Source organism: Flavobacterium plantiphilum (assembly GCF_046000495.1).
GTDB classification, from domain to species: domain Bacteria; phylum Bacteroidota; class Bacteroidia; order Flavobacteriales; family Flavobacteriaceae; genus Flavobacterium; species Flavobacterium plantiphilum.
Genome location: NZ_JBELQA010000003.1, coordinates 389,882 through 502,339 on the forward strand (window position 1 = coordinate 389,882; position 112,458 = coordinate 502,339).

98 protein-coding genes, 3 tRNA genes, 1 pseudogene and 1 riboswitch (1 of these 103 running past the window's edge) are annotated in these 112,458 nt (G+C 35.0%); of the genes and pseudogenes, 67 read left to right on the forward strand and 35 right to left on the reverse strand.

The genetic code is table 11. The features are described from left to right. The 3 genes in view from pelA (ABS764_RS07065) to ABS764_RS07075 are tightly spaced (at most 11 nt apart) and all read left to right on the forward strand, a layout consistent with a single transcriptional unit that may run on beyond the window. Positions 1–1,450, forward strand: partial view of a pectate lyase gene (pelA, locus tag ABS764_RS07065; protein WP_408081092.1) — the 3' portion only. 572 nt of this gene lie to the left of the window's left edge; only the last 1,450 of its 2,022 coding nucleotides appear in the window; its start codon lies beyond the left edge, outside the window; the stop codon is at positions 1,448–1,450. Between the two features lie 9 nt (positions 1,451–1,459). After that, complete coding sequence (locus ABS764_RS07070; RefSeq protein ID WP_408081093.1) at positions 1,460–2,191, forward strand: rhamnogalacturonan acetylesterase; 732 nt, start codon at positions 1,460–1,462, stop codon at positions 2,189–2,191. Positions 2,192–2,202: 11 nt separating this feature from the next. Next, positions 2,203–3,561 carry a glycoside hydrolase family 28 protein gene (locus tag ABS764_RS07075; RefSeq protein WP_408081094.1) on the forward strand — a complete coding sequence of 453 codons (1,359 nt, stop codon included), beginning with the start codon at positions 2,203–2,205 and terminating at the stop codon, positions 3,559–3,561. Positions 3,562–3,575: 14 nt separating this feature from the next. Here the strand turns inward: ABS764_RS07075 and ABS764_RS07080 are convergent, their stop codons facing one another. Continuing rightward, positions 3,576–4,115, reverse strand: a complete 540-nt coding sequence (locus ABS764_RS07080) for an RNA polymerase sigma factor (RefSeq protein ID WP_408081095.1) — start codon at positions 4,113–4,115, stop codon at positions 3,576–3,578. Between the two features lie 166 nt (positions 4,116–4,281). Here ABS764_RS07080 and ABS764_RS07085 point away from each other — a divergent pair, with 166 nt between their 5' ends. The 9 genes from ABS764_RS07085 (at position 4,282) to ABS764_RS07125 (ending at position 22,350) form a co-directional block, all read left to right on the forward strand. Then, entirely contained in the window at positions 4,282–5,421 is a 1,140-nt protein-coding gene (locus ABS764_RS07085) for a FecR family protein (protein WP_408081096.1), read from the forward strand. A 163-nt stretch (positions 5,422–5,584) separates the two neighbouring features. Further along, positions 5,585–9,184 carry a TonB-dependent receptor gene (locus tag ABS764_RS07090; protein ID WP_408081097.1) on the forward strand — a complete coding sequence of 1,200 codons (3,600 nt, stop codon included), beginning with the start codon at positions 5,585–5,587 and terminating at the stop codon, positions 9,182–9,184. Between the two features lie 16 nt (positions 9,185–9,200). Then, positions 9,201–11,015, forward strand: a complete 1,815-nt coding sequence (locus ABS764_RS07095; RefSeq protein ID WP_408081098.1) for a RagB/SusD family nutrient uptake outer membrane protein — start codon at positions 9,201–9,203, stop codon at positions 11,013–11,015. 20 nt (positions 11,016–11,035) lie between these two features. Continuing rightward, on the forward strand, positions 11,036–12,685 hold the full coding sequence (locus ABS764_RS07100) for a DUF4957 domain-containing protein (protein WP_408081099.1): 1,650 nt from the start codon (positions 11,036–11,038) through the stop codon (positions 12,683–12,685). Positions 12,686–12,888: 203 nt separating this feature from the next. Then, on the forward strand, positions 12,889–14,355 hold the full coding sequence (locus ABS764_RS07105) for a pectate lyase family protein (protein ID WP_408081100.1): 1,467 nt from the start codon (positions 12,889–12,891) through the stop codon (positions 14,353–14,355). A 31-nt stretch (positions 14,356–14,386) separates the two neighbouring features. Then, on the forward strand, positions 14,387–15,952 hold the full coding sequence (gene pelA, locus ABS764_RS07110; RefSeq protein ID WP_408081101.1) for a pectate lyase: 1,566 nt from the start codon (positions 14,387–14,389) through the stop codon (positions 15,950–15,952). Positions 15,953–16,125: 173 nt separating this feature from the next. After that, on the forward strand, positions 16,126–20,343 hold the full coding sequence (locus ABS764_RS07115; protein ID WP_408081102.1) for a pectinesterase family protein: 4,218 nt from the start codon (positions 16,126–16,128) through the stop codon (positions 20,341–20,343). Between the two features lie 4 nt (positions 20,344–20,347). Beyond that, positions 20,348–21,040, forward strand: coding sequence for a glycoside hydrolase family 78 protein (locus ABS764_RS07120; protein ID WP_408081103.1), 693 nt, complete (start codon positions 20,348–20,350; stop codon positions 21,038–21,040). Positions 21,041–21,339: 299 nt separating this feature from the next. Further along, positions 21,340–22,350, forward strand: coding sequence for an alpha/beta hydrolase fold domain-containing protein (locus ABS764_RS07125; RefSeq protein ID WP_408081104.1), 1,011 nt, complete (start codon positions 21,340–21,342; stop codon positions 22,348–22,350). A 64-nt stretch (positions 22,351–22,414) separates the two neighbouring features. Here the strand turns inward: ABS764_RS07125 and ABS764_RS07130 are convergent. Both ABS764_RS07130 and ABS764_RS07135 read right to left on the reverse strand, forming a co-directional pair. Next, positions 22,415–22,485: transfer RNA gene (locus tag ABS764_RS07130), tRNA-Trp, on the reverse strand. 306 nt (positions 22,486–22,791) lie between these two features. Continuing rightward, positions 22,792–23,184 (reverse strand): winged helix-turn-helix transcriptional regulator, encoded by a 393-nt coding sequence (locus tag ABS764_RS07135; RefSeq protein WP_408081105.1) that lies wholly within the window; start codon positions 23,182–23,184, stop codon positions 22,792–22,794. A 222-nt stretch (positions 23,185–23,406) separates the two neighbouring features. On the opposite strand from ABS764_RS07135, the gene ABS764_RS07140 reads away from it, so the two are divergent. From ABS764_RS07140 to ABS764_RS07155, 4 genes are all read left to right on the forward strand, one after another. After that, a complete protein-coding gene (locus tag ABS764_RS07140; protein WP_408081106.1) occupies positions 23,407–24,441 on the forward strand; it encodes an LLM class flavin-dependent oxidoreductase in 1,035 nt (344 codons plus the stop codon). An 87-nt stretch (positions 24,442–24,528) separates the two neighbouring features. Beyond that, entirely contained in the window at positions 24,529–25,245 is a 717-nt protein-coding gene (locus tag ABS764_RS07145; RefSeq protein WP_408081107.1) for a nitroreductase, read from the forward strand. A gap of 14 nt (positions 25,246–25,259) precedes the next feature. Continuing rightward, a complete protein-coding gene (locus ABS764_RS07150) occupies positions 25,260–26,336 on the forward strand; it encodes an LLM class flavin-dependent oxidoreductase (RefSeq protein WP_408081108.1) in 1,077 nt (358 codons plus the stop codon). Positions 26,337–26,503: 167 nt separating this feature from the next. Further along, positions 26,504–26,749 carry a hypothetical protein gene (locus ABS764_RS07155; protein WP_408081109.1) on the forward strand — a complete coding sequence of 82 codons (246 nt, stop codon included), beginning with the start codon at positions 26,504–26,506 and terminating at the stop codon, positions 26,747–26,749. Positions 26,750–26,803: 54 nt separating this feature from the next. Here the strand turns inward: ABS764_RS07155 and mgrA are convergent, their stop codons facing one another. Further along, positions 26,804–27,793 (reverse strand): L-glyceraldehyde 3-phosphate reductase, encoded by a 990-nt coding sequence (gene mgrA, locus ABS764_RS07160; RefSeq protein WP_408081193.1) that lies wholly within the window; start codon positions 27,791–27,793, stop codon positions 26,804–26,806. Positions 27,794–27,993: 200 nt separating this feature from the next. Between mgrA and ABS764_RS07165 the strand changes: the two genes are divergently transcribed. The 9 genes from ABS764_RS07165 (at position 27,994) to ABS764_RS07205 (ending at position 40,362) form a co-directional block, all read left to right on the forward strand. Continuing rightward, positions 27,994–28,578, forward strand: coding sequence for an RNA polymerase sigma factor (locus ABS764_RS07165; RefSeq protein WP_408081110.1), 585 nt, complete (start codon positions 27,994–27,996; stop codon positions 28,576–28,578). Between the two features lie 105 nt (positions 28,579–28,683). Beyond that, entirely contained in the window at positions 28,684–29,835 is a 1,152-nt protein-coding gene (locus tag ABS764_RS07170) for a FecR family protein (RefSeq protein WP_408081111.1), read from the forward strand. 99 nt (positions 29,836–29,934) lie between these two features. Then, the gene (locus ABS764_RS07175) at positions 29,935–33,312 is read left to right on the forward strand and encodes a SusC/RagA family TonB-linked outer membrane protein (protein ID WP_408081112.1); all 3,378 of its coding nucleotides are present in this window, start codon (positions 29,935–29,937) and stop codon (positions 33,310–33,312) included. A gap of 4 nt (positions 33,313–33,316) precedes the next feature. Further along, positions 33,317–34,924 carry a RagB/SusD family nutrient uptake outer membrane protein gene (locus tag ABS764_RS07180; RefSeq protein ID WP_408081113.1) on the forward strand — a complete coding sequence of 536 codons (1,608 nt, stop codon included), beginning with the start codon at positions 33,317–33,319 and terminating at the stop codon, positions 34,922–34,924. Positions 34,925–35,239: 315 nt separating this feature from the next. Continuing rightward, positions 35,240–36,241 (forward strand): alpha/beta hydrolase fold domain-containing protein, encoded by a 1,002-nt coding sequence (locus ABS764_RS07185; RefSeq protein ID WP_408081114.1) that lies wholly within the window; start codon positions 35,240–35,242, stop codon positions 36,239–36,241. A gap of 27 nt (positions 36,242–36,268) precedes the next feature. Continuing rightward, a complete protein-coding gene (locus tag ABS764_RS07190) occupies positions 36,269–37,513 on the forward strand; it encodes a glycoside hydrolase family 88/105 protein (RefSeq protein ID WP_408081115.1) in 1,245 nt (414 codons plus the stop codon). Positions 37,514–37,537: 24 nt separating this feature from the next. Then, a complete protein-coding gene (locus tag ABS764_RS07195) occupies positions 37,538–38,359 on the forward strand; it encodes a rhamnogalacturonan acetylesterase (RefSeq protein WP_408081116.1) in 822 nt (273 codons plus the stop codon). A gap of 11 nt (positions 38,360–38,370) precedes the next feature. After that, entirely contained in the window at positions 38,371–39,354 is a 984-nt protein-coding gene (locus ABS764_RS07200) for a pectinesterase family protein (RefSeq protein WP_408081117.1), read from the forward strand. A gap of 24 nt (positions 39,355–39,378) precedes the next feature. Further along, positions 39,379–40,362, forward strand: a complete 984-nt coding sequence (locus ABS764_RS07205) for a pectinesterase family protein (protein ID WP_408081118.1) — start codon at positions 39,379–39,381, stop codon at positions 40,360–40,362. Positions 40,363–40,459: 97 nt separating this feature from the next. Here ABS764_RS07205 and ABS764_RS07210 read toward each other — a convergent pair whose 3' ends face one another. The 4 genes from ABS764_RS07210 to ABS764_RS07225 all read right to left on the reverse strand — a co-directional run bounded on the left by ABS764_RS07210 (position 40,460) and on the right by ABS764_RS07225 (position 45,771). Continuing rightward, on the reverse strand, positions 40,460–41,578 hold the full coding sequence (locus ABS764_RS07210; RefSeq protein WP_408081119.1) for a PKD-like domain-containing protein: 1,119 nt from the start codon (positions 41,576–41,578) through the stop codon (positions 40,460–40,462). Between the two features lie 17 nt (positions 41,579–41,595). Further along, complete coding sequence (locus tag ABS764_RS07215; protein WP_408081120.1) at positions 41,596–42,750, reverse strand: DUF5074 domain-containing protein; 1,155 nt, start codon at positions 42,748–42,750, stop codon at positions 41,596–41,598. Positions 42,751–42,767: 17 nt separating this feature from the next. Then, positions 42,768–44,807, reverse strand: coding sequence for a TonB-dependent receptor plug domain-containing protein (locus ABS764_RS07220; protein ID WP_408081121.1), 2,040 nt, complete (start codon positions 44,805–44,807; stop codon positions 42,768–42,770). Positions 44,808–44,902: 95 nt separating this feature from the next. Beyond that, positions 44,903–45,138, reverse strand: a riboswitch (cobalamin riboswitch). A gap of 57 nt (positions 45,139–45,195) precedes the next feature. Beyond that, the gene (locus ABS764_RS07225; protein WP_408081122.1) at positions 45,196–45,771 is read right to left on the reverse strand and encodes a helix-turn-helix domain-containing protein; all 576 of its coding nucleotides are present in this window, start codon (positions 45,769–45,771) and stop codon (positions 45,196–45,198) included. Positions 45,772–46,000: 229 nt separating this feature from the next. Between ABS764_RS07225 and ABS764_RS07230 the strand changes: the two genes are divergently transcribed. Continuing rightward, a complete protein-coding gene (locus ABS764_RS07230) occupies positions 46,001–47,683 on the forward strand; it encodes a GH39 family glycosyl hydrolase (RefSeq protein ID WP_408081123.1) in 1,683 nt (560 codons plus the stop codon). Positions 47,684–47,938: 255 nt separating this feature from the next. Here ABS764_RS07230 and ABS764_RS07235 read toward each other — a convergent pair whose 3' ends face one another. Together ABS764_RS07235 and ABS764_RS07240 are read right to left on the reverse strand one after the other, a co-directional pair. Continuing rightward, positions 47,939–48,607: a LytR/AlgR family response regulator transcription factor gene (locus tag ABS764_RS07235; RefSeq protein ID WP_408081124.1), complete on the reverse strand. Its 669-nt coding sequence runs from the start codon at positions 48,605–48,607 to the stop codon at positions 47,939–47,941. After that, on the reverse strand, positions 48,608–49,651 hold the full coding sequence (locus tag ABS764_RS07240; protein ID WP_408081125.1) for a sensor histidine kinase: 1,044 nt from the start codon (positions 49,649–49,651) through the stop codon (positions 48,608–48,610). 160 nt (positions 49,652–49,811) lie between these two features. Between ABS764_RS07240 and ABS764_RS07245 the strand changes: the two genes are divergently transcribed. The 5 genes from ABS764_RS07245 (at position 49,812) to ABS764_RS07265 (ending at position 55,649) form a co-directional block, all read left to right on the forward strand. Further along, complete coding sequence (locus ABS764_RS07245; RefSeq protein ID WP_408081126.1) at positions 49,812–52,205, forward strand: TonB-dependent receptor; 2,394 nt, start codon at positions 49,812–49,814, stop codon at positions 52,203–52,205. Positions 52,206–52,219: 14 nt separating this feature from the next. Beyond that, positions 52,220–53,431, forward strand: a complete 1,212-nt coding sequence (locus ABS764_RS07250) for a hypothetical protein (RefSeq protein ID WP_408081127.1) — start codon at positions 52,220–52,222, stop codon at positions 53,429–53,431. 20 nt (positions 53,432–53,451) lie between these two features. Then, complete coding sequence (locus ABS764_RS07255; protein ID WP_408081128.1) at positions 53,452–53,787, forward strand: hypothetical protein; 336 nt, start codon at positions 53,452–53,454, stop codon at positions 53,785–53,787. An 86-nt stretch (positions 53,788–53,873) separates the two neighbouring features. Then, the gene (locus ABS764_RS07260) at positions 53,874–54,074 is read left to right on the forward strand and encodes a hypothetical protein (RefSeq protein ID WP_408081129.1); all 201 of its coding nucleotides are present in this window, start codon (positions 53,874–53,876) and stop codon (positions 54,072–54,074) included. 15 nt (positions 54,075–54,089) lie between these two features. Further along, the gene (locus ABS764_RS07265) at positions 54,090–55,649 is read left to right on the forward strand and encodes a PepSY-associated TM helix domain-containing protein (protein WP_408081130.1); all 1,560 of its coding nucleotides are present in this window, start codon (positions 54,090–54,092) and stop codon (positions 55,647–55,649) included. 322 nt (positions 55,650–55,971) lie between these two features. Here ABS764_RS07265 and ABS764_RS07270 read toward each other — a convergent pair whose 3' ends face one another. From ABS764_RS07270 to ABS764_RS07290, 5 genes are all read right to left on the reverse strand, one after another. Further along, positions 55,972–56,226 (reverse strand): GIY-YIG nuclease family protein, encoded by a 255-nt coding sequence (locus tag ABS764_RS07270; RefSeq protein ID WP_408081131.1) that lies wholly within the window; start codon positions 56,224–56,226, stop codon positions 55,972–55,974. Between the two features lie 121 nt (positions 56,227–56,347). Further along, positions 56,348–56,602, reverse strand: coding sequence for a GIY-YIG nuclease family protein (locus ABS764_RS07275; RefSeq protein ID WP_408081132.1), 255 nt, complete (start codon positions 56,600–56,602; stop codon positions 56,348–56,350). A 120-nt stretch (positions 56,603–56,722) separates the two neighbouring features. Beyond that, the gene (locus ABS764_RS07280) at positions 56,723–56,977 is read right to left on the reverse strand and encodes a GIY-YIG nuclease family protein (protein WP_408081132.1); all 255 of its coding nucleotides are present in this window, start codon (positions 56,975–56,977) and stop codon (positions 56,723–56,725) included. Between the two features lie 62 nt (positions 56,978–57,039). Beyond that, positions 57,040–57,112, reverse strand: a tRNA-Met gene (locus tag ABS764_RS07285). 35 nt (positions 57,113–57,147) lie between these two features. Next, positions 57,148–57,220, reverse strand: a tRNA-Met gene (locus tag ABS764_RS07290). Positions 57,221–57,523: 303 nt separating this feature from the next. Between ABS764_RS07290 and ABS764_RS07295 the strand changes: the two genes are divergently transcribed. The 9 genes and pseudogenes from ABS764_RS07295 (at position 57,524) to ABS764_RS07335 (ending at position 66,463) form a co-directional block, all read left to right on the forward strand. Beyond that, positions 57,524–57,718 carry a hypothetical protein gene (locus ABS764_RS07295; RefSeq protein WP_408081133.1) on the forward strand — a complete coding sequence of 65 codons (195 nt, stop codon included), beginning with the start codon at positions 57,524–57,526 and terminating at the stop codon, positions 57,716–57,718. 225 nt (positions 57,719–57,943) lie between these two features. Beyond that, entirely contained in the window at positions 57,944–58,825 is an 882-nt protein-coding gene (gene era, locus ABS764_RS07300) for a GTPase Era (protein WP_408081134.1), read from the forward strand. 365 nt (positions 58,826–59,190) lie between these two features. Continuing rightward, a complete protein-coding gene (gene der, locus ABS764_RS07305; protein WP_408081135.1) occupies positions 59,191–60,501 on the forward strand; it encodes a ribosome biogenesis GTPase Der in 1,311 nt (436 codons plus the stop codon). A 297-nt stretch (positions 60,502–60,798) separates the two neighbouring features. Next, positions 60,799–61,095 (forward strand): hypothetical protein, encoded by a 297-nt coding sequence (locus tag ABS764_RS07310; RefSeq protein ID WP_408081136.1) that lies wholly within the window; start codon positions 60,799–60,801, stop codon positions 61,093–61,095. Between the two features lie 7 nt (positions 61,096–61,102). Then, entirely contained in the window at positions 61,103–61,657 is a 555-nt protein-coding gene (locus ABS764_RS07315; protein WP_408081137.1) for a DUF2199 domain-containing protein, read from the forward strand. A gap of 144 nt (positions 61,658–61,801) precedes the next feature. Further along, positions 61,802–61,915 (forward strand): annotated as a pseudogene (locus ABS764_RS07320) (REP-associated tyrosine transposase); the annotation flags it as partial. A 362-nt stretch (positions 61,916–62,277) separates the two neighbouring features. After that, positions 62,278–62,859, forward strand: a complete 582-nt coding sequence (locus ABS764_RS07325) for a Crp/Fnr family transcriptional regulator (protein ID WP_408081138.1) — start codon at positions 62,278–62,280, stop codon at positions 62,857–62,859. A 93-nt stretch (positions 62,860–62,952) separates the two neighbouring features. Beyond that, entirely contained in the window at positions 62,953–64,023 is a 1,071-nt protein-coding gene (locus ABS764_RS07330; RefSeq protein WP_408081139.1) for an SDR family oxidoreductase, read from the forward strand. Positions 64,024–64,474: 451 nt separating this feature from the next. Beyond that, entirely contained in the window at positions 64,475–66,463 is a 1,989-nt protein-coding gene (locus tag ABS764_RS07335) for a dipeptidyl-peptidase 3 family protein (protein ID WP_408081195.1), read from the forward strand. A gap of 261 nt (positions 66,464–66,724) precedes the next feature. Here ABS764_RS07335 and ABS764_RS07340 read toward each other — a convergent pair whose 3' ends face one another. From ABS764_RS07340 to ABS764_RS07375, 8 genes are all read right to left on the reverse strand, one after another. Beyond that, positions 66,725–66,964, reverse strand: a complete 240-nt coding sequence (locus ABS764_RS07340) for a hypothetical protein (RefSeq protein ID WP_408081140.1) — start codon at positions 66,962–66,964, stop codon at positions 66,725–66,727. Positions 66,965–67,057: 93 nt separating this feature from the next. Next, on the reverse strand, positions 67,058–69,601 hold the full coding sequence (locus tag ABS764_RS07345) for a TonB-dependent receptor (RefSeq protein WP_408081141.1): 2,544 nt from the start codon (positions 69,599–69,601) through the stop codon (positions 67,058–67,060). 236 nt (positions 69,602–69,837) lie between these two features. Further along, on the reverse strand, positions 69,838–70,251 hold the full coding sequence (locus ABS764_RS07350) for an RrF2 family transcriptional regulator (RefSeq protein ID WP_073241047.1): 414 nt from the start codon (positions 70,249–70,251) through the stop codon (positions 69,838–69,840). Between the two features lie 141 nt (positions 70,252–70,392). After that, positions 70,393–71,253, reverse strand: a complete 861-nt coding sequence (locus tag ABS764_RS07355) for a TPM domain-containing protein (protein ID WP_408081142.1) — start codon at positions 71,251–71,253, stop codon at positions 70,393–70,395. Continuing rightward, complete coding sequence (locus tag ABS764_RS07360; RefSeq protein ID WP_408081143.1) at positions 71,253–71,687, reverse strand: TPM domain-containing protein; 435 nt, start codon at positions 71,685–71,687, stop codon at positions 71,253–71,255. Before ABS764_RS07360 ends, ABS764_RS07355 begins: the two co-directional genes overlap by 1 nt. 54 nt (positions 71,688–71,741) lie before the next feature. Further along, positions 71,742–72,335: a LemA family protein gene (locus tag ABS764_RS07365; RefSeq protein WP_408081144.1), complete on the reverse strand. Its 594-nt coding sequence runs from the start codon at positions 72,333–72,335 to the stop codon at positions 71,742–71,744. Between the two features lie 73 nt (positions 72,336–72,408). Then, positions 72,409–72,741, reverse strand: coding sequence for a MerR family transcriptional regulator (locus tag ABS764_RS07370; protein WP_408081145.1), 333 nt, complete (start codon positions 72,739–72,741; stop codon positions 72,409–72,411). Positions 72,742–72,798: 57 nt separating this feature from the next. Then, a complete protein-coding gene (locus ABS764_RS07375; RefSeq protein ID WP_408081146.1) occupies positions 72,799–73,776 on the reverse strand; it encodes a M23 family metallopeptidase in 978 nt (325 codons plus the stop codon). A gap of 261 nt (positions 73,777–74,037) precedes the next feature. Between ABS764_RS07375 and alaS the strand changes: the two genes are divergently transcribed. Then, complete coding sequence (alaS, locus tag ABS764_RS07380; protein ID WP_408081147.1) at positions 74,038–76,674, forward strand: alanine--tRNA ligase; 2,637 nt, start codon at positions 74,038–74,040, stop codon at positions 76,672–76,674. A gap of 88 nt (positions 76,675–76,762) precedes the next feature. Here the strand turns inward: alaS and ABS764_RS07385 are convergent, their stop codons facing one another. Continuing rightward, positions 76,763–77,152 (reverse strand): hypothetical protein, encoded by a 390-nt coding sequence (locus ABS764_RS07385; protein WP_408081148.1) that lies wholly within the window; start codon positions 77,150–77,152, stop codon positions 76,763–76,765. A gap of 390 nt (positions 77,153–77,542) precedes the next feature. On the opposite strand from ABS764_RS07385, the gene ABS764_RS07390 reads away from it, so the two are divergent. From ABS764_RS07390 to ABS764_RS07400, 3 genes are read left to right on the forward strand one after another with little or no spacing between them, the layout of a single operon-like run. Beyond that, entirely contained in the window at positions 77,543–78,313 is a 771-nt protein-coding gene (locus ABS764_RS07390; RefSeq protein ID WP_408081149.1) for a hypothetical protein, read from the forward strand. Between the two features lie 34 nt (positions 78,314–78,347). Beyond that, on the forward strand, positions 78,348–79,298 hold the full coding sequence (locus ABS764_RS07395) for a GSCFA domain-containing protein (RefSeq protein WP_408081150.1): 951 nt from the start codon (positions 78,348–78,350) through the stop codon (positions 79,296–79,298). A 2-nt stretch (positions 79,299–79,300) separates the two neighbouring features. Beyond that, entirely contained in the window at positions 79,301–79,921 is a 621-nt protein-coding gene (locus ABS764_RS07400) for a DUF4230 domain-containing protein (protein WP_408081151.1), read from the forward strand. Positions 79,922–79,927: 6 nt separating this feature from the next. Here the strand turns inward: ABS764_RS07400 and ABS764_RS07405 are convergent, their stop codons facing one another. The 4 genes from ABS764_RS07405 to ABS764_RS07420 all read right to left on the reverse strand — a co-directional run bounded on the left by ABS764_RS07405 (position 79,928) and on the right by ABS764_RS07420 (position 82,622). After that, the gene (locus ABS764_RS07405; protein WP_408081152.1) at positions 79,928–80,326 is read right to left on the reverse strand and encodes a group III truncated hemoglobin; all 399 of its coding nucleotides are present in this window, start codon (positions 80,324–80,326) and stop codon (positions 79,928–79,930) included. A gap of 38 nt (positions 80,327–80,364) precedes the next feature. Next, a complete protein-coding gene (gene ilvA / locus ABS764_RS07410) occupies positions 80,365–81,609 on the reverse strand; it encodes a threonine ammonia-lyase IlvA (protein WP_408081153.1) in 1,245 nt (414 codons plus the stop codon). A gap of 188 nt (positions 81,610–81,797) precedes the next feature. Next, on the reverse strand, positions 81,798–82,337 hold the full coding sequence (locus ABS764_RS07415) for a DUF4136 domain-containing protein (RefSeq protein WP_408081154.1): 540 nt from the start codon (positions 82,335–82,337) through the stop codon (positions 81,798–81,800). 108 nt (positions 82,338–82,445) lie between these two features. Continuing rightward, positions 82,446–82,622, reverse strand: coding sequence for a DUF5522 domain-containing protein (locus ABS764_RS07420; RefSeq protein ID WP_408081155.1), 177 nt, complete (start codon positions 82,620–82,622; stop codon positions 82,446–82,448). A 75-nt stretch (positions 82,623–82,697) separates the two neighbouring features. On the opposite strand from ABS764_RS07420, the gene ABS764_RS07425 reads away from it, so the two are divergent. From ABS764_RS07425 to hemL, 4 genes are all read left to right on the forward strand, one after another. Then, a complete protein-coding gene (locus tag ABS764_RS07425; protein ID WP_408081156.1) occupies positions 82,698–83,027 on the forward strand; it encodes a hypothetical protein in 330 nt (109 codons plus the stop codon). Between the two features lie 67 nt (positions 83,028–83,094). Continuing rightward, positions 83,095–83,991 carry a 1-aminocyclopropane-1-carboxylate deaminase/D-cysteine desulfhydrase gene (locus ABS764_RS07430; protein WP_408081157.1) on the forward strand — a complete coding sequence of 299 codons (897 nt, stop codon included), beginning with the start codon at positions 83,095–83,097 and terminating at the stop codon, positions 83,989–83,991. After that, positions 83,984–84,817, forward strand: a complete 834-nt coding sequence (locus ABS764_RS07435) for a glucosaminidase domain-containing protein (protein ID WP_408081158.1) — start codon at positions 83,984–83,986, stop codon at positions 84,815–84,817. Before ABS764_RS07430 ends, ABS764_RS07435 begins: the two co-directional genes overlap by 8 nt. 88 nt (positions 84,818–84,905) lie before the next feature. Beyond that, the gene (gene hemL, locus ABS764_RS07440) at positions 84,906–86,192 is read left to right on the forward strand and encodes a glutamate-1-semialdehyde 2,1-aminomutase (protein ID WP_408081159.1); all 1,287 of its coding nucleotides are present in this window, start codon (positions 84,906–84,908) and stop codon (positions 86,190–86,192) included. Positions 86,193–86,239: 47 nt separating this feature from the next. Here the strand turns inward: hemL and ABS764_RS07445 are convergent, their stop codons facing one another. Further along, positions 86,240–86,638, reverse strand: a complete 399-nt coding sequence (locus ABS764_RS07445) for a hypothetical protein (RefSeq protein ID WP_408081160.1) — start codon at positions 86,636–86,638, stop codon at positions 86,240–86,242. 363 nt (positions 86,639–87,001) lie between these two features. Between ABS764_RS07445 and ABS764_RS07450 the strand changes: the two genes are divergently transcribed. The 6 genes from ABS764_RS07450 to ABS764_RS07475 all read left to right on the forward strand — a co-directional run bounded on the left by ABS764_RS07450 (position 87,002) and on the right by ABS764_RS07475 (position 93,393). Beyond that, positions 87,002–88,051 carry an MFS transporter gene (locus tag ABS764_RS07450; RefSeq protein ID WP_408081161.1) on the forward strand — a complete coding sequence of 350 codons (1,050 nt, stop codon included), beginning with the start codon at positions 87,002–87,004 and terminating at the stop codon, positions 88,049–88,051. Between the two features lie 26 nt (positions 88,052–88,077). Continuing rightward, positions 88,078–90,294 carry a molybdopterin oxidoreductase family protein gene (locus ABS764_RS07455; RefSeq protein ID WP_408081162.1) on the forward strand — a complete coding sequence of 739 codons (2,217 nt, stop codon included), beginning with the start codon at positions 88,078–88,080 and terminating at the stop codon, positions 90,292–90,294. A 20-nt stretch (positions 90,295–90,314) separates the two neighbouring features. Then, on the forward strand, positions 90,315–90,884 hold the full coding sequence (locus tag ABS764_RS07460) for a 4Fe-4S dicluster domain-containing protein (protein WP_408081163.1): 570 nt from the start codon (positions 90,315–90,317) through the stop codon (positions 90,882–90,884). A 9-nt stretch (positions 90,885–90,893) separates the two neighbouring features. Next, on the forward strand, positions 90,894–91,415 hold the full coding sequence (locus ABS764_RS07465) for a Rieske (2Fe-2S) protein (RefSeq protein WP_408081164.1): 522 nt from the start codon (positions 90,894–90,896) through the stop codon (positions 91,413–91,415). Positions 91,416–91,424: 9 nt separating this feature from the next. Further along, positions 91,425–91,676, forward strand: a complete 252-nt coding sequence (locus ABS764_RS07470; RefSeq protein ID WP_408081165.1) for a DUF6755 family protein — start codon at positions 91,425–91,427, stop codon at positions 91,674–91,676. Positions 91,677–91,791: 115 nt separating this feature from the next. Next, the gene (locus ABS764_RS07475) at positions 91,792–93,393 is read left to right on the forward strand and encodes an LVIVD repeat-containing protein (protein ID WP_408081166.1); all 1,602 of its coding nucleotides are present in this window, start codon (positions 91,792–91,794) and stop codon (positions 93,391–93,393) included. Between the two features lie 82 nt (positions 93,394–93,475). Here ABS764_RS07475 and ABS764_RS07480 read toward each other — a convergent pair whose 3' ends face one another. Next, entirely contained in the window at positions 93,476–93,967 is a 492-nt protein-coding gene (locus ABS764_RS07480) for a hypothetical protein (protein ID WP_408081167.1), read from the reverse strand. 178 nt (positions 93,968–94,145) lie between these two features. Between ABS764_RS07480 and ABS764_RS07485 the strand changes: the two genes are divergently transcribed. After that, positions 94,146–95,171, forward strand: a complete 1,026-nt coding sequence (locus ABS764_RS07485) for a 2-hydroxyacid dehydrogenase (protein WP_408081168.1) — start codon at positions 94,146–94,148, stop codon at positions 95,169–95,171. Between the two features lie 50 nt (positions 95,172–95,221). Next, complete coding sequence (locus tag ABS764_RS07490) at positions 95,222–95,824, forward strand: hypothetical protein (RefSeq protein ID WP_408081169.1); 603 nt, start codon at positions 95,222–95,224, stop codon at positions 95,822–95,824. Between the two features lie 47 nt (positions 95,825–95,871). Here the strand turns inward: ABS764_RS07490 and ABS764_RS07495 are convergent, their stop codons facing one another. The 3 genes from ABS764_RS07495 to lysS form a co-directional block, all read right to left on the reverse strand. Further along, entirely contained in the window at positions 95,872–96,366 is a 495-nt protein-coding gene (locus ABS764_RS07495) for a hypothetical protein (RefSeq protein ID WP_408081170.1), read from the reverse strand. After that, positions 96,363–97,613, reverse strand: a complete 1,251-nt coding sequence (locus tag ABS764_RS07500) for an AAA family ATPase (RefSeq protein ID WP_408081171.1) — start codon at positions 97,611–97,613, stop codon at positions 96,363–96,365. Before ABS764_RS07500 ends, ABS764_RS07495 begins: the two co-directional genes overlap by 4 nt. An 88-nt stretch (positions 97,614–97,701) precedes the next feature. Next, positions 97,702–99,402, reverse strand: a complete 1,701-nt coding sequence (lysS, locus tag ABS764_RS07505; protein WP_408081172.1) for a lysine--tRNA ligase — start codon at positions 99,400–99,402, stop codon at positions 97,702–97,704. 320 nt (positions 99,403–99,722) lie between these two features. Here lysS and ABS764_RS07510 point away from each other — a divergent pair, with 320 nt between their 5' ends. From ABS764_RS07510 to ABS764_RS07530, 5 genes are all read left to right on the forward strand, one after another. Beyond that, positions 99,723–100,457, forward strand: a complete 735-nt coding sequence (locus ABS764_RS07510; protein WP_408081173.1) for a hypothetical protein — start codon at positions 99,723–99,725, stop codon at positions 100,455–100,457. A gap of 108 nt (positions 100,458–100,565) precedes the next feature. Continuing rightward, on the forward strand, positions 100,566–101,324 hold the full coding sequence (locus tag ABS764_RS07515; protein ID WP_408081174.1) for a hypothetical protein: 759 nt from the start codon (positions 100,566–100,568) through the stop codon (positions 101,322–101,324). Positions 101,325–101,486: 162 nt separating this feature from the next. Next, positions 101,487–102,191, forward strand: a complete 705-nt coding sequence (gene lipB, locus ABS764_RS07520) for a lipoyl(octanoyl) transferase LipB (RefSeq protein WP_408081175.1) — start codon at positions 101,487–101,489, stop codon at positions 102,189–102,191. Positions 102,192–102,208: 17 nt separating this feature from the next. Continuing rightward, entirely contained in the window at positions 102,209–102,784 is a 576-nt protein-coding gene (locus ABS764_RS07525; protein ID WP_408081176.1) for a Crp/Fnr family transcriptional regulator, read from the forward strand. 64 nt (positions 102,785–102,848) lie between these two features. Continuing rightward, positions 102,849–103,589 carry an SDR family oxidoreductase gene (locus ABS764_RS07530; RefSeq protein ID WP_408081177.1) on the forward strand — a complete coding sequence of 247 codons (741 nt, stop codon included), beginning with the start codon at positions 102,849–102,851 and terminating at the stop codon, positions 103,587–103,589. A gap of 1 nt (position 103,590) precedes the next feature. On the opposite strand, the gene ABS764_RS07535 is transcribed toward ABS764_RS07530, so the two are convergent. After that, positions 103,591–104,250: a ribonuclease HII gene (locus ABS764_RS07535; RefSeq protein WP_408081178.1), complete on the reverse strand. Its 660-nt coding sequence runs from the start codon at positions 104,248–104,250 to the stop codon at positions 103,591–103,593. A 173-nt stretch (positions 104,251–104,423) separates the two neighbouring features. On the opposite strand from ABS764_RS07535, the gene ABS764_RS07540 reads away from it, so the two are divergent. From ABS764_RS07540 to ABS764_RS07555, 4 genes are all read left to right on the forward strand, one after another. Continuing rightward, a complete protein-coding gene (locus tag ABS764_RS07540; protein WP_408081179.1) occupies positions 104,424–106,370 on the forward strand; it encodes a putative porin in 1,947 nt (648 codons plus the stop codon). Positions 106,371–106,380: 10 nt separating this feature from the next. Continuing rightward, positions 106,381–106,863: a 3'-5' exonuclease gene (locus tag ABS764_RS07545; protein ID WP_408081180.1), complete on the forward strand. Its 483-nt coding sequence runs from the start codon at positions 106,381–106,383 to the stop codon at positions 106,861–106,863. 71 nt (positions 106,864–106,934) lie between these two features. Continuing rightward, the gene (locus ABS764_RS07550) at positions 106,935–108,206 is read left to right on the forward strand and encodes a DUF2851 family protein (protein ID WP_408081181.1); all 1,272 of its coding nucleotides are present in this window, start codon (positions 106,935–106,937) and stop codon (positions 108,204–108,206) included. 58 nt (positions 108,207–108,264) lie between these two features. Continuing rightward, positions 108,265–108,492 carry a PspC domain-containing protein gene (locus ABS764_RS07555; RefSeq protein ID WP_408081182.1) on the forward strand — a complete coding sequence of 76 codons (228 nt, stop codon included), beginning with the start codon at positions 108,265–108,267 and terminating at the stop codon, positions 108,490–108,492. Between the two features lie 49 nt (positions 108,493–108,541). On the opposite strand, the gene ABS764_RS07560 is transcribed toward ABS764_RS07555, so the two are convergent. Then, on the reverse strand, positions 108,542–110,188 hold the full coding sequence (locus tag ABS764_RS07560) for an amino acid permease (protein WP_408081184.1): 1,647 nt from the start codon (positions 110,186–110,188) through the stop codon (positions 108,542–108,544). A 125-nt stretch (positions 110,189–110,313) separates the two neighbouring features. Between ABS764_RS07560 and ABS764_RS07565 the strand changes: the two genes are divergently transcribed. Together ABS764_RS07565 and ABS764_RS07570 are read left to right on the forward strand one after the other, a co-directional pair. After that, complete coding sequence (locus ABS764_RS07565) at positions 110,314–111,216, forward strand: ComEA family DNA-binding protein (RefSeq protein WP_408081185.1); 903 nt, start codon at positions 110,314–110,316, stop codon at positions 111,214–111,216. 15 nt (positions 111,217–111,231) lie between these two features. Continuing rightward, the gene (locus ABS764_RS07570) at positions 111,232–112,374 is read left to right on the forward strand and encodes an acyl-CoA dehydrogenase family protein (protein ID WP_408081197.1); all 1,143 of its coding nucleotides are present in this window, start codon (positions 111,232–111,234) and stop codon (positions 112,372–112,374) included. The last annotated feature ends 84 nt before the right edge of the window (positions 112,375–112,458 follow it).

Below are 112,458 nucleotides of genomic sequence, written 5' to 3' on the forward strand. Positions count from 1 at the left end.
TGCTTTTGATAAAGGAATTGATTGTATTATAAAAACACAATTCAGACAAAATGGAATTTTGACTGCATGGTGTGCTCAGCATGATGAGAATACTCTGTTGCCGGCAAAAGCCCGTGCTTATGAGTTGCCTTCCTTAAGCGGAAAAGAATCTGCTAAGATTGTACTCTTATTAATGGATATTAAAAATCCTTCGAAAGAAGTAACTGCTGCTGTTAATGCAGCGGTTAGCTGGTTTGAAAAAGTGAAAATTACAGGATTAAAAGAAGAGCGTACGGTCATAAACGGCAAAATAGCCGATAAAAAAATGGTAGTCGATGCGGATGCACCTCCTATTTGGGCTCGTTTTATGGAATTGGATAATAACAGACCGTTTTTTTGTGATCGAGACGGCATAAAAAAATATTCGTTATCTGAAATAGGTGAAGAGAGGAGAAACGGATATTCCTGGTATACTAATGAACCAAAAGAAGTGTTGAAAAAATATCCGAAATGGAAAAAAGAGCACAGTCTTAAAGTGGTTAAAAATACTGCTAAAGATGAGTATAATGTAATAGTTGCACAAGACGGCAGCGGAGATTATACAAGCATTCAGGAAGCAGTTTACAATTCACCTTCTTTTCCTTATAAGAGAGTAACCATTACAATTAAGAATGGTGTATATCATGAAAAAGTACGTATTCCGGAATGGAATACTAAAATTTCATTCGTGGGTGAAAGCAAAGAAAAAACCATTATCAGTTATGATGATTATTTCGGGAAAATCAATTTAGGCCGAAATAGTACTTTTATGACACCCACAGTATTAGTGGAAGCAAATGATTTTGTTGTTTCTGATTTGACAATAGAAAACAGTGCAGGTCCTGTGGGACAGGCAATTGCTTTGTCTGTTGTTGCTGACCGAGTAGTGGTTTCTAATTGTAATATATTGGGTAATCAGGATACTTTGTATACTTCTGGTGAAGGTTTTAAAAGCTATTTCAAAAATTGCTTTATTGCAGGAACAGTCGATTTTATTTTTGGTGGTGCAACTGCAGTATTCGATAATTGCAATATTCATGCTAAAAGCAATGCTTATTTAACTGCGGCTTCCACTGCTGAAAGTTCTGAATATGGATTTGTGTTTTTAAATTGTAAACTTACAGCTGACGAAAAAGCTACTGAGGTTTATCTTGGCAGGCCTTGGCGTATCTATGCTAAAACAGTTTTTATGAATTGTGAAATGGGAAGTCATATTCGAAAAGAAGGTTGGAACAACTGGTCAAAAGCAGATGCTGAAAAAGCTTCTTTTTATGCTGAATACAATTGTTCCGGTCCGGGATTTCAGCCTCAAAACAGAGTGAGCTGGTCGCATCAACTTAAAAGATCAGAAGCTAAAGAATATACTTTAGATAAAATTCTGGCAGATTCAAATGCGAAAGAAAATAGAAATTGGTATTCAAATTTTAAATAAATAAAAAAGATGAGAATTAAATTAGTGCTTTTTTTATTGATAGCCACGAGTTGTTTTGCTCAAAAAATAACGGTTTATGGTATTGGTGATTCTACAATGGCTAATAAATCCAATCCGGCAGAAAATCCCGAAAATGGATGGGCTCAGGTTTTACAGCAGTTTTTTGATGATGATGTTGTAGTTGATAACAGAGCGATGAATGGGCGTAGTACGCGTAGTTTTATTAACGAAAAACGTTGGGATTCCATTTTAAAAACCCTGAAAAAAGGCGATTATGTTTTGATCCAATTTGGACATAATGACCAGAAAGAAAATAAACCTAGTGTGTATACCAATCCACGTACGGCTTATCGTCAGAATTTAATAAAATTTGTGACAGAAACCAGAGCTAAAGGAGCAACTCCTATCTTGTTATCTTCTATTGTCAGAAGAAACTTTAACGAACAAGGAACTTTGGTAGATACCCATGGACTTTATCCATTAGAAACCCGATTGGTAGCTACTGATTATAAAGTGACTTTTATTGATTTGCAGTATTTAACGGAATTATTAGAGGAATCCTACGGTGTAGAAGGTTCTAAAAAACTGCATTTGCATTTTGCTGCAGGCGAAAGTCCTTTTTACAAAACTGAAAAGCATGACGATACCCATTTGTCAGTATTAGGAGCAACTGAAATTTCTAAATTGTTCATTTCCGAATTGAAAAAAACGGATTTAGATTTAAAAAAACATATCAAATAAAGTATTAGATTATGAAAAGCAATTCTTTCTGTATCGTCTTGTTATTGTGTTTTAATGCGCTGTTTTCGCAAACTAAAATTGTGGATAAAAAGCTTGAAATGGAAAGAATTGTCAATCGTATTCAGCTGCCAGTTATTCCAGCTTATAAAATTAAAGTTACTGACTTTGGTGCTAAGGGGGATTCGGTAACCAATTGTAAACTGGCTTTTGATAAAGCTATGAAAGCTTGTTCTAAAAACCATGGAGGAACTATTGTGGTTCCTAAAGGTGTTTATACCATCAATGGACCTATCCATTTTGTGAGTAACGTAGAATTGCATTTAGAAACGGGAGCTAAAATTCGTTTTGGTTCTAATCCAAAAGATTATCCTTTAGTTTTAACCAGCTGGGAAGGTACTATGCTTTATAATTACAGTCCGTTGATTTATGGCAATAATGTAGAAAATGTAGCTATTACAGGAAATGGAATTATTGATGGTGAAGCTAAAAATACCTGGATAAAATGGAAGCCCCTTGAAGAAAAAGACAAGTTGTTAAGCAGAGAAATGAATCATACGAATGTGCCTTTAAAAGAGCGTGTTTTTGGTAAAGGGCATTTCTTAAGACCGCAATTAATTCAGTTTTTAAATTCTGAGAATATACTTATTGAAGGTGTAACTATTGAGGATTCTCCGTTCTGGTGTGTACATCTGTTGAAGTCAAAAAGTATTACCTTGAGAGATTTAAAATATGATGCCCACAATAACAATAATGACGGAATCGATCCTGAATATTCCAGCGATATCTTAATCGAAAACATTCAGTTTAATAATGGAGATGATAATGTGGCTATAAAAGCCGGACGCGATGATGAAGGTCGTGGAAATTCTAATAGCCCGTCAGAAAATATTGTTATTCGAAATTGTGAATTCAAAGGGTTGCATGCTGTAGTTATTGGTAGCGAAATGTCGGCCGGAGTTCGCAATGTGTTTGTTGACAATTGCAAAGCAGGCGGATATTTAAAAAGAGGAATTTATATCAAAACAAATTCGGACAGAGGTGGATATGTGAGGGATTTGTATTTTTCAAATATTGCATTCGGTCAGGTAGAAGACTGTATTTACATGACAGCAAATTATCATGGAGAAGGTAGCGGTTTACATCCTTCTAAAATTTCGGATGTTTCTATTTCTAATATCAGTTGTGAATCGGCTTCTAATGCTGCCATTGTTATCGAAGGCTTTCCGGAAAAGAAAGTCGAAAATATTGTTTTAGATACAATTACTGTTAAATCGGCTAAAAACGGAATGACTTTAACCAATACACAAAATATTAGTGTAAACGAAATTATAATTGGTGATAAAATCGGAGTTCCCAGCTCTGTAAAATAATCTTTTACGATTAGTTAATTATGGAATAAAAAATACAATACTATCGTTAATGTAGTTGTGTTTTCAAATTCTCTTAAAAAAGCATAAGCTCTCTTCATTTGTGTCTTCACTGTATTGACAGATATGTTGTACATCTCTGCGATTTCTGCATAACTGTGGCCTTCTACAATATGTGACATAAAGATTTCTCTTCTCGCCTGAGGGATTCGATTTACTAGTGTAAGTATTTTAGGACTGTTGCTTTCCTCTGCTTTTTCAAAAACATCTTGTTCTTCTGATTTTGGAAGGACAATTTTTTTTGTTTCTAAGCTGATTGTTTTATTTTTTTCTAAATATTGCAAGCTTAAATTTTTAATTGCTCTTGAGGCATAGGCCTTAAAAGAAATAGTGAAATTTATTGCTTCCTCTTTTTCCCACAGATAAATAAAAAAATCCTGTACAACGTCTTTTGCGACATCTTTATCTTTAGTTATGTTAAAAGAAACTAAAGATAAAAAGGCAAAATGCTCTTTGTATAAGTCTTCAAATATTTTTAAATCTCTGTGATTTGGCATCTGAAAATAGCGTTTATTCTTATTGTAATGGATTACATTAATTCAAATGTAAAATAAAAACTTGGTTTTTTTTCATTATCTGTAAAAATAAATAAAAAATATTTAATAATCTTGTCACCCTAAAATAATATTTCCCTAACATAACTTTAACATACAAGAAAAATATATGGACTCTGACCCAAATTTGGTTAATATTCTTAAAGAAATAGTAAGTAATGGCAGTATTGATACTGCTAGGATGGAATTGTTGTCTCAGGAAGAGCAGGAATTGATAAAAGAGATTCAGGACAATGGTTTGTTGAAAGAAGCATTAGTATACGTTGAATCACTAAATGCTGAAGAAAACTGGGAGGAATTAAAAGAAAAAATAAATGTTAAGAAAAATCCTGTTTTTATTAACTGGAGAAATATTTTTCAGTATGCAGCAATCTTTATTGGTTTATTAAGTCTGGTTTATGTCTTTCAGTATAAAACAGATACACAAACGAAAACAGTAATTCCGGATGATGCCATCCAGTTGGTTTTAGAAAATGGTGATATTCAGATTTTGAATCCTAATGGAGTACAGCAAATTATAAAAAAGAACGGAGCTGTTGTTGCTTCTCAAAAAGAAAATAAGATTAGTTACCGCTCATCTGGTTCTGTAGATAAATTGGTATATAACGAAATAAAAATTCCTTATGGAAAAACTTTTGAAATAACATTGTCTGATGGTACACAGGTATTTATGAATGCAGGTTCGTCTTTAAAATATCCGGTTCAGTTTATTAAAGGTCAAAACAGAGAAGTTATTTTGGAAGGAGAAGCCTTTTTTGATGTTACCAAAGATAAAATGCATCCTTTTGTAGTGAAAACAAGAGGAATGAATGTTAAAGTTTTAGGGACAAAATTCAATGTGAGTTCCTATAAAGAAGATGCTGATATCAATGCGGTATTGGTTGAAGGATCAGTTAGCTTATCGAATGTTGGTATGCCGGACAAAAATACAATGCTTGTTCCTGGAGAAAAAGGAACCTGGAATAGCCAGAAAACAGAAATAGCAGTTAAAAAAGTAGATACCCGAAACTATACTGAATGGATGACAGGTGAAATTGTTTTTAGAAAAACAGCATTTAAGGACATTATTATAAAGCTGGAACGAAGTTATAATGTTACTATAAATAATCAGAAAACAGATCTTTTCGAGAAGAAATTTAATGCCAGCTTTAATAAAAATATAGAAAGTATTGATGAAGTGCTGATGGCAATGAGTAAGATTCAGAATTTTAGTTTCAGCAAAGAAGGAAAACAAATAACAATAAACTAACTAATTAATAACGACTAAAACTAATTTATGAAATGAGAGTGTAATTTTTTAAAAGAAGAAGTACATAAAAAAAAATCGGAAAATAGTACCAGTATTTCCCGATTTAGTAATGTGCTTTCAAACGACGTGTAGAAATCAAATCATTTAAAAAACAACCAAAATTATGAAAAAAATAATTAAAGGTGAATGGCTTTGTCCGTATTTGCCTAAAATTAGCCTGAAAATGAAACTAACCACACTATTGTTGATATTGTCTTTGGTGAGAATCCAAGCCAGTACCTATTCACAAAACACAAAGCTGACATTGAATGTGACTAATACTTCTGTTGAACAGTTATTCAATAAAATAGAGTCTGTTTCAGAATATCGATTTTTATTTGAAAGCAGTTTGATTGATTTAGACAGAAAGGTTTCCCTGAATGTTGAAAAAAAGAAAATAACTGAAATTTTAGAAAAAGTATTTAAAGGAACTGACATTGTATATACTATCAATGATCGCCAGATATTATTAGTAAAAAAGAAAGAGCAGCTCGTTCCGGTAAAAATGAATACAGTAGTGAAAACAGCTGATGAGCAGGATGCTATTTCGGTATCTGGAGTTGTAAAAGATGAAAATAATATGCCAATGCCAGGTTTAGGAGTTGTCGTTAAAGGTACTTCTGTTTCAACAAGTACCGATATGGATGGTAATTTTAAACTTAATTCAATTAGTCCAAACGCTACTTTGGTTTTCTCTTATATTGGTTATAAAGATCAGGTAGTTGAAGTAAAAAACCGAACTGTTATCAATGTTTCCATGCAGGTAGATATTAGCGAATTAAATGAAATAGTTGTTAATTATGGTTATGGAAAAGTAAGAAAGGCTGATATGACTGGTGCAACAGCTAGTATTACCAGTAAGGAGCTTTCTAAAATACCGGTAACTAGTGCGGCAGAAGCATTAAAAGGCAGATTACCAGGTGTGAATGTTACTTCAGCTGATGGTGAGCCTGGCGCAAGTATCAGGATTAGAGTTCGTGGAGGGACTTCAATTTCTCAATCAAATGAACCTTTATATATCGTTGATGGACTTATTGTAGGTAGTATTGATAATATTCCGGTGAATGATATTGCCAGTATTGATGTTTTAAAAGACGCTGCAGCTACTGCTATTTATGGAGCTCAAGGTTCTAATGGTGTAATTGTAGTAACAACTAAAGATCCAGTAGCAGGAAGGGTAAATGTATCTTATAATAATTTTTTCCAATTTAGTGAATTACCTAAAAACAGAAAATATGATGTATTAAGTCCGTATGAATTTGCATTGGCTAATTACGAATATGCAGCAATTCAGGGAACCACGCAGTTGGAGAATTTTGAAAAATTCTACGGAAAATATGATGATTTAGAATTGTATAAACAAAAAAGAGCGACTGACTGGCAGGATAAAATTTTTGGTGCTTCCAGACTTTCTCAATCTCATAATTTAAGTATTGGTGGAGGTAATGAGGTTACTAAAGCTAATTTAAGTCTTACAAATAATAAAGATGAAGGTTTGTTGAATGGCTCCGGACTTGAAAGAACAGCAATTAACTTTAAATTGAATCAACAGGTATTTAAAAACCTTAAAGCTGATTTTACGGCAAGAATTACTAATACAGTAATAGATGGTGCTGGTACTTCTACAAATGCACAGTTAAAAATAAAAGATGCAGTGCAGGCAAGACCTATAAATGGTATTGCAGATGATCTGGATATTGATCTTACTCAATTAAACAGTGATGATGATTTTCAACAATTTATCCTGAGTTTAGTAGATCCAAGCGAATTAATAAAACAGGATTGGAGAAAAAGAACAACCAATCAATATGTTTTTTCGGCTGGATTAACCTGGTCTATCTTAAAAGACTTGGATGCTAAATCAACTCTTACGACATCAAGATCATATTCTGAACAATTAAGATTTTACGGACCGCTTACCGGTGAGTCTTTTAATAATGGTGGAAGTTTGCCATTAGGGGAAAGAACGATTGCAGAAAAGCAATCTTTACGCTTGGTAAATACCTTAAATTATAGAAAAAAATGGGATGCACTTAAATTAGATATTTTAGTTGGTCAGGAAATTTATTCAGAAAAAGGTAAGGATAATTTTTTGAGAGGAGAAGATTATAGATTATCAATCACTCCTGAGGAATTATTTGCAAACATGCAATTCGGTAGAGTTGACAGAATAGCTGGTGGTGAAGACACTCCTTTTAATAGAAAGTCTTTTTTTGGAAGATTTGATTTCCAGTTAAACGAGAAGTATATCCTGACACTTACGGGAAGAGCTGATGAATCTAGTAAGTTTAGAGGCAGTAACAGGTTAGGACTTTTTCCTGCAGTCGCATTTGCATGGAAAATGAATAATGAAAATTTCTTGAAAGATGTAGATTTCTTAGATGAATTAAAGTTGAGATTAAGCTATGGAGAAACAGGAAATGATGGTGTATCAACTCAGGCATCTCAATTTTTATTTACCGGTTCTACATTAAGAGGTCCTGGTTTTGGAAATGTTGACAATCTGTATTATACCCCTTCTAATACATTGTATAATCCGGATTTGATATGGGAAAGTACAGCAACTACAAATATTGGTTTAGATTTTGGTCTTTTAAACAGAAGATTGAGCGGTAGTTTTGATTATTATAAAAATATAACAAGAGATTTATTGTATCAGGTAGATATTAGTCTTAGTTCAGGCTTCGATAAACAATATGATAATATCGGTAATACCTCAAACAGAGGTTTTGAATTTGCACTGAATGGTATAATCGTTGAATCGGACGATTTCAATTTTTCAGTTAATGCTAATATTGGAAGAAATGATTTTAGAATTGATAAACTGGATGGAAAAATAACTGAATTGAATAATATCAGATCCAACTGGGCAAGTACCGATTTAAAAAATATAAATGATTTTTATTTAAAATTAGGCGGTAGAATCGGAGATTTTTATGGATTTGTAACGGATGGATTTTACTCAACTGATGATTTTCAAAGTTATGATGAAACTACTCGAAAATACATTTTAAAAGAAGGTGTGCCAAACAGTGGAGCTCTTGTAGGGAATGCTAATATCAGACCTGGTTTCATGAAAATCAAAGATTTAAACGGAGATGGAGAAATTAATGATAATGATAGAAAAGTTTTAGGAAATGCTACACCAGATTTTCAGGGTGGTTTTGGTTTTAATGTAAGTTATAAAGGTTTTGATTTATCTACATTTTTTGACTACCAGGTTGGTAATGAGGTTTATAATACAGGGAAGATTCAATACAATCAATTCAGAAGAGTTACTTTTGGTAATTTATTATCAACAATGAGCTCAGATAACAGATTTACTTATGTTGATATAGACGGTCAATATACCGGAACTCCGGGAGGTATAGTGACTGACCTGACGCAATTAGCAGAAATGAACGAAGGGAAGAATATATGGTCGCATAGTAGTTTTGGTATTGCTCAGGCGGTTATTAGTGATTTTGCTATTGAAGATGGTTCATTTCTGAGATTAAATAACTTGACGTTAGGATATAGTTTACCTAAAAAGCTGATTTCGAAAATAGGTTTGTCACAATTTAGAATATTTGGTACAGGTAGAAATTTACACATTTGGACAAAATATTCTGGCTATGATCCGGACGTTAATTCTCAATCTAGTAATCCATTAACACCAGGTGTAGATTATTCTTCTTTTCCTAAAAGCCGTTCCTACACGCTTGGTTTAAACGTAACATTTTAAATAAAATATTTTAGATATGAAAACAAAATATATAATGGCCCTTTTAGCAATTTTGCTATTAGCCTCCTGTGAAAAAGATTTTTTAGACCCAGATTCTCTTTCAACTGTTGATAATAAATATATCTTTTCTAATGTTGATGATGCCAGAAAAGGCGTTAACGCAGTGTATTCTTATTTTCAACAGGATGCCTTTAGATCCAGACTATCAAATAATATGTGTGGTAATACTGACATTGAAAGAAATTCCGGATGGAATAGTACAGCAGACAGATACCAAATTTGGGATTTAAATGCTTTAGATACAAATGGGGATTTAAATATTGTATGGACATACGCCTATAGAGCTATCAGAGATGCTAATATAGCTATTGACGGAATAAAGCAAAGCGGTAATTTAGAATCTTCAGATGCAAGTGTAAAAAGAACTTTTAATCAATTATTAGGGGAATGTTATGTACTCAGAGCATATTGGTACAGTATGTTAGCCTATTATTTTGGAGATGTACCTTATTTGACGCAGGCTCCTGTCTCAGGGATGAATTTTAATCTTCCTAAATCAAACAGAAATGAAATTTTAACTCAGGAAATTCAAAATATAATTGATATAGAAGAGAGTATGTTATGGGCTGACCAGCTTCCATACGGTATTGAACAAGTGAATCGCGAATATGCTTTAGGGATGATTGCCAGACTGTCATTACAAAGAGGCGGATATTATTTGACTCCGGAATTGAATATGGTAAGAGATAGCGATTATTTAGATTATTATCAAATTGCAAAAGATTATACTGAAAAATTAATTACATTAAAGGACAGAGTCTTACCTACAGATTTTAGAAAGATATTCATGAATCAATGTAAGTTTTTAACTCCTTTAAATGAAGAAATTTTATGGGAAGTTCCATTTCCTAAAGGAAGTGGTGATGTAGCATGGAATATCGGAATAACAGTAGATGGAGGACCAACTTCCAAACATGATTATGGTTCGGGTGGTAACTACATGGGAATCCCTGTTACTTATTATTTGTCTTTTGATAGTAAAGATAAACGTAGAGAAGTTACTTGTGCTTTATATAAAATTAATACAGATTTTGTTCCGGAATTTATTTCCAATGTAAATAACATTGCTCAAGGAAAATGGAGCAGACACTTTTTAGATACACCTCCAGGGAAACAATCTGCTAAAGGTACAGGTATTAACTGGCCTATGATGCGTTATGCAGACGTTCTATTGATGTATGCTGAAGCTGAAAATGAATTAAATGGTCCTACTGCTGAAGCTCAATATGCACTTAAAAGAGTACGTCAAAGAGCTTTTGATCAAACGGATTGGATTACTAAAGTGGATGGATATGTTGCTCAGGTATCAGGATCTAAAGCAGCTTTTTTTGATGCAATTGTTGATGAGCGTGCTTGGGAATTTGGTGGAGAAATGATACGTAAATATGAATTAATAAGATGGGGTATTTATTCAGATAAAGTGAAAGAAACTGTGGAAGGTCTGAAGAAATTAGCAGATGAGGCAAATTCAGGTACAGGTACAGGACCTGATTATATGTATTGGAAGTTGAATGAAAATGGTGATTTTGTAGTTTTAAATCCAGATACTAAAGTTGCTACTGCTCCTGATGATACATGGAAAAGACAGCCGTTTTTAATACAATTGTATAACAGTACAACTACTTATCAAGAGTGGATTACTAAGGATTATGCAAAATATTATTTAGATGGACCAAAACCAGGTGTAGCTAGATATATCTTTCCAATACCTGCAATTAATATAGCAAATAGTGATGGTACACTCAAAAATGATGGGTACGAATTTAAATAACCAGTTATAAAAATATAAAGATGAAAAATATAAATAATATTTTAAGTGTAAAGATAATTCTGTTTTTATGCTTAAGCGTTATAGTCTTTAATGCTTGTCAGGCAGATGAAGAAGTATTTGCAAAGACACGTTTGTTTCGACCAGTTCTTTCAGAAGATTTATTTGCTGAAGGTAATGTTGTAATTGTTAACATGGGGAAATTAAAAGAGGCAATTGGTTATACTGTAGAAGTAAGTAGAGATACTTTTAAGACCATTGATTATACTATAAATACTGAAGTAAGCCGTATTGAAATTAACGAGGAACTTATTGGTGAAGAATTATTTTGGAACACCTTGTATCAGATTAGAGCAACTGCTCATGCACAAGACCCTCAGTATGATAGTAAAGTTTCTGACCTAGGGAATGTGAAAACAGAACGTTTTCCAACAATATTAAATATTCCGGCTACTTTTGATGTGACTGATATCGCTGCCAGAGTATCATGGACAGTAGCAGGTGAGGCTGTGACAGGAATCAAAGTTTTTGCAGGGGACGATTTAAAACTTAAGACACCTCTGTTTCCTCAAAAATCTGTTTCTTCTGAAGAACAATTAGCCGGAGTTTCATTTGTTGAAGGATTATCTCCGGAAACAAGTTATCAGATTGCTATTTATAGTGGTACGACACTTAGAGGTTGGGTTGATTATAAAACCAAGGTAGCTGATATAGACCCTAATGGTCCGGGAGTTATTGATATTAGAGCGGATACGAGTCCTTCAGCTGTAAACAATGCGTTGACAACTGCTCCGGAAGGTGCAATTATATTAGTAAAAAGAGGGATGACTTATGATATGCCATCATATGCCATCAATAAATCAGTAACTATTAGAGCGGCTTATGGATTTGGGGAACAAAAAGCTAAATTATATAAAGACGGAAATATGAATATAGCATCCGGAACTAATATTGATCATATTCGTTTTATCGATTTGGAAATCAGGGGTAAGAATTATGCTGGAAATTATGTCTTTAATCCATCTAGTGGGAACACCATCATAAATGAATTGACATTTGACAATTGTAAAATAGGTACACTTAGAGGAGTGGTAAGGATGAGAGGTAATAATGCCGTTATTAATACTTATGAAATTAAAAATTCCATTGTCGACAGTATCGGAGGGTATGGAGTATTAACTGTAGGTGAAGGAACGACACAAACGGCAAATGTTAAGAATATTAAATTAACAAATAGTACCTTTAATAAGGTTACCTATTTAATTGTTTCAACTAATAATTCTGAAACAATAATGATTGACGGTTGTACATTTGCAAATGTGACAAACTATTTCCGTTATACTGGTGACGCAACTAAAAGTAATGTAATTAATGGTGTTTCTATTAAAAATTCTATTTTTGGTCATGCCTGGGATGAAACCGGTGCAGCAACGACCTGGACAACAGTAGGAATTCCTAATGGTTTAGCTAATACCAGTTTTGATGTGAGTAACAGCTATACTACATCTGATATTACCTGGAGTAAAGAGGTTCCTAATTTGACTCCAAAAACATACTCTAAAAATCAAAGCGATTTATGGGTAGATCCACAAAATAATGATTTCAATTTTAAAGATAAATCTTTTATAGGAAGAATAACTGCGGGTGATCCTAGATGGAGATTGAAATTATAATTATTGGTTTGTATCACTTTTAGGTGAATTCTAAAACAAATCATTTACTTAGTTTCTGCAATACTTTCTAGTATTGCAGAAACCTTAAAGACCTATTAATAACAATAATTAGTTTGTTAGTTTTTTTATTGAGGCATGCTTATTTAATATGCATGCCTCTTTATATATGCCCCAAATTTAAATAATTTAAATACCTAAAAAAGATGAAATTAATAAACCTTATTTTTTTAGTATTATTAACCACTAACTGTACCAAGGACTCCGGCTCCGAAAAAGAAACTGTTATTGAGGAAGTAACAGAAAAGCCGGTACAAACTAATGAAGAAGCCTTTGCTTTTCCGGGAGCTCAGGGATTCGGACAAAAAACAACCGGAGGAAGAGGTGGAAAAGTTTTATTTGTTACTAATTTAAATGATTCCGGTACAGGGAGCCTAAGAGCCGCTGTAGAAACAAACGGAGCACGTATTATACTTTTTAAAGTATCAGGAAATATCAGTCTTAAATCAGCCTTAAAAATTAACAATCCCGACATAACTATAGCAGGTCAATCAGCTCCGGGTGACGGAATCTGTCTTAAAGATTATCCTGTTACTGTAGCTGCAGATAATGTTATTATTCGCTATATACGGTTCCGAATGGGCGATGAAGCTCAGCAGGAAGGTGACGCATTAGGCGGACGGTTTCATAAAAATATCATCGTAGATCATTGTTCTATGAGCTGGTGTACCGATGAATGTGTTTCTTTTTATGCCAATGAAAATACCAGTGTTCAATGGTGTATTATTTCCGAAAGTTTAAAAACTTCCTTTCATGTCAAGGGTTCTCATGGTTATGGTGGCGTTTGGGGCGGTAGAGATGCGTCTTTCCATCATAATCTTTTAGCACATCACGATAGCCGGAATCCAAGATTAGGCGAAGAAGCAGGCAAAGCATTTGCTTTGACAGATTTAGTCGATTTGAGAAATAACGTAATCTACAATTGGGGAGGAAACAGCTGTTATGGAGGCGAAGCGATGAATGTAAACATCATCAACTGTTATTACAAACCCGGTCCAATGACTTCTAAAACAACGCGTATTGTATCCATTGATAAAAATAAAATTTCAGGAACTGAAGTCTACGATATTTGGGGCAAATTTTATATCAGCGGAAATTATGTCGATGGAAGTCCGGTCACAACCGAAAATAATTGGGATTTAGGAGTCTACAATCAATTTCACTCCAGTTATGGGACTGTTTCTGATGCAGATAAAACAGCAATGAAATTAGCCCAGCCATTAGATATAAAAAATAATGTGACCACCCATACTGCTATTGTTGCTTATGACAGAGTGCTGGCCTACAGTGGGGCTAATTTAGTACGGGATGCTGTTGATAAACGTATTGTAGACAATGTTAAAAACAAAACTTATTCATTTGAAGGTTCAAATGGAGGAACTAAAGGCGCTATTGATTCTCAAAAGGATGTAGGCGGATGGCCTGAACTAAAAAGTACAACTCCTTTGTTAGATAGCGATAATGACGGAATGCCGGACGAATGGGAAATTAAAATGAAACTCAATCCTAAAAAGGCTAATGCTAACGGAAAGGAACTCAGTACCGCTTATGATAATATAGAAGTATATGTTAACAGCTTAGTTGACGCAGTAAATTCAGGACAATACAATTAATTGATTTTAATAATATTTAATAATAAAAAATATGAAAAAAAGTATAGCTTTATTAGGTTTAGTATTCTTGTTTTTGTTTTCCTGTTCGAAAGACGACGATATGGATAAAGAAGTACAAGTAAAAACAATTGTAATTAATGGTAATAATGCACTGACCAGTACACCTAAGCCGCTTACAGTGACTGTGCTTCCTACAGATGCCAGTCAAAAAGAAGTAGAGTGGAGCGTTTCTGATTCTGAAGTTGCAGTAATTACCGAAACCGGAATACTAACCGGAATAAAAAACGGAACAGTAGAGGTTACTGCCACGGCTACAGACGGATCAGGGGTTAAAGGAAGCAAAACGTATACTGTTTCGGGTATAACAACACCTACAGTATTTGTAGAAAATATAACGATTACAGCAGCTACAATCTCCAACGGTCAGCCATTACAGTTAACAACACAGATTACTCCTGCAAATGCGACTAACAAAACGCTTACCTGGACTATTTCAAATCAGGCTATAGCAACTATTAGTGCTACGGGATTATTGACCCCTAAAACCAATGGTACGGTAACTGTAACAGCAACCACTACTGATGGAAGTGGAAAAAGTACTCAAATTGATATAACTATTTCGGGCGTTTCGTTCCAAACGACAGTAAGAGGCGAAAGCATTTTGTTATGGCAAAGAAGTAATGGAGGCTGGGGAAAAGCTATTCCTGATTTAAATGATTACAATGTAGCACCAACAGCTCAGGAAAAAACTACTGCATTGGCTACAAAAAATAATACCGATACAACCATCGACAACGGACATGTGGTAACGGAATTGAGATGGTTACTGGCCGACTATAAAACAACTCAGAACCCGAATTATTTGGCTGCTGCCGAGAAAGCGATTGACTGGCTGTTTTTAGCACAATATGCTAATGGTGGCTGGCCACAATACTATCCGGACAAAAGTGGTTACAGACATCAGATAACCTATAATGATAATGCTATTGCGAATGTGATGAATTTGATGTGGGATATTATAAAAGGAAAAAACAATTTAGATCTGGTAAATACAGCTTATAAAGAGAAAGCAACTACCGCTTTTAACAAAGGAATTGATATTATATTGAAAACTCAAATTACGTATAAAGGCAAGAAAACAGTGTGGTGTGCACAACATGATGAAGTAACGCTGCTGCCTGCATTAGCCAGATCCTATGAACTGCCATCTTTTAGTGGCTCAGAATCTGTAGCTATTGTACGTGTTTTGATGCTTGTAGAACAACCATCTGCAGCAGTAAAACAAGCGGTGAAGGATGCCGTTGACTGGTTTAACGGAGCCAAAATTTTTGATATCAAGACAGAAAAAATTAATGATTCTTCTCAGCCGTCAGGTCAGGATGTTGTGGTGGTTGCTGCACCCGGCAATGTAATCTGGGCAAGATTTTATGATTTAACGAATAATTTACCAATGTTTTGCGGTCGAGATGGAATTCCAAAAACTACATTGGCAGAAATTGAAAATGAGAGAAGGGTAGGGTATTCCTGGTACGGTAACTGGCCATCCGGTTTAATTGGTTCAGAATATACCAATTGGAAAGCGAAACATGGCTTATAAATGAATCTACTCTAAGATTTTTTTATAAAATTTGACCAACTAAAAACCATCATTAACCAACCAAAAAGAGAATAGTAATAGCTCAATACTTTTTTTATGCTATAAAGTTATTTTTATAAGCCCGGTATCCCGGACTGCTATTACTATTCTCTTATGTTTATTTTCAATCAATTATGGGAAAAAACATTACTTTTTTTAAAATCGGAATACTCTTTCTGATTTTGGGTTTGCATTGTCAATCCTTTGCTCAATCGGTAAATGCCACGGCAACAGTCAGCTGGGCATTTAATTCAGGAACGGCAAACCAGCTTCCTACTTATGGTTCCGGAACTGAGAGTTATTTTAAACCGGCTTTGGTTACACTGGCAAGCAATTATGTTTATAACGGTACAACCACTCCCAATGCGTCCACTGTAACAGCCGACCCCACTTTAGTGGGCGTGGTTTTTACAAATATAAAATGTGCCTTAGCATCAGGTAACTCTCCAGTAGGAGCAGTAGCAGAAAATCTATTAGCTTATAGTGTTACACCGGTAACAGGATTAGATTTTAAACCTAGTTCGATTTCGTTCAATTGTCTGCGTTTTGGTACTGGCTCCGGTCTTATTGATTTGTATTGGAAATCTAATGACGGAACTACTACAACCTCAACATTAATACAGGCTAATATTAAACCCGCACGTGATGGAGCTATAGTAGCGGGAGATAATACCACCTCCGTAAATATTGATTTAGCATCATTGGCTTTACCAACATCTACAAAAGAATGTACTTTAGAGGTCTATATACATAGTCTGGGTTCCGGAAAATCAGTTGGTCTGTCCAATATAAAAATCAATGGAACTATTAAAGGAAGTGTTGCTGCTGTAACAACTTATACCTTAACAGCCTCAGCTGTTCCAGAAACAGGAGGGAGTGTCAGTAATCTTCCGGTAGGCAGCATTCATGATGCAGGAACTTCGATTACAGTTACTGCTGCTAAAAACTTTGGTTATGCTTTTTCACATTGGGAAAATCCGGCTGGCCAACAAATATCGACAGACAATCCTTATACCTTTGCCATAGCAGCTGATACATCGCTAAAAGCAGTTTTTAATGTAAGAAACACCTATGCACTTAACCTGACGGTGAACGGTGGTAAAGAGTATATGGTAACTGCGACTCCCGCAGGTACTGAAGTGGGAGCTGTGATGAAATATGAAGAAGGGACCAATGTTTTGATTAAAGCATCCGCTAATCCGATAATGAGTTTTTCTAATTGGGGAACGGGGGAAACTACATCGGAACTGTCAGTAGTGATGAATCAGGACAAGACAGTCAATGCGGTATTTAGCGTGGTTGATTATGTAGTGGGCTGGGATTTCTACAAAACGGGAAGTTCAGGACGTGTGGCAGATTTTGCTTCAAAAACAGATAATACTGCTTCAGCATTGGTGTTGAGAAAAGCAGATGGAACAAATACTTCCTGGTTGGGCAAATCAGTGTCAGAAGGAGGTAATTATGGAAGAGGTTCCGCTGTAAACTGGAGGCTTATAGATGATAAATATTATTATCAGATTAGCTTTAATGCCACCGATTTTATCAATATGAGTGTTCGTGCAGGTATGTTGTTTAATTATGTTGCTTATTCTGTGCAAAATGTGGAATATTCTCTGGATGGAACCAATTTTACTCCCATTGGTACTTATACACTGACTACTCCACAAGTTTGGAATGACCAGACTTTTAATTTGCCTGCTGATGCTAATAACGCTCCGTTAGTTTATATCCGCTGGATTCCGGATTATACATCGCCTAGAATTGGTGCCGGAACAACTAATGACGGCACCTCCATTTCTGATATTTATGTATTAGGTTCACAGGCTATTGTTAATGATGGTGTTGCTCCTGTTTTGACCGCGAGCATTCCTGCAAATGGAGCTGCAACTGCATCAACAAGCGGGAATATTGTACTTAATTTTGACGAGAAAATCCAAATAACAGCAGCTGTTACTGCTATGCTGGGAAGTAAAACTTTAACCCCGGTAGTTTTTGGTAAAACAATAAGTTTTCCTTATACAGGCTTAGATTATAATACTAATTATACTTTTACACTTGCTGGCGGTGTAGTGTCTGATTTATCAGGAAATACGTTAACTACTCCTGTTTCTTTCTCATTCACTACTTTAAACAAGCCGGTGGTGACTAAGAAAAAGTATGATTTTATCGTAGGTGTCAATGGTGATTTTGCGGCAGCAAAAGCAGCAGCTCAGGCTAATGCTTCTACCGGAGAACGTTTCTTTATCTTTTTCCCTGATGGAGAATATGATTTGGGTAATACAACTGGAGATGCTACACAGCAAACCTCTATTGGTATTCCAAATGTATCTTACATCGGACAAAGCGCAGATGGAGTTATCCTGTTTAATAAACCTTTGGCAGCAAATGAAGGTATTGGAACTACACCAACTATTAATTTCCTTTCTTCGTCAACCAATATTTATATGCAGGATATAACGCTTTTGAACAAAATGGATTATCGTACAGGAACTTTCACAGGACGTGCTGTTGCTCTTCGGGATCAGGGCGACAGAAATATTTATAAAAATGTAAAACTGCTAAGCAATCAGGACACTTACTACACCGGAAATAACAGATACTACCTTGAAACAAGTGAAATTCACGGAACTGTAGATTTTATATTTGGTGGTGGTGATGTGTTTTTTAATGAATGTACGATGTATTTAGAGGATAGATCAGGCAATGTTGTTACTGCAAATGCAAGCAGTGCAGATCGTAATTGGGGATATGTTTTCAGTAATTGTACTATTGATGGTTTTGGTGTAAATAACAGCTCTTACAGATTGGGTCGTCCGTGGAATGGTCAGCCTAAAGTTGCCTATATTAATACAAAAATGAAGGTGCTTCCAACAGCAAATGGCTGGGGTGATCCTATGAATGTTGTTCCTTATCGTTTTGCGGAGTACAATAGTCAGACTGCCACAGGAGGAATTGTAGATTTGAGCAATCGCCGTACTTCTTACACAAAAGATGCCACTACAGTGGTACTCAATCCTGTATTCACCGAAACACAGGCATTAACTTATACTATTGAGAATGTTTTGGGAGGAAATGATGGCTGGCAACCTAAACTATACACAGATCAGGCCGCAAAACCTAATAACGTAGTGCTTAACGGAACAACACTTGCATGGGACAATAATAATTATGTATTGGGTTGGGCTGTTTTCAAGGATGGACTATTTGTTGATTTTGTTACAACAAACAGTTACCAAATCCCTGCAGCAACGGTATCTGGTAAATATACAGTCAGAGCAGCTAATTCTATGGGAGGGCTGGGTTCAGCATCAAATGAAATTACTATTAGCTGTCCGGATGTTTCAGCTTCTCCAATTGTTACTGCAGCAAATACCTCGCAAATAGCAGTAGGTACTACACTTCAATTATCGCATCCCATTGCTGGTGGAACATGGACAAGTAGTGCAACTGCTACAGCAACAATAGATGCGAATGGTTTGCTTACAGCTTTAGCCTCGGGAACTACTACTATTACTTATACTTTATGTACTAATTCTATAACAAAACAAATTGTAGTTGCAGCAGTGGAATCAGATAGTGATAATGACGGAGTGCCTGATAGTAAGGATTTATGTCCAAATACTACATCCGGTGGTGTAGTAGATGCGAATGGTTGCTTTACTTTGGCTTCGGATAATTTTTCAATAGAAGTTATTGGAGAAAGTTGTAAGGATAAAAAGAACGGAAAAATAATTATTGCTGCTAAGAAAGCATTGAATTATACTACAGTGATTAACGGAGTACCCCATAATTTTACTACTGCTAAAACAATTGAAAATGTCACACCCGGAATGTATGATTTCTGTATTGCTGTTGCTTCTGAATCCTATAGCCAATGCTTTAATGTAGCGGTGGAAAGCGGAACGAATATAACTGCTAAAACTGCCATGGTTTCGGATAAACTTTCAGTAGATATTGAAAAAGGTACAGCACCTTATACTGTTTTGCTAAATGGAAAAAATGTATTAGAAACTACTGCTGCTTCTTTTTCAATTGATGTAAATCCCGGAGATTTAGTTCAGGTTCAGACTGCAATTGCCTGTGAAGGAACAATCAATTCAAAAATCGATAATGCTTTGTTGGTGGCTTATCCAAATCCAACTACAGCAGCTTTTGATATTGATATCCCTCTTGGGCTTGATAATGTAAAAGTGGACTTGCTGGATGTTAAATCGCAATTAATTTCCTCTGACAGCTACAAAGTAACTGATGGGAAAGTACAAATGAATCTGGAATCTAATCCTGTAGGTATTTATTTTGTCAGGGTGTATTTATCTGAGGAGCCAGCAGTATTCAGAATTATAAAAAAATAATAAAATGAGAAAATATTTATTCCCTATATGTTGTGCTTTGTTATTAATGTCTTGTGGAGGCGGAGACGATAATTCAGATCCTGTTACTGAAAATAAAGCACCTTCAATCCCCGGTTTAGTGACACCAGCAAATAATTTATTGTGTATTGATAATGCAGTGGTTTTTGAATGGAATGCTGCATCTGATCCGGATTTTGATGCTATAACTTACCAAATTGAAGTTGCTAAAGACAATCAGTTTAAACAAATTGATTACACTAATTCCGCATCAGGAACAACTAAAAGCATTTCATTAGAAAAAGGGATGCGTTATTATTGGAGGGTAAAAGCAGTAGATTCACAAAATTTATCCGGTAAATATTCGGAGGTATTTCAGTTTTATACCGAAGGTGTCGGATTAACCAATCATTTGCCTTTTGTCCCGTCGCTTGTAAAACCGGAATTGTCTTCGGTTTTAACGACTAATTCAGTTATTTTAGAATGGGATGCTTCGGATGTAGATGCAAATGATGTACTTACTTATGATGTGTATTTTGGAACAACAAATCCGCCAACTGCAAAGATTTCTTCTAATCAAAGTCTGAAAACTTATACTCAGAGTCTGAATTCTTCAGGAACATACTATTGGAGTGTGGACGTAAAAGACCAAAAAGGAGGGATTTCAAAAGGGCAGGTTTGGAGATTTGTTAAGAATTAGCTATTCTTAAAATTATATAAAGCTATTCGGGATTAATTTTTCGAATACAATCCTTTTTTCCAAATTTCCACAATCAAAGAACCGCTAATTTCAGAAAAAGCAAATTTAAAAGGATTTAAAATTCCTGAAACCAAGGAATACGATTTTAATATCCTTGCCGGAAAAACCTATAGTTTTAAAGCGAAATAATTAAAAAAATCAATAGGGATGGGCTTTAGCCTAATAAATGGGTTTATGTTTTAATTTATAAAGTGTTTTTTATAAATTCATTCCAAGAAATATTAATTTAAAAATTACCGATGAAAAAATTAGGATTGTATTGTACAAACAAAAAATTAAAAACTATATCGTTTTTGTTTTTTGTGATTTGTTTTCAAAATCTAAACGCACAATATTTAAAAGGTCTCACCCAAGTAAGCGATACATCTTTTGCGACAGCGAGTGCTTTTAAAAAAACATTGAAATACCATCCTAATACCACGATGGTTCCTGAAATGCATTTTGAAAATGTAAAGCAAAAAAACAATGTTACCTATTGTAGTTATGGCAAACGCAAAATGAAATTGGATGTTTTTTATGATAAAAATGCAACGCAAAAGCAAACTGCAATTATCATTATCCACGGTGGAGGCTGGCGTTCCGGGAACAGGCAACAACACCATCCGATGGCACAAAAATTAGCTAGTTTAGGGTATGTGTGTTTCACTCCGGAATACCGACTTTCGACTGAGGCACTTTTTCCTGCAGCTATTTACGATATCAAAGCTGCCATACGTTGGGTTCGAAAAAATGCCAGTCAATACAATGTTGATCCTAATCAGATTGTAGCATTGGGGTTCTCTGCCGGAGGCGAAATGGCAGCATTTATGGGAACAACAGCGAATATGCCTTTGTTTGAAGGAGTGGTAACTAATTCGGATTCGCAATCTCAGGTAAATGCGGTAGTCGATATCGATGGAACCTTGTCCTTTGTACATCCTGAAGGAGGAGAAGGGGATGAAAGTAAAAATGTTTCTGCAGGAACTTATTGGTTTGGTTATACTAAAAAAGACAATCCAAAACTCTGGGAAGCCGCATCACCTTTAAGTTATGTAAGTGCACAAACTCCTCCCTTTGTTTTTATCAATAGTTCTGTAGCGCGAATGCATGCCGGCAGAGATGATTTTAGAAAAGTGTTGACCGAAAACGGGATCTATTCTGAAGTGCATGAATTTGAAAACTCACCACATACTTTTTGTTTGTTCGAGCCTTGGTTTAGTCCTACCATTGGATATATTGATAGTTTCTTGAAAAAAGTTTTTAAGAAATAAAAAGTAAGTTTTATAAAATAACAAAGCCTCAAAATTATTTTTGAGGCTTTGTTATTTTAGTTTGCACGGGCGGAGGGATTCGAACCCCCATCAACGGTTTTGGAGACCGCTATTCTACCCTTGAACTACGCCCGTAGTAAAAGTTTTGTGGGCGCAAATATAGCTTTATTTGGTAAAATAACTAACGCTAAAGCCCACTATCACGAATAAAATTCAGTTGTTTTTTATAATGATTTGGTTATCAGTAAAATGATTTTTTAAATTCATCTTACCTAAGAATCCTATTGTAAGCAAAACCATTTTATGTTTGCTAATTGACTTTTTTCTCCAAATAGAAAAAGTTTTTACGATATAGAAAAACAAATCTTCAATTTAGCACTAAACCTGCATCTTGCCCAGATAAGATGTTGACGGTAGTTTTTAGTACTGCTTCTTGAATCCTTACTCTTTATTAAATATTTTCTTTCTGTGATTTATACCCCAATCTTTAAGCGCAAGGATTATCGGATTTAATGTAGCTGCATAAGGCGTCAGTTTATACAAGATTTTTACTGGATAATCGTCTATCACAATTCTTTTGATGAGCAGGTGTTCCTCCAAATCCTTCAGCTCTTTTGCCAAAACTTTTGGTGTTAAGCCATCGATGCTATCCTGAATATCCGTAAATCTTTCATTGCCAAAACCCAATGAAATAATAATTTGCAATTTCCATTTGCCATTGATAACCTCTAAGGTGTCGCGCACGGGTATCACAGTTTCCAGACAGTTATTGTATCCTTTTTTTACAGCCATACTTATTTGGTTTTTACTTTCCTTTAGGAAAGTACTATACAAAGGAAAGTTATTTTTAGTAAATTTGCAAGAGAAATTATAAGACAGACTACATAGATAGATACTGCGGTATTAACTCTTTAAAAATAATAGTCAATAGACACGGTCTTAATATTTGGTATCGGACCGATTGGTAAAGATGAAGACCAGGATTTTGAGAATCAGATGCTATTGGGGCTTATTGTTAGAATTTCTTAAGTAAAGATTAACAGCATCTCAGAATATATGAAGAAAGAAAAAATAGGATATTCCATTTTAGAACTAGCTGTAGTTTCCCAAGATGACACTATACAACAAACGCTGCACAAGTCATTGGCGCTTGCTAAAGAGGCGGAAGCTTCAAACTACAAACGCATTTGGTTTGCAGAGCACCATAATTCAGATAATATTGGCAGTAGCGCTACCTCTTTGCTTATTGGGTATGTCGCAGAAAACACTAACAGCATAAGAGTAGGGTCAGGAGGGATTATGCTTCCCAACCACTCTCCCCTAATTATAGCGGAACAATTTGGAACTTTGGCGCATTTGTATCCTGACAGGATTGATTTAGGTCTGGGGCGGGCACCGGGTACAGATCCTCAAACTGCCCAAGCTATACGATCTGATTTTATGCAGGCAGCGCATTCATTTCCCGGGGAGATAAAGAAAATTCAGCAATACTTTTCTCTGGAAAATAAAAACTCGAATGTACGAGCTACCATTGCGGAAGGTACAAATGTGCCCCTTTATATATTAGGCTCCAGCACAGATAGTGCTCACTTGGCAGCAAAAGAAGGCTTGCCTTATGCCTTTGCGAGTCATTTTGCATCCACACACTTACAGAATGCTTTAAGGATATACGAACAGGAGTTTCGACCTTCTGAATTTCTCCAGCAACCTTATAAAATTGCAGGAGTCAACGTTTATATAGCAGACACAGACGAAGAAGCCGAACGCATGTTCACCAGCTTAATCAGAATGTTTATGTCAGTATTAACGGGAGCCAGAGAGCCCCTGCATCCGCCAACAGCAATGACAGAGGAATTGGCTGCCATGTTTAATCACCCTTCTTTAAATCAAATGCTGAAATATTCTTTTGTAGGAAATAAACAGACCGTGAAAAGTCAGATTCAGGTTTTTCTTGATGAAACTGGAGTGGATGAACTGATAGCGGTATCTACAGCATACGCCTTAGAAGACCGGTTGAAATCTGTTAGACTATTTGCAGAAATTATGACCGAAATAAACCTCAATGATAGCGAGCTGTATAAAGCCAAATAGCTCTTTTTGCAAACGATTGAAATTCTTTTTCATTCAAAGAAATTCAATAAAACATTCATTTAAATTTTAATAAAAAAAGCATCAACTATGGAAGAAAATAGTTTAAAAAATAATCTTCATGGATCTATAGCCGAATCGCCATCTTTTCACAAAGTGGTTCGAGAAAGAACATCTTGTCGAGGCTTCCTACCGGATCAAGTACCTTCAGACATCCTAAATTCTGTCCTAGAAGAAGCTTCTTTAGCTCCCTCAAACTGCAATACACAACCTTGGGAAACCCACGTGGTTTCTGGAGACAAGCTTGAACAATTATCGGAAGCCATCTTAAAAGCGGATGAGGCAGGAAATATGTCGCCTGATTTCAGCTTTGATGCAGCTGAGTTTTATGGGCGCTATGATGAACGTAGGTTTGACCAAGGCAAAGCACTTTATGAAGCGTTTTCTGTTAAACGTGAAAATAAAGAAGGTCGAAAAGAAGTTTCAAATCAAAATTATAAATTTTACAATGCGCCACATTTAGCCATTCCATTCATGCCTTCATTTGGTGATAATGTACGTGTTGGCGGAGATATTGGAATGTATGGTCAAAACTTTCTTTTGTCTCTTACGGCTCACGGATTAGCAGGAGTACCGCAAACGGCTGTAGGTTTTTTTGCTGATACTGTAAGGGAAATATTGAATGTTCCAAAAGAACTTAGAATGTTATTCGGAATTTCTTTCGGTTATGCAGATCCAAGTGCACCCGGTAACAGCTATAAACTTGGCAGAGACCCGATTTTCAGAACAGTTGTTTTTCATCAGTAATACAGTTTTTTCTAATGGATAAAGCAAAAATGAACAAAAAGAAAATGATACTGGGTGTGGTTCTGGGGAACAACTTCGGAAATAATCCCGCCACCTGGCGAAAGTCACACATTGATCCCAGCTCATACACGAACATTGATGCTACGGTAAAGCAGGCAAGGACAGCGGAACGAGGCGGAATGGATTTTATTTTCCTACCCGACCGTCTCTTCATGCGTGGAAACCCTGCCTTGTCACCTCCCATATTCAACATTGACCCGATCATCACTCTTTCGGCAGTAGCCCAGGCGACCGAACGTATTGGGCTGATTGGTACGGCATCCACCACCTTCACAGAGCCGTATCTCTTGGCCCGTCAACTCAAGGCACTCGATGTTATTAGTCGAGGCAGGGCAGGATGGAATGCCGTCCCAAGCTACGAACCCGAAGCCTTCGCCAACTTTGGTATGACATTGCCACCACGGGAAAAAAAGTATGAGCGGCTCCACGAAGTGATACACCTCGTACAGGCACTCTGGGGAAGCTGGGGCGAAAAGGCAGGGAAGCCCGACCAAGCCGGCATGTTCGCTAACCCAGCTTATATTCGACCTGTCAACCTTCAGGGAAGACATGTTGGGGCACGCGGACCACTACCTGTCCCTCCATCAGAGCAAGGTCAGCCAGTCATTATGATGCCTGTAACCAGTGGTTATGGACTAAAGGCAGCTGGCATGTACGCCAATCTAGTTATTGGAATGCCATCTAGTATGGAACAACACCGGGCTATGCGCCAAACCTTGCAAGAGGCAGCGGTTCAGGCTGGCCGTGGACCAGAGGAAATAAAGTTTATCGTATTTGCCCCTTATACGGGTTTAACGGCTGAGCAGGTAGCTGACCACCTACAAGAATTGTTTGAGGCTGAGGCGGTAGATGGGTTTGTGATGAACTTTGACGATTTTCATACTGAAATAGATGAATTTGTTGAACGTGTTATACCTATTCTGCGCAAACGCGGTCTAATTCCCGACGGCTACCAAGGAAAGACCCTCCGCGATCATTTGGAACTGCCATCACAGTACGGACTCGATCCTCGTATCGTGTCTAATTTATAAGTTAGGTACTACAGCTACAGCATAAATTCTTGAGGAATCAATGCTTTCAGTTTTATTTGTCAAATTATTACAAATGGTTCAGATGCAACTTATTGAAAATGAGTTTCTTTGTATTTTATTTTGTTGTAAAATTTCATATATTTGAAATACTTAAAAAATAAATCAATATGGATGAGTTAGTTACTTTAACAGAAGAAGACTTGCAAACACGCTCTTCCTATTTGTGTAAAATTGCAAGCGAGAAAAAATTCAGTTTTGGTTGGGAAGATATGGAAAGCCATTTTGAGCTGTTCATTGAAGAAGAGACGGGATTGCGGATTTTTGATGAAATTGTATTAGTTAGTGGTGTACCAACCTTAGAAAGGACACGTCGGTTTTATGATATTATCGAAAATGAACTGGATAAATACTAGTTTTTTGCCGCTGCAAAAAAAACGAGCCATAAAGATTGTTTATGACTCGTTTTTTTATTTCAAAATTTGATTGATTGCATCCAGTTCTTCTTTAGTAAAACTAATATTATCCAATGCCTTAATAGAATCGGTAATTTGTTCCGGTTTACTGGAGCCAATAAGTACCGAGGTAATCCGTTCATCTCGTAATAACCAGGCGAGTGCCATTTGGGCTAATTTTTGACCTCTTTCTCTGGCAATGTTGTTCAGAGCGATGATTTTTTCTACTCTTTCAGGAGTAATATGATCAGCTTTTAAGAATTGTCCACTGGTAGCAACTCTGGAATCGGCTGGGATTCCGTTTAAATATTTGTCGGTTAGTAATCCTTGTGCCAACGGAGAAAACGGTATGCAGCCTACTTTTTCTTTTCCTAGTAAATCTAAAAGTCCATCTTCAACCCAACGCTCAAACATCGAATATTTGGGTTGGTGAATCAGGCAGGGAGTTCCCATTTCTTTTAAAATCTTGAAAGCTTTTGCGGCTTCCGCCGGACGGTAGTTGGAAATACCAACGTACAACGCTTTTCCTTGTTGAACAATCAAATTCAAAGCTGCCATTGTTTCCTCTAATGGTGTTTCCGAATCGGGTCTGTGATGGTAAAATATATCCACATATTCCAAGTCCATTCTTTTTAAACTTTGGTCTAAACTGGAAACCAGATATTTCTTCGAACCCCAATCGCCATACGGACCGTCCCACATGGTGTAACCCGCTTTTGAAGAAATAATCATTTCATCTCTGTAATTTTTGAAATCTGATTTTAAAATTTTCCCAAAACAAGTTTCAGCTGATCCCGGTGGTGGTCCGTAATTATTGGCCAGATCAAAATGGGTGATTCCATTGTCAAAAGCTGTTTTTATCAGGTTTCTGCTGTTTTTAAAATCGCTGTTTTCCCCGAAGTTGTGCCATAATCCTAATGAAAAGGCAGAGAGTTTTAATCCTGAGTTTCCACATCGGCGGTATTCCATTTTATCGTATCGATTTGTCGCTGGTTGATATTCCATTTGTTGAATGTTTTCCATAATCGTTTACGAAAATAGAATTTTATTTTGGAATAATGGAGCAGGTTTTTTTATATTATAGTTCGGTTTATAATTTGATTCTTTTTTTTATTTGCTAAAATTTTTATGTTAAAATTTTAAGATATTCGAAAATTGATTATTTATTTTTAGATTTGACCCACTAACCCCTAAACTATATTTTAATGGCATTTGTAAATAAATACAATGACCTGGATCTTGTGAAGCGTCTTCAGGAAAACGATGAGGGGGCTTTGACAATTATCTATAAAGAATATTGGGAAATCATGTATCTGGCAGCTTATAACCTTGTTAAAGATAAGTCCGTGTGTGAAGATATTGTTCAGGAAGTATTTATTTCATTATGGCAAAGGAGAGAAAAGTTACAGATAAAAGCTTCTTTGAAAAGTTATTTGTACACCAGTACGGTTTATAAGGTTTATGATCATTTTAATAAAAATAAAAAAATGCTGAAGGATGAGTTGTTTGATAATTTCGAAAATAAAATTGAATCTTCTAATCCGGAAACCAAATTAATGCATGAAGAATTAATGCATCATTTTGATACTATTGTAGATTCTTTACCGGATAAATGCAGGGAGGTTTATAAGCTGAGCAGAGAAAGTATGTTGTCTAATAAAGAAATAGCGGAGCAGTTAAATATTTCGCAACGTACAGTTGAAGGACATATTTCTAAGGCACTTAAAATTTTAAAAGAATCACTTGGAGTGGTTGTTAGTATTGAGTTTATCCTATATTTTTTCAGATAAAAATTTAATATGTGTAAAAAAAAGTAAAAAAAAATACAAATAGAGCAGGTGTGAAACGTTTTTTTGGAGACTTAGTATTATAAGCATACAAAAAAAAGCGAACAAATGAGCTCAGGTCCCCAAAAATATTTTTCAGAATTACTTACTAAACTTCAGGAAGGTTCTATCACTAAAACGGAGTTGGAAAAACTATTACATTTCTTTTTAAACAATCAGGAAATCAAAGATTGGCCTGCTTATTTAGGCTCCAAAGAAGAAGTAGAACAAAGAATTTATGAAAAAATCCAATCAGAATTAAATTTTGATAAAAAGAAAGTAGTCCCAGTACTTCCGTTGTATAAAAAACCGCTGTTCAGATATGTGGTTGCAGCTTCCGTTATGCTGTTTATAACATTTACTGCCGTATTTGAAAATCAAACCCGGAAAACTCAGCCTGTAATAGTGGCTAATACGATAGAAACCGGAACGGATAAAGCCACTTTAACCTTAGAAGATGGTTCTACTGTAGTTTTAGAAAAAGGAAAAGTTTACAATAATAAACATGTAAACAGCACAGGAAAAGAATTGCTGTATAAAAATAATAAATCTTCTGCGGCAAAAGCTGCTTTTAATTACTTGACTATTCCGCGAGGCGGACAGTTTGCCATTACTCTTGCAGATGGTACAAAGGTTTGGTTAAATTCTGAAACCCGGCTTAAATTTCCAGTCCATTTTGAAGAGGGTAAAACCAGAAGTGTAGAATTAGTTTACGGAGAAGCCTATTTTGATGTGTCTCCAAGTACAGAACATAACGGAGCAGGTTTTACAGTTTTACAAAAAAATCAGCGAGTTCATGTGATAGGAACTGAATTCAATATAAAAGCATACAAAGACGATTCAAATATTGCGACAACATTAGTTGAAGGAAAAGTCGAAATGCAGTTTGGTTCTGTCAAGCAAAAATTAATCCCAAATCAGCGAGCGAGTCTGGATCTTGCCACCCATACAGTAAAAATTGCTAAGGTAGATGTCTACAGCGAAATATGCTGGAAAGATGGTGTTTTTAGTTTTGAAGATAAACCACTGGATGAGATTATGAAAGTATTGTCAAGATGGTATGATATTGAAGTAGTTTTTGAAAACGAATCCATTAAAAAAGAACAATTTAACGGTGTTTTAATAAAAGACAGAAAAATTGATGAGATTTTGAAATCAATTAAAAATACAGGAATTATAAATAAATATGAATTTAAAAATAAAATTTTGATACTAAAATAAAAGAAAAGAGAGGTAATAGTTTAGATATTTTGCGGTGTCCTGACTATTTCCCTCTCCCTATATTAATTAAACCAATGTCCAATTAACTCAAACAAAATTATGAAAATTAATTCTATTAATTGTCGTTTTGTATTTCAAAAACGGCTGCTATTGATTATGATGAGAACTTTTTTAATCCTATTCTGTACCACTGTCTTTAGTTTCAACACCGGAACCACTTTCTCGCAGGAGAAAATTGCTGTTGAGCAAAACCAATTAGTATCAGTGAAAGAGGTTTTTAAAATGATACAAAAGCAAACCGATTACAGCTTTATCTATCCGAATGATTTCTTTAAGGATGCTCCAAAAGTACAATTGAAAAAAGGAACTATTGAAGTGTCCAAATTATTAAACCAAATTGTGACTTCCAGTAATTTACGTTTTGAAGTAACAGCTAATAAAAATATTATTATAAAGGAAGTTTTACCTACTCCAGAAAAACAAAATACAATTGAAAAAGTTGCTCAGGATACCAGAGTATCCGGTAAAGTAACCGATGAAAACAATCAGCCTATTCCGGGAGTGAGTATTCTTGTAAAAGGTACTCAGATTGCTACACAAACTGATTTTGATGGTAACTATGCGATAAAAGTACCATCAGCTGAAAGTGTTTTAGTGGCTTCATTTATAGGCTATGGTACTAAAGAAATAAAAATAGGTAATCAGTCAGAGATTAATTTTCAGCTTTTACCGGAGACCGCAAATTTAAATGAAGTAGTAGTTGTAGGATACGGTACTGTTAAAAAGAGTGATATAACAGGTTCGGTTGTTTCAATTGGAAATAAAGAACTTAATAGTGTAGGTTCCACAAGTCCGGTACAAGCCTTACAGGCACATGCGGCAGGAGTAAATATTTCACAAAAAACAGGTTCGGTAGGTGCAGGATTTGATATTACGATTCGTGGAATTAACTCTTTTGCAGGGCAACAACCTCTTTTTGTTGTAGATGGTATTATTACAGAGAGTATTGATTTTTTAAATCCACAAGATATTCAACAGATAGATATACTTAAAGATGCTTCTTCTACCGCTATTTACGGTTCTCGGGGGTCTAATGGAGTAGTTATAGTAACGACTAAATCAGGTGAAGGTTTAAAGAATAGAAAGCCATCCATTATTTATTCAGGTTATGTAGGGATAAGAAAGGTTGTTAATATGCCTGATTTTTTGAACGGTTATGACGAAAGCGTTTTATGGCAAAGAGACAGACAGGTAGCTAGAGATTTAGTTCAGGGAACTCCAATTGTGAATTCGCCAACTTATGGTTTTCCAACTGTTCTTAATCCTGATGGGAGTGATTATTGGGCTGAAAATCTTGCAAGTAGAAACGGAACCAATTGGTTGGATTCTTTTTTGAAAACAAGTACACAACAAAATCATTTTATTTCGGCTAATGGAGGTACTGATAATATCAGTTATGTAGTGGGATTTGGTTATCAGGGAGATGATGGAAATGCTGTTGGACAATCGTTTAAAAAATATAATTTTAAGGCGAGTGTAGACGCTAAGGTTAATGATAAGTTTTCTATTGGAACCAATATCAATTTGGCATTTTCTCAGCAGGAATTAGTGTCCAGACAAGGTTATACATTACAATTATTCAGAATGCCTACTTTTGCTCCTGCTTTTAGTGCCGATGGAAGTGTGATACAGTCTCCAATGAATGGAATATCAAGTAATGTAAGTCCTTACACTTTTGCCGATGGTAAGTCCGGATGGAATGTAGAGCAGTTCAATATTATTTCTAATTTTTATTTAAAATTTAATCCTGTAAAAAGTTTAACTTTTAAATCTACTTTTTCCCCAAATGCGAGGATGCAAAGAGATGGTGAGTATAAGGATAGATTTGCAACCAGATCAATTTCAATTGCCAGATTTTGGACCAATAACAGACTTTCATATGTTTGGGACAATCAGGTGAATTATACAAAACAATTTGGAGATCACAATATATCCTATGATTTTGTTCAATCTGCCACTTTTGACAGAACTGAAAGATCTTTTTCTTATGGTAGGGATGTTCCTTTTAATTCATCATTTTATAATGTTCAAAGTGCACCACAACGTGATGCTGAGACCGGATTTACTAAAAGTACTATACTTTCCTACACTAATCGTGTGAATTATTCCTATAAAGATAAATACTTATTAACCGGTACTATTAGATGGGATGGTGCTTCAAGACTTGCTGAAGGTAATAAATGGTCTTCTTTTCCTTCGGCTGCTGCTGCCTGGAAAATAAGTGAAGAATCATTTTTACAGAATGTGTCTGAAATTGATAACTTGAAACTGCGTTTAAGTTATGGTTATACAGGTGGTTATGGGCCTATTGGGGCTTATGCTACTCAGTCATCATTAAATAAACAAAAATATTATGACTGGGATGGTACTACTGCAAATGGATTTGTTCCAAGTGAATTAGCAAATACTAATTTAACATGGGAACGCACAAGAGAATGGAATTTTGGAACTGATTTTGGTTTTTTTAATAATAGAATCTCCGGAGAAATTAATCTTTATGACAGACTTTCGAAGGGAACTATTTTAAATAGAAAACTGGCAGTACCAACTGGTTGGGCATCAATGTTTGATAATGTAGCTTCTATCAGTAATAAAGGGGTGGAAGTTCAACTGAAAACAGTCAATATTGATACCGGTGATTTTAAATGGGAAACCAATTTTATTTTTTCTAAAAATGATAATAAAATTGTTGATTTATATGGAGAAAAGCAAGACGATGTACCTAACAGATGGTTTATAGGGCAACCAGTAGATGTTGTTTACGGGATGGTATTTGATGGTGTTTGGCAAAAAGATGAATTGGCGCCAGCTGACCAACAGGCAATGGAAGGAACTGCAAAAGTAAAAGATTTAAATGGAGACGGAGTAATTGATATTGACAACGATATGAAAGTGCTGGGTTCTCCTAATCCGGATTGGATAGGAACATTTTCGACTACTTTTACGTATAAAAATTGGGATCTTTCAGCTACCGTATTTACTAAACAGGGAGTGTATGTATTGAGTCCGTTTCATGAGGAATTCACTGATTTTAATAGTAAGGTAATTTTAGATGTACCTTATTATGTGAGAGAAAATCCTATAACACCTGCCAGAGCTTCCAATACTTATCCTCAAGCATCATTCTCAGGTCAGTACTGGGGTGAAGATGCAGAAGAATACGGCTATCCCGGATTTAATAAAGACGCTTCTTTTGTACGTATTCAAAATATTACTTTAGGGTATAATTTTAGTCCGACGATTTTATCAAAAGTAGGATTGTCATCCATGCGATTGTATATTAATGCATTAAATCCTTTCACGTTTACTAAATATGACGGATTTGATCCGGAATGGGCTGGTGCATCAATGGATGGTGTTGATGCTTCAAATACCGGTTATGCTATTTATCAATTAGGTGTTAATATTAAATTTTAAGATTATGAAGAGTATAAAATCAAAGATATATGCAATTTTTTTAGGATTATTAATGGTAAGTTGTTCCGGATACTTAGATGAAGAAAACTTAGGAAATACAACTGCTGAAAATTTTTATAGTACAAAAGATGGTTATGAAGGCTTAGTTAATGCAACTTATGCAACTTTACGTGATGTTTATGAACCCACTCCTTATATCTTTTGTGCCGGTACCGATTTGTTTTTTGCGGCCCATCCTGAAGTTCCGTTAGGATTAGCATCTTATCAAACCCTGACTCCCGGAGAGGCTAATGTAGAAAAGTTGTTTAGAAGTTTGTATCAAAGCATACAAATAGCCAATCTTGCATTGTATTATGCTGATAAGGCTGAGGATTTTCCTGAACTACAAAGCAGAATAGCAGAAGTTAAAGCAATTAGAGCTTATTATTATTTTATGCTCGTTCAGCAATTTGGTGATGTTTCAATTGTTGAGAATTTGGTAAACCAGCCCATAACCCATTTTGAAAGAGATTCAGCAAGCGATGTTTATCAGTTTATTATTAATCAAATGACAGAAGCTATTGTAGATTTACCACCTACCCAGTCTAATTTTGGAAGGGTTACAAAGCGTGCTGCTCAGCATATTTTAGCCAAGGTTTATTTAACAAGAGGTTATGAATCATATGGTGAAGGAGTGGCCGATTTTACGAAGGCAGCTACACTTGCAGATGAGGCCATAAACGGACAAGGACTTAATTTGGCTTTTGGAGATTTATTCAAATATAAAAATGACAAAAACGAAGAAATTTTATGGTCTGTACAATATAATAAATCTAATTCAGGGGAAGTTTCTCATAATTGGGATTATCCATGGGGACCTTTGGTACAAGGAGCTAATGATGGAGTAATTAAGAAGAATACTTTACATCCTACGGAATATTTGTTTACACTATTTGATGATAATGACACAAGATTTGAAGGTACTTTTTTAAACATTAAAACGGCTCCATACACAGGCTATATTTTGAATCCAACAACAACACCAGTGGAGTATTATTATCCAAGAACAGCAGCTCAAATTGCGGATGTGCCTAATTGGAGAGCTGCCGATCCGGTTAACAGGACAAATACAATTATTTCTCCTATGGATCCACATTGGTGGGATGGTTTGAATCAAACAGATTATCCGGCATTGAAAAAATTTGATAGAGTTCAAACAGCTGTGCCTTCAGTTCAATATACTCATGATATTTATTTAGCCAGATTAGGCGAGACTTATTTAATTGCAGCCGAAGCCTATTTGCAATCTAATAATCCGGGAAATGCAATTGCCCGGGTAAATACAGTTAGGCAAAGAGCTGGTGCTTCAGTTGTTGGAAATGTAGATGTTGATTTTATTTTAGATGAAAGAGCTCGTGAATTAGCAGGTGAGGGATTTAGATGGCTTGATTTAAAAAGAACAGGAAAATTAATAGATTACACTAAGGTGAGAAATCCCGATATCAAAGGGCTTTTTGATGGAGGAACAAATCCGTTTTTAGGTATTGACGGACAATTGAAAATATTACGCCCTATTCCCCTGGCTGTTATATCGCTAGATAATGGTGAATATCCACAGAATCCAGGGTATTAATTTGTTTTTTGGTTAGTGTGTTTGGTGTCGAAGGCAGGTCGTAAGATCTGCCTTTGACTTTTTGTGTATAATTATTTTTAGCAGTTACTTCTGAATATTTTCAATATTTATGATAATAAATAATTTTACTTGTATTTTAGAGGCTTAATTTAAGTGCTATAGATAATTTGTTTGCTCTCTTGCATTTATTCTGAAGTTCATGAATTTGAAGGGGCACCACATTCATTTTGTTTGTATGATCCGTGGTTTAATCCCACTATTCAATATACAGACGCTTTTTTGACTAAAGTTTTTAATAATTAAAATAATACTATAATGAAACAGTTTTTTCGAAATATACTTTTAGGAACTCTTTTCGTTTCTTTTTATGCAAATGCGCAACAGAAACCAATTCAGATTCCAAAAGATACTACTTTCACCGTAAAAAACGAGTATAAAAAATACCTGAAAAAATTTCCGCAGATAAAACCCGCTAAAGATTCTTTGCCGGAAAATATAAAAGAAAACAGAAATATAATCTATACTACCTTAAAAAACACTCCTTTCGGAGACCGGGATTTACATCTTGATGTTTTTTCGCCAAAGAAAAAAGGGAAATATCCCGCATTAATTATGGTTCACGGCGGAGGGTGGAGAGCAGGAGATAAAATATTACAAGTACCCTTGGCTCAGAAATTAGCAGCTAAAGGAATTGTAACCATCTGTGTAGAATACCAATTGTTGCAGGAAGCCAAATATCCCGCAGCGGTTTTTAATATAAAATCGGCAGTGCGATGGACTCGTGCCAATGCAGATAAATACGGGATTGATCCTGATAAAATAGCGATTTCAGGTTGCTCGGCGGGTGGACAGTTGGCTTTGCTGACCGGATTGACAAACGGAGTGGAAAAAATGGAAGGGAATCAGGGAAATTCAGGTTTTTTAAGTGATATACAGGCTATCATAGATTTGGATGGGGTGGTCGATTTTATGGCACCACGGTCTCTTAATTTGAACAGAACACCAGAATCGGCTGATATACAATGGCTAGGAGGTTCTTTTTATGAAAAACCGGAAATTTGGAAAGAAGCTTCACCTATTTTCTGGGCCAATGAAAAATCCTGTCCCATTTTGTTTGTCAATAGTGGTTTTCCAAGATTTCATGCCGGACAGGATGAATTAGTGGGGATGATGAAAGATTGGGGAATATATACCGAAGTTCATAAATTTGATATCCAATTGCATACATTTTGGCTGTTTGAACCCTGGATTGATTCAACGGCTAATTATATCAATGATTTTTTATTTAAAGTTTTTGATAAGCAGTCGAAAAAATAAAATAATAACATTTAAAAATAGAATATGATGGCGCTAATTAAAAGTCCTAAAATTGCTTTTGTTTCCTTAATGACCATTGGTTTATCTCTGGTAGCTTGTAAAAACGGATTTAATAATTCCACTAACAAAAAATCAGCTGAAAAAATTGTTCCTGAAAACCTGAAATGGTCAGAAAGAATGGTGCTTTCAGAAATGCATCGTTTTCCTGAGGCAACAAAGTTAGATTTTGCTTCAGTACCAAGATGGGGTTATACTAATGGATTAGTTTTAGGTGCTTGTGCTCAGGTATATGAAAAAACTAAAAATCAAAAGGTGTATGATTACATCTATGCTTACGCTGATGCGATGATTGATAAATCGGGTGACATAAAAACATACAATTTAGAAGATCATAATCTGGATATGATAAAATCAGGAGATGTGTTGCTTTATTTGTATCCAAAAACAAAAGAAGAACGTTTTTTTAAAGCGATGACAACTTTAAATAAGCAAATGGAATCTCAGCCTAAAACGTCTGATGGTGGCTATTGGCATAAAAAGATTTATCCGTTCCAAATGTGGCTGGATGGTTTATATATGGCAGAACCATTTCATGCCCGTTATGCAAAAGAATATGAAAAAGATGCTGCTAAAGCTATAAAGATTTACGATGATGTGGTGCATCAGTTTGATTTAATTCAAAAACACAGCCGTGATCCCAAAACAGGATTATTATATCATGGTTGGGATGAGAGCAAAGAACAGCGTTGGGCAAATAAAGAAACAGGAACATCCCAGCATTTCTGGTCAAGAGGAATGGGATGGTACGGAATGGCTTTAGTAGAAGTTTTGGATTTTTTACCTAAAAATCATCAGGGACGAGAAAGACTGATTAAATATTTAAATCAATATGTTGAGGCTGTGGTTAAGGTTCAGGATTCATCAGGTTTATGGTGGCAGGTTTTAGATCAGGGGAGCCGAGAAGGAAATTACTTGGAAGCTACCGGTAGTGCGATGTTTACATACACTATAGCTAAAGGAGCTCATAAAGGATATATATCCAATAAATATTTAAAAAATGCCAATAAAGGATTTGATGGCCTTATAAATAATTTAGTTAGTGTTGAGGAAAATGGAGTAGTAAACTTGAACAAATGTTGCGCTGTGGCCGGTTTGGGTGGAAATCCATACAGAGATGGGTCTTACGAATATTACATTGGCGAAAAAATCAGATCTAATGATCCAAAAGGGACAGGGGCTTTTATTCTGGCGAGTTTGGAACTGAATAAATAACTATCAAATTAACCAACTAAAATCATGAAAATTTTAAAAGAACTTTGCCTGATTCTAATAGTATTTTTAATCATGGCATTTAATAGTATTGGAGAAAACGATTCGGAACAAAAAACGATTGTTTACTTAATTGGCGATTCCACTATGGCAGATTATGCTAATAATTATGATCCGGGCAAAGATTATATGAAAACCAGATATCCTGTTACGGGTTGGGGACAGGTTTTTCAGCGATACCTGGTAAAAGACAGTTTACAGAAAGTGAATCAACTTATTAAAACCGATAGTGCTTTTGTAGATGACAGAGCAAGAGGCGGACGCAGTACGCGAACTTTTTTTCAGGAAGGAAGATGGCGTGCAGTATATGAAAATCTTAAAAAAGATGATCTGGTTCTGATGCAATTTGGACATAATGATGCCGCTGAAACCATGACTGAAAGATATGTGCCAATAGAAGGCTACAAAGAATTTTTAAGATTGTTTGTTAACCAAACCAGATCTAAAGGTGCTGTACCCATTATCTTAACGCCGGTAGCCAGAAATTATCCATGGGTAGATGGGAAATTGCAAAATGTGCATGGACTGTACGATCAGGCGGCAAAAGATGTGGCGAAAGAATTAAATGTGATGCTAATTGATTTAAATAGAAAATCAATGGACTTTTTTACCCAAAAAGGAGAAACTTTTTCAGCTGAAAATTATTTTATGAATTTACCAGCCGGAAAATATGAAGCCTACCCGGAAGGTCAAAAAGACAACACTCATTTTCAAACTAAGGGAGCAATAGAAGTCGCCCGGCTTGTTTTTGAAGGAATGAAAGAATTAAATGCTGCAATTAAAAATTAATAAAGTACTCCATGAAAAATACAATCAGACTAGCTTTTATAATGATTTTGCTATTTGCAACACAATTGTTTATTGCGCAAACAGCAAATTCAAAAAAAGACAAATATGATTTTGTGGTTGCAAAAGACGGAAGTGGTAATTTTAAAACGATTCAGGAAGTTATTGATGCTGTTCCTTTTTTGAAAACAACCGAAACAAAAATTTTGATTAAAAATGGTACCTATAAAGAGAAGCTGGAAATCCCGGAAAACAAGAATAACATCACTTTTATAGGAGAAGATAAGGATAGCGTTATTATTACTTATGATGATTTTGCATCCAAAAAAAATAGTGCGGGAGAAAATATAGGAACATCAGGATCGTCTAGTTTTATTGTTACAGCAAATGATTTTAAAGCTAAAAATATTACTTTCGAGAATGCAGCAGGACCAGTGGGTCAGGCCGTAGCGGTTAGAGTTGACGGAGATAGAATCATTTTTGATAACTGTAAATTTATGGGGTTTCAGGATACCTTGTATCCGCGAAGTACCACTAGCAGACAGTATTATAAAAATTGTTACATAGAGGGAACAACTGACTTCATTTTTGGGGCTTCCACTGCAGTTTTTGATCAGTGTGAGATTTTTGCAAAGCCGGGAGGGGCTTATGTCACTGCGGCAAGTACTCCCGAAAATCGTGAATATGGTTTTGTATTTTTGAATTGTAAACTGACTACAAATTCAGAAAATGACAGCTATTATTTAGGTCGTCCCTGGAGAAATTTTGCTAAAACAGTATTTGTTAAATGCGAAATGGCCGGACATATCAAACCGGAAGGCTGGCATAACTGGGGGAAACCGGAGGCTGAAAACACTACTTTTTACGCGGAGTATTTGTCAACAGGTCCGGGAGGCAACACTGCTTCACGTGTGAGCTGGTCTCATTTGCTGACAGCAGAACAATTTGCAAATGACTATACTATTCAAACCATATTTAAGGATTGGAATCCAAATTAAATTTTAATATCAGAAAATAGTTTTATGAAAAAAACAGCTCTTGTACTCCTGTTGTGTTTCTTTAGTAGTGCTTCTTTTGTGATGGCGCAAACATCGAATCCTGAGAAATACAAATATAATTTTGTTGTTGCTAAAGACGGAAGTGGTGATTATAAATACATTCAGGATGCTATCAATGCGATGCGGGTTTTTCCTTTGGCACCGATAACTTTGTATATTAAAAACGGTACTTATAATGAAAAAGTAGAACTACAGGCCATTAATACTGATGTAACTTTTATTGGGGAAAGCGTAGATAAAACCATCATCAGTTTTAACGATTATTCCGGCAGGGGAAAAATGGGAACTTTTGATTCGTATACCGTAAAAATTAGCGGAAACCGGTTCAAAGCGGAGAATATTACTTTTGAGAATGCTGCAGGAAGAGTAGGTCAGGCGGTTGCTTTGTTTGTTGATGCTGATAAAGCGGTTTTTAAAAATTGTAAGTTTCTGGGAAATCAGGATACTATTTACAACGGAGGAGAATATGCCAGACAGTTTTTTACAGATTGTTATATTGAGGGAACTACCGATTTTATTTTTGGACCTGCAACGGCTGTTTTTAAAAATTGCGTGATTCACTGTAAGTCTAATTCCTATATTACGGCTCCCAACACACCTAAAGACAAGGATTTTGGGTTTGTTTTTTTAGACTGTAAAGTTACTTTAGCTGATGAAGTAACCAAAATGCATCTGGGGCGTCCGTGGAGAGCCTGGGGAAAATCAGTATTTATAAATTGTGAATTACCCAATCGCATAGCTGCCGAAGGATGGGATAACTGGGGGAATCCTGAGAATGAAAAAACGGCTTATTTTGCCGAATACGAAAATAAAGGCGAAGGTTTTAAACCAAAGCAGAGAGCTCCGTGGACACATCAGTTAACTAAATCGGAAGCAGCAAAATATACACTGAAGAATATTTTAGGAAACAACTCTAAATCAACAGAAAAGGAATGGTATGATTTGTAATTTTCTGAATTTTATATTTTAAACTAAAAACAGCCGCAGGAAATTATTCTTGCGGCTGTTTTTCTGGCTAATAAAATGAGAATAAACTACATCAGTACTAATTTACAAGATTCAAATCTGTAAAACCGGATACTTCGGTAGAAACTTCTCCCAGCCATCCGCCTTCAGCACGGTTGGAAGTGTACACTTTCACAAAATCGATTCCCTGTAATTTCACCGCTTTACCATCTTTATCTACAGCCCAGTCGATGTTAATTTGTGCTTTTTCATTAGTGTTTGCCCAGTTGTCGCTATAACCCCATTCATAAGGAAGATTAGACCAACTATTACCACTACCTGCAATATTAGATTTTAAGAAAGTACCTTTAAACGTGATGCTTTCTCCTTTCCACAGTGGATAATATGCTTGCGTATTGAAAGCATTTTTAGAAATATAACCTGTTTGTCCTTTGTTATCCGTCCACCGAATATACTCGGCAAGGCTCGCTTTAGTTTCTACTTCAGGTTTGTAATACGTCATTTCATAATTTTTAAGGGTCGTTTCCTTATTGTATTCAGAACCTGCAATTTCATACCATTCGTCATCGGCTTTTCCATTGCCATTAGCATCATAAGAAACCATGATAGTTCCCGGTTCTGCCCATGTAGTAAGTGCGTTTCCGTTTACAATGAAATCATTTCCTTCTTTATTGATTACAGTATGGTCAAAACCAAATGTAACATAACCGCCAAAACCACCAAGACTTATCATATTTCCTGCTTTTAAAGCAGTTTCAGCCTTTACACGCATCGTTTCATCTGTGTCTTTGTCTGTGGCTGCCGGAAGTTTATTGACTGATTGTCCTGGTGCTGGTAAAAAGTCAAATACCTGAGTGATTTTATTCAAATACGTTTTTTCGTTAACAGTTACTGTAAAGGTTTTAGTGTTTTCGCCACCATCATTTTTTGCTTTTAATTCAAGACTGTGTGTTCCTGCTTCTGCAAAAACATAGTTTAAATTAGCTGTTGCAGCTATTTCTTCTCCGTCTAATGACCATATAAATGTAGCGTTATTGGTGTTTTTAATTTCGGGCTGAATGCGAAGCCATTGCATTTTGTCTAAAGTAAAACCATTTTCAGGTTCCTGAATTTGGATTTCAGGAGAACTTATTTCGTCATCAGAACATCCCGTTAGTGATAAGATTGCTAAAGAAAGAGCAAATAGATTTTTTTTCATTTTTTTCATTGTAAAGGTTATTGTTTAATTGTTGTTTTGAATTTAAAAGCAATATGTGCAGGAATGTCTCCGGTAGTAACTGTGAATTTGGTATTACCTTCTTTATCTATGCAGTAGAGTTTTCCGGGAGAAACATAATCTCCGGCATCAGTGATATACACATTTAGTGAAACAGGATCTACAGCAATTCCATATGGCGTTTTAATTGCATCTCTGATAGTCTTAGGCAGGAATGATTCGTTAAGCAGGGTTTCCGTTTTTATATCGATTACAGAATAATTAATAATGTAGTCGAAAGTGGTATAACTGAATTCAGATCCAATGACATACGCTTTATTTCCAGCAATAGATAGATTGGAACAGGCAATATCAAATACTTTTTTAATCTGATCTGTTTTAGTATCGATAACATATAATTGAGAAGGAGTTTCATAATAATCGCCACGGGAACTTACATATAAATCACCATCTTCATCGGCTTTAAGACGGTGTAAATTGATAGCAACATCAATATCTTTTGTTTTAGTAAAACTGTTTAGGTCAATTACTGAGATTGTTCTTTCATAATTCGGAGGACTGTATCCACCTGAATTGGCAACATAAAGTTTATTGTCTACTACAGCCATCTCTTCGGGTTGGCGTCCCACTTTTACCGTTCTGGTAATGCTTAGTGATGTAGTGTCAATCTCGGCAACAAATCCGTTTGGTGAATTATCACCCAATTGGGCTTCACCATCATAGGCACTGGCATAGGCTTTTCCATTGGAAAATGTGATATAGCGACAGTTTTTTACCTCAATCACTTTTATACGTTTGGTAGTTTTGACATCCATAACTTCTATTTTGTTTGAGTTATTGATTACGGCATATACTTTTGAACCATAAACACCTATATCATTTCCTACGTCACCTAAACCTAAAGTAGCTTCCGGGTTAGCTTGTGAATAAATGTTTCGTCTGTAATTTCCTGTTTCGTAGTCATAATAATCTAATGAAGCTTTGTTCATGCTCATATTTCCTTCGTTAAGAAGATAAAATCCTTCAACAGAAGTAATCGTTTCAGGAGGTAATGCTATGTTGTCTTCCGGGATAATAGCATCATCTGTTTGGCATCCTTGAAAAAGAAATACCAACAAAGTGAATAAATAATAAAAATTGAGATTTTTTTTCATTTGTAATAGGAATTTATTTAAAAATTTAGAGACAGATTCAGTCGGTAGTTTCTTCCGGGCATGGGGAAATTGAGTACTACGTCATAATATTGATTGAAAAAATTGTTGACTTCTACACCCATTTTTACAGGAAGATGCGCTAGTTTACCATTCCAAATTACGGCCATGTCACTGGTGTACCAAGGTTGCACGTAGTTTACAGCGATATTTGCTTTTTGGCTATAGCGCTCGCCTGTGTACATGAAACTATAATTTATTTGCCAGTTTTTCCAATTAATAGCAGCCGTTAAAGTGCCGCTGTTTATAGGAGTATAGGGAATTTGATTTTTGTAGGTACTGCTGTTTGGGGTAATATCAATTGCTCTTTGCCAGGTGTAACTCAAGCCTAAGTCTAAAAAGACTTGCGACGGAAGTTTGAAAACAAAATTGCTGTTTATTTCTGCTCCCCTTATATCCACTTCTCCCAGATTAACCATCGTCCATCTAAAAAGATTAGTAGATGGAATGGCGATGATCTTGTCTTTTACCCTGTTATAATAGACATCTGTCTGAAAGGAAGCCGATTGTAAAAACTTCTTAGGCTCAATAATGTAAGTGCTTCCAAAATCATATTGTGTGGTGAATTCCGGTTTTAATGAGCTGTTACCAATGAATGTATAGTACAAATCATTAAAAGTAGGCAATCGAAAAGATTCTTTATAAAAAGCTCTAATTCGGAAATTTTTGTTATTTGAAGGTTGGAAAGAAGCCGATAAAACGGGACAAAAAATTCTTTGGCTGTCTCCTTGCTGAAAATATTTCACCTGTTCGTCAACATAAGTTCCCAGAAGATTGACTTGGATGTCCAGTCGATTCCAGTTCATTTCGCTGGATAATGCACCTAAATACGAATAACGGGCAGGATACGGGAAACGGTATAAATTAGCTTCCAGGGTATTTATCGAAAAATCTGCAGCCAAAGAAGTTTTCCACCAGGAATTAATGGTGTAAAGTGTGGCAACAGAAGTATAAAATTCATTCTGATAATACTTATTATCTAATGCGCCTTCCAGTGTTTTATAATCCGGATCCATGTAGCGGCTGTAATCTTTGCTGTATTTCAGATTGACAAGCAATTCGAATTTCTTATCAAATGAACTCTGAATCGTTCCATGAACAAAAAAATTCCGGTCCCATTGTCGCTGAAAATGCTCATAATTATTGGCCACTATAGCACCGGGCAATCCACGTTCCGAATTATAAAAATAGGCTTTTAGCGAACCTTTGATGGATGGGTTCAATTGAGCATGTAATGTCAATTCACCTCTAAAAGCTTCAATATCTCCATTTTGACGAACCGCTGTGGTATCGTAGCCATTCTTTTTTTGGTAGCGGTATTTGTATTTGCCATCGGCTTTTGTCCAATCTGTGCTGGCAGTTAGAGCAAATTTTTCGGATAATTTTTGTTGGTAGAGTAACGAAGGGTTAAAAAGTCCAAAAGAACCTGTCTTTAAATTAGTTCGGATTTTGATGTTTTTATCGGCACTAAATTCAGGTGTTTTAGTTCGTAAATAAAGTGTGTTGGAAGCAAAAAATCCCCGTGCCGGCTGAAAAATAGTTGACTTTTGTCCGTTGTATAATTCAATGGCTTCAATGTTGTCCAAAGAATATTTACCCAAATCAACCTGACCATTTTGTGCATTGCTGATGCTCATACCGTCATAGAAAACTGCGGTATGTGCACTTCCCAGACTTCGTACATTAATGGTTTTGAGTCCGCCAATTCCACCATAGTCTTTTAGTTGAACTCCTGAAAAATAACGAATCGCATCGGCAACCGATAAACTGTTGAGTTTTTCCAGTTGCTTGCCTGATAAAATTTGTACAGGCATTGGCGATGCTACTTTAAATTCCCGCTTGCCTGAAGGCACAATCACCTCACTCAGATGTTGTGGTTTTAAAGAGTCCTTTTCTTTTAGGTGTACAGTCAGCTTAGCCTGTGCGTATAGAGAACTTGTGAATAAAATCCATACGAGCAAGACAAACCCACCATATAATCTAAGCTTACATAGAGGCATATAAATCTATTTTACTAAAAAATAGTAGTTTCGGAAAAATTGTAAATCAAATGCTACTTTGATTATTTGTGTTGAAAGCTCTGGTCCGCGAAAGCTTCAGTTGATATGCAGTGGCAGGTCTCCTGACTTGTTCCCATTTTGATCCGCCTTCCCATCTCGTTGAAACGAGACAGTGGCAAAAAGTTTGATTTTCAGAAAAATTCATTTTCGTGAAATCTGTCAAAATGTTGCATGGAACTTACAGTAACGGGCTTGTTCAGGATTTACACCTGATTCCCTCTTAGTTGACACTGTCGAAAAACAGAGCCAAACCATTGCGGGTGCAAAAGTAGTCAAACTTTTTGGGGTTAAAGAGTTCTTTTAAAAAAAAAGCAGAAGTTTAGTTTTGTCAAACAAAAATATCAATATAACTAACCTCATCGGTTATGGGGATAATTCCGTGTTTTTGTAAGGCGTTAAAGTATAGACTGTCTCCTGTTTTCAGGATGTATTCGGTATCGCCCACCTGCATTTTCATTTCGCCTTCGACCACAAACACAAACTCTTCGCCATCGTGTGATAACTGGTGCGGAATGACTTCGCCTTTTCGGGCTACAAATAAAAAAGGCTGCATTTTTTTTTGGTGGTATTCTGATGCATAGGGAAATATCATATAGCCTTTTTCGGTTTTAACCAGTTTTTCAACAGCTTCTTTACGGCTGGTAACAATGGCTTTATTCCAGCTATGCTGTTCCAGTAAACCTGATATAGTAGTGCCTAGAACAGAAGCAATTTTTACCAGGGTCGCTACTGATGGTATGGTTTTGTTGTTTTCTATTTTAGAAATCATGCTTTTAGATAAATCGCAGCTATCAGCCACTTCTTGCAAAGTGCGTTTTTGATTGATACGCAACAGGCGAATTCTTTCGCCTACTTCAAGATTGTTTTCTGTTTTGCTTTTAGTTTGTACTTTTTCGTTTTCCAAAATGCCTGTATTCAATTAGTTTGTCTAAGACTCTATTTTGTCACAAATAAAGGATAATTAATTTAACATTGTCCAGACTTTTTATTTTTTGTACCAAAATTAAATTCGAAAATAAAGATACTGATTATAATGCTGTTCTGATAATTTTTTATCAACTTTGTTGAATAAGAGTAAACCTATTGTAAAGAATATAAACTTTACGGTAATTCCGTAACCAATAAACCAACCTATGTATCAACCACTAAAAAGTTGTCTGGCTGTTATTTTGACCGTATATACAGCAGCAACACTACACGCTCAAAATCCTGAAATCAAAGTAGATCTTACTAAAGAAATTGCGCCTATGAAACCAGTATGGGCATGGTTTGGCTATGATGAGCCTAATTATACTTATATGAAAGACGGAAAAAAACTCCTTACTGAAATTGCAGAACTAAGTCCTGTGCCGGTATATGTGCGAACACATAGTTTACTGGTAAGTGGTGATGGTATTGCAGCGCTGAAATGGGGTTCAACAAATGCGTATACAGAAGACGCTGATGGAAATCCGGTTTATAACTGGAGAATTGTAGACAGTATTTTTGATACTTATGTTTCACGCGGCATGAAACCGCTGGCGCAAATTGGGTTTATGCCCGAAGCACTTTCGACACATCCGGCTCCTTACCGTCATTACTGGAAACCCGGTGATCCTTATACAGATATTATTACGGGTTGGGCTTATCCACCAAAAGATTATGACAAATGGCGTAATCTGGTTTACGAATGGGTAAAACATTCTGTGGAACGTTACGGTCAGAAAGAAGTAGAAAGCTGGTATTGGGAAGTTTGGAATGAACCTAATGGACATTACTGGAAAGGAACCCGCGAAGAATTCTATAAATTATATGATTATGCCGCTGATGGTTTAAAAAGAGCCTTGCCTACAGCAAAAATAGGAGGGATCAATATTGCAGGAACACGAAGCAAAGGCGCTCAGGAATGGACTAATGATTTTATAAAACATTGTATTAGCGGAACTAATTATGCCACAGGAAAAATAGGTTCGCCTATGGATGCTATTCTTTTTCATGCTAAAGGTTCGCCTAAATTAGTAGATGGCGCTGTAAGAATGAATATGGCTCCACAACTGAATGATATTCAAACCGGATTTAATATGGCGATGTCCTATCCTGAAACTAAAGACCTACCTCTAATAATAGGCGAGTCTGATCCTGAAGGATGTGCGGCTTGTGGGATGGCTACCAATCCGGAAAATGCGTATCGAAACGGAACCATGTATTCCAGTTATACGGCTGCAAGTTTTGCCAGAAAGTATTTATTGGCAGATAAAACAAAAGCTAATTTTCTGGGAGCCGTATCCTGGTCGTTTGAGTTTGAAAATCAGCCTTGGTTTTATGGTTACAGAGATTTAGCTACTAATGGAGTGGATAAACCTGTTTTGAATGTTTTCAGAATGTTCGGTATGATGACTGGTACAAGATTAGAAGCTGAAAGTAATCGTATGTATTCTCTGGAAGATGTAGTTCAGTCCAGTGTTCGTGGAGAGCAATCAGATATTGGAGTTTTGGCAACTAAAGATGCAAAATCGGCAGCGGTGATGGTTTGGAACTACCATGACGATGACAAACCGGGAGCTACTGAAACGGCAAATGTAACAATTGAAAATATCCCTGTAAAAAAGGCTCAGCTTACAGTTTATATGATTGATAAGGAAAACAGCAATTCGTATGAAGTCTGGAAAAAAATGGGTTCACCTCAGAATCCTACACAACAACAAATAGATACATTAGAAGAATCAGGGAAATTAAAGAGTATTTCGACTCAGAAAATAAAAATAACTTCGGGAAAAACTATGGTGCCTGTACAGTTGGAACGTCAGGCGGTAGCTTTGGTGAAATTAGATTGGTAAACTACTGCTAAAAAAAAAGATAAAGGCTTCAGGGAAATCTGGAGCTTTTTTTTGGAAAATTATTTAAAAGGCTTGTTAGTGTTCCTTAATTTTGGTGCATAAAAACAGCCTCATATTACTGTGAAGATTTTTTTAGTACCGGGAACTGGACTCGAACCACCAGAAGATTTCGTTGTGATGAAGTAAAAATATATGCTAAATAATTAATTTAATCAAAGAGCAATAGGTTTCAAACTTAAATAAAAAATAATATAATTATTCAATATATTTTTTAACAAAATATTTTTTGTAAGCCCTGCCAATTGGCAGTATTGTATCGTTAAGGATAAAAAGCTTATTGCCAGAAATCTTTTGTGAATAATTTATGTTTACAATAAAGGATTTATGAATTTGACAGAAATCTTCATTTAATTTGTCCAACCATTGCTTCAGGGAGTCTGAGGACAAATGCATTTTATCTAAAGCATATACCTCAGTATAATCACCATCCGATTTAATATAAATAATATCTTGCTGTTTAATTTTTATCAAATCATATCCGGACTTTATAAATAATGGCTCGTTATCATTTTCAAATGTTGAATAAACTTTTGAAACTGCTTGAAGAAAACGCTCGTAGGAAAACGGTTTTAACAAGTAGTCTTTAACATTGTATTCGTAGCTTTCCAAAGCATAATCAGAATAAGCAGTTGTAAGAATCACTGCAGGGCAATTTTCATAGGTTCTTAAAAAAGACATTCCGGAAATTTTTGGTAAATGGATATCCAAAAATATAATATCTACATGTTCGGTCTCCAAAAATATTTTAGCTTGCAGCACATCTGTATATTTGTTTTTTAATAGTAAATCAGGAGTTTCAGCAATATATTTTTGTAAAATACGCTGTGCAGGTGGCTGGTCTTCAATTATAATACAAGTTAACATTTATATAGGTTTTAATTGCATGGTTAATTTAACTTCGTACATGTTGTCTATACTTGATATAAAAAGTTTATGGGTCTTGGGATATAACAAAGCCAATCTTTTTTTTACATTTTCCAGACCGATTCCTTTTGCGGGATTATAGGTAGTTTCAATAGGAAAAAAACTGTTTTTACATATAAATGTCAATAAGCCGTCTTCTTTTATACTTAAATGTATAGCGATAACAATATTCTCGGATTGGGTATTAGTACAGTGCTTAAAAGCATTTTCTATAAAAACCATCAATATTAAAGGGGCAATTTTAAAATTGAAATTTGTTATATTCTCTGTAAATTGAACATTTCCATGGTGTTCTATTCGTAGCTCATTTAAGGTTGTGTAATTTTTTAATTGCTCGATTTCTTTTGAAAGCAATACAATATTTTCCTTGCAATCATATAGCATATAGCGCAATACAGAGGAAAGTTCCAGAATAATGGAAGGTGTTTTTGGAGAGTTTTCTATGGCGTAAGAGTATAGGTTGTTTAAATTGTTAAATAGAAAATGGGGGTTGATTTGGGACTTTAAAAATTGCAGTTCATTTTCTTTTACCAGGCTTTTGAGCTTTTCTATTTCAGTTTGTTTTTTATTAAAATCCCATGCAAATTTAAAGGAAATCATAACGATTATAATAGGTAAGGTTTCTATTAGAGTAAACAAAACGCCAGGGAAATAGGTGCCTCGGGTTTCTGGAAAATAAATTTTTTCTAATATGTATTCATCAATCAGAATAACAATTGTAATCAATATTGTGATCGAAACTAAAAACTGATAATTTTTATTCTTATAAAATAAATGAGGTAAAAATACATAGTTAATTAATTGTGCTGCAATTAGATAATTAGAATAGAAAGCAAGTTTATAAGGTTCAGCTAAAGCCAAAAGTGATACATGCTCTGTTCCTTCCTGTTGAAAAGAAAAAAACAAAAATAGTACGATACTGGTAGTAAACTGAAAAATGATTTCAGAATAATGTTTTCTGATGAAAGATGATAACTTTTGCATGGTTAATAATATGCTTTATCGCTAATTTGATGCTAATTGGTTTGATTTGTTTAAACTGTGTCGTTGACAGGACTAGTCATGTCGTTTACCGATTCCTCTTTTTTTTAAAAAACAATTATACGAATTTTGTTATTTATATTTAGCCTAAATAAAAGAAAAGTTGATAAACAAGTATATTGCCACAGTATTTATATGTATTGTATTCATCACCAATACATCGGCACAAAAAATTAAGGGAAGAGTAACAGATAATAAACAGCAATCCATTTTTGGAATAACTATTTTGCTTAAAGGGACTAATACAGTAACTTCCACCGATTCTGAAGGTTTTTATTCATTGAGTAATATTGCTCCGGGTACATACAATATTGTTTTTTCTGGAATTGGTTACACTACCAAGACTCAAAGTGTCAACTTAGCTCATGGTAAGGAACTAACTTTGAATGTAGATTTAGAGGAGAGTGTGGCTATTATGGATGAAGTGGTGGTGAAGGGAAGGACACAAGAGGAGAAAATAGAAGAAAAAGGGTTTAACGTTGATGTTATCCAAACCCAGAAACTAAAATCCCAAAGTCTGGATTTAAACAAGGTGTTGGACAGAAGCCCTGGTATACGGGTTAGGAAAACTGGTGGAATGGGTTCGGAATATGAATATTCCGTAGACGGTATGTCCGGAAATGCCATTCGCTTCTTTATTGATGGTATTCCTATGGACTATTTTGGCTCGTCTTATTCAATTAATAACCTACCTATCGCTCTTATAGATCGGGTTGATATTTACAAAGGTGTAGTACCGGTAGAATTGGGATCGGACGCACTAGGAGGCGCCATCAATCTTGTTACCAATAAAAATGTTTCAAATTTTGCATCAGCGTCTTATTCTTTCGGTTCTTTTAACACGCATCAAGCTGCCTTACATGGGCAATGGAGAGCCAAATCAGGATTTACGACAAGACTCTCAACATTCTATACTTATTCAGATAATAACTATAAAGTTTGGGGGGACGGTGTTTTTTATGGTGAAGAAAACACAGCAAGGACGATTTACTTTACAAAAGATAATCCGGCTGAACGATTTAACGATGATTTTAGAACAGCTACAGCTAAGATGGATATAGGTTTCGTCCAAAAAAAATGGGCCGACCAGTTTTTTATTACTATGCTCGTTTCTGATCAAAAAAAAGGGGTTCAAACGGGGCGAACCATGGGGCACGTTTATGGTGAATTGCGTAATAATGAGCGAGTGCTGATGCCAAGTATAGTCTATCAAAAAAAGGATTTAATTAAGGAAGGTTTAGATGTTAATGTGTTTGCGGGCTATTCGGATATTAAAGCAACTACCATCGATACAACAACAAACCGATACGATTGGCGTGGGAAAATAATAGGTTACAATCCATCTGGTGGTGAAATAGGACGTGGGGGCAGCAAGTCTTTGTATACCTTGAAGGATAAGTCTGTTGTTTCCAGAGCCAATATTTCCTATGAATTGCCATTAAATTTTAAGTTGGGTTTCAATTTCCTGTATTCTAGTACTGAACGTACAGGTGACGACCCTTTTGCCGAAGATTACGAAATTCCATTTCTTATGCCCCAAAAAATTGCATCTCATTTTGCAGGCATAAGCCTTGAAACCGTAAAATTTGACGATAAGTTGCATGCCAATGTTTTCCTAAAACGATTTGGTTTTGATTCTTCAATTAATGAATTAGTTTACACCACTGAGGATGAAACCATAGTTCATAAAAATAATGTGGCCAACTGGGGTGGAGGTTTTGCAGCCTCCTATGTGATTAGCTCCAAATTTTTGATAAAATCTTCTGTAGAACAGGCCACGAGATTGCCAAATGCTACGGAGGCTCTTGGTAATGGAGTAACCATAACAAGTAATCCGTTTATTAGGCCAGAGCAAAGCTTTAATGTTAATATTGGAACCGTTTTAGGAAAGTATAAAATTGGATCCCACCAGGGCGTAAAGGTAGCATTGAATGCGTTTTACAGAAATGTAACAGATATACTTCAGCTTAATGTTCAAGGGGGACAGGAAATTGGTGCTTTTGAGAATATTAGAAAGATAGCAGGAGTGGGTGCAGAAATGGATATTGTTTATGATTTAAACCAAAAATTCAAAATGAACCTTAACGGTACTTATTTAAACTATAAAAACAACCAGAAAACAGACGAAAACGGAAGAGATAATATCCTCTACGGTGATCGTTTAAGAAATACACCATATATTATGGCAAATGCGGGCATCGAGTATAATGTTCCCAATTTTATACAAAGGAACAGTGCTCTTTTTGCATACGTTCAATCGGGCTATGTTCACGAATTTTTCCTGGGATGGCCTAGTCTTGGGAGTGCAGCAAATAAAAATGTTGTCCCTTCTCAATTAACATTCGACGCAGGTGTAGGATACACTTTTCCATCCAGGAATCTTGTTTTGGCTTTGGATGTTTCAAACATATTCAACGAACAGGTGTACGACAATTTTTTGTTACAAAAGCCAGGGCGCGCAATTTTTCTGAAAATTAATTATCAAATAACCCAATAATCAAATTTAAAATCATGAAAAAATTAAATCAATTTAAATTATTTACCATAAGCGCAATGCTGTTTACAGGATTAAGCATAGTGTCCTGTTCTAACGATGATAATGATAATACACCTCCGAATCCTGAATATGCAAAATATACTGTAGGTGCCAGTATTGATGAGGAAGGATACTATACACTTGCAGATGATTTGATGTCTGGAAATATTTCTATACTTGGTAATGGATCTGAAGGCTGGGCAAACCTTTCTGTAACTGTAGATGGTTTTTTATACATCCTTAATAACACTGAAGGATTAACGGAGAAATATGAATTAACACCTAGCGGACCTGTATTTGTGGCTTCAATTGATAACTCCGTTTTAACGGCTGGTGCTTTTTTCCGTTACATACAAGTCGTTAATGATGAGGAAATATTATTATTAAATAACGCTGGAGATAGTGGTGTGCCTTATGCTATTATAGATCTTGATACATTTGGAGCAAGCAGTTTTGGATATATTACCATGCCTGTAATAGATGGTTTAGAAAATGTATGGTCTAATGCGGTAGTACAAGGTAATAACATTTACTTCGGTTCGTTATATAGTGATCCGGACTGGACTCAGGCAATCGAATCTTTAGTAACAGTAAGGTTAGATTACCCATCTATGACGAATCCTGAAATTTTACAATCTAACGCATCAGCAGGATCTACAGCCGGTTATCGTACCAATGGATCGTTTGTAACTGAAAATGGAGATATCTACCAGTATAACATCACTAGTGAGTTATGGAATGGAGGAGTAGCAGATAAACCATCTGTGTTTGTAAGAATTAAGAATGGAGACTACGATGATTACGTATTTGATATTTCTGCTAAATATAACGAACCTATTTCTATATGGAATGCCTGGTATGCAGGAAACGGTATTGCTTATGCTAATATTGTACGTAATTCAGCTGTACCCACTTGGGGCGATTTGTTGCAAAATACAGGTACGATAGCAGAAATAAACCTGAAAAATAAAACTGTAACAGAATTAAACTTACCTAAAGCTTCGTTTAGAGATATTTTTACTTTAGACTGTGTAGAGGATAATAAGTTTTATATTCCAGTTAGTGTTACAGGAGGTGAGGCTCATATATACGAGATCAACATTGGTGGTGGTGCTACAGGATTTACCAAAGGTGCAAAATTGGATGGTAGCAATGTGTATGTGAATGCATTGTTCAGAAATTTCTAATCAATAAGAATTAAAACTTCATGTATACTTTAGCATTATGCCTTTCGTTAATATCCATCTTCTGTCTGTTAACCTTGTCAGATCGGGTAGAGGTGGATAAAAAAGGTCTAATGCTTTTTCTGAAAACCAAAAAAACACTGAGCCTGCTTTTAGCAGGTTTGGCTTTTTTGTTTAGTACTTTGATTTTTATTACGAAGGTTGGCTCAGGTGTTGGTATTTTTACCAGTTTGTCATTGTGGATGGTTTTGGGGTGTCTGGTCATCCTTTTTACACCTCTTAATATTATTCGGCAGCTATATCTTATCGTGGGAGCTTTAGTGCTATTTAGTATAGAGTTTTTAATGCAGTTTTTTTAACCAATATGCCAGCCAATAAAAAATACCTTTCCCAATCACCTTGGTTTAAGTTAGGTAAGCTATCAGCTGCTAGTTTGGGCAGTTTGATGGCTTCTGTTATGTTACATGCGGCTTTAGCTGTCTGGACAGATAGGGATATTGTGATGGCTACAGCTGTATACTCGGGTTTTATAGTTTGGGTAGGCTTCATGGTTATCACATACTGGGTTTCAAAAGTTTGGCAGGCATGGTCTATTCTGGGAGGAATTATTTTGTTATCCACAATGGCTATTTGTTTTGGGCGGTAATAAGTTTTAAAGAGCATGGGAAATAGGGATTATAATGTTTTCTTCAATACACATACGGTAAGTGGAATTATTATCAGTATTGGACTGTATGTGATTTTCTTTGCAGGTGCCTTTGCGCTTTTCATGAATAACATAGACCATTGGGAGGCTAATGTAAAACCGGAAGGATTTGTCTTAATAGATTACGACAAAACCATTGCCCGGATAGCAGCAGAAGGCTATGATATGCATGGACGCAACCTGAGTATCTATGAGCATGATGGGGGTGTCAATGTGTATTCAGCTCCTTTGAAAGATACCATCTTGCTAAAAAGTAAGCTTAGTATTCTTGATTCTTCAGAAGCAAGAGGACGTATCGATCTGCATCTGGATGAGAAAACCTATCAGAAATCCACAAATCAGGCTCTTTCGCAGAAAACCTTGGGAACCTTTCTTTATGAACTTCATTTTTTTGATCAAATCCCTACAGTTGGTTTCTACCTGGCAGGTCTGGTTGCTGTATTTTTCCTGTTTGCTATTATTACTGGGGTGATTGTACACTGGAGAAAAATCGTATCTAATTTTTTTACTTTTCGATTGAAATCTTCTTTGAAAATCCTATGGACAGATGCTCATACAGCCTTGGGAGTTATTGGTCTTCCATTTCAAATGATGTATGCCGTTACGGGCTCTGTTTTTTGCCTGCTGGTGGTAATATCAAACCCTATTAATGCTATTATCCCTGATGAAAATGGCAAAACCATTTTAGAGAAAGTTACGCCAGTTTATAGTCCGGAAGCTATTTCCATTAACAATAAGATAGATCTTATTTTATCGGATTTTTCTAATAATAAAATTGAAAGTGTCTATGCGGAAATTCATAATTATCATGACGAAAATGCTGAACTAGAAATATATGTTAGTACGGAAGATATTGAAAGTGTTTTTAATTACACAAAGATGGTATACCGTTTGTCTGATTGGAAGTTACAGGAATATAAGCCAGCTTCGGAGGCTCCACCGTATGCGGAGGCTTCTTGGGACTTTATCCATATCATTCATTTTGGAGATTACGGAGGCATATTTTTAAAAGTACTCTATTTTATACTGGCTTTGCTTACTTGTGTTGTTGTTATCACCGGAGTTATGGTTTGGTTGGTGGCTCGTGATAAAAAGAGTTATTCACATAAGGCAAAGTTTAATAAAAGTGTAGGTGCAATTTATTTGGGTTCTTGTTTAGGATTGTACCCGGCCATTGCTTTCATGTTTCTTTTAACCAAAACTTTTCCAGCCCAGATGGAACATCGGTTCGCATGGATTAGTTGGATGTTTTTAGCATTTTGGGTAGGATACACGGTGTATTCATACATAATTAAAAGCTATTTTAAAATAAACCGGAATGCTTTGTTTTTAGCAGGTGTGATGGGAATACTAATTCCGGTTTTTAATGGGATTCATTCCGGGCTGTGGTTTTGGAAATCTTTACAACTGGGATATTCTGATTCCTTCTTTGTGGATCTGACATGGTTAATATGTGGTATGGTGACCTTGCTGATAGCATTAAAACTACAACCTCAAAGGCAAAAGCAAACTTGAAAACTAACGTAAAAACCACTCCTAATCGCTATATTTTAGTCTATAGAGGGACCCATTCACTTTTTTTGAATAGTTTTTAGCTGTATCGAAGTTTAGCTTTTCCAACTCCATAAAAAAAACTTGAATTAAATTAGAAGTAAATCCCGTATAATTTTTTTGAAATTTTTCAGAATATAGAATGTAAACGACAAATTCATCCATAATTTTTTTACAGATAAATATAAACAAAAAAAAGCCTCATATTGCGATGAAGCTTTCTTAGTAGTTCGCCGCGGCGAAGACTCGAACCAGTGTCCGCCGCGGCGGATATGAGCCCTATGATTTAAATCTTATGAATTAGATTTTTAATAAACTCTCTTCCAATTCCCGTTTTTAAATATTTTTCTCTATTCATGGCTTCGATTTTGGAATTAAAAAATTCAATATGAATTACAATCCAAGGTCTGAATTTTAATGTATGTCCTTTGGTCGATAAATTGTTATGTGATTTGAATCTTTCTATGAGGTTAGAGGTAAAACCTGTATAAGTTTTGCTGGATTTTTCAGAATATAGAATGTAAACGACAAATTCTTCCATAATTTTTTTACAGATAAATATAAACAAAAAAAAGCCTCATATTGCTATGAAGCTTTTCTAGTAGTTCGCCGCGGCGAAGACTCGAAGCTGTGTCCGCCGCGGCGGATATGAGCCCTATGATTTAAATCTTATGAATTAGATTTTTAATAAACTCTCTTCCAATTCCCGTTTTTAAATATTTTTCTCTATTCATGGCTTCGATTTTGGAATTAAAAAATTCAATATGAATTACAATCCAAGGTCTGAATTTTAATGTATATCCTTTGGTCGATAAATTGTTATGTGATTTGAATCTTTCTATGAGGTTAGAGGTAAGACCTGTATAAGTTTTGCTGAATTTTTCAGAATATAGAATGTAAACGACAAATTCATCCATAATTTTTTTACAGATAAATATAAACAAAAAAAGCCTCATATTGCTATGAAGCTTTCTTAGTAGTTCGCCGCGGCGAAGACTCGAACCTGTGTCCGCCGCGGCGGATATGAGCCCTATGATTTAAATCTTATGAATTAGATTTTTAATAAACTCTCTTCCAATTCCCGTTTTTAAATATTTTTCTCTATTCATGGCTTCGATTTTGGAATTAAAAAATTCAATATGAATTACAATCCAAGGTCTGAATTTTAATGTATATCCTTTGGTCGATAAATTGTTATGTGATTTGAATCTTTCTATGAGGTTAGAGGTAAGACCTGTATAAGTTTTGCTGAATTTTTCAGAATATAGAATGTAAACGACAAATTCATCCATAATTTTTTTACAGATAAATATAAACAAAAAAAAGCCTCATATTGCTATGAAGCTTTTCTTAGTAGCGGGAACTGGACTCGAACCAGTGACCTTCGGGTTATGAGCCCGACGAGCTGCCTACTGCTCTATCCCGCGATGTGCGTTTTGTAATCTCAATAAGGCTACCTTAGTAGCGGGAACAGGACTCGAACCTGTGACCTTCGGGTTATGAGCCCGACGAGCTGCCTACTGCTCTATCCCGCGATGTTTCGGGTGCAAAGATACAACTAAATTCGACATATCCAATGCCATTTTTAAAAAAATCTGTTCTAAGTACTATTCGGCTGATTGAGTGCTCATTGCAAAATCCTTCTTTTTTTATGTTTAAAAATGTGAATGCTGCAACTCTTGTGTGTAATTCTATAATGAGTTTTTAAATATAATACCACAACTTTGTTATGTTGCTGTTTAATGCTTTTAGGTAAAAATTAAAAAGACAACAAACAGTAAAGGACCCAATAAATGAACCAGATTTTGCAAAATAAAAAATAACTAAACGAAAACGTCATGAATTTAAAACGAACTTTTGGAGCTTTGCTAACCATTTTAGGAATTGCCGGTCTTATTTATACCGCTGTAGTTTTTACCAATACATCAGGTGGCACAAGAGATGTGAAACTGCTTATTGTTTACGGTGTACTTGGTTTTATATTTTTTATGACAGGCATTAGTCTGGTTCGTAATACAAAAGATGAATCATAATACCTGAAAAACGACAAAATTGCTTTCATCCCGTTTTGAGGATGTTAAAAAAGTCAGTAATTCTTATGGAAGCTATTGGATTCCATCGTACCTTTGTGCCCGAAACATCAAGAAATAAAGGAGTTGACCTCAGTACCATGTTGAGGTTTTTTTATAGATCCGAACGTGAAATGAACGTATAGGGTCGGATAAAATCGATACTCCACTTGATTAAAATTACACATTATGACACACAAGGCAGGTTTTGTAAATATCATTGGGAATCCAAACGTAGGGAAATCTACATTAATGAATGCTTTCGTTGGGGAAAGATTATCGATTATAACTTCAAAAGCCCAAACCACCCGTCACCGTATTCTGGGAATTGTAAATGGTGAAGATTTTCAATTGATTTTATCGGATACTCCGGGAATTATCAAACCGGCTTACGAAATGCAGGAGTCGATGATGAACTTCGTAAAATCGGCTTTTGAAGATGCTGATATTTTGATTTATATGGTCGAAATAGGGGAGCAGGATTTAAAAGACGAAGCCTTTTTTAATAAAATTATCCATTCTAAAATTCCGGTTTTGTTGTTGTTGAACAAAATCGACAATTCGAATCAGGAGCAATTAGAGGAACAAGTGGCTTTCTGGGCTGCAAAAGTTCCCAATGCAGAGATTTTCCCAATCTCGGCTTTGCAGAATTTCAACGTCCCTGAAGTTTTTCAAAAAATCATTTCGTTATTACCGGAATCACCGGCTTATTATCCAAAAGATCAGCTGACCGATAAACCGGAACGTTTTTTTGTAAATGAAACCATTCGTGAAAAAATCCTGTTGAACTACAGCAAAGAGATTCCGTATGCGGTGGAAATTGTAACCGAGGAATTTTTTGAAGACGAAAATATTATCCGAATCCGTTCGATTATTATGGTGGAACGCGAAACCCAAAAAGGAATTATCATTGGTCACAAAGGTGCCGCTTTGAAAAAAGTAGGAACCGAAGCCCGTGTTGATTTAGAGAAATTCTTTGGCAAGCAAATTCATATTGAACTGGTTGTAAAAGTGAACAAAAACTGGAGAAGCAATGCTAATATGCTGAAGCGTTTTGGGTATAATCAATAGGGAGAGCTCGCGAGTTGTCCGTACAGAACGAAATTGAAATCTGAATGCCCTAGCCCTGATTACTTCACTATACTTTTATTTTTATAGGAGTTCAGTGAATTTTATTTGAAGTGAAAATCCTTTTTTATCTCGTTCTCAAAACGAGATAAAAAGATTGTAGCGGATAGCAGGAAATAGCTCCTAAAAACATAAAAAGCATAGGTACTTAGAAACTTAGCGGCTTAGTCCCTTTTTTAACTACCTTTGCAAAAAATTAAAATACTGTATTTTAGATTTATAAAAGAATGTGATTTCATCAAAAAGGAATCCAAAATCTAAAATCTAAACGTCACCCTGAGCTTGTCGAAGGGCTAAAATTCAAAAAAATGAATAACATTGTTGCGATAGTAGGAAGACCTAATGTGGGGAAATCGACCCTTTTTAATAGGCTGATACAAAGAAGAGAAGCTATTGTAGATTCAGTTTCCGGGGTTACCCGTGATAGAAACTATGGTAAAAGCGAGTGGAACGGAAAAGAGTTTTCTGTGATTGATACGGGCGGATATGTTCGTGGTTCAGATGACGTATTTGAAGGCGAAATCCGCAAACAGGTGGAACTTGCTATTGATGAAGCCGATGTTATTGTTTTTGTAGTAGATGTAGAAGAAGGCATTACACCTATGGACGAAACGGTGGCTAAATTGTTGCGCAAAGTAACAAAGCCGGTCTTGTTAGCCGTTAATAAGGTGGATAATGCGATGCGTGAGAAAGATGCGGTGGAATTTTACAATCTGGGTTTAGGTGATTATTATACTTTTGCCAGTATTTCAGGAAGCGGAACAGGGGATTTGCTGGATGCTTTAATCAATGCTTTCCCTGAAAAACCGGAACCTGTTCAGGAAGAAGTAGTGTTGCCTCGTTTTGCAGTGGTAGGACGTCCTAACGCCGGAAAATCGAGTTTTATAAATGCCTTGATTGGTAAAGACCGATTTATGGTAACTGATATTGCGGGAACTACCCGTGATGCTATTGATACGAAGTTTGACCGTTTTGGTTTCGAATTCAACCTGGTCGATACTGCCGGAATTCGTCGTAAGGCTAAGGTTAAAGAAGATTTAGAATTTTATTCGGTAATGCGTTCGGTGCGTGCTATTGAGCATGCTGATATTTGTATCTTGGTGATTGATGCCACTCGTGGTTTTGAAAGTCAGGATCAGAATATTTTCTGGTTGGCTCAAAAGAACCGTAAAGGTTTGGTGATTTTAGTAAACAAATGGGATTTGGTGGAGAAAGACACCATGTCTACCAGAGATTACGAAGAGAAAATCAAGAAAGAACTAATGCCATTTACCGATGTGCCTATTCTTTTTGTTTCGGCATTAACCAAACAACGTTTGCTGAAAGCGCTGGAAGCTTCGGTAAAAGTGTTTGAAAACAGACAACAACGTATTCCTACTTCAAAATTCAACGAATTTATGTTGAAAGTGATTGAAGCTTATCCGCCGCCAGCTACTAAAGGGAAATATGTAAAAATTAAATATTGCATGCAGTTGCCATCGCCAACGCCGCAGTTTGTGTTTTTTGCTAACTTGCCGCAATATGTAAAAGAACCTTACAAACGTTACCTGGAGAATAAAATTAGGGAAAACTGGGATTTCTCTGGTGTTCCCATAGATATTTATATTAGAGAGAAATAAAACTAGAAACCACTTCATTAAGGAGTGGTTTTTTTTGTTATAACAGCTATTGAAAGCTCAAGATTAGATTCCTTGGGCTTTTTTTGTAGTATTTGTTGTTGTTTATCGAGTTTATTAGTTGTTTGTAGTATTTTTTTGTTTAGGAAAAATAGTATGATTATGTTTGAAGAAATTAGCGTCAATACAATCATACAAAGTCGCCTCTAGTTGGGGAGATTGGATTGATTTTGTAACACTTATATATAAGTTGTGCAACATATGTCGAAACCAAAATCGACCAATCAAAATAAAAACTGAATGGAATTAAAAAATGAATACATTAATGAGAAAGAAGCAAGAGCTTATCTAAAACAATTTACAGGTTGTGACTATGTTTTTGCGCAAGGAGCTCATAGAAAATGGGGTAAATCTGATGATGTGGAATTAGAGAGTAATGCACCTTATTTTCAAATAATGCCAGATACTTTTGACGATGGATTTTTTGATTGGTATGTTTCAGAGAGGTCAGGGAGGCAATTTTTTGAATTACGTGAAACTTGTATAATACATTTTCTAAACTATAGAAAAATATGGTTAGGATTAAAGTCTGAGTAAACGAAATATGGGAATTTTTGATTTATTTAGAAAAAAACAAAAGTCTTCCGAATTTAAATGTTCGACTTGTGGAGAAATTCACGATGAATTACCAGCTCTTGGATTTATTACACCGTTCTATTATGAAACTCTGAACGAAAAAGACAAAAAAGAAATTGCTGAAATTTCAAGTGATTTTTGCATAATAACTCACGAAGACCAAACGGACAGATTTATTAGAGCTGTATTGACAATTCAAATTAATGATGCTTGCGAAAATTTGGATTATGGAGTTTGGGTTTCTTTAAGTGAAAAGAGTTTTAACGAATATGAAGCTGAATTTAAAAATAATGCTGAAGAAAAAACCTATTTCGGAATGATTAGTAATGACATTCCAGATTATGAAGAAAGTACTTTGGGATTACACGTAAATGTGAGCACAAGAAAAGGCGGGATTAGACCAGAAATAATTCCTCACCAAAACGAACATAAATTGATTTCAGATTGGGAAAAAGGAATCACAATTGCGGAAGCGGAAAAACGAGTTGAACGAATGAAAAAAACGTTACACAACAATGTATAACCCGATCGCTCGGATATAACAAAATATATCTCGTCAACAGATAGCGCAGATTTGTAATCTGTGCCCGCAACAGTGAGTAAGCAATAAAATTTAAAAAAGCTACAGCAATAAAACGTTGTAGCTTTTTGTATATTTAAATAAAAAATGTTTACAAAATATAAAACTACCACGACAGATCAAGCCTATTTTATAACGATAACAACAGTAGGCTGGATAGATGTTTTTACAAGATTGAATCAGAAATACAATATAATTAACCCGACCGATCGAATATGACAAAATATGTCGTTCAACGGATAGCGCAGATTTGTAATCTGTGCCCGCAACAGTAAGTAAACATTAAAAATTTCAAAAAGCTACAGCGATAAAACACTGTAGCTTTTTTATTTCTTCAATCAGCTCAAGGTTTCCTGCGGTAGATTCAAATAAGAAGAGAGCATAATGGATATTGGCTTATCTTAAAAAAAAGGTGAATATTTAAAAAGAGATGAAGCGCTTAAGCTTTGGAGTTGCTATTTCAAGATGGTCAATTCAAAAAATGGACTTAATTTTGTTTCAAACCTGCTGTAGTTTTATAATCTTAGCGGCAAGCGGCTTAATAATGATTCAAAACCAAATTTATGTTTGATAAACTATTTCAAAAACTGGAAGAAAAGATACAACTATCAGAAAAAGACAAAAAAAGGATAGCTAGTTTTTTTGAAATTAAAAAACTACGAAAAAAAGAACTTTTGCTTCAAGAAGCCGATTATTGTAAAAATTTAGCTTTTGTAGCTACAGGTGTTTTAAAATCGTATTCGGTAGATGACAAGGGGCAAAAACATATTAGTTTATTGGCGTGGGAAGGTTGGTGGGTTTCTGATTTCAAAAGTTTTATTTGTGAGGAAAAAGCAATTCTTTCTATTGATGCCATTGAAGATAGCGAAGTGCTGTTGCTTTCCCGTTCTAATTATGAAAAATTGTTGATCGAAGTTCCTGCTATGGAACGGTATTTTAGAATACTATACCAAAATAGTTTAATTACAAAAGACAGAAGGTTAATTAGTTCTAATACCTATACAGCAGAAGAAAAATACCTTCAATTGATAAAAATGTATCCTTTTATTTCGCAACGTATCCCGCAAAACCTTATTGCTTCTTATCTGGGAATCACAACGGAAACCATTAGCCGAATTAAAAAAAACTTACATAAGGATAATTGATTTGGTCCATTGTATTTCTTGATTTGCATCAAGGAATAGCCTTTAGAAGTAGCGTAAATTTGTCCCACAGTTGAAAAAGAAAAATAGTTAATTATGGACAAAATTGCATTAATTGTTGGAGCAAGCGGAATTTCAGGAAATAATCTTGCGAAAGAATTACTTCAGAATAATTGGATAACCTATGGTATTACCCGTAACTCTGAGGTGAAATTAGAGGGACTAAAAAATATAAAAGCAGATTTACTGGATCTAAAATCACTAGAAGAAGCTTTAAAAGAGATAAAACCCACCCACGTTTTTTTTACCGCCTGGATGCGAATGGAAACAGAAGCAGATAATATTCGGGTAAACGCTGCAATGGTTCGCAACCTGTTACAAGTATTAGCGTCAAAAAAATCAGTACAACATGTAGCTTTAGTTACAGGATTGAAACATTATTTAGGACCATTTGAGGCTTATGCTCAAGAGGGTTTTTTGCCTGAAACACCAGTTAGAGAGGAACATCCTAGATTAAAACTTGATAATTTTTACTATGCTCAGGAAGACGAAATTTTTGCAGCAGCAAGCCGTGACGGATTTACTTGGAGTATCCATCGTTCACACACCGTTATTGGGCAGGCTGTAGGGAACTTGATGAATATGGGGACAACTTTAGCGGTGTATGCAAGTATCTGTAAAGAAAAAGGAACTCCATTTATTTGGCCAGGTTCAGCAGCACAGTGGAATGGAATTTCAGATGTGACTGATGCACAACTATTAGCCAAACAGTTTCTTTGGGCAGCCACTACACCCGAGGCTGCTAATCAAGCTTTTAATGTTGTTAATGGTGATGTGTTTCGCTGGAGTTGGTTATGGAAACAAATAGCGGCGTACTTTGGTATCGAGTATCAGGGTTTTGTGGCAAACAATAGCAGTTTGGAAGAAATCATGCAAGAGGATGAAGTCATTTGGAAAAAAATGGCAGCGCAACATAACTTGGCAGAGTCTAATTTAAACAGATTAGCTTCTCCTTGGCATACCGACCTTGATTTGAGTCGTCCGATTGAAGTTATGACTGATATGTCTAAAAGTCGTAAATTAGGATTTACCGAATATCAAGATACAAGAGAATCTTTCTTTAATTTGTTCGATAAATTAAAAGAACAACATATTATACCTTCTTAACGATAACAAAACAATATTAATTTCCCGATGGCATTAGCTGGTCGGGATTTTTATTTTACACCATTCCTCAATTCATTTTGATCTGATTCTTGGTTTGGTTTTAAATGTCAGTAACCTTTAAAAAAAACAAGTAGATGAGAAGCATTGTAACCACTTGGGGGTTTCGTTGTGTGAAGGACGCAGAATAATTTTTACGGATAACTTTTTCGAATATAGAGCAATTAATAGCTAGATAAAGCTATACGAAAAGTAATTTATGGGCAGTTTTATTTTTATTTATTTAAAAAACAGGATAAATAATAATTTTACGATAAATAGTTTCTGCGGATTGTCAGCAGTTTAAAATAGCTTTATATTTGTTAGATTTTGTTACAAATAAAACAATTAAACCTAATAGTAAAAGATGAAATTATCAAAGATAACAGCCGTTTTTATGACCGTAGGAGTTGCTATGGTATCTAATGGACAGACGACGAAAATGGCAGATGTAAGAACTTCCGAAAAAGCCCCTTTTGAATATGTTGTAGAACAATTTGCCGATATAAAAGTATTGCGTTACCAAATTCCGGGATGGGAAAATTTAACGTTGAAAGAGCAAAAATTAGTTTATTATTTAACTCAGGCGGGATATTCAGGTCGCGATATTATTTACGATCAAAATTATAAGTACAATCTGAAAATCAGAAAAGCACTCGAGAATATTTATGTAAATTATAAAGGCAATAAGGATTCAGAAGATTGGAAAAATTTTGAAATCTATACTAAAAGAGTTTGGTTTGCTAATGGAATTCATCACCATTATTCGAATGAAAAAATGAAACCTGCTTTTTCTGCGGCGTACCTTACAGGTTTGATGAAAGCTACCCAAACAACTTTAGCTCCGGAAATAGTTGCTGTGCTTTTTAATGATGTCGATAGTAAAAAAGTAAATTTAGACGAATCCAAAGGCTTGTTAGAAGGTTCAGCTATTCATTTTTACGACAAAGGAATTACGGCAAAAGAAGTAGAATATTTTTATGCTAAGAAAAAAAGTCCTGATGCCAACAGACCGTATTCTTTTGGTTTGAATTCTAAATTGGTTCGCAATTCTAAAGGAGCATTAGAGGAAAAAATATGGAAAAGTGGTGGTATGTATGGTTCGGCGATTGACAAGATTGTATATTGGTTAGACAAAGCAAAAGGAGTTGCCGAAAACAAAGAGCAGGCAGCTGCTTTAGAATTACTGATTAGTTATTACAAAACAGGAAGTCTAAAAACCTGGGACGATTATAATATTGCCTGGCTTAAAGCTACAGAGGGAAATATTGACTACATCAACAGTTTTATTGAAGTTTATAATGATCCATTAGGGTACAGAGGTTCGTATGAAACGATAGTACAAATCAAAGATTTTGATATGTCTAAAAAAATGGAGGTTATTTCTAAAAACGCCCAATGGTTTGAAGACAATTCGCCATTAATTCCAGAGCATAAAAAGAAAAATGTAGTTGGGGTTTCTTATAAAACAGTTGTAGTTGCCGGGGAATCCGGCGATGCTTCTCCTGCTACACCCATTGGGGTGAATTTGCCTAATGCAGATTGGATTCGTTCGGAACATGGTTCCAAATCGGTTTCATTAGGAAATATTATTGAAGCGTATTCAAAAGCGGGAGGAAAAGGAAGGTTGCAGGAATTTGCAAATGATCCCGAAGAAATTGCTCTGGCTGAAAAATACGGAGAACTGGGAGATAAAATGCACACGGCTTTACACGAAGTAGTAGGACATGCTTCGGGACAAATAAATCCAGGTGTGGGAACGCCAAAAGAAACTTTGAAAAGTTATGCTTCCACGCTGGAAGAAGGAAGAGCTGATTTAGTAGGATTGTATTTTCTGTATAATCCAAAATTGCAGGAGTTAGGTTTGGTTGATGATTGGAAAAAACTAGGAATGGAATCCTATGACAGTTATATTCGAAATGGATTGATGACACAGTTGATTCGTTTAGAACCGGGTTCTGATATTGAAGAAGCACATATGAGAAACCGTCAGTGGGTGAGTGCCTGGGTTTTTGAAAAAGGAAAAGCAGCTCATGTAATAGAGAAAATTAGCCGTGACGGAAAAACCTATTTCAATATTACAGATTATGAAAAACTTCACGATTTGTTTGGACAATTGTTGCGTGAGGTACAACGCATCAAATCGGAAGGAGATTATGAAGCAGGAAAAAATTTGGTAGAAAATTATGGTGTAAAAGTAGATCAAAAACTACATGCCGAAGTTTTAGAAAGAAACAAACAATTTACATCAGCTCCTTACAGCGGTTTTGTAAATCCGGTTTTAGTTCCAAAATTAGATTCCAAAGGACAAATTATTTCGATAGAAGTAACACAACCGAAAACTTTTGCAGAACAAATGTTGCATTACTCTAAAAATTATAATTTTCTACCTTTAGAAAATTAAATAACCCATTGGGTGTAATTAGTTTTTGATAATAATTTTTCGTCAGTTCGAGTAATCCCGTTTTCGGACGGGATTGTATCGAGAACAAGAAAAATTTTATTAAAAACGGTTCTCGATACATTTTTTGTTTCGTCCCGTCCCGATGTTTCGGGATCGGGACTGCACAAAAAACACTCGAACAGACGTTTTTAATTACACCCAACGGGTTTAAAATAAACAAAACTCCCTTTACTAAAAAAAGTTAGTAAAGGGAGTTTTAATTTAATGGTCTTCGTCTTCATCTAAAGTGTCCATCGGATGATCTTCGTACCAGTCTTTAAAGGTTTTATCCGTTTTGTAATTATCGGTCAGAACGGTGTAAGTTAGGTAAGGAATCAAAAACACACCTACAATATGTAAACTCATTATTATTCTCAAATCTACATTAGTTTGATTCAGAACTGCAAAAAAGAAAACATATGCCGTGGTAAACCATACGAGTTTAATAGCAAAATTTTTCATAGCCCTATTTTCTCTTAAAGTTACCACTTTTAAATTTAAAATAAATATAAGTTATTGTTAATTAGTTATTTGTGTGTTTTTTTTTTCAAAGAATTACAATGAATATTTTAAAGTGATTCCGTATGTTCTTTGGTCTCCTAAAACCCCTGCATAATGTCCTGCGTTACCACCGGCAGGCAATAATTGTTCGTAATAATCTTTGTCCAGAATATTACGAGCCCAGAAGTTAATGGATAATCCTTCTGCAGCACGGAACCCGAAACGACCATTAAAAATAGCATAACCCGGAACGATTAAATATTTAGAAGCCGATGGACTGGATGAAAATTCAGAACGGGCATACGAATCAATTCCCACAAAGAATTTACCTAAATTCCCAAACAGTTTTGCTGCTGTAGTATATTCTCCTCCTAAACTGCCAGCCCATTTTGAAACACCCGGTAAGCTAGTTCCTGAAACATCTTTAAACGACACGGCTGCTCCGGTTTCTTCTAACGGCAGTGGCGCATTGATAAACTTAATGTACTTTCCATCGGTATAAGTTGCAGCACCATTGAAACTGAAATGTTCATTGATAACAAAACTGGCATCCAGTTCTGCACCTCTTACACGTACTTTGTCGGCATTGGCCAGATACCCACGGTTTACCCCTAATTCAGCTGCCTGAACATTCGTTTGATAAGCAGTAATGTTGGTATTGAAGAATGTTACATTCAAAATAGCGTTGTTAAACGGAGAGCTTTTTACGCCCGCTTCATAGTGATTTACTTTTTCCGGTTTAATTACCGCGAGTTCCAGTATAGGCGCTCCGTTGAGAGTAGGAAGTCCGGCCACGTTAACGCCCACAGGTTTATAACTTTTAGCATAAGTAGCATAGGCATTAATTTTGTCAGTGGCTTTATACGATAGTGTTAGATTTCCGGAAAAATCCGTCGCATCGGTATCTTTAGCAAAATTTTGATCGCTGTAAACTAATTTCTGGAGTGCAATTAGTTCGGGATCATTGGTTTGTAATCCGCCGTATGTCTTCCGATCATAATCGGCATCTTTTTTGTCGTAATTGTATCGTAAACCGGGTAAAACATGCAAATCTTCTGTGATTTCCCAATCCAATTGTCCAAATACAGCAGCACTAACCCCATGAATGCTGGCATTGGTTTTTATACCATAACCTTCAAAAAGACCCGGAGTTTTCCATTTTTCGCTGGTGGTGCTTTGGGAAAATCGCCATTGTGCATTTCCTGATTCTTCGGTGCCATTAGTTTTAGAGGTCTGATCCATAAGAAATACACCTGCTGTACCTTTTAATTGCGATGATATTTCTCCGGAATACCGTATTTCCTGAGTAAACTGTGTTTGTCTGGATGGATTTTGCGATTTAGCCAATACCTGTAAACCTGTGAAATCTCTATCATTGGACGGATCCCAGTTCCAAAAACGCCATGCAGTAGTAGAAGTTAAAGTCCCCAGTCCTATTTTAGAATCTACCGTTAGTGAAGCTCCTCCTAAATCCTGATTGGAACGCCATGGCGTATCGTGATCTATTTTTCGGTCAAAGGCATTATTGCTGGGTAGTTGGTATCCTAAATCGGTAATGATAGCATCAAATTGGCGGAAAGCCGCTCTTTGTGTTGGCGCTACACCTGCAATTACCTGTGCATAGCCATCAGGACGCTGGGTGGTAATGTCTGCTGTCAGGAGTACGTTGGTGTTTTCTGACGGAGTATAAAGCAATTGACCTCTGATTCCCTGATTGTTCAAGGTGTTTGTCGCTCTTCCTGTTGCCACGTTATCAATTAAACCATCACGTTGTGTGCCGGAAAATGAGATTCGTCCGGCTATTTTTTGACTCAATCCTCCTGTAATAGAAGCTTTGGCTTGCAGATAATTATAATTACCATAACTCACTTCAATAGTAGCTCCCGGCGTAAAACTGGGTTTGCGTGTAGTAATGTTAAAAGCTCCGGCTGTAGTGTTTTTTCCAAATAACGTTCCTTGCGGACCACGTAAAACTTCAATCTGACCCACATCAATAAAATCTAATGTAGTCGCTGCCGGACGGGCATAATATACGCCATCAACATAAAAACCAACTCCGGGGTCGATACCATCATTGGTTAATCCGAATGGAGAACCTAAACTACGGATGTTAATTCCCGTATTTCTGGGATTGGAAGAATATAACTGTACCGAAGGAATTAATTCTTTAATGCGGTTTACATTGAAAGCACCAGCTTGTTCGGCTTGTTTTCCGCTTACAACCGAAATAGGAATTGGAACATTCTGAGCTTTTTCAATTCTTCTTCTGGACGAGATGACCACTTCGGCAAGTTGATTGTCTTCGGCTAATAATATATTTAGTGAAGTTTCAGGAAGACTTTGAATTAGTATACGCTCTTGTTTATAACCTGTATATTGTATTAAAAGAGTAACAGGTAATTTTCCTTGTAAATCGATACTAAAATTGCCATTCAGGTCAGTAGTTGTGTTAAGTGTTGTTCCATTAATAATTATGTTGGCCGATTCTAATGGACTATTTTCGGTATTGTTTACGTGACCTTTAATTATTTGGGCAAATGTTCCTGAAACGCTTAGTAACAAGAGAGTTGTGAATATATTTTTTATAACAGTTTTCATTATTTTATTAATTATATATAATTAGTAGAATTTAAAATTAATTTTTTTTACTGGCACATACACATCATACAATAATGAAATGTTTTATTTGAATTTAAAGTAATAAGCGTTTTTGAGCTTCTTTTGAAAAAGCGTTTTTGAATTGTTTCCATCGTTTAATAATTATAGTGATAATTGTAAATCGAGGCAAATATATATAAATTCTATAAAAATAGTAGGATTAAATAAATATTTTTTTATTTTTTTACTAATGAAGCTATAGTAATGCCTTGCATGGCTTTTAAAGTTTCGTCTCTGATAGTCATCAATCCGTGTCGTAGCAGGCATTCCGACTCATCTATACAGTCTGAACAGCGCTCATAAAAATTTAAGGAAGCACAAGGTAATAAAGCAATAGCACCATCAAATAAACGATGAATATCGGCTAATGTAATTTCGTTTCCTGATTTTAAAAGGTAATAGCCGCCAAATTTTCCCTGTTTACTGCCTACTAAATGTCCGCGTTTTAAGTCCAGTAATATTTGCTCCAAAAACTTTTTGGGAATATTAGCTGATTCAGCAATATCTGTAGTTTTAGAAATATGATTGGCATCTTGTTGCGCTAAATAGAGTAGTGCTTTGAGTGCGTATTTGGTTTTTTGTGAAAGCATGTTATCCGGGTTCAGCTAAAATCTGGATAAAGATAAATAATTTTACAGAGGAGTCAAGTGATTTATAAAACAATAACCTACTTTGTTATAAAGTAGGCTATTTGTTTTTGCTTGTTTTGCTTTTTTAGAATGATTTTCGGTTTACCAGCTTCCGCTGGAACCTCCGCCGGAGAATCCGCCTCCGCCAAAGCCGCCACCGAAACCGCCTCCGCCAAATCCACCACCGGAAGAACCTCCTCCGAAGCCACCGCCAAAACCACCGCTGCTGCGTCCCAGACTGCTCAGGATAATGGCATCTAATAAGCTTGGTCCACCACCGCGATTTCCTGAGTTGCCACCGCCACCGCCTTTGTTTTTAGAAATTAAAATAATAATAAAAACAATGATGATGATAAATGGCAGAATAGGGAAATCCTGTTGCTTATTTTGTTTGCGGCTGCCTTTATATTTGCCTTTGAAAACATCAAATAACGCATCAATACCTTTGTTGATTCCGTTGTAGTAACTTCCGGCTTTAAATTCAGGGATAATAATATTTCGGATGATTTCGCCACCCGTTCCGGCTGTTAATCGGTCTTCTAAACCATAACCGGGATTAATGGCGATTTTCCGGTCGTTTTTAGAAATGAGTATAATAACACCATTATCTTCTTTTGCCTGACCAATTCCCCAGCTTTGTGCCCAGTTAGTCGCCAGCTGGTTTATATCTTCTCCCTTTAAACTTTCCACCGTGATAACTACAATTTGAGTACTCGTGGTGTCGGAATAGCGAACGAGTTTTTCTTCTAATTGTGTCTTTTCTGTAGCGCTTAAAACATTTGCATAATCATACACTGAGGTTTGAAATTGCGGTTTTTCAGGGATGGTAAATTGTGCAAATGAAAAACTGTTATGGAGTACAAATAAAACCGCTAATAAAAAATTCCATCCGGCTACTTTACTTTTTTGACTTTTGACTTTTGACTTTCGACTTTTGACTTTCGACTTTTGATCTATTTTCATTATCCTTTTGAAATTTCGTTTGATAATTCATTGGTGTCATTGGACCACGGGAAATGAGTTTTTAATTCTTCACCGGCACTCAAAATACCATCTATCAAACCTTGTTTGAAGTTGCCGCTTTTAAAATGAGCAACCATGATTTCTTTGGTTTTATCCCAAAAATCATTTCCCACAATGTCATTAATACCCTTATCACCGCATATTACAAAGATGTGATCTTCAACAGCAATATAGATTAAAACTCCGTTTTTAAGTTGCGTTTCATCCATTTTCAGCTCGTGAAAAACTTCTTTAGCGCGGTCAAAAGCATCCATTGAAGTGGTTTTTTCAATGTGAACTCTGATTTCTCCGGATGTGTTTTTTTCGGCAATACCTATAGCCTCCACGATGGCCAGTTCCTCTTCGGGTGTTAAAAAATCTTCTACTTTAGACATGGGAAATGTTTTTATATAATTTAAAAACCCCTCTTTTGGAGGGGTAGAATGAATTTAGAATTTTACTTCCACTGGTTTGTCAGCGCCTTCAACAGCGTTGAAATAAGCTTTTTCCTGGAAACCAAACATTCCTGCAAACAAACTGTTTGGGAAAGTTTTTATATGGTTGTTGTATGGTTTTACCGCTTCATTAAAACGGGTACGGGCAGTTAAAATCTGATTTTCTGTACTGGCCAATTCGTCTTGTAATTTCAGGAAATTCTGATTGGCTTTTAACTCCGGATATCTTTCAACAGAAACTAATAAACGGGACAAAGAGCTGCTTACGCCACTTTGAGCAGAATTAAACGCTGCCAGTTGTTCCGGTGTAATGTTGGTTGGATCAACGGTAGTCTGAGTTGCTTTAGCACGCGCTTCGATAACAGCAGTTAAAGTGCTTTTTTCAAAATCAGCAGCGCCTTTTACGGTATTGACTAAATTCCCAATTAAGTCGTTACGTCTTTGATAAGCTGTTTGCACATTTCCCCATGATTCTTCAATGTTTTGATTCAAAGTTACAGCGGTATTGTTAATACCTTTAATCCAGCTATAACCGGCAATTACGATTACAGCAACAATAATCCAGGGTAAAAATTTTTTAAAATCCATTTTTCTGTTTAATTTAAAGTTTAATATTTATTGTTTTAATTTATTTCAAAATTGATATTGCAATTAGTATTGATTACAGTTCGTTTTTAATATTCGTTAGTTGTACTTTAATAGCTTCGAGTTTGCTGATGATTTCAAACTTGTCCAGTGTTTTCTTTTGTCCTTCTTTCAAATGGGTTTTAGCTCCTTCTAATGTAAAACCTCTTTCTTTGACTAAATGATAAATCAATTGTAAGTTTTTGATGTCTTCCGGAGTAAACATTCTGTTGCCTTTAGCATTCTTTTTAGGTTTCAGAATATCAAATTCACTGTCCCAAAAACGAATCAGCGAAGCATTTACGTCAAAGGCTTTGGCTACTTCGCCAATGCTGTAATACCTTTTGTCTTTTGAAAGTTCGATATGCATATGAATATTTTTTTGAATGTTTTTAATCTGAAATCTAAGTTCTGCAATTTGAAATTGTTAATCCAGAGACTGATTTTCCTGATTGGCCAGTTTTGAAATAGCAACATATTCCACCGCCGAGATATTTCCGTAATAAAAATTAAGCGGATTTACCACCCGGCCATCTTTATGTACTTCATAATGCAGGTGTGGTGCTTCTGAACGTCCTGTACTTCCTACATAACCTATAATGTCACCTCTCTTAATGCGTTGTCCTGCTCTGCAATTGTATTTGCTCAAGTGGGCATACAAAGTTTCATATCCATAACCATGCCTGATTACAATATGATTGCCATAACCGGAAGCTCTGTCATCTGCCTGTTTGACCACTCCGTCACCTGTTGCAAAAACAGGAGTGCCTTTTTTTGCAGTAAAATCCATGCCTTCGTGCATTTTTCTTACTTTCGTGAAAGGATCTGTCCGGTATCCAAAACCGGAAGCCATTCTTTTTAAATTTTCATTTCTGACAGGTTGTATGGCAGGAATGGCAGCCAGTAATTTGTTTTTTTCTTTAGCGAGTTTTAAAATATAATCTAATGATTGCGATTGAATAGCTAATTGTTTCGTCAGTACATCAACTCTTTTTGTGGTTTGTAAAACCAGTTGGGTATTGTTATAACCTTCGAGCGCCTTGTATCTGTTTACATCCGAAAACCCTGATTTTCGTTCTTCTTCCGAAATTGCAGCGGTATTAAAATAAGTGCGGTATAGATTGTTGTCCCGTTCTTCAATGGCTCCGGCTACATTTTCTATCTGATCCACTTTTTTATTTAAAACGGCATAATTTAATTTCAGATTTTCAATTTCCCGAAGTAAAAGACGGTCTTTAGGAGTATCAAAATAAGGAGTATTTAACAAAATCACAAAACTAATAAAACCAAATAACGCCGAAGCCAGCAAAAACAAAGCAACAAAACCAAATTTGCGTCTTTTTTTTACTTTAATTTTTCGATATGCCAGATTTTCAGAATCGTAATAATATTTTACTTTCGCCATATTTTAAAATACCCTATTTTTGCACCTCTAAAAAAGCACATTGGAACAAATTTAATAAATGTTTTAGTTGTTACGCCCTTTTTTTAGTATTAAATATAACATAAAATTGATTTAAAGATTTAAAAATTTAATGATTGAAACATTGTTGAATTATGAATTTTGCAAGAGATTTAATTTAGCAACGTAGCAAATAACTTGAAATTTGATAAAAGCTTATTTAAACTTTTAATTTTTAAATCTTTTAATTTTTAAATTATAAAAATGAAATCACAAGACATTCGCAAAGCGTATTTACAATTCTTTGAAAGCAAAGGACATTTAATTGTTCCTTCGGCACCTATTGTTCTAAAAGACGATCCAACCCTGATGTTCAACAACTCGGGGATGGCACAGTTTAAAGAATATTTTTTAGGAAATGCCACGCCTAAAAGCAAGCGTATTGCCGATACGCAAAAATGCCTTCGTGTTTCAGGAAAACATAATGATTTAGAAGATGTAGGTTTTGATACTTATCATCATACGATGTTTGAAATGCTGGGAAACTGGTCTTTTGGAGATTATTTCAAAAAAGAAGCTATTCCGTGGGCTTGGGAATTTTTGACTGAGGTTTTGAAACTGGATAAAGACCGTTTGTATGTTTCTGTTTTTGAAGGAAACGAAGCCGAAAATGTTCCTTTTGATCAGGAAGCTTTTGATATTTGGAAACAATTCGTGTCTGAAGATCGCATTATCCTTGGAAACAAAAAAGACAATTTCTGGGAAATGGGAGATCAGGGACCTTGCGGACCATGCTCCGAAATTCATATCGATTTGCGTACCGATGCTGAAAGAGCTGCAATTTCAGGTTTTAGCTTAGTAAATGCCGACCATCCGCAGGTAGTAGAAATCTGGAACAACGTATTTATGGAGTTCAACCGTAAAGCCGATGGTTCATTGGAAAAATTACCGGCACAACACGTAGATACCGGAATGGGATTTGAGCGTTTGTGTATGGCAATGCAAAATGTGACATCCAATTATGATACCGATGTATTTACACCGCTTATTGAAAAAGTGGAGCAAATTACCGGATTGAAATATACTTCAAACGAAATTAAAAATATCAGCGACGAGCAAAACAAAATTAATATCGCTATTCGTGTAGTAGTGGATCACGTGCGTGCGGTAGCTTTTGCTATTGCCGACGGACAGCTGCCATCTAACACTGGAGCAGGTTATGTAATTCGTCGTATTCTACGTCGTGCTATTCGTTACGGATTTACATTTTTAGGAACAAAAGAACCTTTTATTAATCAATTGGTGGCTGTTTTAGCCGATCAAATGGGTGAATTTTTCCCGGAAATCAAAAAGCAACAAACTTTGGTTACCAATGTAATTCGTGAAGAAGAAGCTTCTTTCTTGAGGACTTTAGATCAGGGATTACAGTTATTAGAGAATGTAATTGCTGAAACGAAAGGAAAAGAAGTAGCAGGAGCAAAAGCATTTGAATTATATGACACTTTTGGTTTTCCAATTGATTTAACCGCTTTGATTCTTAGAGAAAGAGGATATAGCTTAGACGAAGCCGGTTTTGATAAAGCAATGCAGGAACAAAAATCACGTTCTCGTGCGGCTTCAGAAGTTTCTACGGATGACTGGAAAATTCTGGTTGACGGAAATACAGAATCTTTTGTAGGTTATGACCAAGTTGAAAATGAAGTAAAAATTACTCGTATTCGTAAAGTAGATTCTAAAAAAGATGGTATTTTGTACCAAATTGTTTTAGATGCAACGCCATTCTATCCGGAAGGAGGAGGACAGGTAGGAGATAAAGGAACTTTGGTTTCGGCAAATGAAACCATTGAAATTATCGATACAAAAAAGGAGAACAATCTGATTTTGCATTTTACTAAAAAGTTACCGGAAAATCTAAATACTTCTTTTGTAGCAAAAGTAAATACTGATTTAAGAACTGCGACTGCTAAGAATCACTCGGCAACTCACCTGATGCACCAAGCTTTACGTGCTATTTTAGGAACACATGTGGAGCAAAAAGGATCATTGGTAAACCCAAAAAACCTGCGTTTTGACTTCTCACATTTCTCAAAAGTAACAGATGAAGAATTACAAGAGGTTGAAGATTTTGTTAATGCCAGAATACAAGAACAATTACCATTAATTGAAAGAAGAAGCATTCCAATTCAACAAGCCTTAGACGAAGGTGCTATGGCTTTGTTTGGCGAAAAATATGGTGATAATGTACGTGCGATTAAATTTGGAGACAGTATGGAATTGTGTGGAGGAATTCATGTGAATAATACCGCTGATATCTGGTCTTTCAAAATCGTTTCTGAAGGTGCAGTGGCAGCAGGAATTCGTCGTATTGAGGCGATTACCGGTGCTGGAGTAAGACAGTTTTTTGCTTCACAGGAAGAATTGTTAAGCGAAATTAAAACGGTATTGAAAAACCCACAGGACGCTGTTAAAGCATTGGTTTCTTTGCAGGATGAAAATATAAAGCTGAAAAAACAAGTAGAAGCTTTGCTGAAAGAGAAAGCGAAGAATATGAAAGCCGAATTGGCTAACGAACTTCAGGAAGTAAACGGAGTGCAATTCTTAGCAAAACAAGTGGATTTGAATGCAGAAGGAGCTAAAGATTTGACTTACGAATTAGGGAATTTAGGAAACAACTTGTTTTTAGTTTTGGCTACAGCCGAAGAAGGAAAACCAATGTTAAGCTGTTATATTTCTAAAGAATTAGTGGCTGAGAAAAACTTAAATGCCGGACAAGTAGTTCGTGAGTTAGGGAAGTTTATCCAGGGTGGAGGCGGAGGTCAGCCGTTTTTTGCTACAGCAGGAGGGAAGAATGCAGCAGGAATTCCTGAAGCTTTAGCAAAAGCAATTGATTTTGTGAAATAGATTTTTCAAATGATTTAAAATAAAGAAACCCTTTTAGTTATTTGCCTGAACTAAAAGGGTTTCTGCTTGTAATTAAAGTGTGAAAAAGTTATTTTTCGGAATAGGTTATTTCAATTCCGTTTTCTTCAAGAATATCCAATAAATAAGTGTTTTGTTGCGGATCGTATTTTTCAATACCGCTTTGATACCATTTCAACAAAATACTAATTTGAAAATGAGTATATCCTTCGGTGTCAATATTGATTCCAAGCAAACCGGCCAAAAGAAATTCTTCAAGAATCTTTTCGTTAATTATTTTTTTCGGAATACCATTCATAACACTGCCATTTAGATTTTCATAATCAAATCTTCCGGAATTAAAACCTTCGTTAAAAGCCGAATTAGGAGTGTCGTTTTGTACTTTAGAATAAGGATTCTGACCATTAGAATAACCTTCTAAATAGTCTTGTCTGTAGATAGGATTAAAGATGTTTTTCATGATAATTGAAATCGTATTCTTTTCAAATGTAGAGGCAAAAAATCAGTCGACCATTTAAAATCGTTGAACGGAAAAAATACTCTTTAAAACGCTTTGCCTATGTTTTTTATCGTTAAAATCGGTCGTTTTCCCAGTATTGCTTTCGCAGAAGGGTATCGGTTTTTTTTCAGATTTGTATATAAGACAAGGTCATTTATGGTTGTATAAAAGTGTTGTAACGACTGTTTTAATACATTATTGGCTTAATAAACCGTTTTTATAGTTTTATTTTTTCTAAAAGTCTCTTTTGAACGGGTTTTTAAGTCGTTAAACCTAAATAATTGCGGTCTCTGAATTTAATATTTAGTTTTGATAACCCAAATTTTAAGTTCAATATAACCTAACTAAGTAATGAAAAAATTAGCCCCCATATTTCTTTTCATCTCTGCCCTGACTTTACTATTTACTTCCTGCGCAAATGATAAAGACGATAAGAGTAAAAATTTTGTCAAAATAATCGAATCTACCAAGGATGGTATTACCGAAAATTCGGTGTTTACATACAAGGAAAACCAAATAATAAGTGCAGATAATACTAAAGAGAAAACCGATTACACGTATCAAAATGGATTAATTACAAAAATCACTACTTATAATAAAGCAACTCAACTGACTTCGGTGTTGAATTATACTTATGATAAAGAAAAATTAATCAAAGTAAGTTCCACTGAAAAATATGTTATTTATTATACGCATAATGGTAACGACAAGGTTTCTTATCAAAAATATACTATTGATTCTCAAAATAAAGAACAAAAAGTGCTTCACGGAATTTTATATTTTAAAAATAAAAATCTAATTAAGGATGAATGTATTTTTGATAATGTTACTGAAAATTCAGTTTCGGGTTCAAAAACAACTTTTGATTATGATACTTACAATAATCCTTATTTTAGTATTTTGGGTTATGAAAAGTTATTGGATCACGGCGCATTGATTTCTAAAAATAATGCTGTAATGACGGTTGCAGAAACAACAGTTACTCAGGAAGGACAAACCATTTCTTCGGCTAATATGTATACCACTAAATTTAAATATGATGCCGATGATTATCCTACGGAGCAAATTTCAGAAGAAAGTCTGATGAATCCTGATTATTCTAAGATCCAGTATTTGTATTAATATTATAATACTTAATTTTGGAAAAAAAACTGTAATGCAATTTCGTACTGTAATTCCTGTTTTAGCGAGTTCCTCTCCTGTTGATTATCATTCCAGGATTCTAAGTTTAGGATCTTGTTTTGCTGTTAACATTGCTCAGAAATTATCATATTATAAATTTCAAAACCGCTGCAATCCGTTTGGTATTATTTTTAATCCGGTTTCTATTGAAAAACTGATCAGCAGAGCTGTCAAAAAAGATTTTTTTACAGAAAAAGATATTTTTTTTCATAATGATTTATGGCATTGTTTTGAAGTGCATTCAGAGCTTTCTAATCCCAATAAAGAAGTGTTTTTAGATTTGCTGAATCAATTAGTCAGTGAAACAAATCAACAGATAACTTATTCCACTCATTTTTTGATTACCTACGGAACTTCATGGGTGTATCGAAAGACCGAAAATAATCAGATTGTTGCGAACTGCCATAAACTTCCTCAAAAACAATTTACAAAAGAAATACTTTCGATTGAAACAATTCAGAATGCTATTGAGAATACAATTGTGTTGATTCAGTCTGTAAATCCGGAGGCCAAATTTACTTTTACCGTTTCGCCGGTACGCCATATCAAAGATGGTTTTGTAGAAAATCAGCTTAGTAAAGCGCACTTAATCTCAGCGATACATTCCAATCAAAAGTCAAAAACCGAAACATATAATTATTTTCCCAGTTATGAAATTATGATGGATGAACTGCGTGATTATCGTTTTTATACTGAAGATATGTTGCATCCAAGTGCTTTGGCAGTTGATTATATCTGGGAGAAATTCAAAGAAACTACTATTACCCCATCTGTCTTTACCATAATGGAAGAATTGGAAACCATTCAGAAAGGATTAGCACATCGTCCTTTTAATCCAAATTCAGAAAGTCATTTGAAATTTGAAATAAATCTCCGGAAAAAAATCACTAAATTAGAATCTCAATATCCATTTATGAAGTTTTAACGATGATAAAAAAGACAGTCACCACTATAATTATTGTTTGTATAGTTGTTTTGCTATTTAAATATTGTGATTTCAAAAAAAATAACGAAGCCGATATTAGCTATAATACCAATCTGATTCAGCAGCAAATTGTAAATGTTGGAAAATTAGTCGTTACCGAAGGACATTTCTCTGAAGTGATTACTTATAAAAATCAGCAAAAATACCTGATGAATATGGTTTCTTTCGAAAAGAAAGCGCTTATTGTTGTCAACGCCGATGTGACTGTAGCCTATGATTTGCAAAAAATGAAATACGATATTGATGAAAAAAACAAAATTATCACGATTGTTAGTATTCCTAAAGAAGAGATAAAAATCAATCCTGATATTCAGTTTTATGATGTGGAGCAAAGTAAATTAAATCCTTTTACAGGAGATGATTACAACAAAATCAACAAATCAGTGAAAGCCAATCTGGCGAAAAAAATAGAAAAATCAACTCTAAAGTCGAATGCTAAAAACCGACTCATCAGCGAACTTTCAAAAATTCTGATTCTGACCAATACAATGGGGTGGACTTTACAATACGAAGGTCAAATTATTGAAAATGAAAAAGATTTAGGACAGCAGGTAAAAATGTAGTTTAACTTAACTCTCAAAAAAATTCCGTCCTCCATTCCTGAAATACTCAATTTTATAAAAGAACATTTCTGCCATGTTTTTAGCGCGGAGTTTCGCTTCTTCGGCTAATTTGCCTTTATATAAACTATCAATGGTTTCGGTAAAAATTTCCATCCATCGGTTAAAATGTTCTTTATTCACCGGCAAATGTTTGTGCGGAGGAAACGGACTTCCAGAATACGTGTGTTCCTCTAATAAAATAGTTTGCCAAAAACGGTACATTCTTTCTAAATGTGCCGGCCACTGATTGCCAATTTTTTCATTAAAAATGGGACCGATTAAGTTGTCCTGTTGTACTTTGGTGTAGAAAGAATCTACCAGTAACCGGATGTCATCCAGGTTTTGTATGTCTGCTAAATTGCTCATATTTTCAGAAAATATTAAATTACAAAGTTAGGATGTTTTTAACCAATTAATTGATGGAATAAATCCTGTTTTTCGTTCAGGTATTTGTATTCAAAACCTTTGTTTTCCATTTTTTCTTTTATGGCAATAATATCATTTTTGTTTTTGAGTTCAAGACCTACAACTGCCGGACCGGTTTCGCGGTTGTTTTTCTTGGTAAACTGAAAATAAGTAATATCATCATCAGGACCTAAAATGTCATTGACAAATTCCTTTAAAGCTCCCGGACGTTGAGGAAACTGAACCATAAAATAATGCATTAGTCCTTCGTAAAGTAAAGACCGTTCTTTGATTTCAGCAGTACGTTCAATGTCGTTATTACTCCCGCTTACTACACATACTACGGTTTTACCTTGAATTTCTTCTTTGTAAAAATCCAGGGCCGAAATAGTTAAAGCCCCTGCAGGTTCTACTACCATAGCTTCTTCGTTGTACAAACGTAAAATAGTAGTGCATACTTTTCCTTCGGGAACAAGGATGATATCATTCAGGTTTTTTTTGCAAATTTCAAAAGTCATTTTGCCTACCTGTTTTACGGCAGCTCCATCTACAAATTTATCGATGTTTTCTAAAACACTCACTTTGCCAACAGCTATCGAATTTTTCATAGACGGTGCTCCTTCGGGCTCCACACCAATGATTTTAGTATTGGGACTCAGCTGTCTGAAAACTTCCGAAAGTCCGGAAGCAAGTCCGCCACCGCCTATTGGAACAAAAACATAATCGATAGGTTTCTTATAACTTTCCAGAATTTCAAGACCTACAGTTCCCTGACCTGCCATTACTTTTAGATCATCAAAAGGATGGATGAAAGTGATTTTGTTTTCGGTAGCATCTGCCATCGCAGCGGCATAAGCATCATCAAAGGTGTCGCCGGTAAGTACAATTTCGATAAAATCACCACCAAACAGGCTTACCTGTTTCAGTTTTTGTTTCGGGGTGGTTTTGGGCATGTATATTTTTCCTTTTATTTGTAGCAGTTTGCAGGAGTAAGCCACACCCTGAGCGTGATTTCCGGCGCTGGCACATAACACGCCTTTTTCCTTTTCGGCAGCTGTTAAAGTGCTGATTTTGTTATAAGCTCCTCGTATTTTATAGGAACGAACAGGCTGTAAGTCTTCTCGTTTTAATAAAATCCGGGCATTAAATTCTGTGGATAAATTTAAATTTTCAGATAAAGGAGTTGCTGTTATAACTTCTTGTAATTGTTTTTTTGCTTCTTGTATTTGATGAAATAATTTCATGGCTTTCGGGTATAAAAAAACCTCCTGAAGAGGAGGTTTATAAATTTGTATTTAGATTACTGATTTACATAACACTCCGTCATTATTGTTGAATAATGTTAATTGAAATGTTGATGTAAATAGTTTTGATCATTTTCTTTAAATTGAATTACAAAGATATCAATTTATGGTTATAAATTAGAAAAGACTTATTTTTTTGTTTCATTTGGCGGGTACTGTTCCAGAATCTTGGCTACAAATTCGTTGATTTGTTGTTCTTTTTCTCTTCGGTTTTCGGTTAATGTTCCTATTGCTTCTCCTTGCCAGATTAACTCTTTTTTCTTAGCATCGATTAGATCAATATAAAGTGTTCCCTGTGTGGATCGTGTAGTATAGGTATTTCCTCCCCAGAAATAAGGATTCCATCCCCATCCCCAACCGTATCCCCAACCCATATTGAATTGGTTTACATCAACTTGTTCTCTTTCTTTGGTGAAAATATTAACCAGTAAATCAGGGTTTTCACTTTTGGTCATCCCTTTTTTAGTCAGTTCGTTGTCAATGGCATGTAAGATTCTTTTTTTATCCAATTCAGATATCTGAACACGGTCAATACCTTTTTTGTGAAAAGCAAAGGTTTTGTACTGAGTAAAATCAGCACGACTGTCAAAATCAGAATAGACTCTTACAGAGCTACAGGAGCTCAAAAGAAAAAGAAATAATAGCGGTAATATTTTGAGTGTTTTCATAATGCAATTATTTGATTATTTAAATATAATTAAGATTCGGGTTTATTTTATATACGATGAAAAAATTATAAAAGATTTTAAAAAATCTGTTTTTAAGAGTTTTTCGTATTATTTTTTATTCATTCCTGTTTTTTTATCATATCCATAAGGACAGTGACGGCAACCGCTTTTACAACAATACCCTCTTTTTAAATGATGTTTTTCAGTAAAACATTTATATCCCTCGGGGGTGTAATAGAAATCTTCACCTTCTATTAATTTATTTTCATTATTTTGCCCTGTCATTAATAGATTTTATTTCTGTTTTTGAAAACTCAAAAAACGATTCTTCTTTACACAAATTTATAAATTATTAAACCAATGTTTTTTATTGTTAACAAGTATTTAGTACCAAAAGGTTTCCGTGGTTTAACAGCCTATCCATTTGTGTTTTTAAAATATCATGTTGATAAAGAAAACCCTGTTTTTATCAATCATGAACGCATTCATTTAAAACAACAATTAGAATTACTGATACTTCCGTTTTTTATCTGGTACCTTCTGGAATACCTCATTCGCTTATTAAAATATGGTAACAAAAACCGTGCCTACAGAAGTATATCATTTGAGAGAGAGGCATATAGTAATGAATCGGATATGGATTATCTTAAAAAGAGAAAGGTTTTTAGTTTCGGGAAGTATTTGTTTTAACCGTAAATCTTGCAAAGTTTTCTTTATTTATAGCTATAAGTTCTACCTTTGTCAAAAATCAATTGTCTTGAATCAAAAACTGCAAATAAAGTTTCCGAATTCTGTTTCCATTACTATCAAAAGGGAAGATTTGATTCATCCGGTTGTTTCGGGAAATAAATTCAGGAAACTAAAATACAATTTGCGTCAGGCGAAAATAGAAAATAAAAAAAAGCTACTCACTTTTGGCGGAGCTTTTTCAAACCATATTGCTGCTGTTGCTTTTGCAGCAAGAGAAAACGGTTTTGAATCGATAGGAATTATTCGTGGTGAGGAATTAAAAGATAAAATCACACAGAATCCCACTTTAGAATTTGCCCGGGAATGCGGTATGCAATTAGAATTTGTTTCCCGGGAACAATATCGGTCAAAGAATGAAGTTACATTTTTAGAAGAACTAAAATTGAAATTTGGCGATTTCTTTCTGATACCCGAAGGCGGAACAAATAAACTGGCTGTAAAAGGTTGTGAAGAGATTTTAACAGATCAGGATAAGCAGTTTGATTATATTTGTTGTGCTGTAGGAACGGGAGGAACTATATCTGGAATTATTAACAGCAGCTTTTCTCATCAAAAAGTTTTAGGGTTTCCAGCTTTAAAGGGGGACTTTTTACAAGATGAAATTCGTATTTTTGTGCAAAATAAAAATTGGGACCTGATTAACAGTTATCATTTTGGCGGATATGGTAAGGTAAATGAAGAATTGATAACTTTTATAAACGATTTTTATACAGATAACCAAATTCCTTTAGATCCTGTTTATACTGGGAAAATGGTTTTTGGCGTTATAGATATGATTCAAAAGAATTATTTTCCGGCTCAGTCCAATATTTTGCTGATTCATACCGGAGGTCTTCAGGGAATTCAGGGAATGAATGCCAAATTGAAAAAGAAACAATTACCAATACTATCAATCAATGTTTAAAAAAATCCTCTTTTTATTTATTGCTTTAATGCTGGTTAGTTGTCATGCCGGCAAATCTCCAATTGTAACCACAAAAAAAGCAGCGGTTAAAAACACTTCTTATTCTAAAAAAACAAAAACAAAAAAAGCGCGAAATGAAGTTATAGAGTCCACTTCAAGAACTGTTGTTACTAATGATATTGTTGGTAATTATGTTTTGCAGTACAAAGATGTTGCGATGGGGAATATGAAAATTTATGGCATTCCGGCCAGTATTATTTTAGCTCAGGGTATTTTAGAATCAGGTGCCGGAAGAGGAGATTTGGCAGTCAGCGCGAATAATCATTTTGGAATCAAATGCCATTCAGACTGGAAAGGAAGTTCTGTCAGACATGATGATGATTCCAGCCAGGAATGTTTCAGGAAGTATGATAAAGTGGCGGAATCATATAAAGATCACGCTTTGTTTTTAACAGGTAAAGGGCGCTATGCTAGTTTGTTTGCCTTAGATAAAGATGATTATAAAGCCTGGGCAAAAGGCTTAAGAAAAGCCGGATATGCTACTGATCCAAGGTATCCTGATAAATTAATTTCGTATATAGAACGCTATAATTTAGCACAATATGATGCTATAGTATTAGGAATCCGCTATAAACCGATAGAGAATCAAAGCAGTTCAAGGATTGTTAACATAACAGCCGGCAGTGAAGGTTTTTATGAAGTACAGAAAGGAGATACTTTATATTCGATTTCAAAAAAGTACAATGTATTAGTTGAAGATTTAAAACGAAAAAATAACCTCTCGGATAATACACTTTCTATTGGACAAATGCTGAAAGTGAATTAATTTATAAGTGTAAAAAAATAAGTTAGAAAGTAAGTTTTTTTTAAAAATCTGAAATCTGAAATCTACAATCTGAAATCTAAAAATAAAAATGTTATACCAAAGAAGTAGTCAGTTATTTGCTGAAGCAGAAAAAGTAATTCCGGGTGGCGTAAATTCACCTGTACGGGCATTCAAATCAGTAGGAGGAACGCCCATTTTTGTTAAAAAAGCCAAAGGAGCTTATTTGTATGATGAAGATGGAAACCGATTGATTGATTATATTAATTCCTGGGGTCCCATGATTTTAGGTCATGCTTTTGAGCCTGTAGTTGATGCTGTTACTGAGAGGGCTAAATTAGGAACTTCTTTTGGAATGCCTACCGAATTAGAAACTCAGATTGCAGCTTTGGCCGTATCGATGGTTCCTAATATTGATAAAATCCGTTTTGTGAATTCAGGAACAGAAGCTTGCATGAGTGCTGTAAGACTCGCCCGCGGATTTACAAAAAGAGATAAAATTATCAAATTTGCAGGTTGTTATCATGGGCATTCAGATTCTTTCCTGATTCAGGCCGGTAGCGGTGCAATGACTTTTGGAACGCCAAATAGTCCGGGAGTTACTGCCGGAACCGCTCAGGATACTTTGCTGGCTACCTATAACGATTTGGAAAATGTTAGAAGTTTAATTGCTGCTAATCCAAATGAAATTGCTGCTATTATTGTAGAACCGGTTGCGGGAAATATGGGATGTGTGCCGCCAATTAAAGGTTTTTTGGAAGGGCTGCGCCAATTGTGCTCTGAAAACGGAATTTTACTAATTTTTGATGAAGTAATGACCGGCTTTCGTCTGGCTAAAGGCGGGGCTCAGGAATTGTTGAGTATCAATGCTGATATAGTTTGTTTTGGAAAAGTAATCGGAGGAGGACTTCCGGTAGGAGCTTTTGCGGCTCGTGAAGAAATCATGAATTATCTGGCACCTGTAGGACCTGTCTATCAGGCAGGAACTTTGTCAGGGAATCCGCTGGCAATGGCTGCAGGTTTGAAAATGCTGGAATCTCTAAACAATGAAGCAGCGGTTTTTCAAAGATTAGAAGAAAAAACAGCTTATTTAGAACAAGGAATTCATAAGGTATTAAAAACAAATAATATTATCTATACAATCAACAGGGTTGGTTCGATGATTTCGGTGCATTTTGATGCAAATCCGGTAGTTGATCTTAAAACCGCTGCTAAAGGGGATAATGAAACGTTTAAAAAATTCTTTCACGGATTACTGAAAGAGGGAATTTATATCGCACCATCAGCTTATGAAACCTGGTTTATTACCGATGCATTAAGTTATGAAGATTTGGATTTTACGATAAAAGCTATCGATAAAGTTTCAAAGACTTTGTAAAATTCAAACCAGAAAAAAAGCTTCGAGTTTTAACTCGAAGCTTTTTTTTAATTTTCCATATCACCGCCACCTTGTGGTCGTTCTGGTCGGTCTCCCATTCCACCGCCTTGACGGTTACCCATTCTTTTTCTCGTTTCTGCCTGAGTGGCTTCCCATTTTTTTAATTGTTCCGGAGTCAGGATTGCTTTTAATTTATCTTCTGTTTTTTTTCTTTCTTCCTGCATCTGCTCTCTGGAAAAACCACTTTGGTTTTCTCTGCTTTTTGCTTGTTCAACATACAGTTGTTTTAGCTGTTCTTGTTGTTTTGCATCAAGACCTAACTGAGTCGTCATTCTTTCCACACGTTTTTCCGGAGAAAAGTCTCCTCTTCGTGGTCTGTCATTGTTGTTTTGAGCAAAACCTGATACTCCTGCAATTAATAAAGCTGCAATAATTAATTTTTTCATTTTTTTTGTTTTTTGATTAATGTTAAAGATTATTGCTGTAAGATGCAAATTATAGGATAAGGTTTAATCAGGTATCAGAAATTAACGAAATAATAGTTAATAATTTGTGGAATTGATGTAAGCTGAAATATCTTTTCTATTCTTTTTTATGTTTTTTTAATTAGTTAGTAATTTAAGTAATTTGCGATATTTCTAAGTATGTATGTTTGTTTTTAGTGTTGAATGGTTCGGTAAGTGGTTTTAATATAACAGTTTGAATAGTTTTTGTGTTAAAATAAAAATACTTAAGTAATTAAACGTAGTTTTACTTAATTTTACTTTTTAGTTACTAAATTAGTCTGAAACTGCGAGACACACTTTCAAATGAAAAACAGAAAATATAACATCAAGGCTTTTCTAATTGCTTCGTTATTATCGATAGTAATGATTGTATTAGTTTTTTACGGATCCAGAGAATTACAAAATTTTGATGCAGCTTTGGTTACTTATTTGTTCGGAATTGTATTTGCTTTTTTTGGTATTATATATCGTTATTCTGTTTGGTTGCAGCGTCCACCTACATGGATGTATTTTAAAAGAGGGGTTTGTTTCTTGTTTACTGGAAAAGTATTTTCTCATTTTTGGTTTGCTTCTAAGGAAACGGTTTCAAATATTGTTTTCCAAAAGTTCATTTATCCAAGAGGGAAATACCGTTGGCTCGCTCATTTTATGATTGCTGTAGGTTGTACATCAGCTTTTCTGATTACTATTCCATTGACTTTTGGCTGGGTGCATTTTACAATGGCTCCCAATTCTATTTCGGTGTACGAAGCCCATTTTTTTGGGTTTAAACTAATGGAGTTTAATCTGGATTCCGTTATGGCATTCATGACATTCCACGCCTTAAACTGGTCTTCTTATATGGTAATTTTTGGTGCGGGATATTATTTAAGAAGACGATTAACTAATCCGGGGTTAATTGCAACCCAAACATTTGAAGGCGATTTGTTGCCACTTATTCTATTGATAGCAATTTCGGTTACCGGACTTGGTTTGACCTATTCTTATGAGTTTATGAAAGGCTTGGCTTTTGATTTTCTGGCTGTTTTGCACGCGGTAACTGTAATCTTATTTTTGATATGGATTCCTTTCGGAAAGTTTTTTCATATTATTCAGCGTCCGGCACAAATTGCCGCACATATTTATCATAGAGTAGGAAAACAGCAGGGAATGGCGGTTTGTGAGCATACAGGAGAAGAATTTGCAACTAACCTGCATATTAAAGATCTTAAAATCTTAACCAAAAAATTAGGATTTGATTTTGACAGAGAAGATGGCAGTTCGCATCTGGATTTAAGTCCGGAAGGAAAAAGATCCCGTTTAGCACAGGCACATTTAAAGGCAAGACAGGATGGAGGGGAATTATTTGGATAATTTAAAGAAAGTAAAAGAATTTAAACATGGCTAAATTACCTGTTTCAGAAGAACATATTATTACACAGTTTGGTCCTCATAAAAATTACAGTCCTAAAGAAGGTTATGAAGGAAGAGATGAACCGGATCAGTTAGTAAAAACACATTGTTGTTTTTGTGGCATGCAGTGTGGCATTCAGTTGTCCGTTAAAGAAAATAAAGTAGTAGGTTTTGAACCTTGGATGGAATTTCCTTTTAATGAAGGAAGATTGTGCCCTAAAGGAGTACAGCGTTATTTACAGAATAATCATCCGGATCGCCTTTTAGGCCCATTAAAAAGAGTAGAAGGACAAGGCTTTGTCCCTACATCCTGGGATGATGCGATGTCTAAAACAGTTAAAGAAATCCAACGCATTCAAAAAACATACGGAAATGATGCATTTGCTATGCTTTCAGGTGTTTCTTTAACTAATGAGAAAAGTTATCTCGTAGGTAAATTTGCCCGTGTAGCTTTAAAAACTAAAAATTTAGATTATAACGGTCGTTTGTGCATGGTGAGTGCCGGTGCGGGAAATAAAAAAGCATTCGGTCTGGACCGAGGTTCAAATAACTATTCTGATTTAGAATATGCCGAAGTCATTATTGTGGCTGGAGCCAATGTTAGTGAAACCTTTCCTACTTTGACACATTGGATTTGGAAAGCAAGAGACAGAGGCGCTAAGCTGATTGTTATTGATCCCCGAATAATTCCTCTTGCCAGAACGGCTGATTTGCATTTAGATGTGCGTCCAGGAACCGATTCGGCTTTATACGGTGCTATGCTGAAATATTTGGCAGATCATGATATGTTAGACCATGATTTCATTGATAATCATACTTCAGGATTTCAGGAAACCTTAGATGCTGTAAAAGATAATACGCTGGAATGGGCTGAAGAAATTACAGGAATTAAGAAAGAAAAAATCCAACAGGCAGCTGAATTATGGGGAAGAGCCAGTACCAGTTTTCTGCTTCATGCCCGCGGAGTTGAACATCATTCGAAAGGAGTGGATAATGTTTTGGGGTGTATCAATTTAGTTTTGGCAACAGGAAGAATTGGTAAACCTTATTGTGGTTATGCAACTATTACCGGACAGGGAAATGGTCAGGGAGGCAGAGAGCACGGTCATAAATGCGATCAATTACCGGGAAACAGAGATATAGAAAATCCGGAACATCGCAAGTATATTTCGGATGTTTGGGGAATTGATGAGAAAGATTTGCCGGGTAAAGGGTTGTCGGCTTATGAAATAATTGAAGCGATTCACAGGGGTGAAATTAAAGGTTTATTGTCCATATGTTTTAATCCATTGGTGTCTTTGCCTAATAGCAATTATGTTCGGGAAGCATTAGAAAAGTTAGAATATTATGTGTGTATTGACTTTTTCTTAAATGAAACAGCCCGCCATGCTGATATAGTTATGGCTGGCTCGTTGCAAGAGGAAGAAGAAGGAACAACCACTTCAGCAGAAGGAAGAGTCATTCGAATAAGACAAGCGGTAACACCTCCGGGAGATGCCCGTACCGATACTTCGATTATTTTGGAATTAGCAAAGCGCTTGGGGGTAAGAACCAAATTTGCTTTCGAAAGCAGTGAAGAAATTTTCAATGAACTGCGTGTGGCTTCCAAAGGCGGAACTGCCGATTATAATGGAATTACCTATAAAAAAATTGAAGATAATATGGGGGTTTTCTGGCCTTGTCCAACAGAGGATCATCCAGGAACGCCACGTTTGTGGGAGGACAGGAAGTTTAAAACCCCTGATGGCAGAGCCCATTTTAATCCTGCACCATACAAACTTCCGGGTGAAGTAACCTGCGTTGATTTTCCTGTGATTTTAACTACGGGACGTGTGGTTTCGCAATATTTAAGTGGAACACAAACGCGAAGAATTGGAAAATTAGTAGATCAGTATCCGGAACCTTTAGTCGAAATACATCCTAATCTGGCCAAACAATTAGGAATAAAGCAAAGAGAATTAATCCGAGTTTCTACGCGAAGAGGTGAAGGAATTTTTCCTGCTAATATTGTAGAAACCATCCGGGAAGATACGGTTTTTATTCCATATCACTGGTCAGGGAAAAAATCAGCAAACCAGTTAACTCCGGGTACTTTGGATCCTATTTCTAAAATTCCGGAATTTAAAGTGTGTGCCTGTCATTTGGAACCGTTAGGCGAAATTGCTCCGCCTTCCAAAGAATCAACAGCTTATGCAAGTGTTTAATCTATAAAAAAAGAATGTAAATGAACTATACCAGTTTTAATAAAAACGAAGAGTTTTTTGTAGATATGCAGCGTTGTATTGGTTGTAAAGCCTGTGAATTGGCCTGCGCCGAATGTGAAACAAACGGTCAGGAATCTATGATCCATGTAAATTATGTGGATCGTGCAGCAACGGTTCAAACCACGGTTCAGGTTTGTATGCACTGTGATGATCCGGTTTGTGCTAATGTATGTCCTGCCGATGCTATTTCTAAAGACGAATTCGGAATTGTACATACGGCAAATACCGAAAGATGTATAGGGTGTTCCAATTGTGTAATGGCTTGTCCTTTTGGTGTACCTAAAAAAGAAGAAAATTACGATTTGATGATGAAATGTACCATGTGCTATGACCGTACTAGTGTGGGGAAAAAACCAATGTGTGCAACAGTTTGTCCAAGTGGTGCTTTGTTTTATGGCACCAAAGATGAAATTCAGGAAATGCGTCCGAATAGCTCACCGGTTAATAGTTTTATTTTTGGGAAAGAAATTGTGAACACCAAAGTGAATATAATGATGCCTAAAGGAAGTACAGAATTAATAATTTATTAATTGAGATTCATGTCTGTAAAAGAAGAAAACTTAAATAAAAACTGGAAGAAAGACTTTCCAATAGAAAAGCAACAGGCAACCAATGTAAGTCGCCGTGATTTTGCTAAATTCCTGACTCTGGTTTCCGGAGGACTGATGGTTGGCAGCGGATTAGTTGCTGCTAAGGCGTATATGTATCCAAAAGAAGCATTAGAAGGAGCGCATTTTGTATGTAAAAAAGAAGAAGTACCGCTAGGAGGAACACGCGCTTTTGTAATTGAAGGAAGTACAATTCCCTATATATTAATTCATCTGGAGACCGGCGAGTTTAAAGCATATGAACAGAAATGTACCCACCTTTCCTGTTCTGTTTTTTACAAGCCGGGAACCGGAATTATTCATTGTCCGTGTCATGAAGGATCATTTGATGCTGCAACAGGAAATGTTTTAGGAGGTCCGCCTCCAAGAGCTTTGCCTAAGCTGGATGTTTTTTTTAAAGATGATGCTGTCTATGTAAAAGCTGCGCAAGAAGAGAAAAGTAAAATAATATAAAGAAAGTATATGAGTAATTTCAGACGCGGACAAAATCAATCTAATCCCAATAAGTTAAATGCGATTCTTTCGACTGTGATTTTTATATTAATTCTGAATGTGACTATTCAGATATGGCTGTTGTATGCTGCTTTGAATAATGCTCTGGATAATAATAAAGAAATTCTGATTCCGGCATTTGTAGCTTCATTGGTGTTATTTTTAGTTGGTATCTGCTGCATTTATTATATGCCAACAGGCAATACAAATACAAGAATATAAGGCAACATTCTTAATTTATTATTTGGTAATCGTTTTTTTAAGTAGCTCAGCGACAATATTTGAAAAGTTGAAAAAGATTATTGTACTTTTGCGTACCCCAAAATCAAAATAAATTATGAAAAAAATTGCACTCGTTTTGTCACTATGTGGCTTATTCTTAATTCAGTCTTGTCAATCTGATGATAACTCAGGAAGCGTAGATGAAAAAGTTATTTTAAATACCAGTTCCGAAAGTTTAAGCAAAAGAATCGATCTTAGCGGTTCAGGAGTTTTGGATTTAGTTACCTTAAATACTACAGGTAAAACTGCCGAAGGTCAGGCTGGTACGTTCCCAATGTCATTATTAGCCGAAGTTGCACCCCCTGTTTATGGAGGGAAAACTTTAATGGCAACACATGTTGATGTGAAAGATAATTATGTATATGTATCTTATAATACACAGGGAGATACGTATTTAGGAGGAATTGATGTTATTGATATCAGTAGCCCTAATAATCCAAAATTAGTAGTTCAGGCTATTTTACCAAATGTAGATATTAGTACCGTGCTTTTTGATAATGGTAAACTATATATCGCCGGTGCTGTTGATGTAGATTTGAATAATGTACCTAGTCCGGCTTTTGTTGCTCAGATGCCTTTGCAATCAGGATTGCTGACTAATGATTATGTACTGAATTCCTTAGCCGGTTATGTTGGTACAGGACTTGCTGTTGCAGATTCAAAATATTATGCTGTTTCCGGAAATAATGGTGTTCTTGCTAAATTAGATAAAACTACTAATATTATAGAAACTACAATTGCTGTGGATGATCTAAGAGCTTTAGGACGTATTGATAACAAAATAGTAGTATTAAGCGGTACTGATGGTATAAAAGTTTATAATGCAGGAACCTTAAATTTAGAATCTTCATTTGTCACTTCTACCGATGTTGCAGAAGCAAAAAGAACAATTGATTTTCAAGGTAATAATGTTTTAGTATCTCAAGGTTATAAAGGTTTAGAAGTTTATAATTTAACTGGAACTTTGCTACAGTCATTAGCTGTTCCGGCAGTTGTTGGTGATGTTGATCAAAATGATGTAGTTACTAATGCTGTTTCTGTAAATGGTGATTATGTGTATGTAGCAAACGGTGCGGCCGGAATTACCGTGTACAAAACAACAAATGGTAATTTAAGTTTGTTGGGAACAATTGATCTTTCAGGATCTTCCAATTATGTAAAAAGTGTGGGAGATTATATCTATGTAGCTAGTGGAAATGGCGGATTAAAAATTATCAAAAAAGTTACCGTTTCTGCTATTGATTGCAGCAGTTTTGCAACTTACAGCGGAGGAGAGTGGCTAAATGTGAATTCGGGCGATAATTTTAGTTACAAAGGTTCAGCCTCATTACAGGGAATAAATGTAAATGATAAACTTACTTTTTGCGGATCTCTTGCAGTTGCTCAGGGTATTAATATTAATAGTGGCGGAGTATTCACGATGAAAGGATCGATGGCTCAGGGTAATTATAATAATCCTTATTTGTCCCTTAATATAAATGGAACAATGAAAATTGAGGGTAGTGTCGTAATTTACGGTAATCTTATTATGAATAGTGGAGCTAAATTAGAATTCCTGGGTTCTGATTCTGAAATTACAATTTATGGTAGCGTAATTAAAAACAGCGGAGTAACTATTACAGGAACGTATAAAGATACTTTCAATAAATTGAAATAAGTAAAATAAAAATTCATAAAAAAAATGCTGCTTCACATTTTGAAGCAGCATTTTTTTTATGAATTAATAATCAAGAATAGATTTATTTTTTTACCGCACTACTGTCTTTGTGTTTCATATCTTTTTTCATTCCATGAACACCATGATTTCTCATACTTTTATGTTTTCTCATGCCTTGACGGTGGTGTTTTTTCATTTCCTCCCATTTTTTAAATTGGTCAGCAGAAAGAACTTTTTTCATTTTTGACTTCATAGCAATTTGTTCGTCCAGCATTTTACTTTTCTTTTCAAAGATTTGGTCAGAAGTAGGTTTTTCTGTTTTTTCTTTCCTCTTTTTCATAAAAGCTTCTCTTTTTGCACTTTCTTCTGCAATAATTTTACCCAAATCTTTTTGTTGGGAAGCATTTAAATCCAGTTCCAAAGTCATTTTTTTCAGCATCAGCTCATTGCGTTGTTCAGCTGTGAATTTTTCCATCTGCTTTCCATCATGTCTTTTTAATTTATCCTTTTTTTCCTGTGCATAAGTGGATACGCTTATGATTGCAATTAAAGCAATAGTGGCTAATTTTTTCATAGTGTTATTTTTTTGTTTTTAAATAAGACAGAGGAATCAAAATAAAGTTTAATTGTTAAGAATAAATTGTGATTTTTAGTCTTTTCAGTTAATGTTTTTTTGCTTTTCTATAATTTTAATATTTATTTCTTACATTAGAAAATACTGTAAACAAAAAATAATTCTTTAAAAATAGCATATGAAAAATACCAAGTTATCGTTAAATTCAAAAGTTGCTTTTTTCTCCACACAAGCTTACGACAAAGTATTTTTCGAAAAATACAATACCGACTTTGGTTTTGAATTTGATTTTTTCGAAACACAATTAAACGAGCAAACAGTAAAATTAATTAGTAATACTGATGTGGTTTGTGTTTTTGTAAACGATGTTGTTAATGCATCGGTAATTAAAGAATTAGCAGAAAGAAAGGTGAAAATAATCGCTTTGCGATGTGCTGGTTTTAATAATGTCGATTTAGAAACAGCAAAGAAAATGGGCATTCGAGTGTGTCGCGTTCCAGCCTATTCTCCCCAAGCGGTTGCCGAACATGCTATGGCAATGATTTTGACTTTAAACAGAAAAACACATAAGGCATACAATCGGGTTCGGGAACAAAATTTTTCCTTAAACGGATTACTGGGTTTTGATTTGCATGGAAAAACCGTTGGAATTATTGGAACCGGAAATATAGGAAAGGCATTTGCAAAGATTGTAACAGGTTTTGGTTGCAAAGTGCTGGCTTTTGACATCGTCACTAATATCGAGATGGAAGAAGAAGGCGTTACTTTTGTTCCATTAGAAAACATTTTTAAAGAATCCGATATTATCTCGTTGCATTGTCCTTTGAACGAAAAAACAAAGTATATTATTGATGAAAAGTCACTTTCATTGATGAAAAATAATGTGATGATTATCAATACCAGTCGGGGTGCTTTAATTCAGACTTCAGACGTGATTCAAGCATTAAAACAAGGAAAAGTAGGCTATTTAGGAATTGATGTTTACGAACAGGAAGAAAAGTTGTTTTTCAAAGATCATTCTGAAGATATTATTCAGGACGATGCCATCCAGCGGTTAATGAGTTTTCCAAATGTTTTGGTAACGGCACATCAGGCCTTTTTTACTGATGAAGCCTTAACGCAAATTGCTTTAGTGACTTTCAATAACATTGAATCATTGCTTGCACAAAATGATATTGATAATAAAGCGGCTTTATTGGCTTAGAAAGCTTTTATTATATTTAAACTTAAATTTTAAATTATAAAATGAATATTATGAAAAGTAAAATTTTAATTGTTTGGGTTGTTGCGTTATTATATGGATGTCAAAATAAAGATAAAACGAATTCAAAGAATATAATCAAAGCTATTGTTGAAGATACTTTGTCAAAGACAGCAGTAGGAACAGCAGCTGTTAGTGATACACTTGTAAAAGACGATAAGGTAGTAGAATTGATTCGTAAACAATTAAAAGTACTGTTAAAGGATGATTTAGCTGCGATGACAAAAGAAGAAAGATTCTTTTATTATGAAGCATTAGATTTAAATAATGATAAAAAAGACGAATATTTTGTTGGCTTTTCTAATCCGTATTTCTGTGGAAGCGGAGGTTGTTCAGGGTATATTTTAAATAATGATGGAAGTGTAATCAACAAGTTTACTGTAACCGATTTTCCTATCTATGTAACCACTTCATCGTCTGAAAATTTTTATGATCTTATATTTGAGACTGGAGGGAAATTTCATCTTCTTAAAATGAAAAACGGTAAATATCCGTCAAATCCATCTGTTCAGGAAAATTGGAAAGCTGAAGTTCCTAAAGAAAGTGTTTCGGTTTTAAATATTCAGGAGGATAAAATAAAGAAATATTCGTTTTAAAAACAGAAAACCCGTTTCGTTTATTTAGAACGAGACGGGTTTGAATATTATTCGAAAGAAATATAATTTCTCTCTTGAAGATCTAAATTATATTTAACTTTAAATTCTTTTTTCTTTGTTGATTTACTCGCTCTAACAATTCTTCTTTTAGTTGGAAAGCAAACTATGGCATTCAAGTTGTAAGGATCAAAATCTATTAAATTTGAATAATGTTTAAATGTGTTTTCTAATTGGGAATAAGCTTCTTTTCTATGATTCGCTTGATTTCCTTTTGCAACCTTAACTTCTGTAAAAAATATATTTTCATTGTTACAAATGACGTAGTCACATTGTCCGCCTTTGACTTTTTTCATGACACAATCATCATTTTGAATAAAGTAGAATTCCCCATTTGACTTATTTTCAATGTGTAAATGCCACGATTCTTTTACGCTAACAAATAAAACAGTTTCAGCTTCAAATACAAATGTGTGTTTATCAGTAATTGTTCTTAAACAATTGGTCTCAATTACAGGAAATGCTTCTTTGATATGTTGAATCATAAGTCAAGCAATTTGTCAAATTCATTTGCAAATGCATCAGAAACAGCATCAATCATATTCTCCTTGATTTGTCCTAATTTATCATTCATAATCTTTTTTGCTTTTCCATTTTTTAATTCATAGGCAATGAAGTTTTTTGGGTCAAGCCAGGATTCTTTTTTAATTATTTTATTGACTTCTTTTGGATGGGTTTTTCCTTTGTCAAAAGCCAAAAGCAAATTATTGATAGATGCTAATACAAATGGACTATGAGTAGTAAGAATTAAATTTTTTCTATCAAACAAACAGTTTTTGACTAAATATTTAATTAATTCGTGTTGTGCTTTTGGATATAAATTCAATTCAGGTTCTTCTACAACAAAATTGAAATTGTATTTTTCTTTTAATGATTTAGAATATTCTACTAAAAGTAAAATTGGAATAATGGATTGCAATCCCGAAGCAGATTCTAATAAATCAACTTTTTCAGTTTCATTATGATATATGTACGAAGTTTTTCCTTCTCTTTTGTATTTGATTTTTTTATCAATTATACTTAATGGCAATTCTTTTATAGTATTAATAGCTTTTTCATATTCTTGTCCGCTGTTTAATAAGTATTTAGGGATTTGAATGTCGTTATTGATCAAGCCTAGAATATTTGTAGATATTATTTGCAAAATATTTCTTTCAGTAGGGATGTATATAGAATCGAATTTTAGATACGCACCGTATTTCGAAATTACTTGGTCATACTTTTTAATGAAAAAATCATAAATCTTAGTTTTATCTTTTTCTGAAAAAGCACTATCGACGGCTTCATTTAATTTTTTTACAAATAACTTCTTTTCTTTAATATTCTTAAATCTTATATTTTCAAGATCTGTTTCGAGAAGTGAATCCAATATTTCTCCTTTTTCTTTGGTAACAATACCTGAAAGATTTTTAATTAAATTCTCTCTATAATCTACCTTTTTTGATATACTATTTTCGAGTGTAAATTCGTAAAAAACTCCCTTGGATTCTCTGCAATAATTTATACAACTCTTATTGTTTAAAAAAGAATGAATACTATATTTTTTTAATTCTTCTTCAAAAGAAATTGAATCATCTTTTCTAAATTCCTCATCTTCCAATATTGAAATCAATTTTGCCAAAGTACTTTTACCAGAAGCCTGTGCTCCAATAAAAACAACCATTTCTCTAACTTCGATATTAATATCTTTTAGAGGTCCGAAATTTTTAACAATAAGTTTTGCTCTTTCCATGTTTTCAAAATTAAGGAAATTTTTTATATAAGAAAAAGGAGCTTCAATAAAAGCTCCTTTTTTTAATTTTTAGAATATTTAAAGGGATTTACTCTACTAATTCCACCATTTTACTTTCTCCTTCAACAGCTACTTTAGTCAAACCGTGTTTCGATAAGTTTTTCATAGACGCATCCCATTTTTTACCGCTTAAATTAGCAGCAATTTTAAGTTGAGTTAAATCCATTTTATCTTCATTTTTTTTCAATAAATCTAAAATAAATTTTTCCTCTTCAGTCAATTCTACAGTGATTTTTTTCTCAGGACGCATTTGCGGGAACAATAATACTTCCTGAATAGAAGCATTATTAGTCAGGAACATCATCAAACGATCCATTCCAATTCCTAAACCAGATGTTGGAGGCATTCCGTATTCTAAAGCTCTTAAGAAATCTTCATCAATGATTCCGTTAGCTTCGTCATCACCTTTGGCAGCCAGACGCATTTGGTCTTCAAAACGTTCCCGTTGGTCAATTGGGTCATTTAACTCAGAATACGCATTGGCAACTTCTTTTCCACAAACCATTAATTCAAAACGTTCTGTCAGTTCCGGATTGTCGCGGTGCTCTTTACACAATGGAGACATTTCTTTTGGATAATCGGTAATGAATGTTGGCTGAATATAATTTCCTTCGCATTTCGCTCCAAAAATTTCATCAATCAGTTTTCCTTTCCCCATGGTTTCATCCACTTCGATTCCCATTCCTTTAGCGGCTTCGTATAATTCGGCTTCGCTTTTTCCTGAAATGTCAAAACCGGTAAAATGTTTAATGGAATCCGTCATTGTCACACGGGCAAAAGGCGCTTTGAAACTAATTTGGTTTTCACCAAAAGTCACATCGCTCGTTCCATTTACACTAATCGCACAATGCTCTAGCAAACGCTCCGTGAAATCCATCATCCAGTTGTAGTCTTTGTAGGCTACATATATTTCCATGGCAGTAAATTCCGGGTTGTGCGTTCTGTCCATTCCTTCATTACGGAAGTTTTTCGAAAACTCATAAACACCGTCAAATCCACCAACGATTAATCTTTTTAAGTACAACTCATTCGCAATACGCATGTACAACGGAATATCCAATGAGTTATGGTGTGTAATAAACGGACGCGCCGCAGCTCCACCGGGAATGGATTGTAAAACCGGAGTTTCCACTTCTAGGTAACCTGCATCATTAAAGAAACCACGCATTGCGTTGAACAATTTAGTTCTTTTGATAAATGTTTCTTTTACGTTTTGATTTACGGTTAAATCTACATAACGCATTCTATAACGCAATTCAGCATCATTAAAAGCATCGTGTACTTTACCGTCTTCATCTACTTTTGGTAATGGTAAAGGACGTAAGGTTTTGCTCAAAAATGTATAACCGCTTACACGAATACATTTGGCACCCACCTGTGTCGTAAACAATTCGCCTTCAATACCAATAAAATCACCTAAATCGGTCAGTTTTTTGAAAACCTGATTGTACAAGGTTTTATCATCGCCTTCGCATAAAACATCACGATTCACGTACAACTGAATACGACCTTCACTATCCTGCAATTCAGCAAAACAAGCTTTTCCCTGATCTCTCACGCTCATCAAACGCCCGGCAACAATCACTTTCTTACCTTCTTCAAATGATTCCTTTATCTGTTTAGAAGTATGATTTACAGGAAAAAGATTAGCAGGATAAGGATTGATTCCTAAGTTGCGTAAAGATTGAAGTTTTTCTCTTCGGATGATTTCTTGTTCTGATAATGCCATTATAGTCTGATTTTTAAGACCGCAAAGATAACAAATAGAATGCAGATTTCAGAATGCAGATTTTTAGATTTTTTAGGAGCAGAAAATCTCTGTTTTTTATCACGATTTGTCCTGCTGTATACTCTATCTTTCTAGCCGAACACCGGCTAGAAAGGACGCCGTTTCCATCAGGGCTATTTTAGGAAGTTTCGTTTTCATAGATTGAATTTTATGAAAAAAGAAAGAAAATTCGATGATAATTATATTGTAAATCCAGAAAAGTTGTTTAAAATTGCTTAGGTTTTAAAGTTTGTGAACTTAAATTTTAGTAAAAGTGTCATATGAAACGAAATTTTCTTTTTTTCTTAATTTTTATATTTTCATGTACTACACAACATGTAGATAATAGAATTAAAAAAGAGATTGCAAAATATACAATTAAAAACAAAATTGTCTTAGCTGATACGTTAACCTCAGATACAGAAATTATAGAAACATTTGTTGATAGTTTGAATATTGGTGAAAGGGGTAAAACCAAAATTGAGTTAATAAAACATAGGGTTTTTAATAATACTTATGTAATTATAAAGTTCTATAGTAAAGGTCTAAATTATTGGTTTCATAAAAATACCTACTTGTATGAATGTACCATATTAAATGGGTTTGAACCAAACATATCAGACTTTAATAATGATAAATTCAATGATATAACTTTTATTTCAGGTAGTGCAGCCCGAGGTGGAAACGAAGTTAGACGTCTTTTTATTTATGATAACTATGAAAAAAAGCTGATATCTATTGAAAATTCTCAAGATTATCCAAATATGCTTTATAACAAAGAACTTAATTGTATTGATGCTTTTTTGGTTCACGGAGGTAGTTCTACTGTTTTTGCAAGAATTGAAGGGGATAGTTTAAAAGAGTTTGCTAGTGTACATAATGATAACTGTCGCACTGTTTATGAAATTGATAAATTTGGAAAAGAAAAACTATTGCAAAAAGATACAATTACTAATTCAGAAAATATTTACATAAGATATATTAATTACAAACCATTGAAAGAATATAAAGAATAAAATTATAAGCTTTTAAATTAGTTACAATTTGAATAATACTAAAACAAAAAACAAATAGCTGTAATATCGCTCACAATTATATACTATACTTTAATATAAAAACAAACAATGACAAAATTATACCAATTACTTAGTCTTTCAATTTTAGTACTAACGCTTGCAAGCTGCAACTTCACTGAAAACATCGATGTTCAGCCTGATGGTTCCGGAAAATTTTCTTTAGAAATGGATGGTGCCGGATTGATGGCGATGGCGGGAGATAAGCTAGGAGAACAGTTTGGAGCAAAAAATAATGCTAAAGCAATAGATTCCACTTTTTCATTCAAAGAAATTTTTGATAAGAAGAAAGATAGTATAGCTAAAATGTCTCCGGAGCAACAGGCGGCAATAAAAAAAATGGAAAATTTTGTGATGAATATCAAAATGAATCCTGAAGCCCAACAATTGTTGTTTTCGATGAATACGCCATTTAAAAGTGTAAATGAATTAGGTGGCTTGATGGAAAGTATGTCGGCTATGAAAGATTTAAAAGGAAAATCAGATAAGAATAACAACCCAGCTGCCATGATGAGCGGTATGAATAACACCCAATTGTCTTTTAATTATGATGGTAAAAACTTTAGCCGTAAAGCTATCGTTGATAAAAATGCCATCAATAAAATAGCTGCTGATTCAACAGGAATGGCTAAGATGATTTTTGCTTCTTCCAAATATACTTTGAAATACCATTTTCCTAAAGCCGTAAAATCGGTTTCTAATCCGGATGCGCTATTTAGTGCTGATCGAAAAACCATCACGGTAGAATATCCTTTTACTGATTATACTGAGAATCCAGAGAAATTGAATTTAAATGTGGTTTTAGAATAATGGTAAATTACACTATTTTATAACCACAAATTGCACAAATTTCTACAGATTCATTTGCGATGATTTGTGTAATTTGTGGTAAAATAATCTCATTTGTTACGTTGGTGTGCCTTCGTGGTAAAACAAATATTTAATCGTATTTTTGCACCTCAAAGTACTACGATGAATAAAACAATCCAACTTCAAGATTTAGGGAACCGTGATTATAAATCAACCTGGGAATACCAGGAAGAATTATTCAAAGGAATTGTCGATTTAAAAATCCAAAACCGCAGGGAAGAAACCAATCTGCCTACGCCTAATTATTTTCTTTTTGTGGAGCATCCGCATGTTTACACCTTGGGTAAGAGCGGCGATTTGGAAAATCTGCTGTTGTCCGAAAAACAATTGGAAGCCAAAGGCGCTGTTTTCTACAAAATCAATCGTGGCGGTGACATCACTTATCACGGACCGGGACAGATTGTAGGTTATCCTATTTTGGACCTGGAAAATTTCTTTACTGATATTCATAAATATTTACGTTTTTTGGAGGAGGCTATAATTTTAACTTTGGCTGAATACGGAGTGGAATCGGGGAGAAGTGATGGCGAAACAGGAGTCTGGCTGGGTGTTGGAACACCATTTGCCAGAAAAATTTGTGCCATGGGTGTTCGTGCTTCCCGTTGGGTGACCATGCACGGATTTGCGTTAAATGTCAATGCCGATTTGGGATATTTTGATAATATTATTCCTTGCGGAATTCGTGGAAAAGCAGTGACCTCACTTAATGTAGAATTAGGTGTTGAAAAAGTAGATGAGGAAGAAGTTAAAGACAAAATTCTGAAACATTTTACTGTTTTATTTGAAAATCAATTTGTTCAGAAATAAAATTATTTTCTGCTATTATGAATGATTCAGTTATCAAAAACTCCTTGTTACCAAATAATATTTCTGAGGAAAGATTTGCTGAATTATGCAAAATAGGGCAATTAAAGAATGTTTCTAAAAATACTAATTTTATTTCGCAGGGAGAAGTGCCTAATAAGCTGGCATACGTTTTAAAAGGGCTTTTCCGGTATGTTTACATCCACGAAAACGGAAATGAATTTACTAAAAACATCATTTCAGAAAAGCAGTTTATAAGTTCTTATTCTGCAATGATTCAAAAAACGAATTCTTATTTTTATATTGAAGCATTGGAGGATTCGCAAATTTTAGAATTTAGCTATACCGATTGGATGCAATTGAGATTGGGCGACAGTTATTGGGATGTATTTTTATTTAAAATACTGGAAAAAGCATTTTGTGCTAAAGAAAAGAGAGAAAGAGAACTGTTAATGCTGGATGCAAAAACCAGATACCTGAATTTTTTAGAAGATTTCCCAGACTTAAATCATAGAATTCCGCAACATATCATAGCTTCTTATTTAGGAATTCAGCCCGAATCACTCAGCAGGATTCTGAAAAAGCATAAGACTTAACATAGGTCAATGTAGAAAATAAAAAACGATATTATTTTTATTCCATAATTTAAATTTGAATAATATGGAAATTTTTAATAGTACCGTTATAATTACAGGAGGAAGTTCGGGTATAGGTTTTGAAATATGTAAACGGCTTTTGCAAAAAGGAAATACTGTGATTACTTGTTCCGGATCGGCTGAAAAACTTGGTGAAGCAAAAAAACAACTTCCGGATTTAATTACCTATCAATGTGATTTATCACAACTTGCAGAATGCGAAAAATTTGTAAAATGGACTGCATTAAATTTTCCGTCAGTAAATGTATTAATCAATAATGCTGCTACCGCTACAAGAAGTGATTTTATAAGTGATGCTGCTATTATTGAAAAACTGGAAAAAGAAATAGCAGTAAATTTTAAAGCGCCTGTTTATCTCATAAAATCACTCTATCCTTTGATGGCTAAAAATAATCGGGCATTAATAGTGAATATTACTTCAGGTTTGGTGTATGTGCCCACTAAGAAATATACTTTTTACAATGCTACTAAATCAGCCTTGCATTCTTTTACACAGGTTTTAAGGCTACAGTTACAGCAACAAAATGTGAAAATTACGGAAGTTTTATTTCCTGTAGTAGACACGCCCTGGCATAATGGAAAAGTACCTAAGGGTGCAATTTCAGCAGAGGATGCTGTTGATGAGATGCTAAGAGGAATTAAGGACGATAAAGCTGAGATTAGAATCTCTAAAGTCAAATTGCTTTATTTTTTAAATAGAATTGCTCCTGATTTTATGTTTAAGAAAATCAATTCGATGAGTTAATTTAAAATTCCAGGCTCAATTGTTCCGGCAATAACCTGAAACTCATTCTGTGGTATTTCGTTGTGCCGTATTTTCGAATTGCATCCCGGTGTTCTTTGGTTGGGTAACCTTTGTTTTTTTTCCAGTTGTACATTGGAAATTCTTCGTGAATTTGGTTCATATACTCATCCCGATAAGTTTTTGCCAAAACAGATGCAGCGGCAATACTTAAATATTTAGCATCTCCTTTTATAATACTTTGATTCGGAATTGATTTTAATAGATCTATTTCTGCTGTTGTAAACTGTTTTCCGGTAGTGTTTTTAAGCCCTAGTTTTGCATTTAAATTTCTGTTTCCATCTACAATAATGAATTGAGGTACCAGATTTAATTTTAAAATTGATTCCTGCATGCCTTTCATTGATGCATTCAGAATATTGATTTCGTCAATTTCATCAGGAAATAAATGAGTGACAGCAAAGCTCAGCGCCTGTTCTTCGATTACGGGACGTAAGTTCTCTCTCTGTTTTTCAGATAATTGTTTACTGTCATTTAATAATCTGTTTTCAAAATCCAACGGCAGGATTATAGCAGCAGCAGTTACAGGACCAGCCAGACAACCACGACCCGCTTCATCGGTTCCTGCTTCAATAATCAGTGTAGAAAAATTAGGGGCAAGCATACAGAACTGTTTTTGAACAGCAAAGATTATAAAATTTTTAATATAATTGTTCGTTATTCTAACATTTACAAAGAAAGAAGTGGCGAGGAAGATGTTTTTTTATACGTTTTTATCGATTACCTTTGCTCCGTTATTATTTTGAAAAGAAACGCCCAATTATATATTTGTTCCGAATGAGAATTCTCTTTTTTTTATATTTTTTAATAGTACCTACGCTGTTGTTCTCTCAAAATGATTCAAGAGGAGAAGAACCTAAAAGATCTTTTTCGGACCGTTTAAAAGGAGCTAATGACAAGGATACAACCAAAGTAGCTACTATGGATATGTACCGTTTTATTACTTTAGAAAGGGATACTACTTATCTGGATACTTCGCTTACTATTGAGCGGGAATACAGTCATAATTATCTTCGCAGAGATCTTTTTGGTTTATTGGCTTTGCCAAATGAAGGGCAGGCTTATAATAAACTTCAATACAGTTTAACAGAAATATCTCCTTATCCTGAAATGGGTTTTAAGGCTAAACAATTTAATTTTCTGGAAGCAAACCAAATTAGATATAGCTCAGTTGCTACTCCTGTGACCGAATTGTATTTTAAATCAATTTTAGGAAAAGGACATTCGGTAGATTCGTTTTTTGCAGTAAACGTTTCTCCAAATCTTAATTTTTCTATAGCTTATAAAGGATTACGTTCTGAAGGAAAATATATAAATCAGTTAGTGAGTACCGGAAGTTTCAGGTTCACAACGAGTTATAATGATACCGGAAAACGTTATTTTCTGAATGCTCATTTTACAGGGCAGGATGCTTTACATGAAGAAAATGGAGGGATTACAACAATTGAAAACTTTGAAAGTGAAGATCCTGATTTTAAAAACAGACAGCGTTTGCAGGTGTATTTAACTGATGCCGAATCTTTTTTCAAAGCCAAACGTATTTTCGCTGATCATATTTTCAGAATCAATCCCACAGAAGGAAATAATAATCTATATGTGACACATCAGTTCAATTACGAAAATAAATTTTTTGAATACTATCAGCCTACCATACTTTCAGCTGTAGGTACACAGTCGGTAATCAGATTTGGTAATGCTATTGTAACGTCTGATCTTAAAGATCAGACTCATTATAATAAAATGTATAACAAAGCAGGTGTAGTGTATGAGAATCCCATACTGGGGAAGTTTCAGTTTTTTATAGATGATTTTCGCAGTAATTTTTATTACGGACGTATTTTAATACAGGATGACGGTGTAATTCCTGCCACTTTATCACGTCAGATAAATAGTGTAGGCGGGCAATACGAATATTGGAAAAACAAATGGCACGGAAAATTTTTGCTTTCAAGAGCCATTACTAATCAGTCTTTGTCTAATCTGGATGCTAAGTTAAATTATAATTTAAATGATGATTTTCAGTTTGTTTTTGGATACCAGAATTTAAATAAATTACCTAATGATAATTATAATTTGTTCCAAAGTAATTATGTGAATTATAACTGGTCAAACAATTTTAAGAATGAGAAAATCAATGTGATCAGTGGAGAAGCTGTTACACCTTGGTTTGATGCTTCACTGCAAATATCAGCTTTAACGGATTATCTGTATTTTGAAAATTCAGCTACTGATCCTTCACAACAGATTGTTACCCCTAATCAGTTTGGCGGGACAATTAAATACCTTTCTCTAAAACTGAGTAAGGAACTTACTTTTGGGAAATTTGCTTTGAACAATACGATATTGTATCAAAAAACAGATCAGCAGGAAGCTATTTTAAATGTGCCTGAAGTAGTAAGTCGTAATACTATTTATTTTACAAATTATTTCTTTGACAAAGCCTTGTTTCTTCAGGCTGGAATCACGTTGAATTATTTCACTAATTATTTCGCTAATGAATACAATCCGGTTATAGGTGAATTTTTTGTTCAGCAGGACAAGAAAATTGGAAATTACCCTAATCTTGACTTTTTTATTAATGCAAAAATTCAAAGAACCAGAATTTATTTAAAAGCAGAACATTTTAATGCCGGATATACCGGTAATAATTATTATGCAACACCTAATAATCCTTATAGAGATATGAGTATTCGTTTTGGTTTAATCTGGAATTTCTTTAATTAATTTCTTTTCCATGACCTTTACCGCTATCGATTTTGAAACCGCAACTGCCTTTCATCCCTGTTCAGTAGGAATCGTTACGGTTGAAAACGGTATTGTGGTTGATGAGTTTGTTACTTTAATTCAGCCTCCTGATAATTTATATTCAGCATTCACTATTCAGGTGCATGGTATTTATCCAAGCGATACTGCCCGCGCTAAAAATTTTCTGGAAGTGTTTCCTGAAATTCAAAAAAGACTTCAAAACAGGACCATAGTAGCGCATAATGAAAGTTTTGACCGGAATGTTTTGGCTAAATCTATGGCATATTACGGTTTAGATTATGCCACATTGAATATTGCTCCAAGGTGGGAATGCACAGTAAGGATATACAAGTCCAAAGGTTTAAAGCCTACTAAATTAAGTGATTGTTGCCGGGCAATGAATATTACATTAAATCATCATGAAGCCTTGTCCGATGCCAGAGCCTGTGCCCAACTGTATTTAATGCGATAGATTATTTTATTTCAAAAGTTTTTTGCGTAAGTTTTTTCATTAAATTAGATTTTTAATTTTAAATCTTTGCCATGAAAGAAGAATTTCTGCATTATTTATGGAAATATAAAAAATGGAATAGCTTTGATTTAAAAACCACCGGTGGTGATACAATTGTTATTACAAATGTTGGTCAGTATCTGGAGCAGTCAGGACCTGATTTTTTTAATGCGCAAATAACCGTCGCAAACCAAAAATGGGCCGGAAATGTAGAAATTCATCTTAAATCTTCCGATTGGTATGTGCATCATCATGAAAAAGATGCCGCTTATGATAATGTTATTCTGCATGTAGTCTGGGAACATGATACTGAAGTTTTCAGAAAAAATAATACCGAAATTCCTGTTTTAGAACTCAGGAACTACGTGGATAAAGAAATTTTAGATAATTACCAACAGCTGGTTGCCCCCAAAACATGGATTTTTTGCGAAAAGCAGTTAAAAGATTTTGATAATTTTGTTTTGAAAAACTGGCAGGAACGTTTGTTTTTTGAAAGATTGGAACGAAAATCAAAAGCGATCTATGATTTGTTACTGGAAACAAATAACGACTGGGAAGCTGTTTTGTTTTGTATGCTGGCCAAAAACTTCGGACTTAATACAAATGGTGAAGTTTTTCTGAAGATAGCCCGGTCAATTCCTTTTTCGATCATCAGGAAAGAAAGTTTTGAAGTTGAAAATCTCGAAGCACTTTTAATGGGAAAAGCCGGTTTGTTAGACTCCGATAAAGAAGATGCTTATTTCAGGGATTTAAAATTCAGATATTTTTATTTGTTGCATAAATATCAGTTGGATTCCGGTAACGAAGGAAATGTTCAGTTTTTTAAACATCGTCCGGATAATTTTCCAACTATCCGGCTTTCACAATTGGCTCATTTATACCATAAACAGCATAATTTATTTTCAAAAATTATAAACGTATATGCTGTAGAAGAAGTGCATCAACTATTCCGTATATCAACTTCCTGTTATTGGGAAAATCATTATCAGTTTGACAAAGTAAGTCCGGTTAAAATAAAAAAAATGTCAAAATCATTTGTTGATTTATTACTGATTAATACCATTATTCCTTTGCAGTTTTCTTATGCTAAGAGTTTGGGGAAAGAAGTAACCGAAGACCTAATAGCGATGTTAGCTAAGGTCGCACCGGAAAAGAATGCCGTTATTGATAAGTTTACTTTTTTTGGCATAAAAGCAACTAATTGTTTTGAAACACAATCTTTGCTTCAGCTGAAGAATGAGTACTGTACTTTTGGTAAATGTCTGAATTGCGCAATAGGTACGGAATTGTTGAAGGATAGTTAGTTTGGGTATTTGAAATTATAATTAGTAAATTTACTCCATAATAAAAGAAATAAATAAAATGTCAGCAATTGTAAAACTTAAGTTTTTTTTCGAAAAATACGGATTTCAGGTTTCTTCACGTCTTGCTGATAAATTAGGAATGCGGGTTACTAATGTTCGTTTGTTTTTTATTTATATTTCGTTTGTTACGGTGGGTTTAGGATTTGGTGTTTATTTAACGCTGGCTTTTTGGATAAGGCTGAAAGATTTAATCCGTTCTAAACGAACCTCAGTGTTTGATTTATGATAAAAAAGGCATTCTGAATATTCAGAATGCCTTTTTTAATGTATCTTAACTATTGTGTTATTTTACTTTTTTTAAAGCTGTATCCATACACAAAAGCATGAATTATAGCAAATGCTAATGAGAAATAAAATAAATATACATCATTTAAAGTGGGATCACTGTGGTGTATAAAAGCAATAATAATGAGTATGATTACCATTCCTAGTCCTGATCCGGCAACCGTCTTCTGATTTTTTAAACTGAATTGTCCTTTATTTAATGCACTGTTTTTCATTCCGTAGAAAATGTACAAATCAAAACCTATCATCATCCAGACAATAAGCCTGATCCAGGTATCCAACGGTAGAAATACCATCATAAACAAACAAACGAACACACCGGCAATGGGTACGAAAGGAACAAATGGTGTTCGGAAGGCTCGGGGAGCTTCAGGCATTTTCTTACGCATAATCAACACGCCAAGGCAAACCAGTATAAAGGCAAATAAAGTACCAATACTTGTCATTTCGCCCACAACTCTTGCAGGTATGAAAGCAGCAAAAACGCTTACAATAACCATAAATAATAAGTTGTTTTTAGCCGGAGTTCTAAATTTATCATGAACATCTGAAAATATTTTTGGAATCAGACCATCTTTACTCATAGAGAAAAACACACGGCTTTGTCCCATTAAAAGAACAAGAATTACTGACGAATAACCTGCTAAAATAGCTAATAAAATAGCATTGTTCAGCCAAGGGTAAGCAGGAGTTATCATTCCATTTGCACCAACAGGTCCCATTGCTTCTACAGCAATTGCAACGGGTGCAATACCGTCTTTTCCAGCAAATGCCTGATAGTTTACTACACCGGTCATAACATGAGCAAATAATATGTAAAGGATGGTACAGATAGCTAGTGATAATAAAATACCGATAGGCATATCTCTTTTTGGATTTTTGGCTTCTTGCGCAGCTGTTGAAACAGCATCAAAACCTATATAAGCAAAGAATACTATTGCGGCAGCCCTGATAATTCCTGAGAAACCAAATTCACCAAATTTTCCAGTATTTTCAGGAATGTAAGGAGTGTAATTTTCGGGTTTGATGTATTGCCATCCCACAGCAATAAAAGTCAGTACAACAGAAACTTTTAATAAAACAATAATATTATTTACAAAAGCCGATTCCCGCGTTCCGCGTATCAAAATTAATGACATGAGCATCACAATAAATACCGCCGGAAGATTGATAATGCCCCCTTCGAAAGGAGAAAGCATCAGATTATCATCAATATGGATACCAAATGTCCCGAGAAATTTACCTAAGTAGCGTGACCAGCTTATGGATACAGTTGCCGCTCCTACAGCATATTCTAATACTAAATCCCAACCAATTATCCATGCAATAAATTCTCCCATTGTTGCAAATGAATAAGTGTAGGCGCTACCGGCAACAGGAATCATTGAGGAAAATTCAGCATAACAAAGACCGGCAAAAATACAGCCAAAAGCGGCTATAAGGAAAGAAATACTTATTGCTGGACCGGCATTTACAGAAGCTGCCAGACCTGTTATAGAAAATAATCCTGCACCAATAATAGCACCTACGCCTAGTGCAACAAGTCCTGAAGCGGTTAATGTCTTTTTTAGTCCTTTTTCAGAATCTTCGGCTTCGGCTAAAAGTTGGCTTAATGGTTTTCTTTTCCAGATAGACATGGTTTTGTTGTTTTAGGTTATAATATTTTCAAAAGTATAGTTTTTTATGAAAAAACAATAATTATGTTTTTAAATTAGATACAAATGGTTAAAATTATTTATACTTTTAGCTTCTGTCATATTGTATGAATGTAAGAATGGCTTTAAAAACGAATAATACTTATTTTCAGTTTTCAAAACAGCAACAAAAAGGAATTTTTAGTCTTTTCCTGATTATTGCTGTACTACAGCTTGTTCTTTTTTTTACTGATTTTAATCGGACTTCTGATATTGATTTGCAGCAACAAAAATGGCTCTCACTAAATTCTAAGATGGATTCCTTAAAATTTCAGCAAAAAAAACAGCTGGTTAAGATCTATCCTTTTAATCCTAATTTTATTACTGATTATAAAGGGTATAAACTTGGGATGTCTGTAGTAGAAATCGATCGGTTGTTTGCTTTCAGAAAAAAAAATAAATATGTGAATTCTGCAGAAGAATTTCAGGCTGTAACAGGGGTTTCAGATTCTTTATTGCTGACTATGGCTCCTTATTTTAAATTTCCTGATTGGGTAAATAAAAAAAAGCTGTCGAAACCTGTGGTTTTTTTGAATACAGCTTCAGAACGTTTTCCGAAAAAAGCAAATATAGTTGTTAAGGATATTAATCAGGCTACTCAGGAAGATTTAATCCGGATTTATGGAATTGGAGAGGCGATTTCGCTCCGAATTTTAAAATTTAAAGAAAGTTTAAGAGGCTTTGTTTCTATGGAACAAATGAAGGATGTGTGGGGATTGTCACCGGAAGTGGTGGAGCAATTGAAAGCTAATTTTAAAGTTAGTGTACTTCCTGATTTGAAGAAAATACATATTAATAATGCTTCAATAAAGGAATTAGCGCAGTTTCCTTATTTTAAATATAATTTGGCAAGGGAAATTGTTATTTACAGAAGCATGAACGGCGATATAAAAAATGCGGGTGATTTAACAAAAATTAAAGGAATGTCTAATGAAAATGCTAATATTATAGCCTTATATTTGGACTTTTAAAAAATAGCCATAATGATGCACTTTGATTACAGTGAAACACAAAGTATGATTGCTCAATCTATAAAAGATTTTGCTGAAAAAAATATAAGACCCTTTGTAATGGAATGGGATGAGAATCAGGTATTTCCGGTTCCTTTGTTTAAAAAATTAGGAGAGATGGGCTTCATGGGGGTTTTAGTTCCGGAAGCACTGGGAGGTTCCGGTTTAGGTTATCATGAGTATATTACTATCATAGAAGAAATTTCCAAAGTAGACCCTTCTGTAGGTTTGTCTGTTGCAGCACATAATTCATTGTGTACAAATCATATTTTAACTTTTGGTAATGAAGAACAAAAGAAGAAATGGCTTCCTAAATTGGCTACGGGAGAACATATTGGCGCCTGGGGGCTTACGGAGCATAATACGGGTTCAGATGCTGCCGGGATGAATACTACCGCAAAAAAAGATGGTGATTACTGGGTTGTCAACGGAGCTAAAAATTTTATCACTCATGCTATATCCGGAGATGTTGCTGTTGTAATTGTTCGTACCGGAGAAAAAGGAGATTCCAGGGGGATGACTGCTTTTGTATTTGAAAAAGGAATGGCTGGATTTTCTTCAGGGAAAAAAGAAAATAAATTAGGAATGCGTGCCAGTGAAACTGCAGAACTTATTTTTGATAATTGCCGAATTCCGGATGCTAACAGACTGGGCGAAGTAGGCGAAGGTTTTATTCAGGCAATGAAAATTCTGGATGGCGGACGGATTTCTATTGGTGCGTTGTCCCTGGGGATTGCAAAAGGAGCTTATGAAGCAGCTTTAAAATATTCAAAAGAAAGACATCAGTTCGGAAAAGCTATTGCTGAATTTCAGGGGATTTCATTTAAATTAGTTGATATGGCTACTGAAATCGAAGCTTCAGAATTGCTTTTACATAAAGCGGCTTTCCTGAAAGAGCAACATCGTCCTGTGACAACTGCCGGTGCAATGGCTAAAATGTATGCTTCGGAAGTATGTGTAAAAGTAGCAAATGAAGCTGTACAGATTCATGGTGGTTACGGTTATACTAAGGATTATCCGGTGGAGAAATTTTATCGTGATTCGAAACTATGTACTATAGGGGAAGGGACTACCGAAATTCAGAAGGTGGTTATTTCTAGGAATTTGTTGAAAGGATAAGTTTTTGATATAGAATATAGAATATAGAATATAGAATATAGAATATAGAATATAGAATATAGAATATAGAATATAGAATATAGA

Excerpts from the sequence above, each read along its gene's own strand:
- ABS764_RS07070 (WP_408081093.1), top strand. The coding sequence starts at position 1,460 with ATGAGAATTAAATTAGTGCTTTTTTTATTGATAGCCACGAGTTGTTTT.
- ABS764_RS07550 (WP_408081181.1), top strand. The coding sequence starts at position 106,935 with ATGAAAGAAGAATTTCTGCATTATTTATGGAAATATAAAAAATGGAAT.
- alaS (WP_408081147.1), top strand. The coding sequence starts at position 74,038 with ATGAAATCACAAGACATTCGCAAAGCGTATTTACAATTCTTTGAAAGC.
- ABS764_RS07085 (WP_408081096.1), top strand. The coding sequence starts at position 4,282 with ATGGACTCTGACCCAAATTTGGTTAATATTCTTAAAGAAATAGTAAGT.
- ABS764_RS07560 (WP_408081184.1), bottom strand. The coding sequence starts at position 110,188 with ATGTCTATCTGGAAAAGAAAACCATTAAGCCAACTTTTAGCCGAAGCC.
- ABS764_RS07115 (WP_408081102.1), top strand. The coding sequence starts at position 16,126 with ATGGGAAAAAACATTACTTTTTTTAAAATCGGAATACTCTTTCTGATT.
- lysS (WP_408081172.1), bottom strand. The coding sequence starts at position 99,402 with ATGGCATTATCAGAACAAGAAATCATCCGAAGAGAAAAACTTCAATCT.
- ABS764_RS07435 (WP_408081158.1), top strand. The coding sequence starts at position 83,984 with ATGTTTAAAAAAATCCTCTTTTTATTTATTGCTTTAATGCTGGTTAGT.
- ABS764_RS07090 (WP_408081097.1), top strand. The coding sequence starts at position 5,585 with ATGAAAAAAATAATTAAAGGTGAATGGCTTTGTCCGTATTTGCCTAAA.
- ABS764_RS07275 (WP_408081132.1), bottom strand. The coding sequence starts at position 56,602 with ATGGATGAATTTGTCGTTTACATTCTATATTCTGAAAAATTCAGCAAA.
- ABS764_RS07455 (WP_408081162.1), top strand. The coding sequence starts at position 88,078 with ATGGCTAAATTACCTGTTTCAGAAGAACATATTATTACACAGTTTGGT.
- ABS764_RS07570 (WP_408081197.1), top strand. The coding sequence starts at position 111,232 with ATGCACTTTGATTACAGTGAAACACAAAGTATGATTGCTCAATCTATA.
- ABS764_RS07460 (WP_408081163.1), top strand. The coding sequence starts at position 90,315 with ATGAACTATACCAGTTTTAATAAAAACGAAGAGTTTTTTGTAGATATG.
- hemL (WP_408081159.1), top strand. The coding sequence starts at position 84,906 with ATGTTATACCAAAGAAGTAGTCAGTTATTTGCTGAAGCAGAAAAAGTA.
- ABS764_RS07230 (WP_408081123.1), top strand. The coding sequence starts at position 46,001 with ATGTATCAACCACTAAAAAGTTGTCTGGCTGTTATTTTGACCGTATAT.
- ABS764_RS07345 (WP_408081141.1), bottom strand. The coding sequence starts at position 69,601 with ATGAAAACTGTTATAAAAAATATATTCACAACTCTCTTGTTACTAAGC.
- ABS764_RS07240 (WP_408081125.1), bottom strand. The coding sequence starts at position 49,651 with ATGCAAAAGTTATCATCTTTCATCAGAAAACATTATTCTGAAATCATT.
- ABS764_RS07535 (WP_408081178.1), bottom strand. The coding sequence starts at position 104,250 with ATGCTTGCCCCTAATTTTTCTACACTGATTATTGAAGCAGGAACCGAT.
- pelA (WP_408081101.1), top strand. The coding sequence starts at position 14,387 with ATGAAAAAAAGTATAGCTTTATTAGGTTTAGTATTCTTGTTTTTGTTT.
- ABS764_RS07465 (WP_408081164.1), top strand. The coding sequence starts at position 90,894 with ATGTCTGTAAAAGAAGAAAACTTAAATAAAAACTGGAAGAAAGACTTT.
- ABS764_RS07095 (WP_408081098.1), top strand. The coding sequence starts at position 9,201 with ATGAAAACAAAATATATAATGGCCCTTTTAGCAATTTTGCTATTAGCC.
- ABS764_RS07515 (WP_408081174.1), top strand. The coding sequence starts at position 100,566 with ATGACAAAATTATACCAATTACTTAGTCTTTCAATTTTAGTACTAACG.
- ABS764_RS07205 (WP_408081118.1), top strand. The coding sequence starts at position 39,379 with ATGAAAAAAACAGCTCTTGTACTCCTGTTGTGTTTCTTTAGTAGTGCT.
- ABS764_RS07215 (WP_408081120.1), bottom strand. The coding sequence starts at position 42,750 with ATGAAAAAAAATCTCAATTTTTATTATTTATTCACTTTGTTGGTATTT.
- ABS764_RS07405 (WP_408081152.1), bottom strand. The coding sequence starts at position 80,326 with ATGAGCAATTTAGCAGACATACAAAACCTGGATGACATCCGGTTACTG.
- ABS764_RS07340 (WP_408081140.1), bottom strand. The coding sequence starts at position 66,964 with ATGAAAAATTTTGCTATTAAACTCGTATGGTTTACCACGGCATATGTT.
- ABS764_RS07265 (WP_408081130.1), top strand. The coding sequence starts at position 54,090 with ATGGGAAATAGGGATTATAATGTTTTCTTCAATACACATACGGTAAGT.
- ABS764_RS07270 (WP_408081131.1), bottom strand. The coding sequence starts at position 56,226 with ATGGAAGAATTTGTCGTTTACATTCTATATTCTGAAAAATCCAGCAAA.
- ABS764_RS07295 (WP_408081133.1), top strand. The coding sequence starts at position 57,524 with ATGAATTTAAAACGAACTTTTGGAGCTTTGCTAACCATTTTAGGAATT.
- ABS764_RS07155 (WP_408081109.1), top strand. The coding sequence starts at position 26,504 with ATGGATGAGTTAGTTACTTTAACAGAAGAAGACTTGCAAACACGCTCT.
- era (WP_408081134.1), top strand. The coding sequence starts at position 57,944 with ATGACACACAAGGCAGGTTTTGTAAATATCATTGGGAATCCAAACGTA.
- ABS764_RS07545 (WP_408081180.1), top strand. The coding sequence starts at position 106,381 with ATGACCTTTACCGCTATCGATTTTGAAACCGCAACTGCCTTTCATCCC.
- ABS764_RS07260 (WP_408081129.1), top strand. The coding sequence starts at position 53,874 with ATGGCTTCTGTTATGTTACATGCGGCTTTAGCTGTCTGGACAGATAGG.
- ABS764_RS07325 (WP_408081138.1), top strand. The coding sequence starts at position 62,278 with ATGTTTGATAAACTATTTCAAAAACTGGAAGAAAAGATACAACTATCA.
- ABS764_RS07080 (WP_408081095.1), bottom strand. The coding sequence starts at position 4,115 with ATGCCAAATCACAGAGATTTAAAAATATTTGAAGACTTATACAAAGAG.
- ABS764_RS07140 (WP_408081106.1), top strand. The coding sequence starts at position 23,407 with ATGAAGAAAGAAAAAATAGGATATTCCATTTTAGAACTAGCTGTAGTT.
- ABS764_RS07485 (WP_408081168.1), top strand. The coding sequence starts at position 94,146 with ATGAAAAATACCAAGTTATCGTTAAATTCAAAAGTTGCTTTTTTCTCC.
- ABS764_RS07510 (WP_408081173.1), top strand. The coding sequence starts at position 99,723 with ATGAAACGAAATTTTCTTTTTTTCTTAATTTTTATATTTTCATGTACT.
- ABS764_RS07425 (WP_408081156.1), top strand. The coding sequence starts at position 82,698 with ATGTTTTTTATTGTTAACAAGTATTTAGTACCAAAAGGTTTCCGTGGT.
- ABS764_RS07480 (WP_408081167.1), bottom strand. The coding sequence starts at position 93,967 with ATGAAAAAATTAGCCACTATTGCTTTAATTGCAATCATAAGCGTATCC.
- ABS764_RS07530 (WP_408081177.1), top strand. The coding sequence starts at position 102,849 with ATGGAAATTTTTAATAGTACCGTTATAATTACAGGAGGAAGTTCGGGT.
- ABS764_RS07390 (WP_408081149.1), top strand. The coding sequence starts at position 77,543 with ATGAAAAAATTAGCCCCCATATTTCTTTTCATCTCTGCCCTGACTTTA.
- ABS764_RS07500 (WP_408081171.1), bottom strand. The coding sequence starts at position 97,613 with ATGGAAAGAGCAAAACTTATTGTTAAAAATTTCGGACCTCTAAAAGAT.
- ABS764_RS07185 (WP_408081114.1), top strand. The coding sequence starts at position 35,240 with ATGAAACAGTTTTTTCGAAATATACTTTTAGGAACTCTTTTCGTTTCT.
- ABS764_RS07420 (WP_408081155.1), bottom strand. The coding sequence starts at position 82,622 with ATGACAGGGCAAAATAATGAAAATAAATTAATAGAAGGTGAAGATTTC.
- ABS764_RS07190 (WP_408081115.1), top strand. The coding sequence starts at position 36,269 with ATGGCGCTAATTAAAAGTCCTAAAATTGCTTTTGTTTCCTTAATGACC.
- ABS764_RS07360 (WP_408081143.1), bottom strand. The coding sequence starts at position 71,687 with ATGTCTAAAGTAGAAGATTTTTTAACACCCGAAGAGGAACTGGCCATC.
- ABS764_RS07445 (WP_408081160.1), bottom strand. The coding sequence starts at position 86,638 with ATGAAAAAATTAATTATTGCAGCTTTATTAATTGCAGGAGTATCAGGT.
- ABS764_RS07525 (WP_408081176.1), top strand. The coding sequence starts at position 102,209 with ATGAATGATTCAGTTATCAAAAACTCCTTGTTACCAAATAATATTTCT.
- ABS764_RS07195 (WP_408081116.1), top strand. The coding sequence starts at position 37,538 with ATGAAAATTTTAAAAGAACTTTGCCTGATTCTAATAGTATTTTTAATC.
- ABS764_RS07125 (WP_408081104.1), top strand. The coding sequence starts at position 21,340 with ATGAAAAAATTAGGATTGTATTGTACAAACAAAAAATTAAAAACTATA.
- lipB (WP_408081175.1), top strand. The coding sequence starts at position 101,487 with ATGAATAAAACAATCCAACTTCAAGATTTAGGGAACCGTGATTATAAA.
- ABS764_RS07415 (WP_408081154.1), bottom strand. The coding sequence starts at position 82,337 with ATGAAAACACTCAAAATATTACCGCTATTATTTCTTTTTCTTTTGAGC.
- ABS764_RS07450 (WP_408081161.1), top strand. The coding sequence starts at position 87,002 with ATGAAAAACAGAAAATATAACATCAAGGCTTTTCTAATTGCTTCGTTA.
- ABS764_RS07330 (WP_408081139.1), top strand. The coding sequence starts at position 62,953 with ATGGACAAAATTGCATTAATTGTTGGAGCAAGCGGAATTTCAGGAAAT.
- ABS764_RS07315 (WP_408081137.1), top strand. The coding sequence starts at position 61,103 with ATGGGAATTTTTGATTTATTTAGAAAAAAACAAAAGTCTTCCGAATTT.
- ABS764_RS07180 (WP_408081113.1), top strand. The coding sequence starts at position 33,317 with ATGAAGAGTATAAAATCAAAGATATATGCAATTTTTTTAGGATTATTA.
- ABS764_RS07540 (WP_408081179.1), top strand. The coding sequence starts at position 104,424 with ATGAGAATTCTCTTTTTTTTATATTTTTTAATAGTACCTACGCTGTTG.
- ABS764_RS07375 (WP_408081146.1), bottom strand. The coding sequence starts at position 73,776 with ATGGCGAAAGTAAAATATTATTACGATTCTGAAAATCTGGCATATCGA.
- ABS764_RS07565 (WP_408081185.1), top strand. The coding sequence starts at position 110,314 with ATGAATGTAAGAATGGCTTTAAAAACGAATAATACTTATTTTCAGTTT.
- ABS764_RS07495 (WP_408081170.1), bottom strand. The coding sequence starts at position 96,366 with ATGATTCAACATATCAAAGAAGCATTTCCTGTAATTGAGACCAATTGT.
- ABS764_RS07145 (WP_408081107.1), top strand. The coding sequence starts at position 24,529 with ATGGAAGAAAATAGTTTAAAAAATAATCTTCATGGATCTATAGCCGAA.
- ABS764_RS07220 (WP_408081121.1), bottom strand. The coding sequence starts at position 44,807 with ATGCCTCTATGTAAGCTTAGATTATATGGTGGGTTTGTCTTGCTCGTA.
- ABS764_RS07365 (WP_408081144.1), bottom strand. The coding sequence starts at position 72,335 with ATGGATTTTAAAAAATTTTTACCCTGGATTATTGTTGCTGTAATCGTA.
- ABS764_RS07235 (WP_408081124.1), bottom strand. The coding sequence starts at position 48,607 with ATGTTAACTTGTATTATAATTGAAGACCAGCCACCTGCACAGCGTATT.
- ABS764_RS07470 (WP_408081165.1), top strand. The coding sequence starts at position 91,425 with ATGAGTAATTTCAGACGCGGACAAAATCAATCTAATCCCAATAAGTTA.
- der (WP_408081135.1), top strand. The coding sequence starts at position 59,191 with ATGAATAACATTGTTGCGATAGTAGGAAGACCTAATGTGGGGAAATCG.
- ABS764_RS07335 (WP_408081195.1), top strand. The coding sequence starts at position 64,475 with ATGGTATCTAATGGACAGACGACGAAAATGGCAGATGTAAGAACTTCC.
- ABS764_RS07310 (WP_408081136.1), top strand. The coding sequence starts at position 60,799 with ATGGAATTAAAAAATGAATACATTAATGAGAAAGAAGCAAGAGCTTAT.
- ABS764_RS07075 (WP_408081094.1), top strand. The coding sequence starts at position 2,203 with ATGAAAAGCAATTCTTTCTGTATCGTCTTGTTATTGTGTTTTAATGCG.
- ABS764_RS07100 (WP_408081099.1), top strand. The coding sequence starts at position 11,036 with ATGAAAAATATAAATAATATTTTAAGTGTAAAGATAATTCTGTTTTTA.
- ABS764_RS07165 (WP_408081110.1), top strand. The coding sequence starts at position 27,994 with ATGGCATTTGTAAATAAATACAATGACCTGGATCTTGTGAAGCGTCTT.
- ABS764_RS07370 (WP_408081145.1), bottom strand. The coding sequence starts at position 72,741 with ATGCATATCGAACTTTCAAAAGACAAAAGGTATTACAGCATTGGCGAA.
- ABS764_RS07555 (WP_408081182.1), top strand. The coding sequence starts at position 108,265 with ATGTCAGCAATTGTAAAACTTAAGTTTTTTTTCGAAAAATACGGATTT.
- ABS764_RS07250 (WP_408081127.1), top strand. The coding sequence starts at position 52,220 with ATGAAAAAATTAAATCAATTTAAATTATTTACCATAAGCGCAATGCTG.
- ABS764_RS07170 (WP_408081111.1), top strand. The coding sequence starts at position 28,684 with ATGAGCTCAGGTCCCCAAAAATATTTTTCAGAATTACTTACTAAACTT.
- ABS764_RS07395 (WP_408081150.1), top strand. The coding sequence starts at position 78,348 with ATGCAATTTCGTACTGTAATTCCTGTTTTAGCGAGTTCCTCTCCTGTT.
- mgrA (WP_408081193.1), bottom strand. The coding sequence starts at position 27,793 with ATGGAATATCAACCAGCGACAAATCGATACGATAAAATGGAATACCGC.
- ABS764_RS07150 (WP_408081108.1), top strand. The coding sequence starts at position 25,260 with ATGGATAAAGCAAAAATGAACAAAAAGAAAATGATACTGGGTGTGGTT.
- ABS764_RS07175 (WP_408081112.1), top strand. The coding sequence starts at position 29,935 with ATGAAAATTAATTCTATTAATTGTCGTTTTGTATTTCAAAAACGGCTG.
- ilvA (WP_408081153.1), bottom strand. The coding sequence starts at position 81,609 with ATGAAATTATTTCATCAAATACAAGAAGCAAAAAAACAATTACAAGAA.
- ABS764_RS07355 (WP_408081142.1), bottom strand. The coding sequence starts at position 71,253 with ATGAAAATAGATCAAAAGTCGAAAGTCAAAAGTCGAAAGTCAAAAGTC.
- ABS764_RS07280 (WP_408081132.1), bottom strand. The coding sequence starts at position 56,977 with ATGGATGAATTTGTCGTTTACATTCTATATTCTGAAAAATTCAGCAAA.
- ABS764_RS07400 (WP_408081151.1), top strand. The coding sequence starts at position 79,301 with ATGATAAAAAAGACAGTCACCACTATAATTATTGTTTGTATAGTTGTT.
- ABS764_RS07120 (WP_408081103.1), top strand. The coding sequence starts at position 20,348 with ATGAGAAAATATTTATTCCCTATATGTTGTGCTTTGTTATTAATGTCT.
- ABS764_RS07475 (WP_408081166.1), top strand. The coding sequence starts at position 91,792 with ATGAAAAAAATTGCACTCGTTTTGTCACTATGTGGCTTATTCTTAATT.
- ABS764_RS07200 (WP_408081117.1), top strand. The coding sequence starts at position 38,371 with ATGAAAAATACAATCAGACTAGCTTTTATAATGATTTTGCTATTTGCA.
- ABS764_RS07490 (WP_408081169.1), top strand. The coding sequence starts at position 95,222 with ATGAAAAGTAAAATTTTAATTGTTTGGGTTGTTGCGTTATTATATGGA.
- ABS764_RS07255 (WP_408081128.1), top strand. The coding sequence starts at position 53,452 with ATGTATACTTTAGCATTATGCCTTTCGTTAATATCCATCTTCTGTCTG.
- ABS764_RS07385 (WP_408081148.1), bottom strand. The coding sequence starts at position 77,152 with ATGAAAAACATCTTTAATCCTATCTACAGACAAGACTATTTAGAAGGT.
- ABS764_RS07210 (WP_408081119.1), bottom strand. The coding sequence starts at position 41,578 with ATGAAAAAAAATCTATTTGCTCTTTCTTTAGCAATCTTATCACTAACG.
- ABS764_RS07105 (WP_408081100.1), top strand. The coding sequence starts at position 12,889 with ATGAAATTAATAAACCTTATTTTTTTAGTATTATTAACCACTAACTGT.
- ABS764_RS07350 (WP_073241047.1), bottom strand. The coding sequence starts at position 70,251 with ATGCTTTCACAAAAAACCAAATACGCACTCAAAGCACTACTCTATTTA.